This window comes from Streptomyces sp. NPDC090499, from assembly GCF_044769305.1.
Lineage (GTDB): Bacteria > Actinomycetota > Actinomycetes > Streptomycetales > Streptomycetaceae > Streptomyces.
The window spans coordinates 1,308,071-1,422,898 of the sequence record NZ_JBIVXP010000001.1; the positions used below are offsets into that span (position 1 = coordinate 1,308,071).

A 114,828-nucleotide genomic window follows, 5' to 3' on the forward strand; every position below is an offset into this window, starting at 1 on the left:
ACGGACCGAGCCGGACCGACCGCACCGCTCGACGGACCGAGCCGAGGGGCGACCGCACTTTTCAGCGGACCGAGTCGGGTGGTGGGTGGGCGTAGGTCCTCGGGGGTCCAGGGGGCGGAGCCCCCTGGCGGGGTCGAAGGGGCGGAGCCCCTTCACGGCACCCGTCAACGCCCGTTGAACGCGTCCTTCAGCCGGCTGAACAGCCCTTGCTGACCGGGCTGGAACTGCCCCGTCGGCCGCTCCTCCCCGCGCAGCTTCGCCAGCTCCCGCAGCAACCGCTCCTGCTCGGGGTCCAGCTTCGTCGGCGTCGTCACCTCGACGTGCACGATCAGGTCACCCCGGCCGCCGCCCCGCAGATGCGTGACGCCCCGCCCGTGCAGCGGAATCGACTGCCCGGACTGCGTGCCCGGCCGGATGTCGACCTCCTCGAGCCCGTCCAGCGTCTCCAGCGGCACCTTCGTACCGAGCGACGCCGCCGTCATCGGGATCGTCACCGTGCAGTGCAGGTCGTCCCCGCGCCGCTGGAACGTCGAGTGCGGCAGCTCGTGGATCTCGACGTACAGGTCACCGGCGGGACCACCACCGGGCCCGACCTCGCCCTCACCGGCGAGCTGGATCCGCGTGCCGTTGTCGACGCCGGCCGGGATCTTCACGGTCAGCGTCCGCCGCGACCGCACCCGCCCGTCGCCCGCGCACTCGGGGCACGGCGTCGGCACGACCGTCCCGAAGCCCTGGCACTGCGGGCAGGGCCGCGAGGTCATGACCTGACCGAGGAAGGACCGCGTCACCTGCGAGACCTCACCGCGGCCGCGGCACATGTCACACGTCTGGGCGGAGGTGCCCGGCGCCGCGCCCTCACCGTTGCAGGTGTTGCAGACGATCGCCGTGTCGACCTGGATGTCCTTGGTCGTACCGAAGGCCGCCTCGTCGAGCTCGACCTCGATCCGGATCATCGCGTCCTGGCCGCGCCGGGTACGCGACCGCGGCCCGCGCTGGGACGCCGTACCGAAGAACGCGTCCATGATGTCCGAGAAGTTCCCGAACCCGCCGGCCCCGAAGCCGCCCGCGCCCGCGCCGCCGCTCTGCGACAGCGGATCCCCGCCGAGGTCGTAGACCTGCTTCTTCTGCGGGTCGGAGAGCACCTCGTAGGCGGCGTTGATCTCCTTGAACCGCTCCTGGGTCTTCGGGTCCGGGTTGACGTCCGGGTGCAGCTCGCGCGCGAGCCGACGGAAGGCCTTCTTGATCTCTTCCTGCGACGCGTCGCGGCGCACGCCGAGAACGGCGTAGTAGTCCGTGGCCACTTACGACTCCGCCAGGATCTGTCCGACGTACCGTGCCACCGCTCGTACCGCTCCCATCGTTCCCGGGTAATCCATGCGGGTCGGTCCGACCACGCCGAGTTTGGCGACTGCCTCGCCGCCCGAACCGTAGCCGACCGACACCACGGACGTGGAGTTGAGTCCCTCGTAGGCGTTCTCGTGACCGATGCGTACGGTCATGCCCGAATCCCCCGCCTCGCCCATGAGCTTGAGGAGCACGACATGCTCCTCCAGCGCCTCCAGGACGGGCCGGATCATGAGGGGGAAGTCATGCCCGAAGCGGGTGAGATTGGCGGTGCCGCCGATCATCAGCCGCTCCTCGTTCTCCTCGACGAGTGTCTCCAGCAGGGTGGAGAGCACCGCCGAGACCGCGCCGCGGTCCTCGGCCTCGAAGGCCTCCGGCAGGTCCTCCACCAGCCGGGGCACGTCCGAGAACCGGCGCCCCGCGACCCGGCTGTTCAGCCGCGCCCGCAGGTCCGCCAGAGACGTTTCCCCGAAGGGCGCAGGGCAGTCGACCATCCGCTGCTCGACCCGCCCGGTGTCGGTGATCAGCACCAGCATCAGCCGGGCCGGGGCCATCGACAGCAGTTCCACGTGCCGCACGGTCGACCGCGTCAGCGACGGGTACTGCACGACCGCCACCTGCCGGGTCAGCTGGGCCAGCAGCCGCACGGTCCGCGCGACCACGTCGTCGAGGTCGACGGCGCCGTCGAGGAAGCTCTGGATGGCCCGCCGCTCGGGCGCGCTCATCGGCTTGACGCCGGCCAGCTTGTCGACGAACAGCCGGTACCCCTTGTCGGTGGGGATCCGCCCCGCGCTGGTGTGCGGCTGGGCGATGAACCCCTCGTCCTCCAGGGCGGCCATGTCGTTGCGCACGGTCGCCGGGGAGACCCCGAGGTTGTGCCGTTCGGTCAGCGCCTTCGACCCGACCGGTTCCTCGGTGCCGACGTAGTCCTGGACGATGGCGCGCAATACCTGAAGCCTGCGTTCACTCAGCATCCGGCGCCACACCTCCAGAAAGTCGTCGTCCCCGCGGCCTTTCGGTCCCTTCGGGCCTTTCGTCTGGCACTCTGCGAACGCGAGTGCCAGCATCCCCGGCCCAGTGTACGGCCGTGGGGCACCGACTGGGCAAGGTCGGTCGGGACCCGTGGCGTTCTACGGCTAGCGTCGCGGCATGACGGTGACTTGGGAAGAGCTGGGCTGGGAGCGGGTGGCCGAAGGGGTCGGCCGGTGCCGGCTGCCGGGCTGGGACTGCACGGCGGGTCTGGTCCTGGGCGCGGGCACGGCCCTGATGGTGGACGCCGGGTCGAGCCTGGCGGAGGGCGCACGGTTGCGTACGGAGGCGCAGGCGCTGGCCGGCCGCCGTGTGACCCATCTCGCGCTCACCCATCCCCACTTCGACCACGTCTTCGGCGCGGCCGCCTTCGCGGGCGCGGCCCTGTACGCGGTGGCGGGCGCGGAGGCCGTCCTCGCCCACGGCCGCGAGGAGCTCCGCCTGGACGCGATCCGCAACGGCCTGCCGGCCCCGGAGGCCGAGGAGGCGACGGACACCCTCCCCCGCCCCCGCCACCCGGTCTCCGGCGAGCGGACCCTCGACCTGGGCGACGGCCGCCGGGCCCTGCTGGCCGACGTGGGCCCCGGCCACACCCCGCACGATCTCGCGGTCCTCGTCCCCGGCGACCCGCCCGTGGTCTTCTGCGGCGACCTGGTGGAGGAGTCCGGCGCCCCGCAGGCAGGACCCGACGCCGTACCGTCACGGTGGCCGGCCGCTCTCGACCGGCTCCTCGCGCTCGGCGGCGACCGCGCCCGGTACGTCCCCGGTCACGGAGCGGTGGTCGACGCGGCGTTCGTACGGGCCCAGCGCGACACCCTGGCGGCCCGTTTCGGCGTGTCGTAGGCGCGCCGGTCCGGCTTCTCCTATCGTCATCCGAATGCGCCAGTACTCCGCCGACCTGACCCCTCCGTGGAAGAAGCCGAAGCCGGTGCCGGACGTGGCCGCCGAACCCGGTCTGGTGGTCGAGGAGCCGGGTACCGGTTTCTGCGGCGCGGTGATCCGCTGCGAGGCGGGCACGGTCACCCTGGAGGACCGCTTCGGCAAGCACCGCGTCTTCCCGCTGGAGCCGCGCGGCTTCCTCCTGGAGGGCCGGGTCGTCACCCTCGTACGCCCCACGTCGGCCGCCCCCGTACGCCCCTCCCGCACCGCCTCCGGCTCGGTCGCCGTCCCCGGCGCACGCGCGCGTGTCGCCCGCGCGGGCCGCATCTACGTGGAGGGCCGCCACGACGCGGAACTGGTCGAGAAGGTCTGGGGCGACGACCTGCGCATCGAGGGCGTGGTCGTGGAGTACCTGGAGGGCGTCGACGACCTGCCGTCGATCGTGGCCGAATTCGCACCGGGCCCCGACGCCCGCCTGGGCGTCCTCGTCGACCATCTGCTGCCCGGCACCAAGGAGTGGCGCATCGCCCAGTCGGTGACGAGCGAGCACGCGCTCGTGGTCGGCCACCCTTACATCGACATCTGGGAGGCGGTGAAGCCGTCGTCCCTGGGCATCGAGTCCTGGCCGCGCGTCCCGCACGGCCAGGACTGGAAGACGGGCGTGTGCCGGGCGCTGGGCTGGCCCTCGGAGAACACCGGCGCCGTATGGCAGGCGATCCTCGCGCGCGTGGGCTCCTACAAGGACCTGGAGCCGGAGCTGCTCGGCCGGGTGGAGGAGCTGATCGACTTCGTCACGGGTAGCGGTGGGGCTTGACGTCGGGGAAGGTTCCGAACTCGCTGGTGTTCAGCTCGACGCCCAGAACATCGAGCATCATCGGCCGACCGAACTTCTCGACGTACTGCATCCGGTAATCGGCCTCCTCGCCCTTTCCCTCGGGCTTCGTCAACAGAACGCACCGCGCCATGATCGGATCGATGATGAGATAGGCGGGCACGTTGCCCGCGGCGTAGATCGAACGCTTGACGGCATAGTCGCGGTGGACGCTGTTCTCGGAAACGACCTCGACAACCATCGTGATCAATTGGCACGGCAGCAGACGCCCCGAATCGGGTAGGACGTCACGTGCCACGACCACGAGATCCGGAACCGGCTCACTCGCCTCGTCGACGAGGTCCACGTCCTGGGTCTGGAGCGGAAACCAGCGGTCCAACGGGATCTGCCGTTCCGTATGCAGCACGATCAGGTTGTGCACCAGATCAGGGCTGGCCGTCATCACGATTTCCCCCCGCAGAAGCTCCGCTTTGAGTCCGTCGGGCGGCTCAAAACCCTCGAAGAACTCTGCGACTCCACGTTCGTCCACCGCGGTCATCTCCGCGGCCTCGGCATTCGCCGCATACTGTCAGCGGCAGCCTACGAACCAGGGTAGGGGCCGAACCGGCGTTCCACCGCGATGCACTCACCCGGGTGATCAGTCCACCAGGTCCCTGACCACCGCGTCCGCCAGCAACCGCCCCCGCAGCGTCAGCACGGCCCGCCCCTCGTCGTACGCACCGCTCTCCAGCAGCCCCTCCCCCAACGCGCGCCGCGAGGCCTTCAGGCCCTCCTCCCGCAGGAGCGAGAGCGGCACCCCCTCCCGCAGCCGCAGCTCCAGCAGGATCCGCTCCACCCGACGGTCCTCGTCCGCCAGGACCTCCCGCCCGGCCCCGGGCGACCGCCCGGACGCCAGCGCCGCCGCGTACGCCCCCGGATGCTTGACGTTCCACCAGCGCACCCCGCCCACGTGCGAGTGCGCCCCCGGCCCGGCGCCCCACCAGTCGGCGCCCCGCCAGTACAGCTCGTTGTGCAGGCAGCGGCCCGCCTCCGAGGTGGCCCAGTTGGACACCTCGTACCAGTCGAAACCCGCCCCCGCCAGCACCGAGTCGGCGATCAGGTAGCGGTCGGCGTGGACGTCGTCGTCGGTCATCGGGACCTCGCCGCGGCGGATCCGGCGGGCCAGCTGCGTGCCCTCCTCGACGATCAGCGCGTACGCCGACACATGGTCGGGCCCGGCGCCGATCGCCGCGTCCAGGGAGGCCCGCCAGTCGTCGTCGGACTCGCCCGGGGTGCCGTAGATCAGGTCGAGGTTGACGTGCTCGAAGCCGGCCGCACGGGCCTCCGCGACGCACGCCTCGGGGCGTCCGGGGGTGTGGGTGCGGTCGAGGACCCGCAGCACGTGCTGCTTCGCGCTCTGCATGCCGAAGGAGACCCGGTTGAAGCCGCCCTCGCGCAGGGCCGCAAGGTAGGCCGGGTCGACGGACTCCGGGTTCGCCTCCGTCGTGACCTCCGCGTCCGCCGCGAGCCCGAACTCGTCGCGGATCACGCCCAGCATCCGTACGAGATCGGCGGCGCCCAGCAGCGTCGGCGTACCGCCCCCGACGAACACGGTCCGCACCTCGCGCGGGTCGTCGCCGAGGACCTTCCTGGCCAGCCTGACCTCGTCGATCAGCGTGTCCGCGTAGTTGTCGCGGGAGGCCAGGACACCGCCGGTACCGCGCAGCTCGGTCGCCGTGTACGTGTTGAAGTCGCAGTAGCCGCAGCGGGTCGCGCAGTAAGGGACGTGCAGGTAGAACCCGAGAGGGCGGACGGCGGCACCGGCGAGCGCGGACGCGGGGAGCGCGCCGTCGTCGGGGACGGGCTCGCCGTCGGGGAGTGCGGAAGGCATGTCCCCCATTGTCCCGTACCGATTTCTTGTACGGCCTCGGTCACTCCGCCTGGAGCACCAGCAGCGCCAGGTCGTCCTCCGGCTGACCGCCGCCGAACTCGTGGACGAGCCGTCTGATGCGTTCGGCGATCAGGTCGGCGTTCAGCCCCGCACAGCCGGCCAGCGCCCGCGCGAGCCCGTCGCCGTCGTCGAACTGGCGGCTGCCGGAACGCCGCTCGGTGACCCCGTCCGTCACGCACAGCAGGCTGTCGCCGGGCATGAGCTCGATCGTCTCGCTGGTGTACGTCTCGTCCTCGACCACCCCGAGCAGGGTCTGCGGGCGGGCGGCGGTGCGGACCTCGCCGTCGGGGCCCAGGAGCAGCGGCAGCGGATGGCCCGCGGAGGCGAGGGTGCAGCGGACGCCGCCGCCGTCGAGGGGGGTGAGTTCGCCGTAGAGCAGGGAGAGGAACCGGGTCTGCGGGCCGTCACCGGGCGGCAGGGCACGGCCGCCGGCGGCGACCAGGGCGCGGGCGGCGGCGTCGGCGGCCTCGGTGGCGTCGTCGAGGAGGAGCTGGTTGAGCCGGTCCAGGACGTCGGCGACCCGGTAGCCCTCGCGGGCGAGGAGCCGCAGCCAGGGCCGGGCCAGGCCGATGACGACGGCGGCCTCGGGCCCCTTGCCCTGGACGTCGCCGACGGCGAAGCACCAGCGGCCGTCGCCGGCCGGGAAGAGGTCGTAGAAGTCGCCGCTGGGGCCGCCCTTGTCGCAGGGCTCGTAGACGAGCGCGCTGCGCACGCCCGGGATCTCGGCGACCGCGCCGGGCAGCAGCCCGCGCTGGAGTACGGCGCTGATGGTGGCCTGGCGGGCGTACTGGCGGGCCGCGCCGATGGCGAGGGCGACCCGGCGGCCGAAGTCCTCCACGAGGCCGGTGATCTCGTCGGGGATGCCGTCCGGGCCGGAGCGGCCGATGACGAGCGTGCCGAGCGGGCGGCCGCCCGCGATCAGCCGGTAGGCGAGCGCCGAGCCGTGGGTGCCCTGCGGGCCGAGCGCCGCGCCCGGCCAGGGATACGGCTCGGGCCCGGACCGTAACCCGCTCTGCGCGCACGGCGGGTCCTTCTCCAGGGCGTGGCGCAGTTCCTCGATGCGGTTCTCGCTGCCGTGCCAGACCCGGGCCAGCCGCGGACCGCCCGCACCGCCCGCACCGCCGGAGTCGCCCCAGCCGCCACCGCGCACCGTCGCCTCGTCCTCCAGCCACACCGCACACCAGTCGGCGAGCCGGGGCACGATCAGCTGGCCGGTGAGCGCGGCCACCAGGTTCTCGTCGAGCTGCCCGGCGAGCAGGTCGGAGGCCTCGGCGAGGAACGACAGCGCGCCCCGGTTGAGCCAGTCCCGGTCCCGCTCGGGACGATGGACGCACCCGCCGCGCTCCGCCCCACCCGCGCCCGCGTGCGCGTGTGCGGGCGCGTGCTGGGGCGGCTCGGGGGCGAGGATCTCGGCGACCTTCAGCTGCCGCTCGTCGGGGAGCGTGCCGCCGCGGCCGGTCAGCCGCGCCCACACCGACTTGGCGCCGGTGCGGTACGTCACCCCCCAGGACTCGGCGAGCGAGGCGACCAGGCGCAGCCCGCGCCCGAACTCCGGTGTCTCGTACGGCGTCTCACCGGGATGGTCGCGGGGCGCGCGGGAGGGATGGTGGTCGGTGACCTCGACGACGAACGCCGTCTCCTCCCGCTCCTCCAGCCACCAGTCGACCTCCACGTCCGTGCCGGCGTGCACGACGGCGTTGGTGACGAGTTCGCTGACGACGACCATGGCGTCCTCGGCGACCCGCTGCTGCTCGGGGCGGAGGAGCCCGCACCCGGTCCACTCGTCGAACGAGGCGCGCACCAGGGCGCGGGCGGAACCGGGCGCGAGGGGGCTTCCGGGCATGGTCGCGCGCCCCTGCGCGCGCGGGCCCGCGGTGTCGTGCGCGGGCGCCGCGTCGTGCTGCGCGGGCGCCGCGTCGTGCGCAGGCGCCTCACGGACCCGGGAGACGATCTCCCGTTGCGTGGGTATGGCCCCCATGTCCAGCTCCCCGAGCAGTTCGGACGAATACATCCCGATCGATGCGGACAGAGTGACAGACTGGCTGCGCCCATAAGCACCGAGTTACCGAAGTGGGCCGCCATGAGTGAGAACAGTGCTACGCGTGTGCTCGAAGACGGACAGAAAACGGCACAACTCCGAGCATCCGCACTGCGCCCGCTGCTCGCCGCGATGACCGCCGCCCGTGACGGCGACTTCACGAAGGTCCCGGAGACCGGGACCGACGGGGCCTGCGGGCCCGACGGTCCCGTCGGGCCCGGCGGGGAGGGGATCGTCGCCGAACTCACCGCGGTCTTCAACCAGATCATGGACCGCGGCATTCACTTCAACACCGACCTGCGGCGCGTGAAACGGGAACTGGTGCGCCACGGCCGGCTGGACGAACGGCTGTCGGCGAGCCCCGGCCAGGGCGCCTGGACGTCCCGCGTCAACGACGTCAACCAGGTCCTCGACGCCCTCGTCGCGCCCGCCGCGAACGCCACGCGCGTGCTGGACGCGGTGGCCGGCGGCGACCTGACCCAGCGGGTCGATCTGCACGACGGCAGCCGGCAGCTCCGCGGCGATCTGCGCCGGCTCGCCCGCGCGGTGAACACGATGGTCGACCAGCTGTCCCTGTTCACCGGTCAGGTGACCCGGGTCGCACGCGAGGTCGGCACCGAAGGGCGACTCGGCGGCCGGGCCAAGGTGCAGGGCCTGTCCGGCAGCTGGCGGGACGTCACCGAGGCCGTCAACACCATGGCGTCCCGGCTGACCGCGCAGGTCCGCGACATCGCCCTGGTGACGACGGCCGTGGCCCGCGGCGACCTGACCCGCACGGTGACCGTCGAGGCGACCGGTGAGCTGCTGGAACTGAAGCTCACCGTCAACACCATGGTCGACCAGCTGTCCGCGTTCGCCGACGAGGTGACCCGGGTGGCCCGCGAGGTCGGCACGGAGGGCCGGCTGGGCGGCCGCGCCCAAGTACGGGGCGTTTCGGGCGTCTGGAAGGACCTGACGGACAACGTCAACTTCATGGCGTCGAACCTGACGTCCCAGGTCCGCAACATCGCCCAGGTGACGACAGCCGTCGCCAACGGCGACCTCTCGCAGAAAATCATGGTCGACGCGCAGGGCGAGATCCTCGAACTGAAATCGACGATCAACACGATGGTCGACCAGCTCTCCGCGTTCGCCGACGAAGTCACCCGCGTCGCCCGCGAAGTCGGCACCGAAGGAAACCTCGGCGGCCGAGCACACGTCAGAGGCGTCTCCGGCGTCTGGAAAGACCTCACCGACAACGTCAACTTCATGGCCGACAACCTGACGTCCCAGGTCCGCAACATCGCCCTTGTCTCCACGGCCGTCGCCCAGGGCGATCTCGGCAAGAAGATCACGGTGGAGGCGAAAGGCGAGATCCTCGAACTGAAATCAACCATCAACACGATGGTCGACCAGCTCTCCGCGTTCGCCGACGAAGTCACCCGCGTCGCCCGCGAAGTCGGCACCGAAGGAAACCTCGGCGGCCAGGCGCAGGTCAGAGGCGTCTCGGGGGTCTGGAAAGAGCTGACGGACAACGTCAACTTCATGGCCCTGAACCTGACGTCCCAGGTCCGCAACATCGCCCAGGTGACGACAGCCGTCGCCAACGGCGACCTGTCCAAGAAAATCACCGTCGACGCACGCGGCGAAATCCTGGAACTGAAGGACACCGTCAACACGATGGTGGAACAACTGCGGGCCTTCGCCGACGAGGTGACCCGCGTCGCCCGCGAGGTCGGCACCGACGGCCGGTTGGGCGGCCGCGCCCAGGTGCTCGGCGTCTCCGGCGTCTGGCGCGACCTGACCGACAACGTCAACTACATGGCCGACAACCTCACCTCCCAGGTCCGCAACATCGCCCAGGTCGCGACCGCCGTCGCCCAGGGCGACCTGTCCCGGAAGATCGACGTGGACGCGCGCGGCGAGATCCTCGAACTGAAGACCACCATCAACACCATGGTCGACACCCTGTCCTCCTTCTCCTCCGAGGTGACCCGGGTCGCCCGCGAGGTGGGCTCCGACGGCCGGCTGGGCGGCCAGGCCCGCGTGGAAGGCGTGTACGGCACCTGGAAGCGTCTGACGACCAACGTGAACGAACTCGCACTCAACCTCACCACCCAGGTCCGCGCGATCGCCGAGGTCGCCTCCGCCGTGGCACAGGGCGACATGTCCCGCTCGATCACGGTCGAGACCCGCGGCGAGGTCGCCGAACTCAAGGACAACATCAACCTGATGGTCGCCAACCTGCGCGAAACGACCCGCGCGAAGGACTGGCTGGAGTCCAACCTGGCCCGCCTCGCCGCCCTCATGCAGGGCCACCGGGACCTGATGGAGGTCGCCGACCTCATCCTGCGCGAGCTGACCCCGCTGGTGAACGCCCAGTACGGCGCGTTCTTCCTGGCCGACCCGGACGAGGACGGCGCCGCCGTACGCACGGCCGTACCGGCCAAGGGCCTCGCGTTCATCGCCGGCTACGGCTCCGCCCAGGACGCGACGGTCGAGACCGGCGGCCTCCCCGTGCACGGCCTGGTCCGCCAGGCGGCCCGCGAGAAGAAGCGGATCCTCGTCGAGGAGACCCCGCCGGACTACATCAAGATCAACAGCGGTCTCGGGGAAGCCGCACCCACCACGATCGTCATCATCCCGATCCTCTTCGAGGACAAACTCCTCGGCATCATCGAACTGGCCTCCTTCTCCCGCTTCTCCGACGTCCACCTCGCGTTCTTCGACCAGTTCGTCAACACCATCGGCGTGGCCATCAACACGATCATCGCCAACTCCCGCACGGAATCCCTGCTCGGCGAATCGCAACGGCTGGCGATGCAGCTCCAGGAACGCTCGGACGAACTTCAGAAACAACAGGCGGAACTACAGCGCTCCAACGCCGAACTGGAGGAGAAAGCCGCCCTCCTGGCGACCTCCTCCCAGTACAAGTCGGAGTTCCTGGCGAACATGTCCCACGAACTGCGCACCCCGCTGAACTCCCTGTTGATTCTGGCCCGACTGCTGTCCGACAACCCGGACGGCCGCCTCTCCGACCAGGAGGTCCAGTTCGCCACCACCATCCACCGCTCCGGCTCGGACCTGCTCCAGCTCATCAACGACATCCTGGACCTGTCGAAGATCGAGGCCGGCCGGATGGACGTACGCCCCAAACGCCTCCCCCTGATCAAACTCCTCGACTACGTCCACGCGACCTTCCGCCCGCTGACCCTGGACCGCGGCCTGGCCTTCGAGGTGACCGTCGGCGAGGACGTGCCGCGCGAGATGTACTCGGACGAACAACGGCTCCAGCAGATCCTGCGCAACCTGCTCTCCAACGCGATCAAGTTCACCGCCAAGGGCCGCGTGGAACTGCGGGTGCACCGGGTGAAGGACCCCGAACAGCACTACGTCCACGACAGCGACGAGGTGATCGCCTTCGAGGTGTCGGACACCGGCATCGGGATCGTCGCCGAGAAACTGCCCGTCATCTTCGAGGCGTTCCAGCAGGCCGACGGCACCACGAACCGCAAGTACGGCGGCACCGGCCTCGGCCTCTCCATCAGCCGGGAGATCGCCGGCCTGCTGGGCGGCCGGATCGTCGCCGAGAGCGAACCGGGCACGGGCTCCACGTTCACCCTCTACGTCCCGGTCGTCAGCCCCGGCCACCCGGCTCCCGGCCCGGCCCCGCACAACCACACCGCGGCGGCCCTCGGCCCGGCACCGGCCACCGCCCCCGACCCCGACGACTCCTGGCCCGCCCCGACCCGCCTGGAGGCCTGGCAGACAGGCCGCGCGGGCCGCGTCCTCCCCGGCCGCCGCGTCCTGATCATCGACGACGACATCCGCAACGTCTTCGCCCTCACCCACGTCCTCGGCCGCGTCGGCATGCCGGTGCTGTACGCGGAGAACGGCCGGGAGGGCATCGAGACCCTCGAACGCAACCCCGACGTCGAACTCGTCCTGATGGACATCATGATGCCGGAGATGGACGGCCACGAGACCATCGCGGCCATCCGTCGCGCCCCCCGCTGGACCGGCCTGCCGATCGTCGCCCTCACGGCGAAGGCGATGCCGGGCGACCGGGAGAAGTCCATCGCACGCGGCGCCAACGACTACGTACCCAAACCGGTGGACGTCGACCGGCTGCTGACCGTCGTCTGCGCACTCCTGGACCCCGACAGCACACAGGACGGCGAGACCGCCGACGACGAACGGACGGAGCCATGACCGCTGACGACCGTGCCGGCATCCTCCTGGTCGACGACATGGAGGACAACCTGATCGCACTGGAAGCCGTACTCGGGTCGCTGAACGAGCCGATAGTACGGGCCCGCTCCGGCGAGGAGGCGATGAAGGCCCTGCTCCGCCGCCGCTTCGCCGTCGTCCTCCTCGACATCCGCATGCCCGGCATGGACGGCTTCGAGACAGCCGCCAACATCAAACGCCTCGACCAGACGAAAGACGTCCCGATCATCTTCCTGACCGGAGCGGACGAGGACGCGGGGTACACGTTCCGCGGCTACGCCACCGGCGCGGCGGACTACCTGACGAAACCGTTCGATCCATGGGTGCTGCGGGCAAAGGTCAACGTGTTCCTGGAACTGCACCGGAAGAACCAGCAGTTGCAGGTGCTGCTGGCACGCGAACAGGCGGACTTCGGCGAACTGGGCAAGCGGTTGGCCGTGATGGAAGACCGGCTCGCCGAAGACCCTGTCGATGTAGCAACGCTAAGAAAAGAAGCCAGGGAGCTGCGGCAACTGCTGAGCAGAGCTGAACGGTCCCACTAGAGGAGCGCGGGGAACTGCGCGACAAGCCACGACGAACCCGCAGCCGCCGCGCAGCCCCCGCCGTCCCCTACGCTTCCCGCGTCCCCGCGTACATCTCGTCGATGAGGTGCTTGTACTCCCGCTCCACGACCGGCCGCTTCAGCTTCAGGCTCGGCGTGATCTCCCCGTGCTCCACATCGAGGTCCCGCGGCAGCAGCCGGAACTTCTTGATGGTCTGCCACTTCTGCAGCCCGGCGTTGAGCTCCTTGACGTACCCGTCGACCATCTCGACGGTCGCCGGCGCGGCCACCACCTCGGCGTAGGACTTGCCGCCCAGGCCGTTCTCCTTGGCCCACTCCAGGATCGCGACCTCGTCGAGAGCGATCAGAGCGGTGCAGAAGTTCCGGTCGGCGCCGTGCACGAGGATGTTGGAGACGTAGGGGCAGACCGCCTTGAACTGTCCCTCGACCTCGGCGGGCGCGATGTACTTGCCGCCGGACGTTTTGATGAGGTCCTTCTTGCGGTCGGTAATCCGCAGATAACCGTCGGGGGACAGTTCGCCGATGTCACCGGTGTGGAACCAGCCGTCGGCCTCCAGCACCTCCGCCGTCTTCTCGGGCAGCCCGTGGTAGCCCTGCATGATGCCGGGGCCGCGGAGCAGGATCTCCCCGTCGTCGGCGATCCGCACCTCGCAGCCGGGCAGCGGCTTGCCGACCGTACCGGTGCGGTAAGCCTCGCCGGGGTTCACGAAGGACGCGGCGGAGGACTCGGTGAGGCCGTAGCCCTCCAGGATGTGCACGCCGGCACCGGCGAAGAAGTAGCCGATCTCGGGCGCCAGTGCCGCCGACCCGGAGACGCAGGCCCGCAGCCGCCCGCCGAAGGCCTCGCGCAGCTTGGAGTAGACGAGGCCGTCGGCGACCTTGTGCTTGGCGGCGAGCCCGAAGGGCGCGGTCGCGGCTCCGGTGCGACGGAAGTTGTCCTGGGTGACCTTGGCGTACTCGCGGGCGACCTCGGCCGCCCACTGGAAGATCTTGTACTTGGCGGCGCCGCCCGCGCGGGCCTTCGCGGCGACCCCGTTGTAGACCTTCTCGAAGATGCGCGGCACGGCGGCCATGTACGTCGGCTGCACGACCGGCAGGTTCTCGATGATCTTGTCGACGCGGCCGTCGACGGCAGTGACGTGGCCGACCTCGATCTGCCCGGAGGTGAGCACCTTGCCGAAGACGTGGGCGAGCGGCAGCCACAGGTACTGCACGTCCTCGCTGCTGATCAGCCCGGTCGCGGCGATCGCCTTCGCCATGTACGACCAGTTGTCCTGGGGCAGCCGCACGCCCTTGGGGCGGCCGGTGGTGCCGGAGGTGTAGATGAGGGTGGCGAGCTGGTCCTTGGTGATCGCGCCGACCCGCTCCTTGATCAGCTCGGGGTGCTTCTCCAGGTGCCTGGCGCCGCGCTGCTCCAATTCGGCAAGACTGATGACGAAGTCGTCGGTCTCGGCGCCGGCCGGGTCGATGACGACGACCTGGACGAGCTCGGGCAGTTCGGCGCGCTTCTCGACGGCCTTGGCGACCTGTGCCGCGTCCTCCGCGATCAGTACGCGGCTCCCGGAGTCGGAGAGGATGAACGCCGATTCCTCGGCGTTGGTCTGCGGGTAGACGGTCGTGGTGGCGGCGCCGGCGCACAGGATGCCGAGGTCGGCGAGGATCCACTCGACGCGGGTGGAGGAGGCGAGGGCGACCCGCTGCTCGGGCTCGATGCCCAGTTCGATGAGACCGGCCGCGATCGCGTAGACCCGCTCGGCCGCCTGGGCCCAGCTCAGCGACTTCCAGTCGTCCGGGCCCTGACCGGAGGCCGCGGACACCGGGTAACGGTAGGCCTCGGCGTCCGGTGTGGCCGCCACGCGATCCAGGAAGAGGGCCGCCACGGACGGCGGTCGGTTCTCGATCAGTGTCTGTGTGTCGGTCACGACATCCTCCGGGGCCCGCGACGGTGCGGCTGGCTCAGTGCGGCTGGGGTTTACTCACGGTGGGGTTCGCGCTGGTTGTTTAACTCGCGAGTAACTATCGAGCAGGGATCAGAGTAAGCCGCGACCGGCCTGTACGTAAGGGGCATCGGCCTGTCTGTTTCGCCGCATGGTCCACGCAGAGCGACACTACGCACGCGTAGGGGTCCGCCGCACTTTCGTACGACGAACCCCCGTTGTACCCGATTTGCGGCCGCGACCGATTGTTACCCGCGGTTACTTCTTGCTCTTGGCCGATCCCGCGCTGTCATCGCTGGACAGCACCGCGATGAAGGCCTCCTGCGGAACCTCCACGGAACCCACCATCTTCATCCGCTTCTTGCCTTCCTTCTGCTTCTCCAGCAGCTTGCGCTTCCGGGAGATGTCACCGCCGTAGCACTTGGCGAGGACGTCCTTGCGGATGGCGCGGATGGTCTCGCGGGCGATGACCCGGGAGCCGATGGCCGCCTGGATGGGCACCTCGAAGGCCTGCCGCGGAATGAGCTCGCGCAGCTTGGCGACCAGCCGCACGCCGTACGCGTAGGCCGCGTCCTTGTGGGTGATCGCCGAGAACGCGTCGACCTTGTCGCCGTGCAGCAGGATGTCGACCTTGACCAGGCTGGAGGTCTGCTCGCCGGTGGGCTCGTAGTCCAGCGAGGCGTAACCGCGGGTCTTCGACTTCAGCTGGTCGAAGAAGTCGAAGACGATCTCCGCGAGGGGGAGCGTGTACCGGATCTCGACCCGGTCCTCGGACAGGTAGTCCATGCCGAGCAGGGTGCCGCGCCGGGTCTGGCACAGCTCCATGATCGAGCCGATGAACTCGGTCGGCGCGAGGATCGTGGCCCGTACGACGGGCTCGTACACCTCGTTGATCTTCCCCTCGGGGAACTCGCTCGGGTTGGTGACCGTGTACTCGGTCCCGTCCTCCATGACGACGCGGTAGACCACGTTCGGCGCGGTGGCGATGAGGTCGAGCCCGAACTCGCGCTCCAGCCGCTCCCGGATCACGTCCAGGTGGAGCAGCCCGAGGAAACCGACCCGGAAACCGAAGCCGAGGGCGGCGGAGGTCTCCGGCTCGTAGACGAGCGCGGCGTCGTTCAGCTGGAGCTTGTCGAGGGCCTCGCGCAGCTCGGGGTAGTCGGAGCCGTCCAGGGGATACAGACCGGAGAAGACCATCGGCTTCGGGTCCTTGTAGCCGCCGAGTGCCTCGGTGGCGCCCTTGGTCTGGCTGGTGACGGTGTCACCGACCTTGGACTGCCGGACGTCCTTCACACCCGTGATCAGGTAACCCACCTCGCCGACACCGAGTCCGTCGGCGGACAGCATCTCCGGCGAGTTGGTGCCGATCTCCAGCAGTTCGTGGGTGGCACCCGTCGACATCATCTTGATCCGCTCACGCTTGTTGAGCTGGCCGTCGATGACACGGACGTACGTCACGACACCGCGGTAGGAGTCGTAGACCGAGTCGAAGATCATGGCGCGGGCGGGCGCGTCGGCGACACCGACCGGCGCCGGGATCTCCTTGACGACCTTGTTCAGCAGTGCGTCCACGCCGAGACCGGTCTTCGCGGAGACCCGCAGCACGTCGGACGGGTCGCAGCCGACCAGGTTCGCCAGTTCCTCCGCGAACTTCTCCGGCTGCGCGGCCGGCAGGTCGATCTTGTTGAGCACAGGGATGATCGTGAGGTCGTTCTCCATCGCCAGGTAGAGGTTGGCGAGGGTCTGCGCCTCGATGCCCTGGGCGGCGTCGACGAGGAGGACGGTCCCCTCGCAGGCCGCCAGCGACCGCGAGACCTCGTAGGTGAAGTCGACGTGCCCCGGGGTGTCGATCATGTTGAGGATGTGCGTGCTGCCCTGGTCCGGGCCCTCGGTCGGGGCCCAGGGCAGACGCACCGCCTGGGACTTGATCGTGATGCCGCGCTCGCGCTCGATGTCCATCCGGTCGAGGTACTGAGCACGCATCTGCCGCTGCTCGACCACGCCGGTCAGCTGGAGCATCCGGTCGGCGAGCGTGGACTTGCCGTGGTCGATGTGCGCGATGATGCAGAAATTGCGGATCAGAGCCGGGGCGGTACGGCTCGGCTCGGGCACATTGTTAGGGGTCGCGGGCACGCAGGGTCCTGTCTCTTGAGGCGCCTTATGCCTCGGGTCGGATCAATACGTAGCCTCCATGGTCCCATGGAGAGGGACCGGGGACCGGTTTGGGCCGTTCTCCTGTCCGCTGGTAGTGTGGGCAGCTGTGTCTCATGCCCTCTCAGCGCGAGGCACGTCTTCTGGAAATCATCGGCACGGGACCTTCGCGGCCCCGTACCAGAACCTGAAAAGGCTCATTCGTGGCGAACATCAAGTCCCAGATCAAGCGGATCAAGACCAACGAGAAGGCTCGGCTGCGCAACAAGGCCGTCAAGTCCTCCCTGAAGACCGCGGTCCGCAAGGCCCGTGAGGCTGCTGCCGCGGGTGACGTGGAGAAGGCCACCGAGCTGCAGCGCGCTGCCGCGCGTGCGCTCGACAAGGCCGTCTCGAAGGGCGTCATCCACAAGAACCAGGCCGCCAACAAGAAGTCGGCGCTTGCTTCCAAGGTTGCTTCCCTCAAGGGCTGAACACTTGATTTGACGCCGGAAGGACCCGGGCGGGCCCTCTCTCATCCGCCCCCGACCGGCACCCGAGGATCGACGCGCGGCCTGCGTTCGCCACGCGGGCGTCGATCGGCAGCTTGAACCGAAAGCCCCGGCACCTCGCCCTTCCCCAGGGCGGACCCCGGGGCTTTCCGGTATGTCCGGGTGCCTGCTCCTGCCTGCTATCCCCGGCCGCGTGACCGCGCCGCCCGCGCGATCGTCACCACGGCCTTCTCCAGGGCGTACTCGGGGTCGTCCCCGCCGCCCTTCACACCGGCGTCCGCCTCGGCGACGGCCCGCAGCGCGACAGCGACCCCGTCCGGGGTCCACCCCCGCATCTGCTGCCGTACCCGGTCGATCTTCCACGGCGGCATTCCGAGCTCCCGCGCGAGATCGGCGGGCCGCTGCCCGCCCCGCGCGCCCGCGAGCTTCCCGATCGCCCGCACGCCCTGCGCGAGCGCGCTCGTGATCATCACCGGTGCGACGCCGGTCGCCAGCGACCAGCGCAGCGCCTCCAGCGCCTCCGCGGTGCGCCCCTCCACGGCCCGGTCGGCCACGGTGAAGCTCGACGCCTCGGCCCGCCCGGTGTAGTAGCGCCCGACGACCGCCTCGTCGATGGTGCCCTCGACGTCCGCGGCGAGCTGGGTGACGGCCGACGCCAGCTCCCGCAGATCGCTGCCGATGGCGTCGACGAGCGCCTGGCAGGCCTCGGGCGTCGCGGACCGCCCGAGCGCCCGGAACTCGCCGCGTACGAACGCGAGCCGGTCCGCCGGCTTGGTCATCTTCGGGCAGGCCACCTCCCGCGCCCCCGCCTTGCGCGCCGCGTCGAGCAGTGCCTTGCCCTTGACCCCGCCCGCGTGCAGCAGCACGAGTGTGATCTCCTCGGCGGGCGCCCCGAGGTACGCCTTCACGTCCTTGACCGTGTCGGCGGACAGGTCCTGCGCATTGCGTACGACCACGACCTTGCGCTCGGCGAAGAGCGACGGGCTGGTCAGCTCGGCGAGGGTGCCGGGCTGCAACTGGTCGGGGTTCAGGTCCCGTACGTCCGTGTCGGCGTCGGCGGAGCGGGCAGCCGCCACCACCTGCTGCACGGCACGGTCGAGCAGCAGCTCCTCCTGTCCCACGGCCAGCGTCAGCGGGGCAAGCGGATCGTCATCAGCAGTCTTCTTGGCCATCGCGCCAAGCATCCCACGGCCCACTGACAACGGGGCCGGCCGTGCCTTCCCCACCGGGGACCGGCCGCGTCCGCCCCGCCGCGGGCCGTCCGCGCTCCTACGGCTCCTCCCGCCAGCCGTCCCACTCGCCCGCGAACTCGTCCAGCTCAGCCGGGTCCAGCCGCCCCTGCTCGTCCCTGAGCAGCACCAGCCACTGTGCGTCCTCGGCGTCGTCCTCCCCCGCCAGCGCGTCCCGCACCAGCCGCGGCTCCTCGGCGACCCCGAACCGCTCCTCGAGGGCCTCGGCGGCCTCCTCCGCCGCGTCCCGGTCGGGCAGCACCAGCACATGTCTCACATCGCTCACGGCCCCATTCTCGGGCACCGCGGGCGGGCTCAGCCCTTCGGGACGATCTGCACGTCCAGGTCGACGCGGATGCTCGGCCCAACCACCGCGATCCCGCGCGCCAGCATGCTCTGCCAGCTCACGGTGAAGTCGTCCCGGTGGAGTTCGGTGGTGGCCCGGCAGGCGGCCCGCACCTCGCCCTCCATGCCGTTGCCGATCCCGAGGTACTCCGCGTCGAGGGTGACCGTGCGCGTCACGCCGTGCAGGGACAGCGCCCCGGTGACCGCCCACCTGGTGCCGCCCCGGTGCGCGAACCGGTCGCCGTAGAACTCCAGCGTCGGGAAACGCTGCACGTCCAGGAAGTCCGCCGAGCGCAGATGGTCGTCGCGCATCCGCACGCCCGTGTCGATGGTCGCGGCGTCGATCACCACGTGCATCGCGGAACGCTCCATCCGGTCGGCGATCCGCACCGCGCCCGCGAACGAGTTGAACCGCCCGTGGATCCGGGCCAGTCCGATGTGCCGGGCGGTGAAGCCGATCGAGGAATGCGTCGGCTCGATCTCCCAGTCCCCCGGGGCCGGGAGCTCGGGCGGCTGGGCCACCTGGAGGGTCACGTCACCGAGCGAGGCGAGGGAGTTCTCACCGACCTGCGCGGTGGCCCGGTACGGCGTGAACCCCTCGGCGGACACCGCCAGCCGGTACTCCCCGGCCGGCACGGTGGTCATGAACGACCCGTAGGGATCCGTGCCCCCGCTGACCACCATGCGCCCCATGGTGTCACTGACCGCGAACTCGGCGTTCGGCACCGGTTCGTTGACCGGGTCGAGCACCCGGCAGCTGAGCACCCCCGCGTCGGGCGGGGTCCGGACCGCCGCGAGGGGGCCGGTCCGCTGCACCCGGTTCGTTCGGTTTCCCATCACGCGGCCGAACATCCTCGCCACCCCTGTACGCCTCGCCATCATCCGTTGCCGAAGAAACATTCGATCACTGATGCGGCTTTCGGGGCAACACGGGCCCACATCGCGGGAATCAAGCGCATGCGCCGGAACTACGCACGAGTAGCACGCTACGCGCCAGTAGAAACACGTTCTCCCGCGAAACCCGAATTAACCATTCGGGTTGGCTTTCCCCGGATTTCGCACAGTCGGCACACGGTCCAACCCGATCCCGAACCGCTCCCGGTAGACCCCGAGCACCTCCTCGTCGTGCTCCAACTCCCGCACCGCACGGGTCCCGTCGGCAGCCGTCTGCGTCAGCGTCCGCCCGCCGAGCGTGATCCGCCCGCCGTCCTCGGTGACCCGGGAACAGACCAGCGACTGCGTGAAGTGCGACGACGGCGAGGTGCTGTGCCACCACGCCCCGGCCGTGAAGTCCCCGAGCACCCGCGGCCGGACCTCCAGCCGGTACTGCGGCTGCCCGTCACGCAGCACGTCCAGGTCCCCGCCAGCCCCTGGGCCCTCGCCCCCTCCGGTCGCCCCCGCCGCGTCCGGCCCGGCCTCCACGATCCGGAACGTGCCGCCGGGATCGTCCTGCTCACCCCGCTCCCCGACGGCCAGCGGGTAGTGGCTGTGCGCCCCGAATCCCACGTCGGCGAGCCACTCGCCCCCGTCCACCGTCCGCACCCGCAGCGCAAGATGGTCGTACGGGATCCCGAGCCGCCCCTCCGCCCCGTACACCCGCCCCGCGAGCGGTGTCACCCCGAAACCGAGCGCGGTCAGCAACACCGAGAACGCGCCGTTGAGTTCGTAGCAGAACCCGCCCCGGCCCGCGCCCACCACCTTCTCCAGCAGCCGCTCCTCCGCCAGCACGATCTCCTCGCCGAGGTGGATCGACAGGTTCTCGAAGGGCACGGTCCGCAGATGCCGCAGGTGCAGGTCGTACAGGGCGTCGGCGGTGGGCCGGGCCGGGCGGCCGGCTCCGAGCCGGCGGAGGTAGGCGTCGATCCGCGCGGGGTTCACCGGGTTCATGACCTCAGTCTCGCGCCACGCGCAGTCCGCCCGCCTCCCGGCCCGTGCCTCCGCCGGTCACGGCGAGCGCCCCGTCCCGGTCGGTCCGCAGCACCACCGCCCCCACGGCCCGCAGCTCGGCCACCGTCCCCGGTGCCGGATGACCGTACGGGTTGTCCGCCCCGCAGGAGATGAGCGCGACCCGTGGCGCCACCAGCCGCAACAGCTGCGGATCCTGGTACGCGGACCCGTGATGAGCGACTTTCAGCACGTCGACGTGGCCCAGTGCGGCGGCGGCCGGTGATCTCAGCAGCTCCTGCTGGGCCGGGGGTTCGAGGTCCCCGAGCAGCAGCATCCGCAGCCCGGCCGAACGGACCAGCAGCGCGACACTGGCGTCGTTCGGTCCGTCCGGCTCCGGTGCCGGATCCGGAGGAGGCCACACCACCCGCCAGTCCAGCGGCCCGGTCCTGCGCCGCTCCCCGGCGACCGCCCGCGTCACCGGAACGTGATGCCCGGCGGCCTCCCTTCTGACGAACTCGGCCTGATCCGCGGGTTCCTCGAACCCGGTCGTCTCGATCTGCGCCACCTCACGGCCGCGCAGCACCCCGGGCAGCCCCGCGACGTGGTCCGCGTGGAAGTGGGTGAGGACGACGAGCGGGATCCGGGTGATGCCGAGTTCCCGCAGACAGTGGTCGACCAGCACCGGATCGGGTCCGGCGTCCACGACCACTCCCGTGCCCGCGCCCGCCGCGAGCACAGTCGCGTCGCCCTGCCCGACGTCGCACATCGCCAGCCGCCAGCCGGGCGGCGGCCAGCCCGTGACCACCCGGGCCAGCGGCACCGGCCGTACCACCAGCAGCACGAGCAGCACCCCGAGCACCCCGCACCACCATGGATGCCGCAGCAACCGCCGCCCCAGCAGTACGGCGACCGCCGTCACGACGGCCAGCAGCAGCGCGCCCGCCCAGCTCCCGGGCCAGTCCACGCCCGCTCCCGGCAGCCCGGCCCCGGTCCGGGCGATCCCCGCGATCCACCCGGCCGGCCAACTCGCGCACCACGCCAGCACCTTGGCCGCCGGCATCGCCACCGGAGCCGCGGCGAGCGCCCCGAACCCCAGGACCGTGGCCGGCGCGACCGCGATCTCCGCCAGCAGGTTGCAGGGCACCGCCACCAGACTCACCCGCGCCGACAGCACCGCGACCACCGGACCGCACACCGCCTGGGCGGCCGCGGCCGCCGCCAGCCCCTCGGCCAGCCGCTCCGGCACCCCGCGCCGCCGCAGCGCCTCGCTCCATCCGGGAGCCAGCATCAGCAGCGAGCCGGTGGCCAGCACCGACAGCAGGAATCCGTAACTGCGGGCCAGCCACGGGTCGTACAGCACCAGCAGCAGAACCGCCGTGGCCAGTGCCGGGACCAGGGACCTGCGGCGGCCGGTCGCCAGGGCGAGCAGCGCGACCGCGCCGCAGGCCGCGGCCCGCAGCACGCTGGGGTCCGGCCGGCACACGACGACGAAGGCGAGCGTGAGCGCCGACGCGAACAGCGCGGTCGCCCGCAGCGACAGCCCGAGGCGCGGCGCGAGGCCCCGCCGCTCGGTCTGCTGGGCCAGCCCCGGCGGTCCGATGAGCAGCGCGAGCAGGATGGTGAGGTTGCTGCCCGACACCGCGAGGGTGTGCGCGAGGTCGGTCGCCTCGAACGCCTCGTCCAGTTCCGGGCTGATCCGTGAGGTGTCGCCGACGACCAGCCCGGGCAGCAGCGCCCGCGCGTCCTCGGGCAGCCCGTCGGTCGCCTCCCGCAGCCCGGCCCGCAACCGTCCGGCCAGCCGCTGCGGCCCGCTCGGCTCCCCCACCAGCACCGGCGCGGGACGCTCCCGCACCCGCAGCATCGCCGCCACCCGGTCCCCGCCGGCGGTGGCAGGAGCCAGCCGCCCGTTCACCCTCAGCCGTGTGGAGGGCAGCAGCCCGAGCCACCGCGCCCGGCCGCCGCCACCGGGCGCCGGTACCCCCGTGTCCACGGCCATCAGCACTGGTGAGCGCGTCGTCACCGCGGTCCCGTCGCTCGTCTCCACCCGGCGCACCTCGCCGCGCACCAGTACGGCGGCCGGAGTGGCGTGGTCCCCCCGCACCCGCGGCCTGGCGGCCCAGGGGTCGCCCGTGAGCTCCACCTCGACGGTCACGGTGGCGTACGCGCGGGCCAGACCGGGAACCGGTCCACGGCGTACGTCCGCCCCGTGCAGCCCCGCGGAAGCGGCCGCTCCGGCGACACAGAGGAGCAGCGCGCCGGCCGAGGCCCGCCGCCAGGCCGGCCGGGCGGACCCGGCAGCGACGGTCGCTGTCCCCGGCGGGGGACGCGTCCGGCCGGAGCACAGCAGGATCGCCCCTGCGGTCAGGCAGACGGCGGCGACTGCGGCCGTCCATCCGGGCGGCGCGTCCAGTGCCAGGGCCGCCGTGGCCCACACGGCCAGCGCGGGCGGCACCAGCCGCAGGTCGGCCCGCGCGTCCTGCCGGGCGTGCGCGGTCCCGGTCCGCCGCCCCGGGCCGGCGCGCACCGACCGGCCCACGGCCGCGGGTCCGGGTGCCGCTTCGCCGGTGGTGCGGCTCATGGCCGTACCAGGTCCCGCAGGTCGGAGAAACGGCGGTCGCCGATGCCCCTGACCTGGCGGAGTTCGTCGACCGAACGGAACCCGGCGTGCTGGGTGCGAAAGTCGAGGATGTGCTGGGCCAGCACCGGGCCGACTCCGGGCAGGGCGTCGAGCTGCTCGACGGTCGCGGTGTTCAGGGAGAGCGGGGCGGCCGGGCCCGCTCCCGTCGCGGCACCGCCCGCGGCCGGGCCCGGTGCGGCCGGTGGCGCGGGGCCCCCGACGACGATCTGTTCGCCGTCCGTCAGGAAGCGGGCGCGGTTGAGTCCGTCGGTGTCCGTACCGGGCCGTACCCCGCCCGCCGCCCGCAGTGCGTCGGTCACCCGCGAGCCGGCGGCCAGCGTGTGGACCCCCGGATCCCGGACCTTCCCGGTGACATCCACCACAATCTCCCCACCAGCCCCACTAGCCCCACCGGTTCCGGCGGCGGCGCCGGGCGTCGCGGCGGTACCGGCTCCGACGGCGGCGGTTCCGGTGGCCGGGGCCTGCTCCTCGCCCTTTTCGTACGGCGCCTCCGCGCGCACCACCTCGGGCGCGCTCACGGACTCGGTCCGGCCCGTCCAGAAGTGCTGCACGGCCAGTGCCCCGGCCACGACGAGGACCACCCCCAGGGCGATCGCGCCCCGGCGTTCCAGCCCGCAGCGTGTCTGGAGCCACACCGGCATCCGCTCCCGTACCGCGGACCCGACCCGGGAGCGAAGGCCGGGCAGCGCCGGTCCGCGGCGCGCCGTGGCCTCGCCGGCCAGCGCGCGGGCCGAAGACATCACGGCCGCTGCCGTGGTCAGCGCCGCCGCGGCGGTGCGTACTCCGGCCGTGGCCGTGCGCACCGCGGTCGTGGCCGCGGTCAGTCCGGCCGCCGCGCCGGTGCCGGTCACGGTCTCCGCGGCGGGCGGCCCCTGCCCCGGCCCGGGCCTGGCGACGGCCCGTTCGCCGAAAAGGAGTTCCGCCCGGCGGCGCAGTTCGTCTGCCGGTGCGGGGCGGTGGCGGACGCGGGCCCGGACCGGGGACCGCCGGTGCCGGGTGCGGCCGTCGGAGGTGGGGCCCCGGCCCGGGCCACTGGTCGCATGTGTCTCGTGTGAGCGTGATCGAAGTGCCATGCGACGAGGATCGGGCTTCCCGCCGATCCGCGATGATCTTGCTCAGTTTCCGTGGACGGCGCCCGCGTTGTGGAAAACTCCGCCACTCGTACGTGTGATGGTGCCGAGGCGCACACCCTCGGATCCCCGGCTCACCGCAGCGAGACGACCGCCCCGAGCAGCCCGGGGCCGGTGTGCGCCCCGATGACCGCGCCGACCTCGCTCACGTGCAGGTCGGCCAGCCCCGGCACCCGCGCCCGCAGCCGGTCGGCGAGGGCCGAGGCCCGGTCGGGGGCGGCGAGATGGTGGACGGCGATGTCCACCTCGGCGCCGCCCGCCCGCTCGGCGGTGAGCTCCTCGAGGCGGGCGATGGCCCGGGACGCCGTCCGTACCTTCTCAAGGAGCTCGATCCGGCCGCCGTCCAGCTGGAGCAGGGGCTTCACGGCGAGCGCGGAACCGAACAGGGCCTGGGCGGTACCGATGCGGCCGCCGCGGCGCAGATAGTCGAGGGTGTCGACGTAGAAGTACGCGGAGGTGCCGGCGGCCCGCTTCTCCGCCGCCGTCACGGCCTCGTCGACGGTGCCGCCCGCCTCGGCGGCCTCGGCCGCGGCGAGCGCGCAGAAACCGAGGGCCATCGCGACCATCCCGGTATCCACCACGCGCACCGGGACGGGTGCCTCCCGGGCCGCGAGGACGGCGGCATCGTAGGTGCCCGACAGTTCGGCGGAGAGGTGGAGCGAGACGATTCCGGTCGCCCCGGTCCCCGCTACCCTGCGGTAGGTTTCGGCGAACACCTCAGGACTGGGCCGGGAGGTGGTGACGGGGCGCCGCTTCTGCAAAGCCTGGGCCAGGGAACGCGTCGAGATCTCGGAGCCCTCTTCGAGTGCCCGGTCGCCGAGGACCACGGTCAGGGGTACCGCGGTGATGTCGTGGCGCTCCACCGTCCGCGGCGGCAGGTAGGCCGTTGAATCGGTGACGATCGCGACATGGCGGGACATGAGCTGGAGGTTACCTGGCGTAGCCCGGGTGCGGCAGCCCGCCCCCGGCCGCCCGGACCGGGACCGGCCGGATCAAGTGGTGCTCTCCGGCCGGGGCTTCTTCTGCCAGGGGTAGGCCCGGGGCCGGCCGGGCGGGGTGATCGCGGGCTGGACCGGCTCCTCGGCCGCAGCCAGCCGCGGTTGCTCGGGCCAGGTCTGGCGGTCGCCGGGACCGTCGGCGGCCTCGGGCCACGGCGGAGTCTGCGCGGCCGGGTCCGGCCGGGTCCAGTGCCGCAGGGCGTCCGCCTCGACACCGATCTGGGTGCTCAGGGTGTCCAGGTCGTCGTCGGCGAAACGGCGGGCCCGGTCGCGGGCCGCCCAGCGCAGCGCGTCCGCGGACTCGGTGATGCGCTCGGTGCGGCGGCGCAGTTCGGGCAGGCGGGTGGCGAGCGTGGCCCGGTCCGGTTCGGCCTCCAGGCGCCTGAGTTCACCGTCCAGTTCCTGCCCGTGGGCGCTGAGCCGCTGGAAGAGACCGAGGGACTCCTTGAGTGACTCGTCCTCGGCGACGCCCGCGTGCAACGCGTCCTGGGTGGCCCGCATCGAGGTGCGCAGCGCGAGCCGCAGCTGGGCGATCTCGCCCGCCGGACCGATCTGGACCATGGACTTGGCGCGCAGCGTGTGCTCCTCAACCGTGCGCCGGGCCTGGGTGATCGTCCGGTCCACGCCGCGTTTGGCGGCGCCGACCGCCTTGAAGGTGACGTACGCCCCACCGGCGACGAAGAGCAGGAAGAGCACGGCGAACACGGCGATCACTGTTTCCACGGTGCTCCTCCTCGCTGCCCGCCACCCCGGCCGCCTGCGGGCACGGCGTGGGTGGCCGTGCTCCTCAACGGTAAACGCAAAGGGCAGGCCCGGAGTTCCGGAAGAACCCCGAACCTGCCCGTAGGGGACCACCCGGAGATGGCCGCGGGTGTCACGCCGTGACGATGTTCACCAGCTTCGGCGCACGGACGATCACCTTGCGGATCCCGGCACCGCCCAGCGCCTTCACGACCGTCTCGTCGGCCAGCGCCGCCTTCTCCAGCTCCTCGTCGGAGATGGCGGGCGACACCTCCAGGCGGGCCTTGACCTTGCCCTTGATCTGCACGACGCAGGTCACGGTCTCGTCAACGACGTACTCCGGGTCGGCGACCGGGAAGTCCCGGTGCACGACCGAGTCGGTGTGGCCCAGCTTGCGCCACAGCTCCTCGGCGATGTGCGGGGCCAGCGGCGCGATCATCAGCACCAGCTGCTCGGCGACCAGGCGCGGCAGCGCGCCGCCCGCCTTCGTCAGGTGGTTGTTCAGCTCGGTGACCTTGGCGATGGCCGTGTTGAAGCGCAGCCCCTCCAGGTCCTGGCGGACACCGTCGATCGCCTTGTGCAGGGGGCGCAGCGTCTCGACGTCCGCCTCGGCGTCGGTCACGGTGACCTCGCCGGTGGCCTCGTCGACGATGTTGCGCCACAGCCGCTGCAGCAGCCGGAACTGGCCGACCACCGCGCGCGTGTCCCACGGCCGGGACACGTCCAGCGGGCCCATCGCCATCTCGTACAGGCGCAGGGTGTCGGCGCCGTACTCGGCGCAGATCTCGTCCGGAGTCACCGCGTTCTTCAGGGACTTGCCCATCTTGCCCAGCAGGCGGGTGACCTTCTCGCCCTGGTAGGAGTACGCGCCGTCCTGCTCCTCGACCTCGGCGGCGGGCACCGGGAAGCCGCGGCCGTCGCGGTAGACGTAGGCCTGGATCATGCCCTGGTTGAACAGCTTGTGGAACGGCTCGGCGGACGAGACGTGCCCCAGGTCGTACAGGACCTTCGACCAGAACCGGGCGTACAGCAGATGCAGCACGGCGTGCTCGGCGCCGCCGACGTACAGGTCGACACCGCCGTGCGGCATGCCCGCGCGCGGGCCCATCCAGTACTGCTCGATCTGCGGGTCGACCAGCTGCTCGCTGTTGTGCGGGTCCAGGTAGCGCAGTTCGTACCAGCAGGAACCGGCCCAGTTGGGCATGGTGTTGGTCTCGCGGCGGTACTTCTTCGGCCCGTCGCCCAGGTCCAGGGTGACGTTGACCCAGTCCTCGTTGCGCGACAGCGGCGTCTCGGGCTGGGTGTCGGCGTCCTCGGGGTCGAAGGTGCGCGGCGAGTAGTCCTCGACCTCCGGCAGTTCCAGCGGCAGCATCGAGTCGGGCAGCGCGTGGGCGACGCCGTCCTCGTCGTAGACGATTGGGAAGGGCTCGCCCCAGTAGCGCTGGCGGCTGAACAGCCAGTCGCGCAGCCGGAAGTTGACGGTGCCCTCACCGATGCCCTTGCGGGCCAGCCACTCGGTGATGCGGGCCTTGGCCTCGGCGACCGGCAGGCCGTCCAGCCTGACGTCGTCGTTCGAGGAGTTGATGATCTTCGCGTCGTAGGAGCCGAAGGCATCCTCCCACGTCGACGTGTCGGTGCCGCGGTCGTCGGTCGGCTCGACGATGCAGACGATCGGCAGCTCGAAGGCGCGCGCGAACTCGAAGTCGCGTTGGTCGCCCGCCGGTACGGCCATGATCGCGCCGGTGCCGTAGCCCATCAGCACGTAGTCGGCGATGAACACCGGGATCTTCTCGCCGTTGACCGGATTGGTCGCGTACGCGCCGGTGAACACACCGGTCTTGTCCTTCGCCTCGGCCTGGCGCTCCACGTCGGACTTGGCGCCGGCCTGCGCGCGGTACGCGGCGACGGCGTCGGCGGGGGTGGCGTGGCCGCCGGTCCACACGTCGTGGGTGGCCTCGGGCCAGGCGTCCGGGACGAACCGGTCGACCAGCGGGTGCTCGGGTGCCAGCACCATGTAGGTCGCGCCGAACAGGGTGTCCGGGCGCGTGGTGAAGACAGTGATCTTCTCGCCGTCGATCGGGAAGTCGACGCGGGCGCCCTCGCTGCGGCCGATCCAGTTGCGCTGCTGCAGCTTGATGGCCTCGGGCCAGTCCAGCTCGTTCAGGTCGTCCAGCAGCCGGTCGGCGTAGGCGGTGATGCGCATGTTCCACTGGCGCAGCTTGGCCTTGAAGACGGGGAAGTTGCCACGCTCGGAGCGGCCGTCGGCGGTGACCTCCTCGTTGGCCAGCACGGTGCCCAGGCCGGGGCACCAGTTGACCGGCGCGTCGGAGGCGTAGGCCAGGCGGAACTCGCCCAGGACGTCGCCGCGCTCGGTCGCGGTCAGCTCGTGCCACGCGCGTGTGTGGCCCGGTACGGCACGTTCACCGGACTCGAACTGGGCGATCAGTTCGGAGATCGGGCGGGCCTTGTCCGCCTCGTCGTCGTACCAGGAGTTGAAGATCTGCAGGAAGATCCACTGGGTCCACCTGTAGTAGTCCGGGTCGATCGTGGCGAACGACCGGCGCTTGTCGTGACCCAGGCCCAGCCGGCGCAGCTGGGACTTCATGTTGTTGATGGCGGCCTCGGTGGTCACCCGGGGGTGCTCGCCGGTCTGCACGGCGTGCTGCTCGGCGGGCAGGCCGAAGGCGTCGAAGCCCAGGGTGTGCAGGACGTTGTGGCCGTTCATCCGCTGGAAGCGGGCGAAGACGTCGGTGGCGATGTAGCCCAGGGGGTGGCCGACGTGCAGGCCTGCGCCGGACGGGTACGGGAACATGTCCATGATGAACTTCTTGGGCCGGGCGACCACCTCGGGGTCACCGGCCAGGTCGCCCGTGGGGTTCGGCGCCGCGTAGGTGCCGTCGACGTCCCAGAAGTCCTGCCAGCGTGCCTCGATCTCGGCCGCCAGGGCGGCCGTGTAGCGGTGCGGCGCGGCCTCCGCCGACGTGGCGGCGGCAGCGGGGTTCGTCTCGCTCATGATCCTCAAAGCTCCATCGGTCGTCTCTGCCAGCGGCTGCGAACGTTCTAGAAACGAAAAATCCCCTCGCACAGGAGGGGACGCCGCGCCGATGCCGACCAGCCGTTCCAGCGGCGGTCGGGACTGATCAGCGCGGCCCGCTAAGCAGAAGGCGTACGGCACGCATGGCGTCAGAGTACCGCAGCACTTGAGCAAGCCGCGACGCGCTTACGTATCAACGGTTGACACGTGTGTCTGAGGCGACCATCAGGACGAGAGTTGAACCAGGTTCAAAAATTACTTCGCGTAACGCCCGCTATGGGACATCACCAGGGCTGCATCGCTCTTTGATAACAACGCAATAACTCAAACCTCGTACTGATCGGTATGGCGCCACTTAGGCTGCGGCACCGGGACCGCTTTCCCGAACTGCTCGGAGTTGCCCCCATGAACCCTCGTCGTAGTAACAGCTCGCTCCCCAAGCCAGGCCGTTCGGCCTGGGGGGTGGCGTCGGCTGTCGTCCTGTTGCTCATACCCGTGGTTGTGCTGACCGGAGGCAGCCAGTTCCAATCGTTTCTGAACTTCGGTGCGGGCGTGCTCTCGCTCGTCTCACTGAGCTGTTCGGTGATCTGGGGTCTGATCGCACAGGACCGCATCTTCCTCAACACCCGCCAGCGGATCGTCGGCCAGGCGGTGCACCGGACGACTGCGGTCGCCTCGATCGCGTTCCTGCTGGTGCACATCGTCACGAAGATCGCACTGGATCACACCGTGGTGATCGCCGCGATCATTCCGTTCTCGCTCGGCATCACCGGAAGCGCCGGCCTGATCGGCCTCGGTTCACTGGCCGGCCTGCTGATGATCTTCGTGGGTGTCACCGGCGCCCTGCGCAGCAATTTCGCCGCCCCGGCCGTCGTCGCGGCCCGCTGGCGGGCCATGCACATGCTGGCCTACCCGGCCTGGTGCGCCGCCCTCATCCACGGCCTGTACGCGGGCCGCGCGGCCAAGCCGTTCTTCATGATCTCGTACGACCTGTGCCTGATCGGCGTGATGGCGGCGCTGGCGCTGCGCGCCGCCCCGCGCCCGTTCAAGCGGAGGGTCGCCGACCGTCTCGTCTCCGTCCTCGGCAGTTCGGAACGGCCGGAGCTGGACGATCTGGACGCCAGCCGTGCCCGGGTGGGCGAGTCCGGGCTGCCGGGCTACGAGGTCACGCGTGAGCGCGAGCCGAGGGCGTCGCGCGCCGGCACGGCGGCCTCACAGCCGAACCCGCTGTTCCCGGGCGCGGCGGCCGCGCCCGGCCCCGAACCGGCGTCCGGCTTCGCCGCCGCCTACCGCGCGACGGCCGCGCCCGGCCAGCCGCAGTCGCCGTTCGCGGCCGGTCAGACCACACGCATGGAGCGCGTGGACGGCCCGTCCAGCACCTCGGGCAGCTGGCCGATCCCGTCGCCGCCGCCGGTCGGCGAGGCGCCCCGGTCGACGTACGACCCGATGCAGGACACGGGATACAACATCCCGGCCTATGGCAATCCGGGCGCCGGCGGCACGGGCGGACGTGATGTGTACGACACGGGTGAGACGAATGCCCGGTACGGGACGTACAACTCGAATGACACGTACAACAGCGGTCCCGCCAACGAACCACCGCCCGGTGCGTCCTTCGACACCCCGGGTTCGGGCGAACCTTGGAACACGCCTTCCGGAGGCTATAGGTGAACGAGGCCCTGCCCGACGTACCAGAAGTCCGCGTGGTCGGTCTTCCTCAGCTCACGTCGGGCTTCGACCTTGTCGAAAGACTCGATCTGCCCATGCACCTCAAGGTGCACGGGCCGCTTGAACCCCTGGGCGGGGAGCAGCTCGCGCAGCTCTCCGAGCGCATCAACCTGAAGGGCCGCGGCGGCGCGGGTTTCCCCTTCCACAAGAAGCTGCGCTCGGTCGCCGAAGCGGCGATCAAGCGCGGTGTACGGCCGGTCGTCGTCGTCAACGGCAGTGAGGACGAGCCGGCCTGCCGTAAGGACACGGTGCTGATCAACCGTGCCCCGCATCTGATCCTGGACGGCGCGCTGCTGTGCGCCGAGGCGCTGGGTGCCCGCACGCTCGTGGTGGGGGTCACCCGGGAGTCCACGCAGCGCTCCATGGAGCAGGCGCTCGCCGAGCGCGGTCTGAGCAACGGTCGGCGTTCGGCGCTGAAGGCGTTCGTGCAGCGCAACCCGGTCCGCATGGTCACCGGCGCCGCCGCGTCGCTGATCCGGTCGATCGACGGCGGCCCGGCGATCCCGCCCGGCCGCAAGACCAGTGCCTCGCAGAACGGTGTCGGCGGCGCACCCACGCTGCTGTCGAACGCGGAGACGTTCGCGCAGCTGGCGATCGCCGCCCGGATCGGCCCGGAGCGTTACGGCAACACCGGCCTGTACGACGAGCCGGGCACCGTCATGCTGACGGTCTCCGGTGCGGTCGCCCGCCCCATGGTGATCGAGGTCCCCACGGGTGTGCCGCTGCGTTACGTCCTGCAGCTGGCCGGTGCGCCGCCGGTGCCGCAGGGTGTGCTGACCGGTGGCTACCACGGCAAGTGGATCGATGCGGCCACGGTCAACGAGGCGATCGTCTCCCGCAACTCGCTCGACGCGGTGGGCGGTGCGCTGGGCGCCGGTGCCATCCTGCCGATCACGCAGGAGACCTGCCCGCTGGGCGAGTCGCTGCGGGTCGCCCAGTGGCTGGCGGAGGAGAGCGCGGGACAGTGCGGTCCCTGCTACCTGGGTCTGCCGGCGGCCGCGCGCGGCATGGAGGACATCCTCAACGGCGGCGGACCGGCCGCCCTGGAGGCGCTCAAGCAGGTCGCGAAGAACGTGAAGCGGCGCGGGGCGTGCTCGCACCCGGACGGCTCCGCGATGTTCCTCGAGTCGACGATCAAGGCGTTCACCGACGACCTCGCCGCGCACGTTCTCGGAAACGGCTGCGGACGGCCCGTGGAGGGCGTTCTGCCGCTCTTCGAGGACGGCAAGATGCCTTCGGGCATCCCGGGCGGCGGAGAGCCCGAGGACAACGGCGGCGGAAGCCGGCAGAAGATCTACGTCGACTGGACGCTGTGCCGGGGCCACGGTCTGTGCGCGGACATCCTCCCGGAGGTCTTCGAGCTGGGCGCGGACGGGTTCCCGACGGTCGCACAGGCGAAGGTACCGCGGTTCGCTGAGGCCAAGGCGCTGCGGGCGGTGCGCCGCTGTCCGGCGCTCGCCCTGCGTCTGGAGGAGGACACGCGCTCGCAGGCGCCGGCCAAGAACCTGCCGGTTCTCTCGCAGGGCCGCGGCCGCCGGGCGCTGGGCCGCTGATCGCACGTTCACGCACGCGTGGGGCGGGCCACCCTGTTCGGGTGGCCCGCCCCACGTATGTGTGAGGAGTCCGTCGCGGAGGGAGGTTCCGTGGACAGGGTTTCCGTGGGCTTTCGGGACAATGCCGACCGGGACAACGTCGAAGGCGGACCATCCGTTCGGATGGTCCGCCTTCGACTTCTGTGGAGCTAAGGAGAATTGAACTCCTGACCTCCTGCATGCCATGCAGGCGCTCTACCAACTGAGCTATAGCCCCGTGTTCTGGTCCGCCTGGTTTCCCTGGCGGCGACGCCAACATTACACGGTGGACGGGGTGCACCACCAAATCGTTTCCGTTCTGTACGGATACGGACGCTAGTGTCGGGCTTCGTGACCGTGATCGCGTTCTCCGAGACCCGGCGCCGGGTGCCGGTGGCACTGGGGGCGTGTCTCCTCTCGTTCACGGCGTTCTGGGTGGCCCAGCGGGCCGCGCACGTGTCGATGATCGACCTGATGGTCTACCGGGCGGAGGGGGCGACCGTCCGCGCGGGCGGCGATCTCTACGCGCTGCGTACGACGGCGGCTCATCTGCCGTCCACCTACCCGCCGTTCGCGGCGATGTTGTTCGTCCCGCTGACGCTGCTGGACGTCGCGGGCATGCGGACCGTGGCGACGGCCGGGAACCTGGTCCTGCTGCTGGTGTTCGTCGGGCTGTCGATGCGGCTCGTCGGGCACGCGCGCGTGGAGCACGTCCTGTGGGTCACGGCGGCGGCGGTGTGGTGCGAGCCGGTGTGGACGACCGTGCGCTACGGGCAGGTCAATCTGCTGCTGGCGGTACTGGTGCTGTGGGATCTGTCACGCCGTCCCGCCGAACACCCGGACCGCTGGGCGGGGGTGGGTGTCGGGCTCGCTGCGGCGGTCAAGCTGACCCCCGCTCTGTTCGCGGTGTTCCTGCTCGTCACCGGCCTGGCCGCGCGCCGCGCCGGACGGGACGGCGGCCCGTGGCTGCGGCACGCGCGCGGGGCGGCCGCCGTCTTCGCGGGGGCGACGCTGCTGGCGGTGGCCGTCCTGCCGTACGACTCGTGGCGGTTCTGGACGGGGATGGTGTTCCGGACGGGACGGGTGGGGCGGGCCGAGGAGACCGCGAATCAGGCCCTGCGCGGCGTTCTGGCGCGTCTGCTGCACACTCCCGACCCGGGAGCCCTGTGGGCCGCCGCGGCGGCCCTGACGGCCGTCCTGGGGCTCGCGGTGGCGGTGGGGGCGGAGCTGCGCGGCCGGCGGGCCTGGGCGGTGGCCGCCAGCGCGGTGACCGCGCTGCTGATCAGTCCGGTGTCCTGGTCGCACCACTGGGTGTGGTGCGTGCCGGTGGTGCTGCTGCTGTGGACCCGCGGGCATCGGGCGGTGGCCGCGGGCACGCTGCTGGTCTTCTGCTCGTACGCCCTGTGGTGGGTGCCGCACGGGCCGGGGCGGCCCGAACTGCACCAGAACGCGGTCGCCTTGACGCTGTCGGCGCTCTACACGGTCACCGGGGTGGTGTTCCTGGCGCTCGCCCGGACATCGTTGCCGAAGCCGGGCCCCGGTCAGGCCGTGACGAACGAGTAGAAGCGTTTGAGCGTGCAGTGCTCTTCGAGGAGCCGGCCGTAGATCGGCTCGCCCTCCAGCTCACGGTAGGTCTCGATCGGGTCGCCCTTTATGATCAGCGCCCGCGCGCATTCCTCGCACCAGTACTGGTAGTCGGGGTTGATCGGCTCCATGTCGCGGACGATGGGGGTGCCACTCCCGCACCAGTCGCACTTCCGCCTGTGTGCACCCATCGATCAGCTCCAGCTGTGGCCGCAGGCCGTGCACACGTAGGAGATCCCGCCGTTGTCGCCCAGAACCTGGGCGACATGCGCGGAACCGCAGGAAGGGCAGAGCAGCCGGGTGATCGTGTCCCGTATCAACGCCGCACCGAGGAGGTGGCCGCCCTCCTCAAGGATGCTCGCAGGCATCGCTACTCCTCCCGTCGGGCCGCGCCCCCTTCCGGCCGTTTGATTCTGCCACGGCCGGACCAATACGGTCAGCGACGCCTCAGTACCAGTCCGGACACGGCCCCCGCGGCCGCCGTCGCGGCGAGCGCCCATGCGCAGGCTGACAGCGCCTCCGCAGAGGTATACGCCTGCGGGCCCCCAAGTGACTCAAGCCGGTTCAAGAACAGTGTGCCGAACGCGGCGACGCCGATGAGCTGGCCGAGCTGGGTGACGGTAGCGAGGAGTCCGCTGGCGTCCGCGGCGTCCTCGGGGCGCACGGTTGCGAGCGCGCCGGTGAGCGTGGGGCTGAACGCGAGCGCGAGACCCGCGCCCACACCGGCGTACGCCACATAGAGCCGCGCGCCCCCGTCGCCGCCCCCGTGGAAGGCGAGCCCCACCCCGGCCGCGCCCAGCGCGGTGAGCACGAATCCGGCCGGGGTCAGCGCCCGCTGCCAGGCGGCCGGCCACCTGCGCCAGGTGAGGGCGACCGCGCCGAAGACGACGGCGGTCGGCGCGAAGGTGAGACCGGCGCGCAGGGCGCTGTAGCCGAGGCCGCTCTGGACGTGCAGGGTGAGGGTGAAGAGGAATCCGGCGTTGACGGCCATGACGGCGAGGATCCGCAGGACGGCCAGGCCCATGCCGGGGTGGCGCAGCACCCGGGGCGCGACGATCGGGGCGCCTCCGCGCCGGGCCAGCCTCGCCTCGTACCCGCAGAACAGCGCGAACAGGACCACGGCGGCGGCCAGGGACAGCCAGGACCACAGCGGCCAGTCCTCCTCCTGGCCGAGCACCAGCGGGACCGTCAGCAGCGACACGGCGGCCGCCAGCAGGACCAGGCCGGGCAGGTCCATGCCGCGGGCCCGCTCGGGACCGGATCCGGCGCCGGGCGGCAGGACGCGCCGGCCGAGGACGAGGAGTACGGCGCCGACGGGCACGTTGACGAGGAACACCGGCCGCCAGCCGGTGCCGAACAGGTCGGCGCTGACCAGGACGCCGCCGATGATCTGGCCGGCGGCCGCGCCGACCGCGAGGACCGCGGAGTAGGCGCCGAGCGCCCGTATGCGGGCCTCGCCGGTGAAGACACGCTGGATGATGCTGAGGACCTGCGGGATCATCACCGCCGATCCGGCGCCCTGCACCAGCCGGAACACGATCAGCTCGGTGGCCCCCTGGGCCAGGCCGCAGGCGAGCGACGCCGTGGTGAACAGGGCGAGGCCGGCGAGGTGGACCCGGCCGTGGCCGAGCCGGTCGCCGAGCCGGGCGCCGGTGATCAGCAGCACCGAGTAGGTGATGGCGTAGCCGGCCACGACCAGCTGCAAGTCGCCGCCCGAGGCGTGGAGTTCGGAACCCATGGTGGGGGCCGCGACGTTCACGATGAAAACGTCCAGCACGGCCATGAACAGGGCTGCGAGGACGACCGCGAGGAGCAGCCGGGGCTGGTTGTCGGTGCCGGGTGCTTCACTTTTCGCAGGGGTCGCAGCGGGTGCGGGACCTGGTCCCGTCCGGGATGTCGTCGTCATGCGACCGAGCGTGGCGGCGAGCCGGTACGGGTGCCGAGAGCCCGCCGATGCTGGTACTGGCAGCACCTGGCAGGGGGCGGGGACTGCGCCCACGATGGACGACGTGACGACGGGGGACGTGACGATGGCGACGACAGCACACCGCCGCAGGCCGGAGCTGGCCGCGTTCCTGCGCAGCAGGCGGGCCCGGGTGCAGCCGGCGGACGTCGGCATGCCGCCGGGGCTGCGGCGGCGCACGCCCGGGCTGCGCCGGGAGGAGGTCGCCCAGCTCTCGGGGGTGGGCGTGACCTGGTACACGTGGCTGGAGCAGGGCCGGCCGATCAACGCGTCGGCGCAGGTGCTGGACGCGGTGGCGCGGACGCTGATGCTGGACCTGCCCGAGCGGGAGCATCTGTACCGGCTGGCGGAGGTGCCGTTCGCCCCGGTGCCGGAGGGGCTGTCCCGGACGGTCGGTGCGGAGGTGCAGGGCATCATCGACGCGCTGGACCCGCTGATGGCGGTGGTGTACACCTCGCGCTACGACGTGCTGGCCACCAACGCCGCCTACCGGGACCTGTTCCTGGTGCCGGAGACGGTGCGGATCGGTGTGCCGAACGTGCTGTGGACGCTGTTCACGGTTCCGGAGGAGACCAGCCCGGTGGTGCATCTGCGGCGTGAACTGCCGGTGATGGTGGCGACCCTGCGCTCCTGCTACGGCAGACATGTCGGCGAGCCGGCCTGGGAGGACTTCATACGGGCGCTGTCCCAGGCCAGTGGGTACTTCGCCCGGTTGTGGGAGAGCGGGGCGGTGGCGCAGCCGGGGCCGCGGGTGAAGACGTTCCGTCATGAGGCCGTGGGCGAGCTGCGGATGACGTCGCAGTCGTTGTCGATCGACGGGATGCCGGAGGCGCGGATCGTGGTCTACACGCCGGAGGACGAACGGACGCGGGAGCGGGTGGCGTTGCTGCGGGAGCGCAGGCAGCGGTTGTGGCCGGTGACGGAGGAGGAGGCCGCCGAGATCCTCCGGGAGTGGAACACAGAAAATCCCGCCCTCTGAAGTGGACGGGATTCCGGCACGGATCTTTGACAACTGGACAGTGTCATCGACAAGTGTACGAAGTGCTGATCTGTGGAGCTAAGGAGAATTGAACTCCTGACCTCCTGCATGCCATGCAGGCGCTCTACCAACTGAGCTATAGCCCCTTGCGTTCTTCCCGTCTTTCCGCTCGGCGGGGCGAACAAGAAGAACTTTAGCCTGCGACCTGCCGGAAAGTGAAATCCGGGCTCCGGGCGGGCCGGGTGGCCGCAGGTTCCTCAGTCGTCGTCGCCGAGCACGGGCTCCGGGAGGGTGCCGGCGTTGTGCTCCAGGAGCCGCCAGCCGCGGGCGCCTTCGCCGAGCACGGACCAGCAGCAGTTGGTGAGACCGCCGAGGCTCTCCCAGTGCCGGGACTCGAGGCCGAGGAGGCGGCCGATGGTGGTGCGGATGGTGCCGCCGTGGCTGACGACCACGAGGGTGCCGTCCTCGGGGAGCTTCTCGGCGTGCCGGAGCACGACGGGGGCGGCCCGGTCGGCGACCTCGGTCTCCAGTTCGCCGCCGCCGCGGCGGACCGGCTCGCCGCGCTTCCAGGCGGCGTACTCGTCGCCGTGGCGGGCGATGATCTCCTCGTGGGTGAGTCCCTGCCAGACGCCCGCGTAGGTCTCCCGCAGTCCCTCGTCGTGGATCACGTCGAGGCCGGTGAGGGCGGCGAGCTGGGCGGCCGTGTCGGCGGCGCGCCGCAGGTCGGAGGCGACGATGGTGTCCGGGCCGAGGGAGGCGAGCAGGCGGGCCGCGCGGCGGGCCTGGCCGATGCCGGTCTCGGTGAGCTCGACGTCGGTGGAGCCCTGGAAGCGGCGCTCCACGTTCCAGGCGGTCTGGCCGTGCCGCCACAGGATGATGCGGCGGCCGCGGCCCCTGCGGTCGGTCACCTCGCCGGTGGCGCTCATCACCAGTTCCCGCCCGGCTCGCCGGAGTCCTCAGCGGCCTGCAGCCTGGCGTGCTCCGCCGCCTTGCCGCGGGTGGCCTTGGCGTCGGCGGGCAGTTCGATCTCGGGGCAGTCCTTCCACAGCCGTTCCAGGGCGTAGAAGACGCGCTCCTCGCTGTGCTGGACGTGGACGACGATGTCGATGTAGTCGAGCAGGATCCAGCGGGACTCGCGGTCGCCCTCGCGGCGCACCGGCTTGGCGCCGAGTTCTTTCTGGAGGCGTTCCTCGATCTCGTCGACGATCGACTTGACCTGGCGGTCGTTGGGCGCGGAAGCCAGCAGGAAGGCGTCCGTGATCGACAGGACGTCGCTGACGTCGTAGGCGATGACGTCGTGGGCGAGCTTGTCGGCGGCCGCCTGGGCGGCGGCGGTGATGAGCTCGAGGGAACGGTCGGTTGCGGTCACTGCATGGCTTTCCGTCGGCGGTCGTTTGACCTCAAGGGTCTCACGGACCGCCGGGCGCACCCCACGTGATTACCGGGTCACGTGGGGTGCGGCGGGCCACCTCAGGAGGAGGACGGCTTGTAGTCCTGGCCGAGGACGACCGAGACGTCCGCGCCGGAGCCGACGGTGCCCTTCCGGACGGTACCGGCGCCGAGGCCGAGGGTCTTGGCGACCTCGGTGGCGTTCTCCTTGTCGGCGGCGTCGGAGTACAGCACCTCGGAGGCGGCCCGGGTGCCGGTGGCCGTGCCGCCCTCCAGGAAGGTGTAGCCGCCGTTGACGAGGACCACGCGGGCCTTCTCGGTGTCGTCCTTGACGCCGGTGGCGTTCTGGACGGAGACGCGCACCGCGGATCCCGCCGACGGGCTCTTGGCGGTGCCGCCGAGGATGTCCTTCACGACGCTGGAGCTGGTGTCGGCGCTGAGGGTGCCGTCGCCCTGCACCGGCAGCAGGGCGGTCTTGTAGTCGCCGTCCTTGGCGAGGTCGGCGAGCTTGGCCAGGAAGGTGCCGAGGTCCTTGTCGGTGAGGGACGGGTCGAGGATCTGCGCGAGGGTCTGCACGGTGGTCGTCGCGGTGGCGGCGTCGGAGGACAGCTTGCGCAGCACTCCCTGCATGACCTGCCCGAACCGCTCCAGCTGGGCGTTCTGGGCCTCGCCGGAGGCGCGGTAGGTGGCGTAGGCGACGGCGGCCTTGCCCCCGAGGGTCTGGTCCTTGCCCTGGTTGACCAGGGGTTCCGCGCCCTTCTTCTTGGTGTCCGGGTCGGGGACGTCTGCGTTGGTGTCGATGTCGATGTTGCCGACGAGATCGACGAGGTTCTGCAGGTAGGGGGTGTCGAGGCGCCAGGTGCCCTCGATGTTGGTGCCGAGGACGGTGTCGAGCTGGTCGCGGGTGCCGGAGGAGCCGTCGCCGTCGACGGACTTGGCGAGGGTCGTGGTGGTGCCGTCGTCGTCGGTGAGGGCGAGGGAGTTGGGCAGCAGGACGGTGCTGCCCTGCTTGGTGGTGGTGTTGTCGACGAGCAGCACGGTCGAGGTGCCGCCGCCTGCGGTGTTGTGCAGGTGGACGACGACCACGTCGCGTTTCTGGGCGGCCGCGGAGATCGTCGTGCCGCCCTTGGCGGTGGTGGAGGACAGGCCGGGGATCTTTCCGGCGTACCAGAGGTAGCCGACGCCGCCGGCGGCGACCAGGGCGAGGACGACGACCAGGGCGACCATCCGGCTGCGGGCGCGGCGCTTGGCCTCCTCACGGCGCTCGGTGCGGTTCTCGGTGAAGTTCAGCCAGTCGATGACGTCTTCGGAGTCGCCGTCGGGCTGTTCGACGAACGCGAACTGGCCGGTGTGGTAGTCCCGTTCGTCCTCGGTCTGCCGGGGACCGGCCGCGTGGTCGGCCGGTCCGGCCTGCTGCGGGATGTGCGCGGTCTGCTCGGCGACCCGGGGCTGCCGGCCGCTCGTGGCCGCCTGCCCGTAGGGGTCGTGGACGGCGTGGCCGCCGGTGCCGTACGGGTCGTAGGCGGGCATGACCGGGTGCCGGCCGGTGTCGTGGACGGGGGCCTGCTGCCCGGTGTCGTACGACGGCGCGGTCTGCTGCCCGCCGCCGGCGTACGGGTCGTAGCCGTAGCCCTGCCCCTGCCCCTGCCCCTGCCCCTGCCCCTGCCCTGCGTACGGGTCGTACGTCTGCTGCTGTTGCGCGGGGATCTGGCGGTACACCGGCTGTCCGTACTCGTCGTAGCCGACGAGCTCGTACTGGTCGCTTCCGTAGCCCGCGTCGTATCGGTCGTTCACCGGTGCCCCTCTCGGCTCACTCGCCGCGGTACAGCTCGCGCTTGTCGATGTAGCGCACGACTCCGTCCGGCACCATGTACCAGATGGGGTCGCTCTTGGCGACTCTCGCACGGCAGTCTGTGGAGGAGATGGCGAGCGCGGGAACCTCCACCAGCGAGACGCCGCCCTCCGGGAGACCGCGGTCGGTCAGGTGGTGGCCCGGCCGGGTGCAGCCGATGAAGTGGGCCAGGGAGAAGAGTTCCTCGGAGTCCCGCCAGGTGAGGATCTGCCCGAGCGCGTCGGCGCCGGTGATGAAGAACATGTCGGTGTCGGGGTTGAGGGCGCGCAGGTCCCGCAGGGTGTCGACGGTGTAGGTGGGACCGCCGCGGTCGATGTCGATGCGGCTGACGGAGAACTGCGGGTTCTCCGCGGTCGCGATGACCGTCATCAGGTAGCGGTCCTCGGCCGGTGACACGGCGCGGGACGTCTTCTGCCACGGCTGCCCGGTGGGCACGAAGACCACCTCGTCGAGGTGGAACTGGGCGGCGACCTCACTGGCCGCCACGAGGTGCCCGTGGTGGATCGGGTCGAACGTTCCGCCCATGACGCCGAGGCGGCGTTTGCCGGTGTGTGCGGGGCCCGCCGGCGTGTACCGCGGCCGTGTCGCCATGTCGTCGGCCTCGTCAGCTGCCGGACCGGTAGGCATGTCCTGCTCTCCCATGCGTGCAGACCCTACCGGCCCGGCCCGTGGGCCCCGCCCGGAGGACCGGTGCCGGGCCCGGAGTCCGGCTCAGCGGTCGCGGTTGAAGCGGGTGGTGATCCACAGCAGGAGCAGCAGGATGACGAAGGCGCTGCCGCCGGTGACGGCCGGGTTGAGGCTGTTGTGGTTGCCGCCGTGCTCCTCGCCCTCTGCGGCGAGGGTGACCAACTGGGCAGCGGCGCTGTGGAGATTCATCATCTGCGGCAGGACCTATCGCGTGTGGACGGGATAAAGCTGTCGGCTCATCGTATGCGGGCGCCCCGGCGGCGATCACGCCGACTCCTCCATCGGGGAACGTTCGCGGCGGCTCAGTCGTCCTTCTGTTTGTACCCGCGCAACAGGAACCAGGCGGTCAGTGCGCAGCCGACGAACATGACGACGATGACGACCCGGAGCAGATCGCCCGAGCCCTGGTGCTGGGCGGCGCTCGCGGCCTGGGGGAGCCAGGCGGCCGGGGGGTGGTGCTCCATGAGGACTCCTTCGGCTGTACTGCCCGACCACGGTATATCCGCCTAGGCTGGGCCCTGCCCCGGGGGCACGGCAGACACTCACGCACATGGGGGATGACATGTCCGACGACGGCCACCAGCAGAACGGGCACGAGCAGGACGGGCACGAGCGGGTGCCGAGCAGGCAGCGCAGGCGGTTCCCGGGGATCTCTTCGCGTGCGTACGAGCATCCGGCGGACCGTTCCGCCCTGGTGGCGCTGCGGAAGCTGAGCGGTTTCGACGCGGTCTTCAAGGCGCTCAGCGGGCTGCTTCCGGAGCGGAGCCTGAGGCTGCTGTTCCTGTCCGACTCGGTCCGGGTGTCCGACCAGCAGTTCACCCACCTGAACGACATGCTGCGGGATGCCTGCTACATCCTGGACCTGGAGAAGGTCCCGCCGATGTACGTGACGCAGGATCCGCAGCCGAACGCGATGTGCATCGGCCTGGACGAGCCGATCATCGTGGTGACGACAGGCCTGGTGGAACTCCTCGACGAGGAGGAGATGCGGGCGGTCGTCGGCCACGAGGTGGGGCACGCGCTGTCCGGGCACTCGGTGTACCGGACGATCCTGCTGTTCCTGACCAGCCTCGCGCTCAAGGTCGCCTGGATCCCGCTGGGCAATCTGGCGATCCTGGCGATCGTGACGGCCCTGCGGGAGTGGTTCCGCAAGTCGGAGCTGTCCGCCGACCGGGCCGGGCTGCTGGTGGGCCAGGACCTGCGTGCCTCGATGCGCGGCCTGATGAAGATCGCGGGCGGCAACCACCTGCACGAGATGAACGTGGACGCGTTCCTGCAGCAGGCCGAGGAGTACGAGGCGGGCGGCGACCTCCGGGACTCGGTCCTGAAGATCCTGAACGTGCTTCCGCGTTCGCACCCCTTCACCACGGTCCGCGCGGCAGAGCTGAAGAAGTGGGCCGAGTCCCGCGACTACCAGCGGATCATGGACGGCCACTACCCGCGGCGGACCGAGGACAAGGACACCTCGGTCGGCGACTCGTTCAAGGAGTCCGCGGCGAGCTACGCCAGTGACGTGAAGAGCTCCAAGGACCCGCTGATGAAGCTGGTCTCGGACTTCGCGGGCGGGGCGGGAAACCTGGGCGGCCGGGTGAAGCGCGGCTTCGACGGGTTCACGAGCGCGCCGCCGCCGAAGGACGCGCCGCCCCGGGACACTCCCCCGGAGCCGGAGGGCGGCGAGGCGTAGCGGGGGCCACCCCCTTCCGACCCTCTCGTCGTCATGGGGCGGGGCGCCGGTCGGATGCCGGTCCGGCCGGTCAGACCTTCGGTTCGGCCGCGGTGGACAGCGTCCCGCACAGGGCGGTGGCGCTGTCCGGGGCGAACGGGTTCGTGCCCGCGGGGCCGCCCGCCCTGGCCGTCTGGCCGGCCAGCAGGGGGTGCAGGTGGTCGGCGGCGTCCTCGGCGCAGGACAGGGGGCCCGCCTGGACGTAGGAGACGACCAGTTGGGTCTGGTGCAGGCGCAGGTCGTCGCGGTCGAAGCGGAAGGTCAGCTGGCGGCGCACGGTGAACAGGGAGGCCTGGGCGCCGGCCGGGGCGCCGGTGGGCCGCAGCGCGTAGACGAAGGTGTGGTCGGCGGTGACCTCCAGGGTGGCCGGGTCGGTCTCGGTGGCCGTCAGGCTGCCCTGGACGCGGATCCTCGGGTCGGCGAGTTCGGCGCGGGTGGGGTCGAAGCGGACCAGCCATCCGGTCGGGGCGTGCCGGCCGTCCGCCGCCGGGTGGTCGACGCTCTGGTCGAACTGGTCGAGCTGACCGGGGTCGAGCAGCGCCCGCGTGGGCCGCACCTCGCTGCTGTCGAGGACCTCGGGATAGAGCGAGGAGCGGACCAGGTAGTCCTTGGCCGTGGTCAGGGCGGTGACGACCTGGCTGTCGGAGAAGTGCGGGGTGCTCCGGGCGGCCGGCAGCGGTATCCCCTCGGCGCCGACCTCGTACTGCGCGGCCGGGCTGTGCGCGAACAGCGTCTCGGCATCGGCGGCGCCGGGCACCCTGCCCTGCGGGGAGAGCGGGATGACGGTCATCCGCAGGGATTCGACGGGCTGCTGGGACTCGTCGGTGCCGTAGGGGTGGCGGACACCCATGTAGATCGCGGTGCCGAAGGCGACGAGGATCAGCACGACCAGGATCAGGGCCTGCCGGGTGAGGCCCCGGCGCAGCGGCGGGCGGCGGCGCACGGCGGGCGCGTGGTCGGTCATGCGTTCGCGCGCGGAGGACTCCTGGAGGCGGGCAGCGCGGACGAACGATTCGTCGAAGACGACGGATCGGTACTCGTCCTCGCCACCCACGGGGGCGCCCTCGGGTGTCCCCTCAGGTGGGTCTCCTGGCCCGCCCATACTTTCAGAGTAGGTCTCGGGAGCCTCAGGTAAACGCCCTGCTACACGACAACTTCTGACAGGTTCTCACCAGGACTGCCACCAGGGCGGCCGCAACCGATCAGGGGGTGCGCGGGACCACGGAGACCGCCGGCTTGGCGGACTGGGAGTAGTCGGCGGACACGGAGGGTGCCGCCGCGGTGCCCTGTTCCTGGCCGGTGGAGGGGGGCCTGGGCACCTGGTCGCGGCTGCCGCCCGAGGAGGCGCTGCGGTAGACCGCGGCGAAGGCGAGCGCGACCATGCCGATGCCCATGACGAGGGCGAGCACCCAGGCGACCGGACGGTGCCAGCGGACGTGTTTGCCGTACGTCCCGGCGGCGCCGTACCGGTCCTCGAGTACGTCGGTGTCGTCCAGGTCGTCGAGCTCGCCGCCGAGGTCGGTGCCGTCCGGGCTGTAGCGTTCGTCGAAGCGCTCGCCTCTGGCGTGGGCGCGGCGGGCCTCGGCCTCGGAGGCCTCGGCTCTGGCCTGGGCTGCGGCAAGGAGGCGTTCGACGGCGGTCGGCTCGTGGACCACGGCCGCCTTCACGAAGGCCTCGTCGAAGACCACGGAGTCGAACTCTTCGTCCGACATTCCGTGGTCATGGTCGTCGTCGGGCTCCCAGCCGTCAGGGAACGGCGTGCCCCCCACGTCCTCCGGCACGGATCCAGAGTAGACCTGGGGGGTCAATTTGGGCAGACGGTATGGAAATTCATAGGCCCGGTGAGACGCCTCTCACGCTCGCCGAGGGTCGCCGTACGCCCCGCCGCGCGCCCGCACGCCGTACGGAGTGCGCGGCTGGGCCGTGCGGGTGTCAGCGGCGGATGTGGCCGTCGCCGGTGACGATGTACTTGGTGCTGGTCAGCTCCGGCAGGCCCATGGGGCCGCGGGCGTGCAGTTTCTGGGTGGAGATGCCGATCTCGGCGCCGAAGCCGAACTGGCCGCCGTCGGTGAAGCGGGTGGAGGCGTTCACGGCGACCGTGGTCGAGTCGACCAGCTGGGTGAAGCGGCGGGCGGCCTGCTGCGAGGTGGTGACGATGGCCTCGGTGTGCCCGGAGGTCCACAGCCGGATGTGCTCGACGGCCCGGTCGAGGGAGTCGACGACGGCGGCGGCGATGTCGTACGACAGGTACTCGGTCTCCCAGTCCTCCGGGACCGCCTCGACGACGGTCGCCTTGGTGTCCTTGGCGTGGGCGAGGACGCGTTCGTCGCCGTGCACGGTGACGCCGGCCTCGGCGAGGGCGTCCAGGGCGCGCGGCAGGAACTCGGCGGCGATGTCCTGGTGGACGAGGAGGGTCTCGGCGGCGTTGCAGACGCTGACCCGCTGCGCCTTGGAGTTGATCAGGATGTCGATCGCCATGTCGATGTCGGCGTGGGCGTCGACGTAGACGTGGCAGTTGCCGGTGCCGGTCTCGATGACCGGGACCTTGGACTCCATGACGACGGTCTGGATGAGGGAGGCGCCGCCGCGCGGGATGAGGACGTCGACGAGGCCGCGGGCGCGCATCAGCTCGTGGACGGACTCGCGGCCCTCGCCGGGCACCAGCTGGATCGCGTCGGCGGGCAGCCCGGCGCCGCCGACGGCGTCGCGCAGGACGCGGACCAGGGCGGTGTTGGACGCGTGGGCGGAGGCGGAACCGCGCAGCAGGACGGCGTTGCCGGACTTCAGGCAGAGCGCGGCCGCGTCGACGGTGACGTTCGGGCGGGCCTCGTAGATGATGCCGACGACGCCGAGCGGGACGCGGACCTGGCGCAGGTCGATGCCGTTGGGGAGGGTGGAGCCGCGGACGACCTCGCCGACCGGGTCGGGCAGCTTCGCCACGTCGCGCACGTCGGAGGCGATGACGCGGACCCGTTCCGGGGTGAGGGTCAGGCGGTCGACGATCGCCTCGCTGGTGCCGTTCTCGCGGGCCTTGGCGATGTCCTTGGCGTTGGCCTCGACGATCTCGCTGGTACGGACCTCCAGGGCGTCCGCGACGGCGAGCAGCGCGTCGTCCTTCACGGCCCGCGGGAGCGGCGCGAGGTCGGCCGCGGCAGCCTTGGCACGGTAGGCGGCCTGGGTGACCGGGGACATGGCGTCGTACGGCGAGAGCGTGGTCATGAGGGCAGGGTAGTGCGCCCCGGCAGGCCGTCCACGCGTCATCCCACACCGCGAGACATGGATCAAAACAGGCGATTACCGGACGGCGGCGGAGGCCGTGCGGGAAGCGCCGGAGGGGTCGGCAGGGAGGGCTGGAGAGTTCAGAAGGGGTGGATGCCGACCGGTGTCGCGGGCGGCGGGCCGTAGCCCTCGGCGACGCGCTGGTGGTAGGTGGCACGGTCGACGACCTCCAGGCCGACGATCTCCCAGGCGGGCAGCCCGGCGGTCTGGCGGTGCTCGCCCCACAGGCGCAGGGCGACGGCGGCGGCGTCGTGGAGGTCGCGGGCCTCTTCCCAGTAGCGGATCTCGGCGTGGTCGCAGGCGTAGCGGCTGGTGAGGAGGAAGGGGTGGTCGTGGGCCAGCTGTTCGAGTCCGCGGCGCAGTTCCGGCAGGGGGACCTCGGCACCGCAGACGCTGAGGGTGACGTGCCACAGGCGCGGCAGGTCCTTCGGCTCCTCGTAGGTGTCCCCGGCCGCGACGCTCGTCAGAGCACCGCGGGAGCCCGCAGCCCCAGGGCGCACTCGTCTCACGACGGCCTCCTTCAGCTGTGCTCGTGCGGAACGTGGTCCTGAGACAAAGTTGAGCAGGCCGCAAGGGTTCGTGTGGCGGTTTTACGGAACGTCCCCCACCGGGGTCCGTCGTCACGGCCCGTTTTACGGGTGCAGGATCACCAGGTCGTCCCTGTGTACGACCTCGCGTTCGTACGCCCGTCCCAGCTCGCGTGCCAGCTCCCTGGTCGAACGCCCGATCAGCTGCGGAATCTCCTTGGCGTCGAAGCTGACCAGTCCGCGGGCCACCGCGCGGCCTGCGGTGTCGCGCAGCTCGACCGGGTCACCGGCGCTGAACTCGCCCTCGACCGCGGCGATCCCGGCCGGCAGCAGCGACTTGCGGCCCTCGACGACCGCGCGCACGGCACCGTCGTCGAGGGTGATCGAGCCCTGCGGGGTGGAGGCGTGCTGAAGCCACAGGAGGCGGTCTGCGGACCGTTTGCCAGTGGGGTGGAAGTAGGTGCCGGTGTCGCCGCCCAGGAGCGCGTCGGCGGCGTGCACGGCGCTCGTGAGGACCACCGGGATGCCCGCGGCGGCGGCGATCCGGGCGGCCTCCACCTTGGTGACCATGCCGCCGGTGCCGACGCCCGCCTTGCCGGTGCTGCCGATGTCGACGCCCGCGAGGTCCTTCGGCCCCTTCACCTCCGCTATCCGCGAGGTGCCGGGCCTGCCGGGGTCGCCGTCGTAGACGCCGTCGACGTCGGAGAGGAGGACGAGCAGGTCGGCGTGGACGAGGTGGGCGACGAGGGCGGCGAGGCGGTCGTTGTCGCCGAAGCGGATCTCGTCGGTGGCGACGGTGTCGTTCTCGTTGACGACCGGCAGCGCACCCATCGCGAGCAGCTTGTCGAGGGTGCGGGAGGCGTTGCGGTGGTGGGCGCGGCGGCTCATGTCGTCGGAGGTGAGCAGGACCTGTCCGACGCGGACGGCGTAGCGGGCGAAGGAGGCGGTGTAGCGGGCGACGAGCAGGCCCTGGCCGACACTGGCGGCGGCCTGCTGGCGGGCCAGGTCCCGGGGGCGGCGGCGCAGGCCGAGCGGGGCGAGCCCGGCGGCGATGGCGCCGGAGGAGACGAGGACGATCTCCCGCTCTCCCCCGCTGCGGCTCTTGGCGAGAACGTCGACGAGCGCGTCGACGCGGTCGGCGTCCAGGCCGCCGGAAGCGGTGGTCAGCGAGGAGGAGCCCACCTTGACGACGATCCTGCGGGCCTCGCCGACGGCCTGCCTAGCCCTTGCCACGTCCTGTCCCCACTTCGTTGCGCGTGGCAGCAATCTACGCGAAGGGGACCGGCGCCAGGCCCGACCGTCCAGCCTCCGGACAGGCGGCGACCCGGTGATGGGCCGGGGATCGACCGGTGCCGGATGCAGCGGTGCGTGACGCTGGGTTCACGTGGCGCGCACGGCAAAAAGGTTGTGTTGACTTTCTATAGAAATCGAAACGAACTCAAAGTTAACTTGAAGTCTGTGCCATCCAAAGATCGCCGCGTGAAGCGGATCCTCCTCAGGTCGGGAAAGAGTCCCTACGACGTCGTCGGCGTCGAGGAGGCCCTGCACCGGGACGTCATCGCCACCAACTCGGGCAACCTGATCTTCAGCGATGCCGCTCACAAGATCCTTGAGACGCCGGAAACCGAGGTCGTCTCGAACGGCATGCCCTCCGACGTCGCCGCTGCCGCCCGTATCAACGAGGAGTACGACGCCTTCGTCGTCCCGCTCGCCAACGCCTTCCGGCCGTCCTTCGAGAGCGCGTTGAAACGGATGACCAGGCTGATCTCGAAACTGGACATCCCGGTGGTCGTGCTCGGCGTCGGTGCGCAGACCGGGGTGAGCTACAACCCGGACCGGCTGAAGCGGATCGAGCCGACCGTACGGGAGTTCTGCGCGGCGGTGCTGGAGCGCAGTGCGTCGATCGGCGTGCGGGGCGAGTTCACCGAGCAGTACCTGAAGGACATGGGCTTCAAGGACGTCGAGGTCATCGGCTGCCCTTCCCTGTTCATGCACGGCGAGCAGCTCCCGGTGCACAAGAAGGCACTGGAGTTGACGCCCCAGTCGCGGATCGCGATCAACGGCTCGCACAGTGCCGTACGCGCGCAGGGCCTGGACCGGATCATCACGCGCACCCACGAGCGCTATCCGAACGTGCGTTTCGTCGGCCAGAACATCAGCGACGCACGGCAGTTGCACTGGCGCGACCTGTCGGATCCCAACGCCGCGGTGACCGGGATGCCGACCCACCCGGACCATCCGATGTTCCGCGAGGACAAGGTGCGGGTCTACGTCGACCCGGTCACGTGGATCGACGATCTGCGCGCGTTCGACTTCTCCTTCGGATCACGCATCCACGGCAACATCGCGGCGCTGCTGGCCGGTACGCCGGCCACCGTGCTGTGCGGTGACTCGCGGACGCTGGAGCTCTGCCGTTACTTCGGGATTCCGCACCGGCGGCTGGACCGGGCGGTGAAGGATCCCGAGTCGGCGGATCCGGCGAAGCTGTACGCGGAGGCCGACTTCGGCGCGCTGGTCGGCGGTCACCGGGAGCGTTTCGAGCGGTTCACCGGGTTCCTCGACAGGAACGGGCTGGAGAACACCTTCACGCACGGCGACGGCGGAGCGGCCTTCGAGGAGCGGATGCGGACGCTGGCGTTCCCGGTGGGGATCCGCCCCTGGAACGACGTGGACGTCACCTCGCTCACCTCGCGGTTCGGCTGGCTGCACAGCCGTATCGACGAACTGTCGCTGGACAACGCCCGGCTGGAGAGGGAGCTGGCGCGCACCGGGGCCTGCAGCGCGAAGGTGACCGCAGCGCAGCTGTCGGGCTCGGTCTACCGGCGGGCCCGGCGGGCGGTCGGCAGGCCGATCCGGCGGGCGCTGGGGTCGGGCGGATAGGCCGCGCCGAGAGGCTGCGTCAGGCGGCCGCCGGCTTCACGTCCCGGGCGGGCAGGGACCGCCGCAGCTTGCGCAGCGCGCGCCGCAGGAGGGTGTTGGCGGCCTCCTCGCGGTAGCCCTCGACGGCGCGGGCCTCGCGGGGTTCGGCGAGGTAGATCCAGTCGGGGAGGCCGGCCGTCACGGAACGGAAGTGCGGGTAGCTGAGGTAGACGCGGGTGCCGCGCCCCTCGAGGACCGCGGCGGGTTGCTTCTTCGCCTGCACGAACTCGAGGACGTCCGGGAGGAGTTCGGTGCGGCGGACGGCGACCAGGTGCAGCTGGAGCCGCTCGTGGACCTTGAGGCGGCGGGCCACCTCGGGGTTCCAGTGGGCGTCCAGCAGCGGCTCGGCGAGTTCCCGTTTGTGCTGCCGTGTCTCGTCGCTGTCCTTGAGGAACCTGGGGCCGAACTGCGGAAGCAGTGTGACCTTGAACGGCCGGACCATGAGGCTGTCGCGCCGCGGCCCCGCCGGGACCATCTCGGCGATCAGGTTCATCAGGGCGCGCGCGGAGTCGAAGCGGAGGGTGTAGCCGCCGCTCTTGGTGACGTGTTTGCCGTCCTCGCGGCCGACGAGGTAGTAGCAGGGGTAGTCGGCGACGACGGAGACGCCGTCGGCGCGGAGATAGGCCTCCATGGTGAACAGTGCGTCCTCGCCGGTCCACAGGGACTCGTCGAACCGCATGCTGTGGCGTTCCAGCAGGGTCCGGCGGAAGAGTTTCTGGGCGCTGAGCGTGAACTTGATGTTGGAGGAGAAGACGTCGGTACGGTCGAGGGTCTTTCCCCACATCGACTGCGGGGGTTTGCGGTTGATTCCCTCGACCTTGCCGACGACGACGTCGGTGCCGTTCCTGTCGGCCATGGCGACCATGCGCTCCAGGGCCTCGTCACCGAGCCGGTCGTCGGCGTCCAGGAAGAACACGTAGCGGCCGGCGGCCTTGGCGAGGCCGACGTTGCGCGGGCCGCTGGGGCCGCCGGAGTTCTCCTGGCGGATCACGGTCACCGCCATGGCGGCGCGGGCCGCGAACTCCTCCAGGTACTCCCCCGTGCCGTCGGTCGATCCGTCGTCGACGGCGATGACCTCCATGCGGGCCGGGTCGAGGGTCTGGCGCTCGACGGAGGCCAGGCACTCGACCAGGTACGGCATCGCTTCGTACGCCCCGATGATCACGGTCACATCAGGCTGCGCAACGACGGTCACGTTTCCCCCTAGTCAATGGTGCGTTCCCCCTGCGTCACCCTGGTCGCAACGCCTTAGACGGCCGAGCGGTGCGACAGGTTGCCCAGGAGGACGCGCTCAGTGGCCCAGCTCACATGGCGAACGGACAACTTGGTGGTGTACAGCGGGTTACATCGGACAGTACGGGCGCGCGGTAAGAGCTGCTCAACGGGAACGGCGAAGCATGGGTAAGAAGAAAGTCGCGCATTCTTGAGCAGAGGTAGGAGAACGCGGTGCGAGAACGAGAACGGCACGCAGCCGACACCGAACGGGTTCGGCCCCGGGACGAAGTCCGCGGGGCCGAACCCGTTCGGTGTCCTGGCGGTGGTCAGCCGGCGGTCGCGCCCTCCGTCTCGCCGGAGGCCGTCCGCGGCTTCCCGCCGGGCAGCGCTTCGGCGAGTTCGGCCGCCTCGGGGTCGCCGGCCGCGATCCGGGCCTCCTGGCCCAGATTGCGGGTCTCGGCCTTGCGGGCGAGCGCGGCCACCGCGCCGTTGAACTGCTCGATGGAGGTCGGCTCGTCCGGCCCGAGCAGGTAGTGCTTGAGTTCGTCCCGGTCCACGGCCAGCGGATCGGCCGACGGGTCGCGTACGGCGTCCAGCAGGCCGCCGAGTTCCTTGGCGCTGTTGGAGAGGATCACGGCGGCGCGCACTGCGGTGTTGGCCCGCTTGAACTCCTCGATGCCGACGCCTGCCGAGTCGGTGACGGCGTACGGCTTGCCGCTCGCGATGAAGTCGGAGACCACGCTGGAGATGTCGGAGACCATCGCGTCGGAGACGTTGAAGCAGTCGTACAGGCGGGGTTCGCTGCCCGCGATGACGGCGTGCTGGTACGACGGCAGGGCCTGCCAGTAGGAGTCGTTCCAGGCGGTGCGCAGCCGGGCGATCTCCTCGTGCTTCTTCAGGTCGACGACGTCGTCCCGGCTGGCCTCGGCCTCGTCGCGCTTGTCGTCGCCGGTGCCGGCCAGTTCGGTCAGGCGGGTCTCGATGCGGGTCAGTTCGGCCTGTGCGGCCGCCTGGGCGGCGGGGTCGGCGGTGAAGCGGGCGTCGGCCGCGCGGGCGGTGGCGGCCTTCTGGACGAGGGCGGTGACGCGCCGGTGGGCGGCGCCGGCCTCGGCACTGACGGTACCGGTGAAGGGGTGCGGCTTGTAGAGGACGCGGACCGGCGGGTCGGCCTTGACCAGCTTCTTCACGATGTTCTCGCCGGCGAGCACGAGGGAGGTGTTGCCGGGGTTGCCGTCCCAGCCTTCCCAGGTGGGTGCGTAGAGCACGGTGGGGATACGGCCGTCGGGGACGCCCTGCCCGCTCTGGATGGGGGCCAGCTGGGGGCGGCCGACTTCGACGATGTCGTCGTCGCGGACGCCGACGTCGGCGATGGCGTAGCGGTCGCGGCCCGCGCGGCCCGCGGTCCACACCTCGTCGTACGCCTTGCTGAACGGGTTGACGCTGGCCAGCTTGTCGCTGTCGCCGTGGCCGATGAAGACGTGCTTCATGGTGGGGACGCGCAGCAGGTGGATGTTCTTGCCGACGTTGGCCGCGTAGAGGGCGACGCGGACGGTGGAGAGGTCCATGTTCATCAGGTGCACGCCGCCGGGCACGCAGATGACGGGGACGGTGGTCGGCGCGAGGCTCTGCAGGATGACGCGTTCGCGCAGCAGGATCAGCGGGCGGGACTCCAGCTGTTCCATGGTCTCCAGCCACATGTTGACCTGGTAGGCGGAGTCCTTGGAGCCGGAGAAGTACAGCACGGTCCCGGGCCGGTACTCGGCCAGCCAGTCGTCGACGGCGGCCAGCACGGTGTCGGCGTCCGGCGGGGTCTTGCGGCCGCGCACGTACGGGATCAGGACCAGTACGTACAGGCAGCCCAGGGCGAGGGTGATGCCGACGCCGACGAATCCGGCGACCACGTTGTCCGTCGCCGCCGAGATCAGCAGGCCGACGACGGCCGCGAGGTCGAGGTGGAGCATCTTCTCGGCGGAGCGGTCGAGCAGGCCGCGCGGCGGGGCGTCGGGGATGCGGATGCGGGACTTCAGGTCGACGTTGCGGGTGGCGACCGGCATCCGGCGGCGGTTGCGGATCAGGGTGACCACGGCGCCGTGCGGGGCCTGCAGGCCGTAGAAGGCGATGAAGCAGGCGATCGCGCCGTAGAAGACCAGGCCGTTGGAGAGGTCCATCCTGGCCAGCAGCAGGATCAGCAGCAGCTGCCGGATCAGGAAGCGGATCGACAGGCCGGCCCGGACCTTGCTGAGGCGGTTGACGAGGTAGCTGCCCTTGCGGTGCAGGTAGTGGTCCGCCAGGTACGTGACGGCGGCCGCGGCCGCGAAGGTGTAGACGCTCGGGACGAGCGCGGCGGCCATGAGGACCGGGAAGCCCAGCATCATGAGTGCCGCCGCGGCCAGCTCGGCCGCGCTGCCCACTCGGGCGACGCGAATAGCGGTGGATATCACGGAGAACCTTTTGCTGACAAAAAGGCCTGAATTTGACCTTGCGGACAGTCTGGGAGGTGGTCGATCCGGGTTCTAAGGGTTCAGGCCCCTGCGATTGCTCCGCGAACGCGCAACCACAGAGGCCTGAATTAAAGATGACTAATGGCTGTCGATTATGCCACGCCGTCCTGTCGGTCCAGGACACTGGCGAGGGCCTGGTCGAAGCCGGAGGCCTGGCCGGCGGCCGCCGTCGGGTCCTGCTGGCGGACGTCGATGACATGGCCGGTGAGTTCGGAGAGCAGCACGTCGAGGGAGGTGCGGGCGACGGCCTCGGAGGAGAGCAGCGAGCCCGTCGGCTCCTGGCCGAACGCCTTGGTGCGCATCGGGGTGGCGGTGCGCTCGGGGTTGATGCAGTTGACGCGGACGGCGTCGCCGGCCCACTCGTCGGACAGGGCCTGGGTGAGGTTCACCATGGCGGCCTTGGTGGAGGAGTAGAGGCTGTACTCGGCGCGGCCGCGGGTGTAGCTGCTGGAGGTGTAGAGCAGCAGCTGGCCCTGGGTCTCGGCGAGGTACTTGTAGCTGGAGCGGGCGATCTGCACCGGGGCCAGGTAGTTGACCTTCAGCGCCTCCTCGATGGTGGCGTTGTCGGTCTCGGCGAGCTTGCCGATGCGCAGCACGCCCGCGGTGTTGACGACGTAGTCGATCCGGCCGGTCTCGGCGTACGCCCTGGAGAGCGCGTCGTCGACCTCTTCGGGGTTCTCCACGTGGGTGCCGGTGGTGGAGCGGCCGAGCGCGTAGACGTTGGCGCCGTAGGACTCGGCGAGTTCGGCGATGTCCTTGCCGATGCCGTACGAGCCGCCGAAGATCACCGCGGTCTTGCCGGTGAGGAGTTCGCGGTAGGCGTCCTCGCCGTTCTGCTCGGGGGCGGCGGTGGAGGCGAGCTGGAAGAGCTTGTCGGCGATGAAGACGTCGACGGGCTGGGTGACCTTCATGTTGTACTCGTCGCCCGCGACGACGTGGATCGGCACGTCCGGCAGGTACTTGAGGACGACGGAGCAGTCGTCGGTGGCCTGGAAGTTGGGGTCTCCGTCGGCGACCTCGTAGGCCCGCTTGATCGTGGACAGCTTGAACGCCTGCGGGGTCTGGCCGCGGCGCAGCCGGGAGCGGTCCGGGATCTCGGTGATGAATTCGCCGTCCCCGCCGTGGGTCCTCGTGACGATGATGGTGTCGGCGGACGGGATGGCGACGTCGACGGCCTGGTAGCGCTCCAGCGCGGTCACGCAGTCGTCGATGACGCGCCGTGACAGCAGGGGGCGTACGGCGTCGTGGAAGAGGACGTTGAGGTCCTCGCCCTCGGTCAGGCCCTCGCCGAGGGCCTCGATGGCACGCTCGGTGGTCTCGTTCCGCGTGTTGCCGCCCTCGATGATCTTCTTGACCTTCGCGAACCCGGCCTTGGCGACGATCTTCTCGACGTCCGCGACGTAGCCCGGTGCCATCAGCACGATGATGTCGTCGATCGAGTCGGCCTTCTCGAACGTGGCCAGGGTGTGCTCGATGACGGCCTTGCCGGCGATCTTCAGCAGCTGCTTGGGGATCGACAGACCCACCCGCTGACCGGTGCCACCGGCCAGGATCACTGCGGTGGTTCGGGGCTTGGCTATGTGCTGGGACACAGGTGACCTACCTTGGGGCATCAGGGAACCACGAAATGGTCCCACTTCCGGTAACCACTGTGCAAGGTGAGCGCCGTCCACTGCATATGTGCCCGCAACCTTTCATTCACCTTGCGTCGCTGGTGATGGGCGCCGCCCGCCGGGCCGCCGGAAGAGTTCCGTGAATTTGCTGTGAGTAACTACACAGGGCATTTCGATTGCGGTGCGTGACGCGATGCACGTCTCAGCGGTGCTAAGCCGTGCCGCGGGGACGGCTTAGCGGGGCTAAGCCGTCCCTGTGGCGCGGCCTCCCGGCGCGGCACCTCACCGTCGTCGGAGTTTCTTCAGACATCGGTGCCCCAGCACCCGCATCAGCTCCTTCGACGACGTCTGGTGCACGGTGCGGGACTTCGCCTCGGCGGTGTGGCGCACGGGGGCCGCGGCTGCCGCGGCGAGCGCGCCGTAGAGGGCCTGGGCGGCGACCTCGGGGGCGATGCGGGCCTCGGCGGCGGGCGGTCCCGGCTGTGCGGGGATGGCGGGCAGGGCGGAGAGCAGGGCCGGGTCGCCGACGACACGGACGCCCATGGCGCCGATGCGTTCGACCATCTCGGAGCCGATGCGGCCGGCGGCCTCGACGGCCCAGGCGGGGGTGGAGATCTTCACGTCCGCGGCGGTGGGGCTGCACGAGTTCTTCATATGCATGACGGCGCCGTTGCGGACCAGCTTGGAATAGAGCTCGTCGGGGAGTCCATTGCCGCGGAATTCCATGTTGAGCTTTCGCAGCATTTCGGTCTCGGCGAGGGTGAGGGAGCGGTTCGCCGTGTCCGGGACGGGCCGGAGGAGATGTGCGGGAAGTCCGAGGAGGGCTTCGAAGGTGCGCATCAGGCCGTCGCGGTCCCGGTCGTCGACCACGACGACGGTGACGCGGTCGGCGCCGGCCGCTCGGCTCCAGCGTTCGACGAGGCGGTCGTGCCGGTGCCGGTGCCAGAAGCTGGGGTTGGGCTTCTCGTAGGGGGCCTTGCGGAGCATGTGGTGCAGCCAGTCCTCGTAGCCCATGCGCAGTCCGTTCTGCACGTACTGCTGCCACTGGGAGGGCATGATCCTGGCGAGCGGGCGGAGGGTGACGAGGACGTGGACGCGTTCGCCGCCGAGCTGTTCGACGATGCGGGCGGCGGTCTCGTCGTCGGGGGCGTCGGCGAAGAACTCGCTGCTGATCACCGAGGTGCGGCCGCCGGTGTCCTCGACCTGCTTGAGCAGTCTCGTCCAGTGCTTCTCGGTGGGCACGGTGTCGCCCATCATCGCGGGCCGGGCGCAGGCGGCCAGGGCGGCCTCCATCGGGTGCCGGGTGGCCGCCGGGAACTCCGCACCGTGTTCGGGCAGCTTGTCCTTCGCGGCGAACAGGGCGCCCTGGATGGCCGTGGTGCCCGTCTTGTGCGGGCCGATGTGCAGCAGGCGAGTGCCGGCGGGCAGGGCGGCAAGGGAACCGGTGGGGCCCGTGGGGCCTGTGGTGGCGTCGTTCACCGGGGCTTCGCCTCTCGTACAGTCCGTCTCCATGGTTAACGGAAGGTAAGACGTTTACCTTAGGTTCACCTGAGAGCAGCCTGGGACACAGATGAGTCCCAGGCTCCTGTTATGCAGACTTGACCTTCGACGTGCCCGGTTGGCGGGGTTGACGACCCATGCACCCGTTTCATCCGTCCTGGCAGCGGAAAACCCGTTGCGGCCGGGAACGGGTCCCGGCCGCAACGGGTCCGGTGGTGGGTCGGCCTGTGCTCCCCGGGGACCGGGGAGGCCGGCGGTTCTACTCGAACGGGTCGAAGTCGCCGTACTCCTGCAGGGACTCGTCGCGTTCCGCCTGCCGGTCGCGGCGGCGCTGCACGGCGGGGCGCTGTTCCTCGAAGCGGTGGTCCTCGCCGCGGCGGCCGAGCATCTCGGCGCCGGACATCATGGTCGGCTCCCAGTCGAAGACCACGGCGTTGTCCTCGGGGCCGATGGCGACGCCGTCGCCCGACCGGGCGCCCGCCTTCATCAACTGCTCCTCCACGCCCAGGCGGTTGAGGCGGTCGGCGAGGTAGCCGACGGCTTCGTCGTTGTTGAAGTCGGTCTGGCGGACCCAGCGTTCGGGCTTCTCGCCGCGGACCCGGAAGAGGCCGTCGTCCTCCTGGGTGACGGTGAAGCCGGCGTCGTCGACGGCCTTGGGCCGGATGACGATCCGGGTCGCCTCCTCCTTGGGCTTGGCGGCGCGGGCCTGGGCGACCAGGTCGCCGAGTGCGTAGGTCAGCTCGCGCAGGCCCAGGTGGGCGACCGCGGACACCTCGAAGACGCGGTAGCCGCGGGCCTCCAGGTCGGGGCGGACCATTTCGGCGAGGTCCTTGCCGTCGGGGACGTCGATCTTGTTGAGGACGACGATGCGGGGCCGGTCGCCGAGGCCGCCGTACTGCTTGAGCTCCTCCTCGATGATGTCGAGGTCGGAGACGGGGTCGCGCTCGGACTCCAGGGTCGCGGTGTCGAGGACGTGGACGAGGACGCTGCACCGCTCGACGTGGCGCAGGAACTCCAGGCCGAGGCCGCGGCCCTGGCTGGCGCCGGGGATGAGGCCGGGCACGTCGGCGATGGTGTAGACGGTGGAGCCGGCGGTCACCACGCCGAGGTTGGGGACCAGGGTGGTGAACGGGTAGTCGGCGATCTTCGGCTTGGCGGCCGACAGCACGGAGATCAGCGAGGACTTGCCGGCGCTCGGGTAGCCGACCAGCGCAACGTCGGCGACGGTCTTGAGTTCGAGGACGATGTCGTCGAGGTCGCCGGGCTCGCCGAGCAGTGCGAAGCCGGGGGCCTTGCGGCGGGCGCTGGCGAGGGCCGCGTTGCCGAGGCCGCCGCGGCCGCCCTGGGCGGCGACGTAGGAGGTGCCGTGGCCGACGAGGTCGGCGAGGACGTTGCCGTCCTTGTCCAGCACCACGGTGCCGTCGGGTACCGGCAGGACGAGGTCCTGGCCGTCCTTGCCGGCCCGGTTGCCGCCCTCGCCGGGCTTGCCGTTGGTGGCCTTGCGGTGCGGGGAGTGGTGGTAGTCGAGGAGAGTCGTCACGGACTGGTCGACGGTCAGGGTGACGTCGCCGCCGCGGCCGCCGTTGCCGCCGTCGGGGCCGCCGAGCGGCTTGAACTTCTCCCGGTGCACGGAGGCGCAGCCGTGGCCTCCGCTACCCGCGGCGATGTGCAGCTCGACGCGGTCCACGAAGGTGGTCATGGTGCTGTGCCTCCAGGGGGTCCCCCCGGCCGAGGGCTGGGGGAGTACGGGTGATACCAATGTCAACACGCGAAAGGCGGACCCGCCTTCCCGATCGGGAAGTGAGGTCCGCCTCGCGAAACGTTCGGTCTGAGCCCTAGATCAAGCTCAGGCGACCGGAACGATGTTCACGACCTTGCGGCCACGGTGGGTGCCGAACTCCACCGCACCGGGCTGCAGCGCGAACAGCGTGTCGTCGCCGCCGCGGCCGACGCCCGCACCCGGGTGGAAGTGGGTGCCGCGCTGACGGACCAGGATCTCGCCCGCGTTGACGACCTGACCGCCGAAGCGCTTCACGCCGAGGCGCTGAGCGTTGGAGTCACGACCGTTACGGGTGGACGATGCGCCCTTCTTGTGTGCCATCTCTCCTCAGTCCCTTACTTCGCAGCCGCGGGGATCTCAGTGACCTTGATCGCCGTGTACTGCTGGCGGTGGCCCTGACGACGGCGGTAGCCGGTCTTGTTCTTGTAGCGAAGGATGTCGATCTTGACGCCCTTGTGGTGGTCCACGACCTCGGCCTGGACCTTGATGCCGGCCAGGACCCACGGGTCGCTGGTCACAGCGTCGCCGTCGACAACGAGCAGGGTCGAGAGCTCGACCGTGTCGCCAACCTTGGCGGTGGAAATCTTGTCAACCTCGACGATGTCACCGACAGCAACCTTGTGCTGGCGGCCACCGCTGCGCACGATGGCGTACACGCGGATCTCACTCTCTCGCTCGGGAACGGCACCCCCGCAGTCCAGCCGCCCGGCGAACGCGGGCGGCCTCTCCGGAGCAGGGTGCGCTCCCGGAGGAAGAGGTTTACGGGGATGTGGCACGTCCTCATATCCATGGACACGCCGACGGTCAAGGTTACGGGGCCGCGCGGGGGCGGTCAAACCGGGCCGGTGCCGGCCGTCGCGGCCGGTGCTCCCGCCGACCCGGTCGCCCCTGGGAAGCGGCTGCGGTTACCCTGTGACCTCCACTCGTGCATCAGTTGGTCACCGGCTGTACACGGATCATTAATGTCGCAGTCTGCATCCCAAAACTGGAGCCAGGTAACAGAGATGTCGATCAAGGTGAGCGTCATCATCCCGGTGTACAACCCGGGTAAGTACATCCAACCCTGCATCGACTCCCTGTTGAGGCAGACGCTTCCCGCGAACGAGTTCGAGGTCCTGTTCGTCGACGACGGTTCGACCGACGAGAGCCCCGCGGAACTGGACGCCCTCGCCGAGAAGCACCCGCATTTCCGGGTGATCCACATACCGAACTCCGGCTGGCCCGGCAAGCCCAGGAACATCGGTGTGGGCGAGGCGAAGGGCGAGTACGTCCAGTTCGTCGACCAGGACGACTACCTCGCCTCCGACGCGCTGCACCGGCTGTACGAGATGGGGCACCGCAACGTCTCCGACATCGTCATCGGCAAGGTGGCCAGCAACTTCCGGGGCGTCCCGCACGGCGTCTTCAAGGCGGACCGGGAGAAGTGCACCATCCACGACGCGCCGCTGTACGACAGCCTCACGCCGCACAAGATGTTCCGCACGGAGTTCCTGCGCGAGAACAAGATCGCCTATCCCGAGGGCAAGCGGCGCCTGGAGGACCAGCTGTACATGATGGAGGCGTACTTCCCCGCCAAGGTCGTCTCCATCCTCGGCAGCTACACCTGCTACTACTACTCGAAGCGCGACGACGGCCAGAACGCGGGTTCCGCGCGCATCGTCCCGTCGGGTTACTACGGGAACCTCCGTGAGGTGCTCGACGTCGTCATGGCGAACACCGAGCCCGGCGACTTCCGCGACCTGCTGCTGCGCCGCTTCTACCGGGTGGAGATGCTCGGCCGGCTCAGCGAGCCCAGCGTCCTCAAGTACGACGAGGCCTACCTCGGCGAGATGCTGGAGGCCGTGCAGCCGCTGGCCGAGGAGTACATGGGCGAGGGCGTGCGCGACGGGCTCGGCGCCCTCACCCGCGTCCGCTCGACGCTGCTGGGCCGCGGGGACGGCGACGGCCTGGTGCGGTTCGCCCGCTTCGGGAGCTCCGTCAAGGGCGCGACCCGGCTGGAGACGGCCGAGTGGCGGCCCGACGGCAAGCTGGCCGTCACCCTCAGCGCCCGGCTGGTGCACGGCGACGACGCCGAACCGGTCCGCCTGCTGCGCCGCGACGGCCGCTTCTACCTGCACCCCGGGCTGGTCCAGGACGTGCTGGAGGCCGGCGAGCTGGTCGACGTCACGGACGAGATGGACCAGTTCAAGGCCGAGATGTCGCTGCGCAACCGCGAGACGGCCGTCGAGTGGCCGTGCGCGGCCGAGTTCACCTCGCACGTCGAGGACCTCGGCGACGGCGCCTGCGAGGTCGTCCTGCGCGGCAGCGGCGTGGTCAGCCCCCAGGGTGTGAAGGGGCGCGGCCCGGTCTCCAAGGGCTTCTGGGACATCTGGGTCAGCGTCCGGGGCCTCGGTCTGGTCCGCAAGGCCCGGCTCGGCGCCGACCGCGTCGCGGGGGTGGAGACGGAACTGCGTCCCGCGCTGCTCGGCTCCCCCGCCCGCCCGGTCATCCCGTACTTCACCGACCCGCACGGCAACCTCACCCTGGACGTCGCCCGCCGCAGCAAGAAGCTGGCGCCGTACCTGGCGGACCGCCCCGTGCAGCGGATGCCGGGCAACCGTCCGGAGCTGCGGCTGGACGTGTTCACCCGTGCGAAGACCGCGTCGGCCAGGACCGAGCTGGTGCTCAGCTCCGGGGACGGCGGCGGCATGCACGTGGTGTCCGCCGAGATCCGCAACGTGGCCGGCCGCGCCCACATCGCCGTTCCCGCGCGCGCGGGGTCGGTGCCCGCGGGCCGCTGGAACCTGGCGGCCCGGCTGGACGGCGAGAAGGCCCCGGCGCTGCCGCTGGGCACCGTGACGGTCCGCGGCAACGGGCGGCTGCGGCTCGACGACTCCCTGCCCGTGGTGGATGCCGAGCTGGTGCGCACGACGGTGGCCAAGCGCCGCAAGGCGGCCCTGCGGCGGCGGCTGCGCGCCGTCGGCGGTCCGGTCGTGCGCAGGCTGCCCGCACCGGCCCGCAGGAAGCTGCGCGGCCTGGCGGCGAAGCTGACCGGCTGATCCGCCGGACCCACCACGGACACGCACCACGACAAGGATGTGATCGACATGCGGGAGCTCGGCATCGCCGGCGCCTGGATCCACGAACCGAAGGTCTTTCCGGACGCCCGCGGGAGCTTCCACGAGTGGTTCAGGGGAGCGGACTTCGAGGAGGCCACGGGTCATCGCCTGAATCTGGCGCAGGCCAACTGCTCGGTCTCCAGCCGGGGCACCCTGCGCGGCATCCACTTCGCCGACGTGCCGCCCAGCCAGGCCAAGTACGTCAAGTGCGTGCGGGGCGCGGTGCTGGACGTCATCGTCGACATCCGTACCGGCTCGCCCACGTACAAGCAGTGGGAGGCGGTACGGCTGGACGACGTGGACCACCACTCGGTGTACCTCTCCGAGGGGCTCGGGCACGCCTTCATGGCGCTGACCGACGACGCCACCGTGGTGTACCTGTGCTCCGAGGGGTACGCCCCGCAGCGCGAGCACGGCATCCATCCGCTCGACCCGGAGCTGGGCATCGAGTGGCCGTCGGACCTGACCCCGGTGCTGTCCGAGAAGGACGCCGCGGCGCCCTCCCTGGCTGTCGCCGAGGCCGAGGGGCTGCTGCCGTCGTACGACGCGTGCCGGGCCTACCTGGCGGAGTTGCGCGCCTGAGACCGGCAGGAAGGACGAGGGGCCTCGCGGATCTTCCGCGGGGCCCCTCGTTCCTGTCCTGCTGTTTCTCGTGCCGGTCGGCCGGTCAGCCGCCCAGGGCCGCGATCTGCCCGCGCAGCCGCTCGAAGCCGGCGCGCGGACGGCGCAGGTTCCGGGCCCGGTTCAGGGCGGGCCAGAAGTCGGCCGCCAGCAGTGCCTCCGGGCGTGCGGCGTGTTTGCGCACCAGCACCTCGTCGGGGACCGTCTGCGGGTCCGGGGTGACGTACTCCTTGAGGATGTCGTCGTACGCCTCCTTGAGCACGGTGTTGTGCGGATCGGCGCCGAAGACCACGGCGACACCGGTCGGCGCGGTGTCGATCTCGAGGACGACCAGGTCGGGGCGGTACTTCCGCAGGACCGTCACCAGTTTGTAGACGTCGCCGGTCCAGTACTTGGTGTGCCGGTCGCGGGCCGCCTCGTCCACGTCGCGGGGCAGCATGTCGTCCAGGACGATCACGCTCGACCAGCGTGAGTGGCGTTCGACGTTCATGAAGTCGCGCAGTGCGTACTCGAAGAGGTGCATGCCGTCGATGAAGGACAGTTCCAGCGTGGGATCGCCGCCGAGCACGCCGAGCGGGTCGCGGCGGGCGAGGGCGCGGAAGGGGTTGCGGCCTCGCCGCAGGTGCACCAGCGGGTCCTTGCGGGCGAAGAAGTCGTCACTGGTCGACTGGACCAGGTGGACGTCGCAGCTGATCGACGTCACGACCTTGAAGGCCGGGTCGATCGCCACGGACGCGACACGTGAAAGCGCCAGGCTGCGACCGTCATTGACGCCGATCTCCAGATAGTTGCGCGGGCGGTAGACACGGTGCAGTCCACGCAGCAGTTCATGACGGTTCACTCAAGCGGCCTTTCGTCGTGATTCCGCTGTTCGGGTTCCCGGCGAAGTTACTCGTTGACAGGCATGCGCGTAACCTTTCCCGTCAATTTACCGGGTGTTCCCTGTGAACCGGCGGGCGGGTGGTGCGTCTCTCACGGCGCCCCGGTTACCGTCCCCGTCCGGGCGGTCACGCTGTGCGGCGAACGGGGGCGCACACGCGAGCGGCTCCCGGTCGTGGGACCGGGAGCCGCTCACTGGTGCGTGGGCCGTGGCCGTCAGCTCTCGTCGGGGGCGGTGGTGACCGTGGTGGTCTTCTTCGCCGTCGACTTGGCGGCGGCCGTCTTGGCGGTCTTGGCCGCCTTCTTGGCCGTCGTCTTCTTCGCGGCCGTCTTCTTGGCAGCGGTCTTCTTGGTGGCGGCCGTCTTCTTCGCCGCGGTCTTCTTGGCGGCCGTCTTGCGGGCCGTCTTCTTGGCCGGAACGGCCTCCTCGACGTCCTCCTGGACGGACTGGGCGGACTCGGCGGCCCCGGTGGGGGCCTCGTCGGCCGCCGCCGGCGTCTCGGCCGACGGTACGACCACGACGGCCGCCTCCTCGGACGCGGTCGGCGCGGTCGCCTTGCGCACGGCGCGGCGGCGCGGGCGGGCCGGAGCGGCGCTCTCGGCGGCCGTGGCCGCCTCGGGCTCAGCGGCCGGTTCCGGCGCCGTCCCGGCGGCGGTCTCCGGCACCGCTTCCGCGACGGTCTCCGCGACCGGGGCGCTCTCGGCGACGACCGTCACCACGGTCGCCTCGGCACCGGCCGGGGAGCCGGCGGGTGCCGACACCTTCCGGGTGGCACGCCGACGGGTACGGCCGGCGGGAGCGGTCTCCTCGGCGGCCGGGGCCTGCGCGGCCTCGACCACCGGGTCCTCCGCGGCGACCGGTTCGGTGTGTGCCGTGGCGGCCGGCTCCGGCAGCACCGGGCGCTCCGCCTCGACGGCGGCCGGTACGTCCTGCGCGGTCGGCGCCGCGGCCCCGGCGGCCGGGGTCTCGGCCTCGGTGCGTGCCGCACGGCCCCTGGGCGCGCCGGCCGGAGCCGAGGCCCTGCGGCTCGCGCGGCGGCGGGTGCGGCCGCGGCCGGCCGCGGCCTCCGCCTCGGCGACGCTGCTGTACAGCTCCTCGTCGGGTGCGAAGTCGGGCGCGGGCAGCGCGACGGGCCCGGCGGCCTCGGCCGCGACCTCCGCCGCCGTCTCGACCGCGTGGACGGCCTGGGCGTGCTCGACGGCTCCGTCGGCCACGGCCTCGTGCGTCTCGTGCACGTCGTGGTCGTGGTCGTGCTCGTGCCCGTCGCCGCCGCGTCCGCGCTTCCTGCGCTTGCCGCCGCCACCGCCGCCACCGGAGCTGGGCTGCTCCATGTGGACGATGACGCCACGGCCGTTGCAGTGCACGCAGGTCTCGGAGAAGGACTCCAGGAGGCCCTGTCCGACGCGCTTGCGGGTCATCTGGACGAGCCCCAGCGAGGTCACCTCGGCGACCTGGTGCTTCGTGCGGTCCCGCCCGAGGCATTCGAGCAGGCGCCGCAGCACCAGGTCCCGGTTGGACTCCAGGACCATGTCGATGAAGTCGATGACGATGATGCCGCCGAGGTCGCGCAGCCGGAGCTGGCGGACGATCTCCTCGGCCGCCTCCAGGTTGTTGCGGGTCACCGTCTCTTCGAGGTTGCCGCCCTGGCCGGTGAACTTGCCGGTGTTGACGTCGACGACGACCATCGCCTCGGTCCGGTCGATGACCAGTGAACCGCCGCTGGGCAGCCAGACCTTGCGGTCGAGCGCCTTGGACAGCTGCTCGTCGATCCGGTAGGTGGCGAAGACGTCGACCTCGGAGGTCCACTTCGACAGCCGTCCCGCGAGGTCGGGCGCGACGTGCGAGACGTAGCCGTGGACGGTCTCCCAGGCCTCGTCACCGCTGACGACGACCTTGGAGAAGTCCTCGTTGAAGATGTCGCGGACGACCCGGACGGTCATGTCCGGCTCGCCGTACAGCAGCGTCGGGGCGTTGCCGTTCTTCGACTTCTTCTGGATGTCCTCCCACTGCGCCTGGAGCCGTTCGACGTCGCGGGCCAGTTCGTCCTCGCTGGCGCCCTCGGCGGCGGTGCGCACGATGACGCCCGCGTCCTCGGGGACGATCTTCTTGAGGATGGTCTTCAGCCGGGCGCGCTCGGTGTCGGGCAGCTTGCGGCTGATGCCGGTCATCGAGCCCTCGGGGACGTACACGAGGTAACGGCCGGGGAGGGAGACCTGGCTGGTGAGGCGGGCGCCCTTGTGGCCGATCGGGTCCTTCGTCACCTGGACGAGGACCGACTGGCCGGACTTGAGGGCGGCCTCGATGCGGCGCGGGCCGTTGGCCATGCCGAGCGCCTCGAAGTTGACCTCGCCGGCGTAGAGGACGGCGTTGCGGCCCTTGCCGATGTCGATGAAGGCGGCCTCCATCGACGGCAGCACGTTCTGGACCTTGCCCAGGTAGACGTTGCCGACGTACGAGGTCGACTGCTCCTTGTTGACGTAGTGCTCGACGAGCACGCCGTCCTCCAGGACGCCGATCTGGGTGCGGTCGCCGTGCTGGCGTACGACCATCACCCGCTCGACGGCCTCGCGGCGGGCGAGGAACTCGGCCTCGGTGATGATCGGGACGCGGCGGCGGCCCTGCTCGCGGCCCTCGCGGCGGCGCTGCTTCTTCGCCTCCAGGCGGGTCGAGCCCTTGATGGACTGGACCTCGTCGGAGGGTTCGGAGGGCTTGCGGGGCTCGCGGACCTTGACGACCGTGCGCTCCGGGTCGCCCTCGCCGGGCTCGCTGTCGGGGCTGTCCCCGGCCCGGCGGCGGCGGCGACGGCGACGGCGGCTGCTGGAGGAGGACCCGCCGGCCTCGTCGTGGGCCTCCTCGTCGTCCTCTTCCTCCTGCTCGGCGGTGTCCTCGGCGTCCTGCTCGGCCTGCTCGGCGGCGAGCTCGTCGCTGCCGTCGTCGCCGCCCTCGCCGTCGGCGGCATCGCCGCGACGGCGGCGCCGGCCACCGCGACGGCGGCGCCGGCGGGAGCCGGACTCCTCGGCCTCGTCCTCGCCGTCGGCGAGGTCCTCGGCGGACTCCTCCGGCTCGTCGGTCTCGTCCTCGGCGGTGGCCTCGGCGACCGGGGCCTCCTCCGCGGCGCCCCGGCGGCGGCGCCGACGGCGCGAGCCGGCCTCGGCCTGCTCGGCAGGCTCGGCCTGCTCGGCGGCGAGCTCCGTACCGGTGGGATCAGCGGTGGCGGCAGCGGGAGCAGCGGAGACGGGGGCGGCCGTGGCGGCCGCGGACTCCTCGGGTTCCCCGCCGCCCGCGGCGGAGGCGGCGGCCTCGGCGGCGGCGCGCTCCGGGGTCTGGAACTTCGGCTCGGTGAACACGGGCGCCTGGAAGACGGCGACGGCGGGCCGGGCCGGGCGGCGCTGCGGCTCCTCCTCGGCGCCGGCCCGGGCGGCGGGCTCGGAGAACCCGGTGGCGGCCTGCCGGACGACGCGCCGCCTACGGCGCGGCGTCTCGGCCTCGGCCTCGGCGGGCTCGACGGCCTCGGCGGCCGGGGTCTCGGCGGCCACGGCCTGCGGCTCCTCGGCGACAGCGGCCTCCGGCGCACCGGCGGGCGTGGACACCCGGCGGGTGGCGCGGCGGCGGGTACGGGGGACGGTGGCGGTCTCCTCGGGAGCCTCGACGGCCTCGGGCACCTCGGGCGCCTCGGTGGCAGGTTCCGTACCGGCTTCGGCGGCGACGGCCGCGGCCTCTTCGCCCGCCTCGTCGGGGGCACCGGCGGGCGCGGACACCCGGCGGGTCGCACGGCGACGCGTCCGCGGAGCGGGCGCGGCCTCCTCGACGGCCTCTGCGGCGTCAGCAGCCTCGGCGGTCTCCAGCTGCTGTGCCTGGTCCGTCTCCGCGACGGCGGACGGCTCCTGCGGCGCGGCCGGGGACTCGGCGGGCGCGGAGACCCGGCGGGTCGCACGGCGGCGCGTCCGCGGGGCGGGCGCGGCCTCCTCGGCGCCGTCGGCGGCGGACTCGGCCGCGGCCGTGCTCTCGGCGGACTCGGTGACGGCACCGGCAGCAGCGGCAGCGGGTACGACAGTCGTCTCCGCGGTCTCGGTGGGGGCACCGGTGGGCGCGGACGCCCGGCGGGTCGCACGGCGACGCATCCGCGGAGCGGGCGCGGCCTCCTCGACGGCCTCCGCTGCCTCGACCGTCTCTGGGGTCTCGGCAGCCTCTTCCGTGACCTCTTCCGTCGCCTCGGCGGCGGACTCGAAGGTCTCGGCGGCCGGTATGGCCGGCGCCGTGGTCTCGGCCACGGCCTCGGTCCCGGCCGGCGGTCCCGCGGGGCGGGACGCGGCACGGCGACGCCTGCGCGGCGGCAGGGTGTCGCTGGGGGTGTTCGGTTCGGAGCCCTCGGTGGGCTCGGTCGGTTCGAGCATGCGGGCGTTTCTCCCGTCAGGCTCCCGGGCGCCGCGCCTGGTCCGGCGTCGATCGGTTCGAGCGACCGCCGGTGACGTCCACGGCTCGCGCGATACGCGGTGCCGCCGTGTGGGGCGCGGGCGCCGCACAGGAGCTCTCTGTGTCCTGTCTCGCCGGTTCCGTACGCCTTGTCGCGGACGGCCTGGCGAAAGTCTGCTGGTCGGTGCGCTGCCCGACCCAGGTGGCTCCCGAGTACGAGGGCGGCGCTACGACGTCCGTCCTTCGCGGGACCTTCCTTACGCCGGCGCCGTCGCGGTGGCAGTCGGTTCGGCCTTCGAGAGGGCCTCCGCTGCCTCGCGGTCGGGCGCGAGCGGGTCGGTCACCGTGCCGGTCTCTTCATCGAGCAGCCCCTGCGCCAGCCTGGTCACCGCTGCGGGGACCGGCGGCGCCAGGTCGGCCACGGCGCGGAGACCGGACAGGACGTCGTCGGGTCGTACGGCAGGCGTCACGTGCCGAACAACCAGCCGCAGTATCGCACAGGGCTGGTCGGTCGGCCTATCAGCCGTTTCACTCTGTGTTTCAAGTTGTACGACGGCGGGGCGGGCGTCGAAGGTGCGGACGCCGTTCTTGGTGGTGCGCCGGACCTCGACGGACTCGGCGGCGTTGAACGCGGCGACGGCCTTCTCGGCCTCCGCCGGGTCCTGGCCGGCCAGCCGCAGCTCCCACACGGAGGCGGTGAGCCGGTCGGCCAGTCCGGACGTGTGTGCCTCGACCGCGTCGACGATGTCGAGCCCGGCGGGCAGGGACTCGTCGAGGAGGGCGCGCAGCCGCTCCGGGTCGCGGGACGCGGCGAGCGCGATCTCCAGGTACTCGGCCTCGCTGCCCGTGCCGGTGGGTGCGGCATTGGCGTACGACACCTTCGGGTGCGGTGTGAACCCCGCCGAGTACGCCATCGGCACCTCGGCGCGGCGCAGCGCACGCTCGAAGGCGCGCTGGAAGTCACGGTGGCTGGTGAACCGGAGGCGGCCGCGCTTGGTGTAGCGCAGTCGGATGCGCTGCACCGCGGGTGCGGGCGGCGGGCCTTCGGGCTGTCGCTTGCCCAGTGTCGTCAGTCCTTCGTGGTTCTCGTTCTCGTGCGTTCTTGTGCGTTGCCGTGCGGGGGCCGTACCGCGTGGCCCTGCGGCTGTGTACTGCTATCCATCAAGAGTACGTGTGTCGCGGCCTCCGGGTTCCCTGCGGTGCACGGGCGCGGGCGGCCGCGGCTCGCCGAAGAGGGCGCGGCGGAGGTCGGCGCGGGCCTGGCGGACGGTACGGCCGATCGCGCGTGCGGCCTGGGCCACCGGGTGCAGGACGAGGTCGCGGACGACGTGCCCGACCGGGGTGAGGACGGTCCGGTACAGCCACCGCGCGGGCTCCAGGAAGATCCACCGGAAGAGGGTCCCGACCACCCGTCCGACGGCACGTGCGACGTACCCGGCGGCCCGCCAGGCGTGGCCGAGTGCCTCCCCGATCTCGCGCAGCACGATGCCGAGGACGCGGCCGGCCGGGGCGAGGATCCAGCGCCACAGGGCGAGGGCGGGCAGGACGAGGAGCACACGCACGGTCCGGTACAGGGCGGTGCCGAGCATCTCGAACACCCACTCCAGGGCCTTCGCGACGGGTACGAGGATCCGTACGAGCACGTGACCGATCGGGGTGAGCACGCGCGCGTAGAACCACACGAGCGCGCGGCCTGCCGGGGGGAACACCCGCGCGCAGACCCAACGCAGGGCGTGGCCGAGGGGGGTGAGCAGGTGGCGGTACAGCCAGATCAGGGGGACGACGAGGAGCGTGTGGAGAACACGGCCGACCGCGCGTCCCACCGGGGCGAGGACGTACTGCCGCAGGAACCGTGCGGTCGCGGCGAACGCGTCCCAGAGCAGGCGGATGGGCAGCACGACCAGGAAGACGAAGATCCGCACGGGGATTCTGATCGCGACGACCAGGCATCCCTCGCCCTCGGCGTGCTGCGACTGCGACTGTTGCTGTGGTGGTGGCGGCGACTGCGGCCGTTTCTGCATGTCCATGGCCGGAAGGACGCTATCGGGTACCGCGCCGGATGCGTTCGGCCGCCCTTGATCACCGAACGGCGGCGACACGGTAACGGTTGACCCGCACACGCCAATCTGATTGGAACCGGCCATGTCGGCTTGATTTGCTGTGCGCACAACCAAGCCTTGATCCCCGGGGGGACGAGTAATGAACTGGTACGTGGACGTACTGAAGAAGTACGTGGTGTTCAGCGGACGCGCGCGTCGGCAGGAATACTGGATGTTCACGCTGATCAACACGATCATCGCGATCGTGCTCATCGCCGTCGGCGCGGCCATCCACTTCAGCGCCCTCGCCGCGATCTACGACCTCGCGGTCCTGCTGCCCAGCCTCGGTGTCGCGGTCCGCCGGCTGCACGACACCGGCCGCTCCGGCTGGGCGATCCTGGTCGGCATCATCCCGCTGGTCGGCTGGATCTTCGTGCTCGTCTGGCTCGCCTCCGACGGCAAGCCGGAGGAGAACCAGTACGGCGTCAACCCGAAGTACGCGGCCGCCGTCTGACCCGCCGAACCCCGAAGGCCCGCCGGAACCGTCCGGCGGGCCTTCGCCGGTTTCCGCTACGCGGCGGACGACGACTTCTTGTTGCGTTCGGTCTGCAGGAACAGCACCAGGAAGAGGACGCGCAGGAGGTCGTCGGGGAGCGCGGTCAGACCGGCGGGCAGGACGACGCGGCGGGGCCGCCCGCCCAGCAGGTCGTACTCCACGGAGAGCGGGCCGACCCCGCACACCCGGCCGCCGAACCTCGGGTGCTCGATCGGGTACGGCCCGATCCGCCGCGGGATCCCGGACCAGGCGGCGCACTCGACGTCCCAGGTCCCGAACGTCCTGGGCACGCCGCCCAGGCGGCCGTAGCCGATCTCGACGTCGCCGATCCGGCGCAGCCGGCTGCCGAGCAGGTCGTACTCCAGCGGGTGCGGCCCGAGCGTGCGGGGCCGGCCGCCCCACCGGCCGTAGCCGATCTCGACGTCGCCGATGCTGCGCAGCCGGCTGCCCAGCAGGTCGTAGCCCAGTTCCAGTTCCATGTCCGCCGACTCCCCCGTGTGCGTCCGCGTTCCGCTGTTCTGTTCGCCGGTGTTCGGTTTCCCCGATTGTGCGGCCGGCCCGGCGCGGCTTCCATGGCGGCCCTGTCACGGTTTCGTCGCGGCCCGGACGATCCGGGCCGGGTCCTCTGACCGGGTCCGGTTCGGTCACGCCGGGCAGCCCGCGGAAGGCGGCGTCCGCCCCGGTGACCAGGACGGCGAGGGCGAAAGGGACGTGTCGCGGGCGGCGGGATCACGCTGCCGCGGGCGGCGGGCGGGCCGGGGGCGTCCTCACCCCTGGCGGGTGAGGTTCAGGCGGTGGGGGCGTCGCCGCCGTCGCCGGGTCCCGCTCCGCCCCCGCGGCGCGGCAGGACGCCGGCTGCGAGAAGCGTGTCGTACAGCCGCTGCTGTTCCGGGTCGAGGCCCGAGTACAGCAGGTCGTACGCCTCCTCCTCGCCCCGCACCGTCTCGACCGGGTCCCACTCGTCGCCGAGGGCCGCCATGACATGGGCGCGGCGGGTCAGCTCGTGACCGGTGAGGTCGACGGAGAACTCGACCGGCTCGGTGGGACGGGAGGCATCTTTGTCGGACATATAACCGAATTTAGGTAAGCCCTCCGGGTGCGGACAAGGCCCCGTGGGACACATCACAGCAGGTCGGAGGGGATGGGGCGGCCGTGGCCCGTTTCACCGCGGCGGTTCGGTCCCGGCCTGCTCGCTCACCAGGTACCGCGCGTACCAGTCCGGCCAGTCCGGGTCCTCGCCACCGGTGCGGGCCTCGTGCTCGCCGTGCGCCGCCGCGGCCCGGCGCAGGGCGTCCGCCAGGTCGCCGGCCGAGGAGAAGGTGGTGACGGCGGGGTCGAGCCGCCCCGGAAGCCGGGTGGTGACCTCCTGGAGGAGCCAGCCGTTGCCGTCCGGGTCGCTGAACGACAGGAAGGAACCGTAGCTGCCGTCGGCGCCGGGCACCCGGGCGTCGGAGCCCGCGTGGTGGAAGACGCCGCCGGCGTCGTGGAACACGTCGCTCGGGCGGGCGCCGTGCTGGGCCAGTTCGTCGTGGGCGGTCTTGATGTCGTCGACGATCAGGTGCAGGCCCTGGGCCGAGCCCGGAGCCTGGTCGGTGACCGAGGAGCCGAAGATGACCGACGCCGGGGAGCCCGGCGGGGTCACCTGCACCACCCGGAAGCCCCCGTCGCCTGCGACGTCCGCGTCGAGCCGCCAGCCCAGCGTGGTGTAGAAGTCCTTGGCCCGGTCGACGTCGGCCACCGGCACCACGACGACCTCCAGTTTCATGTCCATGAGTTGCGCCTCTCGTCTCGTAGGGGCGTAGGGGCTGCCGGCGCGGGCGGGCGGTCAGTGTGCGAGCAGTTGCTGACCGCCGTCGATGTCGTAAGTGGCGCCGGTGAGGGCGTCGTTGACCATGATGTGCACGGCGAGAGCGGCGACGTCCGCCGGGCCGACCACCCGGCCGATGGGCAGCGTCCTGCGCAACTCCTCGCGCCTCGCCTCCAGTCGGTCGCCGAGCAGGGCCGCGGACAGCGGTGTGTCCACGAACCCGGCCGCGATGAGGTTGACCCGGACCGGGGCGATCTCCAGTGCCAGGTTGGCGGTGAGCGCCGGAGACGCCGCGGTGACCGCGCCCACGACGGCCATCCCGGGCGCGGGCCGCCGGCCGCCGGTACCGCCGATGAACAGCAGCGTTCCGCCGGGCCTGACCTTCTCGCGGCCCGCCCGCGCCGCCGCCAGCATCATGGCCATCCGCACGCCGAAGTCCCGGGCCGCGTCGGCCGGATCGAGTTCGCCGAGCGGGGTGTACGACGGGCTGCCCGCCGTCACCAGTACGTGGTCGACCCGTTCGGGCAGTTCCCCGAGGAAGCGCTCCAGGCGTGCGGTGTCCTGGGCGTCGAACGCGGCCGTGCTCAGCGGGTGCAGTTCGTCCGCGGCCCGCTGCAGGCGCTCGGCGTTGCGCGCCACCAGCACCAGGTCGCCGCCGGCCGCCCGTACCTGCCGAGCCGTCTCCAGGCCGATACCGGCGCTGCCGCCGACCACGACGACCGTCTGCCCGGCCAGTTCTCCGTGCGCTCCGCCCGACCCGTCGGCCATGACCGCCTCCACGTCCGCCGGCACGCCCGCTTCACGGGCCGCGCCGGCCGTTGCCGGTAGCCCCCGAATCGCGGGGTGTGAGGTGGCGCCGACGAGGTGCCGGCCCGCACACCGACGAGCGCGAACGGGCGGATGTACGGACCGATCACCGCCGCGACGAACGGTTCGGGGACGGCCGGGGCGGCGCCGAACCGTCCGCCACGGCCAGGTATCTCGCCGCGGCCGAACCCTCCGCCACGGCCGCCCCGCTCCGGAACCCCAGTCTGTCACCCACCCGGCGCAACGGCATCCGAGGCCCACCGGCAGCGGCAGACCGCCGGGGACCTGCAGTCGCCACGCCCACGCCGAACCGGGAGCCCGCCACGAGCGACCGGCGCATTACGAGCCACGCGGCCGTGCGCCGCCGGCCAAGTCAGGGGTGCGTCGCACCGCCGGCCAAGTCAAGGGTGCATCGCGCCGCCGGTCATGCGGTCCGCCCCACTCCCGCCCCCCGTGCCGTCCACGCCGCCCAGCAGAGCCGACAGCTCGTCGCCGAAACCTGTCGTATCGGTCAGACCGAAGGCGACGCGCTGGAGCAGGCAGCCGTGCAGCAGCCCCATCAGCACCCGTGCGCCGCGCTCCGGCTCCACCGCGGACGGGACGGTGCCGGCCGCCTGGCCGCGGCGCAGCGCGTCGGTGATGCCGCCCAGTACGCCCTGGAAGCCCTCGACGGCACGGGCGCGGACGGCGTCGTTGCGCAGCAGCTCCGACCAGCTCTGCACGGCGCAGCGCAGCAGCTCGTCGACGGGCACCTCGCGTCCGGCGGCATCGGTGACGGTGTCGGCGCTCAGCGCTTCGAGCGATGCGGCCAGCAGGTCGGCGACGGAAGCGTGGTCGGTGCGTGCGGCCAGCTTTTCGACGGGTTCGAAGACGAGCCGGAACGCGTCCGAGGCGATGGCGAGGATGATCTCCTCCTTGCTCGCGAAGTACCGGTACGGCGCCCCGGCGGAGACGCCGGCCTCGGCGGCGATGTCGGGCATGGAGGTCTGGTGGAAGCCGTCTCGCGAGAAGCAGCGGCGCGCAGCGGCGACGATCTCCGCCCGCCTGGCCTCTCTTCGCTCGGGGGTGATGCGCGGCATGATCGGCCCTTCAACGTAAATGGTCATTCATCTTGACGGCTGCAGCTGCGGGGGTCCACCGTAAAACGTGAACGGTCATTCACGGAAGCGCGGACGGAAGCGAGGATCTCTCATGAGCGCGCACCTGACCATCGGCGTCCACGCCTACGAACACACCGAGGCACTGTTCGACGGCCGCGTCGGGGTCGACGGCGTGGACGCCGTCTTCGAGACGGCACCGCTGGTCTCGGACATCTTCCGCGGCATGTGCGAAGGCCGGTACGACGTGGCGGAGTTCGGCCTGACCTATTTCCTGCGCACCTTCGACCTCGACGACGCCCCGTTCGTGGCGCTGCCGGTCTTCCCGAACCGCAACTTCCGGCACTCCGCCATTTACGTGAACACCGCGGCCGGGATCAGCAGACCCGAGGACCTGGCCGGCCGCACCATCGGCGAGTTCGCGCTCTACGGCCACGACGCCGGCGTCTGGCCCAAGGGCATCCTGTCGGACGAGTACGGCGTGACCCCCGACCAGTGCCGCTGGGTCATCGGCGGCACGGACCACCCCGTCCCGGCGTTCGACTGGATCCCGCAGCCGGTTCCGGCCGGCGTCGACGTGCGACACGCGGCGGAGGGCCGGACGCTGAGCGCCATGCTCGAATCCGGCGAGATCGACGCGCTCATCTCGGTCGACGTCCCCCGGGCCGTGCTGAACGGCTCACCGGCGGTCGCCCGGCTCTTCCCGGACCACGAGACCGTGGAGCGCGACTACTACCGGCGCACCGGGATCTTCCCGCCGATGCACGTCGTCGCCGTCCGCAGGGAACTGGCGCACCGGACCGGCCTGCTCCGGGCCGTCTACCGGGCGTTCGGCGAAGCCAAGGACCTCGCCGAACGCAAGTACCTGAAGGACGCCGCGAAGCAGCACATGAGCCTCGTGACCCCCTGGTTCAGCAGGCTGTTCGAGGAAAACCTGCGTCTGCTGGGCGAGGACTGGTGGCCCTACGGCGTCGCCGCGAACCGCAAGGCCGTCGACACGTTCCTGCGCTACCACCACGAGCAGGGCCTCTCCCGGCGGCTGCTCACCAGCGACGACATCTTCGTCCCCGAGTTCCTCGACACCTGAGGGCGAACGGCACGCCGGTACACGCGCCCCACCGCCCGCAGCCGCCGCGTCCGCAGGCCGGCCGATGAGTTCGCGGGCCCGGAGCGGTCTGCCCCCGCAGAAACCGAAGCCGAAGCCGAAGCCGTCCACGAGATCTGTGAGGACACCATGACCGACCACGCGCTGCCGACCGTCACCGACGCCGCGGCCTGGGAGCAACGGCTCGCGGCACTGCGCACCCGGGAGAAGGCCGCGACACGGGAACTCGACGCCATCGCCGCCGAGCGCCGCCGCCTGCCGATGGTCGAGATGCCCGACTACACGCTGGAGGGCGAGGACGGCCCCGTCCGGCTGGTGGACGTCTTCGAGGGCAGGAGGCAGCTGATCGCCTACCACCACATGTGGTTCGCCGGGAAGGACTGGCAGTGCCCGGGGTGTACGGGGTTCACCTCGCAGTACACCCGCCTGGAGTTCCTGGACGCCTACGACGCGCGGTTCGTCGTCGTCACCCAGGGCCCGATCGAAGAGGCACTCGCCTACAAACACCGGGTCGGCAACCGGATGACGTGGTACTCGACCGCGAACAGCCCGTTCGGGTCGGACGTCGGCGCACCGCCCGCCGGCGGGTACGCGGTCAACGTGTTCCTGCGCGACGGCGACACCGTCTACCGCACCTGGCACACCGACGGCCGGGGCACCGAGCAGCTCAGCCACAGCTTCGCCCTGATCGATGTCCTCCCGTACGGACGCCAGGAGGAATGGCAGGACTCACCCGAGGGCTGGCCCCAGTCCCCGACCTACAGCCGCTGGGCGACGTCCGAGCACATCGCCGCCCTCTACGGCCCGGGCTCCGGCTGACCCCGCCCCGTACGACGGCCTCAGCGCCGGTGCCGCTCAGTGATGGCGCCGGGTGTCGCAGTGGCCCACGCGCTCCACGCGTCGGCACGGCTACCACGGCACAGCTATGCCTCGTCTTCGGGTACGGCTTCCAACGCTGCGCGGATCCCGTCGAGGTTGTTCAGGCAGGTGGCGATGCCGGGGTGGTCGGGCTTCAGGGCCGCCTCCGTGACGGCCAGCGCCCGCACGGCCTCGGTATGCCGGCCCAGGTCGCTGAGGGTCCTGGCGAGGTTGTTCAAGCGGAGGGCGGTGTCAGGATGGTCGGGCCCCAAAGTCGCCTCCGAGACAGCCAGCGCCCGCTCCCCCGCGAAGGCGAGGAAGTGCTCGGCCTTGCGCGCATACCTGCGGCCGCTGCACCACTGTCGGTGGCACGCGGGAGCACCCCGCGGCGCATGGCTGCGGGGCGCCCCGTGGGCGTTAGTCGACCATCTGCCCGTCGCCCGTACCGCCGACGCACTTCATCCCGACCACCTTTCCGCCGCCGTCCACGCACTCACCCGGGGTGAGGCTTTCGGTGTGGGCGGTGGCGGGAGTGTTGTGGGTGGCGGCCGTGGCGGTGGCGGCACCTGCGAGGCCGAGCCCGGCGAGGGCTGCCGTGGCGATGGCGGCGGCGAGAGTTCGTCGAATGCGCATGTGGTTTCCCTTTCACGGATCGCCTCGGTTGGGGCACTACTCAGCTTGATCTTCACCCATGTGGGTGGCGCGTTTGGTTACTCCATTCGAGTGACACCTGCCGGAGTGGGCCACCGGCGGCGCAGGGACGGATGGCCGGTGCCGCAACCCGCCGGAGAGGCCTTGGGGCCGTGCTCGCATTCACGTACGCAGGTATCGCCAGTACGACAATCCTTAGGGCTGAGGCCGGTGGGGCACCGTCTGGACGTGCAGCCCGGCCATGGACGCGGCTGGGCCCCTCCCTCGGCGGGGAAAGGGCCCAGTTGCAACGCTCTATCTGCCCAGCCGGGGTCGAGGAAGGGTTCGGACCCACTCCACCTCCGAGGCAATCCGTGGGGCGCCTACAGGGCTCGGCAGCGGCGTACGAGGGGAAGCCGACGGCGTCGGCGGGCGAGGACGCGAGGCCCCGACCGCAGCCAGTGCCGCCGCCACCTCCGCCTCGCCCACGTCAGTGCGTGTGACCGCTCGAAGCCGGTGCCGGACCTGCGTTCTTGACCGTAAGAGGCAGCAGCTTCTTGCCGGTCGGGCCTGGATGCTGGTGTCCATCTGCGGCCATTCACCAACGGGTCTACAAGCGCTACCGTGCTGGTCATGGCGAAACGAACGAGGACGCGCGCGGCAACTGACCGCCGTAGCTACTCAGTTGAGGCCGAGTGGTCGAAGGCCGACTTAGCGCTGTTAGAGGACCTGAAGAGGGCGGAAGCCCTCTTACCCGACGACGCACCGCGTGCCCTGCTGTCGGTCCGCCTGTCGGTACTCACCGACGACACGACCTCACCCGTCCGCCAGGAACTGGACCTGCGGATACTCGCCCGCGAACGCGGCTGCCGAGTCGTCGGCGTCGCCAGCGACCTCAACGTGTCGGCGACGAAGGTCCCGCCATGGAAGCGCAAGGAACTGGGCGACTGGCTCAACAACCGGGCCCCGGAGTTCGACGAACTGCTCTTCTGGAAGCTAGACCGCTTCGTACGACGTCTCTCCGACCTCAGCACCATGATCGACTGGTGCCTGAAGTACGGGAAGAACCTCGTCTCCAAGAACGACTCCATCGACCTGACCACGACGGCCGGGAAGATCATGGTCACGATCGTTGGCGGTATCGCCGAGATCGAGGCAGCGAACACCAGCACCCGCGTGGCGAGCCTCTGGGAGTACACGAAGACCCAGAGTGAGTGGCTGGTGGGGAAGCCCGCATACGGCTACGAGACGGCCGAGGACAAAAACGGCAAGGTCATCCTGATCTTCAACACGACCGCGTACAGGGCACTGCACTGGAGCCGCAAGGTCGCGATGAGGGAGCGTCCCGCATCCGCCCGCCGCATGGTCCGGGTCCTGGTCCGCGCCGGTCTGTGCGGAGAAGGCCTCACCGCGACGACCCATCTACGGCGACTGCGCAATCCGGCCCTCATGGGCTACCGCGTGGAAGAGGACAAGGACGGAGGCGTCCGCCGGTCCAAGCTCGTCATGGGAGGCGACGGGAAGCCCATCCGTGTGGCGGAGGGCGTCTTCACGGAGGACGAGTTCTACAGCCTCCAGGAAGTTCTGAACGCTCAGGGCAAAAACCAGCCGAGGCGAAGCCCCGACGGTGCGACGAAGTTTCTCGGGGTCATGATCTGCGCCGACTGCGGTAGCAACATGACCGTCCAGAAGAACCGGATGAACGGAAAGGTCTACCAGTACCTGAGGTGCGGCAAGTGCAAGGCCGGCGGCCATGGCGCACCGAACCCCGAGGACATCTACGCCAGGCTCGTCGAGGACGTCCTGAGCGTGCTCGGCGACGAGCCCGTCATGACACGGGAGTACCGGCAGGGCGCGGAGGCACGCAAGGAGCAGCAGCGTCTCGAACAGTCCATCAGCTACTACATGGCCGGCCTGGAGCCCGAAGGCCGCTTCACGAAGACGAGGTTCACGAAGGAGCGGGCAGACAAGACGCTGGACGACCTGATCAAGCAGCTGGAGGGCATCGACCCCGAGTCGGTCAATGACCGGTGGGTGGCGGTGCACAACGGCAAGTCATTCAGAAGCCGTTGGGAGGAGGGCGGCATGGAGGCCATGGCCACCGACCTGCTCCGGGTCGGCGTGAAGTGCAAGATCACACGGACGAGGGTGAAGGGCGTACGGGCACCGCACATCCACATGAAGCTGATGATCCCCAAGGACGTGCGGAACCGTCTGATACTCAAGGAGGATGTCTTCGCAGAAGCCTTCTGACGAGTCGTGACGACTCGCTTACTGACGTCGGCCGTTCATGGTGACGGCGGTAGGTAGAGGTCGGGTCCAGTTCTGGTGAGGAAGCCCTCGCGGACTACGGCGCGAAGCCGAATTGCACCGCAGCGCCAAACAGCCCCGCGCAGGCCAGGAGCAGGCCGATGACCACCCCGCAGCCCATCACGCACGACTCTTGGCCCGCGCCTGGCGCCGTGACCGTGGCGCGTTCGGGGTGCTCGGGCAGATAGCGCACGGGCACGACGTCGCCGACGAAGTGCACCCCCGTGGTCGCGTGCACCGACACGATCCGCTCCAGCCGGACGTTGGCGCCGTCCCGGGTCCGGAACGCGAGAATCATGTGCAGCTTCCTTATCTTGTCCCCGTCGGAATCCCGCTCCTCCGTCTCGAAGGTCTGGACGCAGCGAGCCTCCGCCATCAGCCCGCGAGCCAGCGCGGCCCGACGGAACCAATACAGACGCATGTAGAAGATCACGATTGCGGCACCCCCGCTTGCAAAAAGCAGGCCGAACACGACGTTGATCCAGTCAGTGGAGTGGTCCATTTCGCCCCCCGATGCCTGTATGGCGCCGCTGTGACAAGGATGCGCACGCCTCGCGATCGTTAAGCCAACGAATCGTCACCCTGTCGAGCTGACCTCAGTAAGCACCAACCCTCACATCCTGAATGCGACCAGCAAGACGACGGAGGTGCAGAATCGCGAGCCTCATTGAGACTCCGACATGCACCCTCCTCTCATATCGGACCTTTCATCGCTTCTTCCAGAACGCCATCAGATCCGCAAGAGCCCTGATGATCTCGGGACGCTCTGAGGCCTCAGCTTTATGGAGGCTGATGATGAGCGAGAGAAGGATCATGACAACTAAGAGGCCGACGACATACAGAAAGATCTGCGGAGCAACTCCGGCCACTTGCTCTAACACGGCCCACATCCCGCCTCCCGGGGAGGGTGTCAGCCGCCGCTTCCGAGAGACTTCGCCGATGAGCGAATGCCTCAACGAAGGCAGGCGGAAGCCTGTCAAACACAGCGCCCGCCGGCTGTGCCCCGTGGCACGGGGATCTTCGTTGAGGTTTTACGGTGTGCGCGTGGGTGCGGGCCTGCGACGCCTAGCAGAGCCACTGCCCGGCGTCGATCTGTCACGCCATATCCAGGTGACAACGAGGATTCCCACTCACGTTGTCACCACGAAATGGCGCGCCCTGTCACTCTACGAGAGGGGGCCGAGAGAATCCACAACATGGAGGCAGACCGAACGGAGCCACCTCCCCCAAGGGCCCCGGGTTGGTGGTTGTCGCTCTCAGGAAAACCACGAAGCGGGGTCGAACGGCTCTTCTGTGCCGTCGACGTCAATGATCACGATGTCGCTGTCGATCAGGCCGATGGCCCCGTCGTGGGACGCCTGGAGCAGCCGCGAGTCCCCAGGCTGTTGTGGTTCGCGTTCAGGCAGAGGAGTTACCCGCACCGCTCCCCCCTTGCCTCGTGTCCAGCCCAAGCCGTCGAGACTCCGCGAGGTCATGAGCGATTCCAGCGGCGATGAGGGCGGCTCCAGGGGTGTGCCCGGAACCGACGTAACGCCAGCGCCTTTCTGTGACGGCGTCTGGCTGGCCGGTATGGCCCATATGGTGGGCGCGCTGAGCACGGAGCGCCGCGTAGGTGGTGGAGTAGGCGCGGGATTTGGTGAGGATGTGGCCTCGGTAACCGAGGGTGTGAGTCCAGGTCCGCAGGTTCAGCGGCGCGTACTCCGGCAGGCCTCCCAGACGCCAGCAGGTTCGCATGAGGGCACGGACGTGTTCGCTCACGGACGCCGTCTCAATATCGGCCCAGTCTGTGACCGAGTGGTCGAGGCCGGCGCCTGTCTCGCTCGCTCCTTTCGTGACGTATTTGGCGACGTACGCGGCCACGGCGTCATCGTCGGGGCCGTCGCCGTTTGTGCGCAGGGGCCGGGCGTCGACCTGTGCGCCCCAGCGCAGTGTCAGTTCGCCCGCGGCGAGGCTGTAGGGGGTGTGGAGCAGTACCCGCCGAACGGAGGCATGTACCGCGTCGATGAGCAGTTCCGCAGTGCCCCAGGCCGGGGGTCCATCACCAGGTCCGGCCGGCCCGTCGAGGCGTACGACGGCGTGTAAGTGGACGGCTGCGCGCTTCTGGTATTCGGCGACGCGGGCGAAGGATAGCCGCGCGTGATCGGCGAAGCGGGACTGTACGAGGCCTGCGGAGGTGGCGAGGCGTCGCCGGACGTCGATGACGAAGCGGTCCCACAGCTTGGAGGCGTGCGCGTGCCACAGCACGTGAGCCGTGTAGTCGTAACAGTCGACGCACAGCGGTTGGCCGATGGCCGGAGTGTCCGGAGCGTGGACGGTGCCGCAGCCGAGGGACCGTCCGTGCTCGCAGGTTCCGCCGTTGCGGCGGGGACGGCACTGGGCGTGGGACGAGTTCCTGGCCTTCCTGCGCCTGTCGAAGACCCCTCCCGCGAACATACTGCTGTCGAGCTACTGGACGATGGGCGCGGTCCGGCACGGCGACTACATCGCCAAGGTGCGCTTCACCCCCGACCCGGCCTCCGCCGCCGCGGTGGTCCATCGCGACATCGACCCGACCTCCGCGGCAGAGGTCTTCCGGCCGGCGCTGGAGGCCGAACTGCGGGAGCGGCCCTACGCCTTCGACATCCAGGTCCAGCTCTGCGCCGACCTGGAACGCATGCCGGTGGAGGACCTCACCGTGGAGTGGCCCGAGAAGCTCTCGCCGTCCGTCACCGTTGCCAAGCTGCGGCTGCCGCGGCAGGACATATCCGGCCCGGAGAACCTGGAGAAGATGGACTCACTGTCCTTCACCCCCTGGCGGGTCACCGCGGAGCACGCCCCCCTGGGCAACATCATGCGAGCCCGCAAGGAGGTCTACCGGCATTCCTCCATCGCGCGTCACAAGCTCAACGAGCAGCCGCGCACGGAGCCCCGCAGCGCCGACGAGGTACTCGGCCCGGCCCAATGAAGCCGGCTGCGGGTGTCATGTAGCCACGCACGAGCCCAGAGACGGCCTTCAGGCCCATTCCACCTCGGACACGATGTTCGTGGCGCTTGCAGGGCCCGGCAGCAACGTCCGGGGAGAGGGCGACGGCGCGGACTGACGAGGGCTGGAAGCGCCGACCGCTGCAAGCACAGCCGCCAACTCCTCCTCGGTCACCCCCGCCAGCGCCTCAGCCACCCGATCGAGTGCCTCGCCCACCTCAGTGCGTGTGACCGCTCGAAGCCGGTGCCGGACCTGCGTTCTTGACCGTAAGAGGCAGCAGCTTCTTACCGGTCGGGCCGATTTGTATGGCCGTATCCATCTGCGGGCACACCCCGCAGTCGAAGCACGGGGTCCAGCGGCAGTCCTCGACCTCTGTCTCGTCGAGGGCGTCCTGCCAGTCCTCCCAGAGCCAGTCCTTGTCCAGGCCCGAGTCGAGGTGGTCCCAGGGGAGGACCTCCTCGTAGGTGCGCTCTCGGGTGGTGTACCAGTCGACGTCGACGTCGGCGGGGGCGAGGGCCTTGTCGGCGCAGGCCATCCAGCGGTCGTAGGAGAAGTGCTCGCGCCAGCCGTCGAAGCGGCCGCCGTCCTCGTAGACGGCGCGGATGACGGCGCCGATGCGGCGGTCGCCGCGGGAGAGGAGGCCCTCGACGATGCCGGGCTTGCCGTCGTGGTAGCGGAAGCCGATCGAGCGGCCGTACTTCTTGTCGCCGCGGATCTTGTCGCGGAGCTTCTCCAGGCGGGCGTCCGTCTCCTCGGCGGAGAGCTGGGGGGCCCACTGGAAGGGGGTGTGGGGCTTGGGGACGAAGCCGCCGATGGAGACGGTGCAGCGGATGTCGTTGGAGCGGGAGACCTCGCGGCCCTTGGCGATGACCTTGGTCGCCATGTCGGCGATCTGGAGGACGTCGTCGTCGGTCTCGGTGGGCAGGCCGCACATGAAGTACAGCTTCACCTGGCGCCAGCCGTTGCCGTAGGCCGTCGAGACGGTGCGGATGAGGTCGTCCTCGGAGACCATCTTGTTGATGACCTTGCGGATGCGTTCCGAGCCGCCCTCGGGGGCGAAGGTGAGGCCGGAGCGGCGGCCGTTGCGGGTCAGTTCGTTGGCCAGGTCGATGTTGAAGGCGTCGACGCGGGTGGAGGGCAGGGAGAGGCCGATCTTGTCCTCGGTGTAGCGGTCGGCCAGGCCCTTGGCGATGTCGCCGATCTCCGAGTGGTCCGCGGAGGACAGGGAGAGCAGGCCGACCTCCTCGAAGCCGGTGGCCTTGAGGCCCTTGTCGACCATCTCGCCGATGCCGGTGATGGAGCGCTCGCGGACCGGGCGGGTGATCATGCCGGCCTGGCAGAAGCGGCAGCCGCGGGTGCAGCCGCGGAAGATCTCGACGGACATGCGCTCGTGGACCGTCTCGGCGAGCGGGACGAGGGGCTGCTTGGGGTAGGGCCACTCGTCGAGGTCCATGACCGTGTGCTTGGAGACGCGCCAGGGGACGCCCGACCTGTTGGGGACCACGCGGGCGATCCGGCCGTCGGGGAGGTACTCGACGTCGTAGAAGGCCGGAATGTAGACGGAGCCGGTCTTCGCGAGGCGGAGGAGGACCTCCTCGCGGCCGCCGGGGCGGCCCTCCGCCTTCCACTCGCGGATGATCTTCGTCATGTCGAGGACGGCCTGCTCGCCGTCGCCGATGATCGCCGCGTCGATGAAGTCCGCGATGGGTTCGGGGTTGAAGGCCGCGTGGCCGCCCGCGAGGACGATCGGGTCGTCGAGGGTGCGGTCCTTCGACTCCAGGGGGATGCCGGCCAGGTCCAGGGCCGTGAGCATGTTCGTGTAGCCCAGCTCGGTGGAGAAGGACAGGCCGAACACGTCGAAGGCCCGGACGGGGCGGTGGCTGTCCACGGTGAACTGGGGGACGCGGTGCTCGCGCATCAGCGCCTCCAGGTCCGGCCACACGCTGTAGGTGCGCTCGGCGAGGACGCCCTCCTGCTCGTTGAGGACCTCGTAGAGGATCATGACGCCCTGGTTGGGCAGGCCGACCTCGTAGGCGTCGGGGTACATGAGCGCCCAGCGGACGTCGCAGGTCTCCCACGGCTTGACCGTGGAGTTGAGCTCTCCGCCGACGTACTGGATCGGCTTCTGCACATGCGGGAGCAGAGCTTCGAGCTGCGGGAACACAGACTCAGCGACCGGGGCGGCGGCTTCGGCAGGCATCTCGCGGACCTTTGTGAGGTGGCTGGGGGGCGCCCTCCGGCCGGTGGCCGGGAAGGGTGACCATCAAGCCTAACCCGGTCGGCGGGGTCCCCCGTACGCCCGGATCACACCGGTGCCCCGGCCCTGATGTCCGCCCAGGCCCCGGGGGCCTCCGCCTCGACCGCCGCCGCCCGCTGTTCCTCGCGGCCGTAGAGCAGCCCGTAGGTGAACGTGCTCTCCCCGGCGGCGTGGGCCACCGCGGACAGTTCGCGCAGGGTCTCGCGGACCATGACGCTGTCCTGGTGTTCGCCGAGCAGGGTCTGCAGGGCCTTCATGGACTTGAGCAGGGTCTTGGCCGGTTTGCCGAGGGCGGGGCGGGCGGCCTCGGCGGCGTAGCGGGTGCGCTTGGCCTTCTTTCGGGCCTCGTGCAGGCCGAGGTCGCGGTCGTGTCCGGGGGGCTGGGCCATGGCCGTCTCGATCAGGTCGGTGACCTTGGCGAAGTCCTTGTGCACGGCCTTGGTGAGGACCTGCTCGGGGTCCCCGGCGGCCGCCTTCAGCAGGGGCGGGTCGGCGGCCAGGGCGTCCAGGGTGTCGAGGAGCGCGAGGTAGCGCTTGGAGTCGAGGACGCCGAGGAGCCGGCTGCGGGAGCCGCGTTCGCTCGCCTCGGCCCATTGGTGGACGCGGTCGTGGACGGGGCCGTGGACGAGGGCGGGGGGTACGTCGGCGAGGGCGGACATCAGGCGTTCGGCCAGGACCTCCTGGTCGCGGCCCACGCCCAGTTCGCCGGCGAGCCATTTCAGCTCGTCGGCGATCGGGTCGGTGACCTGGCGGTCGAGGACCTTGCCGAAGGTGCGGAAGGTGCTGCGCAGCCGGCGGGTGGCGACCCGCATGTCGTGGACGCCCTCCTCGGTGTCCAGGCGGACGGCGGGGTCGAGCTCGACGATCGCGTCGCGCTGGGCGCGGACGTAGGCCATGACGTGGTCGCCCGCCGTGACGGGCGTGGCGGGCCCGGTCCTGGGCGGGCGGGGCTTGCCGCCCTTGGTCTCGGCGAGGGCGCGGGAGAGTTTCGACGGGGATTTCGAGGGGCGTACGCCCGCCTTGCCCAACCGTTTCTCCACCTTGTCGAGGAAGGCGGGGTCGCCGCCGTCGGCGAGTTCCACCTCGATCTCGGTCCACTCGGCCTTGCCGTCGCCGCCGAAGAGCCGGTCGGCCCGGACGCGGTCCACGCTGACCTCGGCGAGCAGGGCGCCGTCGGCGTCGACGAGGTGCCGGATGTCGCGGGTGGTGCGCAGCCGGATCACCGGGACCAGCTGCCCCTCACGGACCCGGGAGCGGGCCAGGGCGGCGAGTTCGTCGGGGAGTGTGTCGGAGAGGGGGGCGTGGATCTCGTCCCGGACGCCGGGGGCGACGGGGAGTTTGAGGTGCCAGCCGGCGTCGCCGCCTCCGCTGCGGCGGCGCAGGGTGACCTTGGCCGAGGCCAGGCGCAGGTCGGAGGTGTCGTGGTAGGTCGCGTCGAGGTCGGCGGTGCCCTTGTCGACGACGTTCGCCACTCCTGCGACGCCGGTCAGGTCGGGCAGGCCACTGTCCTCAGATTCGTACTTGCGCTCGATTTCGCGCTTCGTGTCCGCCATGAGTTGAATCTAGTGGTCGGGCCGCCGCAGAGGCAGAGGCCAAAGAGGGTAAATCGAAGGAAAACTGAATTCGTACGAGAGGTGAACAAGCCATTGTGGCGTGTTCACCTCCCTGGGTTCCTCGGGCGGGGCCGCCTATGCCGACATCGGCCGCTGCACCCTGATCGACTGCAGCAGCCCCACCGCCACCCACACCGCGAACATCGACGAGCCGCCGTAGGACACGAACGGCAGCGGCAGGCCGGTGACCGGCATGATGCCGAGGGTCATGCCGATGTTCTCGAACGCCTGGAACGCGAACCAGGCGACGATCCCGGCCGCGACGATCGTGCCGTACAGCTCGGTCGTCTCGCGGGCGATCCGGCAGGCGCGCCACAGGACGACCCCGAGGAGCACGATGATCAGGCCCGCGCCGACGAAGCCCAGCTCCTCCCCCGCGACCGTGAAGACGAAGTCGGTCTGCTGCTCGGGGACGAACTGGCCGGTGGTCTGCGAGCCGTGGAACAGGCCCGCGCCGGTCAGGCCGCCGGAGCCGATGGCGATGCGGGCCTGGTTGGTGTTGTAGCCGACGCCTGCCGGGTCGAGGCTGGGGTTGGCGAAGGCGGCGAAGCGGGCGATCTGGTACTCGTCGAGGATGTGCAGCTGCCAGATGGCGACGCAGCCGACCACGCCGGCGGCGAGCAGGCCGAAGACCCAGCGGTTGGAGGCGCCGGAGGCGAGCAGCACGCCGAGGATGATGGTCACCATGACCAGGACCGTGCCGAGGTCGGGCATGAGCAGCACGACCAGGATCGGGACCGCGGCCAGGCCCAGGGACTGCAGGACGGTGCGGTGGTCCGGGTACTTCTTGTCACCGGCGTCGACCCGCGCCGCCAGTATCATCGCCATGCCCAGAATGATCGTGATCTTCACGAACTCGGCCGGCTGCAGCGAGAACCCGCCGCCGAGGACGATCCAGTTGCGGCTGCCGTTGATGGTGGCGCCCAGCGGGGTGAGCACCGCGAGGATGCCGGCCAGCGAGAGGCCGTAGAGGATCGGTACGGCGTTGCGGAGCTGGCGGTGGCCGACCCAGATGGTGCCGATCATCAGGGCGAGCCCGATGCCCATGTTCATCAGGTGCCGGACCAGGAAGTAGTACTGGTCGCCCTGGTTGATCTCGGTGCGGTTGCGGGTCGCCGAGTAGACCAGTACCGAGCCGAGCAGGGACAGGGCGACGGCCGCCAGCAGCATCGGCCAGTCCAGGCGGCGGGTCAGCGAGTCCCGGGCGAAGATCCGGGTCCAGCCGGCGCGGGCCGGGCCGTATCCGGAGACGGAGAAGCTGTTGACGCCGGTCATGTGAGCATCCTCCGGCTGCCGCGCCTGCGGGCCCGTCTGCGGGTGTCACGGTTGCCCGTGGACGGGGAGGCCGTGGTGGCGGCCGGGGTCTGCCCGTCGCCGGTGTTCTTGTCGCCCTGCTTGGAGTAGGCCTGGAAGTCCTTCGCCGGGTCCTTGGAGACCTTCGGGGAGGTGATCGTGCCGTCCGTGCGGACCTTCGGCAGGCCCTTCTGCGGGGTGTAGAGCAGTGCCTTGTTCTTGTCGATCGAGCCGTCGGCCGCCACGCCGTACAGGGCGCTGTAGATGTTGCGGACCGCCTCACCGGAGGCACCGGAACCGGTACCGGCCTGGGAGATGGTCATGATGACCGTGTAGTCCTTGCTGTAGGTGGCGAGCCAGGACGTGGTCTGCTTGCCGTAGACCTCTGCGGTGCCGGTCTTGCCGTGCAGGGCGATCTTGTCCTGCGGCCAGCCGCCGAACTTCCAGGCGGCGGTACCGCGGGTGATGACGCCCGCGAAGGCGTCGTCCATGCCCTTGAGGGTGGCCTGGGTGACCGGCAGCTTGCGGACCGCCTTGGGCTTGATCTCCTGGACGGTCTTGCCGTCGGCGCTGACGATCGCCTTGCCGATGGTCGGCTGGTACTCGGTGCCGCCGTTGGCCACGGCGCCGTAGATCATCGCCTCCTGTATCGGCGTGACGAGGGTGTCGCCCTGGCCGATGGAGTAGTTGATCTCGTCGCCCTCGCGCATCTTGTTGCCTTCGAGGCAGTTCTCGTACTCGATCTTCTCGACGTAGGTGCCGTCCTTCTTCCCGGACTTGCACCAGGCGTCCTTGTTGGCCTTCCAGTAGTCGATCTTCCACTGGCGGTCGGGGACGCGGCCGGTGACCTCGTTGGGCAGGTCGATGCCGGTCTCCTTGCCGAGGCCGAACTGGTGGGCGGTCTTGAAGAAGTAGTCCTTCGGCTCGCCCGCCTTGGGGTTGATGCCGCCGTCCTTCTTCCACTCGCGGTCGGCGAGGCCGTAGAAGACGGTGTCGCAGGAGACCTCCAGGGCGCGGCCCAGGGAGATGTCGCCGAAGTTCTCGCCCTCGAAGTTCTTGAAGACCTGGCCGCCCACCGAGTAGGAGCTGGTGCAGGGGTAGCCGCCGTCCCACGCGTAGCCGGCGTTGACCGCGGCGGCGGTGGAGACCACCTTGAACGTGGAACCGGGGGCCGCCTGACCCTGTATGGCCCTGTTGAGCAGCGGGTAGTCGGAGTTCTTGCCGGTGAGGGCCTGGTAGTCCTTGGCGGAGATGCCGCCGACCCACACGTTGGGGTCGTAGGTGGGGGCGGAGGCCATGGCGACGATCCGGCCGGTCTTGGCCTCCATCACGATGACGGCGCCGGAGTCGGCCTTGTAGTTCTCGTGGGTGATGCTGTCGTACTGCTTGCGGGCGGCCTTCATCGCCGTGTCCAGCTCGTACTCGGCGACCCGCTGGACGCGGGAGTCGATGCTGGTGACCAGGTTGGAACCGGGCTCGGCGGCGTCGGACTCGGCCTTGCCGATGACGCGGCCGAGGTTGTCGACCTCGTAGCGGGTGACGCCGGCCTTGCCGCGCAGTTCCTTGTCGTACTCGCGCTCCAGGCCCGAGCGGCCGACCTGGTCGGAGCGCAGGTACGGGGAGGAGGTGTCCTTGGCCTGCTGGATCTCGTCGTCGGTGACCGGGGAGAGGTAGCCGAGGACCTGGGCGGTGTTGGACTTGCCGGGGCTCGCGTAGCGGCGGACGGCCTCGGGCTCGGCGGTGATGCCGGGGAAGTCCTCGGAGCGCTCGCGGATCTGCAGGGCCTGCTTGGCGGTGGCCTCGTCGGTGATCGGGATCGGCTGGTACGGCGAGCCGTTCCAGCAGGGCTGGGGGGTCTTGGCGTCGCAGAGGCGGACCTTCTGCATGACCTCCTCGGGCTTCATCCCGAGGACGCCGGCGAGCTTGGTCAGGACGGCCTTGCCGTCGTCCTTCTGCTTGAGCAGGTCGGTGCGGGAGGCGGAGACCACCAGCCGGGTCTCGTTGTCCGCGAGGGGGACTCCGCGGGCGTCCAGGATCGAACCGCGCACGGCGGGGTCGACGACCTGCTGGACGTGGTTGCCGGAGGCCTCCTTCTGGTACTCGGAGCCTTCCCGGATCTGCAGGTACCACAGGCGGCCGCCGAGGGTGCCGAGCAGGGAGAGGACGAGGATCTGGATGACGACGAGACGGATCTGGACGCGTGGGGTCCGACCGGTCTCGGGAATGTTGGTCACTGGGCTGTCTCCCCCTCTCCCGGCACAAATGCGCGTGCGCGTACGAATGATGAACGATCCACCTGTGAGACCGCGTTCCGCCCCCGTGCACCCGTTCGGGTGAACTCACCCGCGTTCACAGGCGCTTGACCCCCTTGATGCGGCCGACGCGGACGTTGCGGGTGCGGGCCCTGGCCTTGAGGCCGCCGAGGGCGCCGCGCTGGCCGCCGATGCGCATCCCGGTGCCGGAGGAGATCCAGCCCGAGGAGATGTCACCGGCCTTGCCGCCGGAGTTGGCCTCGGTGAGCGGGTCGTTGTCGGCGCGGCGGGCCAGGGCCATGACGCCGGGGACCACGAACGGGGCGAGCAGCAGGTCGTAGAGGGCGGCCGTGATCAGCAGGCTGGTCATGCCGACGTGCCGGGCGGCGGTGTCGCCGACGAGGGCGCCGACGCCGGCGTACAGCAGGGTGGAGCCGACGGCGGCGGCGACCACGACGAGCATCGGGCCGGTCGCGGACTTCAGGCGGCCGTTCTCCGGCTTGATGAGGCCGGCGCAGTAGCCGACGACGCACAGCACCAGGGCGTAGCGGCCGGCCGCGTGGTCGGCGGGCGGGGCGAGGTCGGCGAGGAGTCCGGCGCCGAAGCCGACGAGGGCGCCGCCCACGTGGCCGTAGACCATGGCGAGGCCGAGGACGGTGAGCAGCATGAGGTCGGGGACGGCGCCGGGCAGGTGCAGGCGGGCGAGGACGCTCACCTGGATCACCAGGGCGACGACGACCAGTGCGGCGGAGAGCAGGATCCGGTTGACACGCATGGGGGATTCAGCTCCTACTGCTGCTCGCCGGTGGTGTCGGACGCGTTGGTGCTCGCGTCCGCGGACGGGGTGACCGTGACGGTCACCGTCGGGATCGGGGTCGGCTTCGGCTTGGCCGGGAGCACCTCGTCGCGCGGGTCCTTCTTCGGTGCCTGGACGACCACGCCGACGATGTCGAGCTTGGTGAAGGACACGAACGGCGTGACGTACAGGGTGCGGGTCAGGCCGCCGTTGGACGGGTCGACGCTGGTGACCGTGCCGACCGGGACGCCGGGCACGAACGGCTTGTCGCCCTGGGAGCCGAAGGTGACGAGCCGGTCGCCCTTCTTCACCTCGGCCTTGCTGTCGAGGAGTTCGACGCGCAGCGGGCGGTCGCCCTGTCCGGAGGCGAAGCCGAGTTCGTCGCTGCCCTCCATGCGGGTGCCGACGGTGAAGTCGGGGTCGTTGGCGAGCAGCACGGTGGAGGCGTCGGGGCCGACCGTGGTCACGCGGCCGACCAGGCCGCTGCCGTTGAGGACGGTCATGTCGCGTTTGATGCCGTCGTTGTAGCCGACGTCGATGGTGACGGTCCAGGAGAAGCCCTGCGCCGACCCTATGGCGATGACCTGGGCGCCCTTGATGCCGTACTGGCCCTCGGCGGCGACGTTGAGCATCTTCTCCAGCTGAGTGAGGCGGCTGCGGTTGCGGTCGTCGCTGCCGAGTTTCGCCTTGAGGGTCGCGTTCTGTTTCTCCAGCCGGGCCAGCCGGTCGTGCCGGTCGCCGGAGTCGCGGACGGCGGAGACGGCGTTTCCGACCGGGTCCACCACCGTCGACATGCCGTTCTCGATCGGGCCGAAGACCGCGGCCGCGGCCTGCCGGGCGCCGTCGACCGGGGAGTTCCTGCCACCTCGGATGTCCACCGTGATCAGCGCGAACGCGATGGCGATCAGCAGCACCAGGAGCAGCCGGCTCTCTTTCGTGTCCCTCACGTGCGGCGGCCGTGCCTTCCTCAATAGGAACTTGCGGAGCTTGATTGCGATTGCGGGAGCTTGTGAAGCATGTGGGGGGGGTGGGGGCGCGGAGGCTTGTGGGGAGGAGTGGAGAACTCGCCCCGTGCGAGCCTATGCCTCCATATCAACGATCCGCCGCACGAGGGGGGGATCATCTCGTACGGCGGAATCGAAGAGTTACGTCATCTGCGCGGCTGGGCGTCCAGGACCTGCTGGAGCGCCTCGAACTCCTCGACGCACTTGCCGGAGCCGAGCGCCACGCTGTCCAGCGGGTCCTCGGCGATGTGGATCGGCATGCCGGTCTCCCGGCGCAGCCGCTCGTCCAGACCGCGCAGCAGGGCTCCGCCGCCGGTCAGAACGATTCCCCTGTCCATGATGTCGCCGGACAGCTCCGGCGGGCACTTGTCGAGGGTGGTCTTGACGGCGTCGACGATCGCGTTGACCGGTTCCTCGATCGCCTTGCGGACCTCGGCGGCCGAGATGACGACGGTCTTGGGCAGGCCGGAGACCAGGTCCCGGCCGCGGATCTCGGTGTGTTCGTCGGAGTCGAGCTCGTAGGCCGAACCGATCGTGATCTTGATCTGTTCGGCGGTCCGCTCGCCGAGGAGGAGGGAGTACTCCTTCTTGATGTGCTGGATGATCGCGTTGTCCAGTTCGTCGCCCGCGACGCGGATGGACTGGGCGGTGACGATGCCGCCGAGCGAGATGACCGCGACCTCCGTGGTGCCGCCGCCGATGTCCACCACCATGTTGCCGGTGGCCTCGTGGACCGGCAGGCCGGAGCCGATGGCGGCGGCCATGGGCTCCTCGATGATGTGCACCTGGCGGGCACCGGCCTGCGAGGACGCCTCGATGACGGCACGGCGCTCGACACCGGTGATGCCGGAGGGCACGCAGACGACCACGCGCGGGCGCGCGAGGTAGCGGCGCTTGTGGATCTTGAGGATGAAGTAGCGGAGCATCCGCTCGGTGATCTCGAAGTCCGCGATCACGCCGTCCTTCAGCGGCCGCACGGCGACGATGTTGCCGGGCGTGCGCCCGATCATCTTCTTCGCCTCCGCGCCGACCGCGAGAATTCCACCGGTGTTCGTATTGATCGCGACAACGGACGGCTCGTTGAGTACGATCCCGCGACCCCTGACGTACACCAGCGTGTTGGCGGTCCCGAGGTCGACAGCCATGTCACGGCCGATGAACGACATTGAGTTCCCCATCAGGATTCGTCTGGCCTTCCCGGGAGCTTTTGAGGGCATTTCAGGTCGGCGAAGTGGGTGCTGTGACGTGAAGGCTTCCATCGTAGACGCGCCTGCACGAACACTGCGCGAGGGTCTTCGCCATTGTCAGCACGTGTACGGCCGCCTCGCTTGTGGAGACGGTCCGACGGGGCCACTCGTTCCCCCGATCGGCACGCATATGCCGAGGGACGGCCGAAATCGTTCGGCCGTCCCAGGTCGTGCAGCTCAGTGGGCTGACGCCTCGTCAAGAATTTCCACGAAAACTCCGTACGGGTCCTTTGCGGGGCCCTGACGGCTACGGCGGCTACGCGCGGCCGGGGAAGAAGATCTTGACCTCGCGTTCGGCGGACTCCTCGGAGTCGGACGCGTGGATCAGGTTCTCGCGGACGATCACACCGAAGTCACCGCGGATGGAACCGGGCGCCGCGGCGATCGGGTCGGTGGGGCCGGCCAGGGCGCGGATGCCCTCGATGACCCGCTCGCCCTCGACGATCAGGGCGACGGACGGGCCGGCGGACATGAACTCGACCAGCGGCTCGTAGAACGGCTTGCCGACGTGCTCGGCGTAGTGCTGCTCCAGCGTGGCGCGCTCCAGGGTGCGCAGCTCCAGCGCGGTGATCTGCCAGCCGGCCTTGCGCTCGATACGGCTGATGATCTCGCCGGTCAGGCCCCGACGAACGGCGTCGGGCTTGAGCAGGACGAGGGTGCGCTGGGTCACGGGAGGGCTCCTTCGGTACTGGCCGGGTGCGGTGAGGAGAGGCTACAGGGCTGGTCTGAGCGACCGTTGCACAGTGTGCGGGTCGGTGGGGCGGCCGTCTTCGGGGGCTGCCGCCCCCGGACCCCCGCTTCGGCCTGAACGGCCTCGTCCTCAAACGCCGGACGGGCTGGGAGGGGGTGCGCACACCCGACGGACCGAGAGGTGGTGCGGACCGGCTTCGGGCTCAGGCGCTCGACAGGCTGAAGGGCCGTGCCGGCCGGCCGTCAGCCCCACACACCCGACCGGCCGGGGTCTCGTGTCGGCCGGTTGCCCGGCTCCGCTCACCCGGGAGGGCGAGGTGCGGTGCCGGGCGGTGGCCGCTCACGCTTCGGACGGGCTGTCCTGCGTGGTCTGGGCCGCGAAGCGGGCCTTGGCCTCGTCGATCTTTCTTCCGTAGTGGACGGACGCCCACCACAGGCCCGCGAAGATCGCGCCCATGAAGTACATGGTGGGGACGTAGATCCCGGACGCGACCAGGGCGACCTGCAGGGCCCAGCCGAGGGCGACGCCGCCGGGGCGGGTGAGTACGCCGCACAGGGCCAGGCAGAGGAACATCGCGATGCCGCTGACCAGCCACACCGTGGAGGTGGAGAGGTCGGGGTCCTTCATGGCGACCAGGGCGGCGAAGCCGATGACGAAGAACTCGCCGATCAGGGTGGAGGCACAGAGCGTGCGCATGGTCAGGCCCTCCCGAGGAGCAGTCGGGCCTCGCCGACGGTGATGACGGAACCGGTGACCAGGACGCCGCCGCCCGCGAACTCGCCCTCCTCCTCGGCCAGCGTGATCGCGGCCTCCAGGGCGTCGGGCAGGCGCGGCTCGACCTGGACGCGGTCCTCGCCGAACACCTCGACGGCGACCGCGGCCAGCTCGTCCGCGTCCATCGCGCGGTGGCTGGAGTTCTGGGTGACGACGACCTCGGCGAAGATCGGCTCGAAGGCCTCCAGGAGGCCGCGGACGTCCTTGTCGCCGCTGGCCCCGATCACGCCGATCAGCCGGCTGAAGTCGAAGGCCTCGCCGACGGCCTCGGCGGTGGCGCGGGCGCCGGCCGGGTTGTGGGCGGCGTCGAGGACGACGGTGGGAGAGCGCCGTACGACTTCGAGGCGGCCCGGGGACGAGACGCCCGCGAAAGCCTTGCGGACGGTGTCGATGTCCAGGGACTCGGGGCGCTGGGAGCCGACGCCGAAGAACGCCTCCACCGCGGCGAGCGCGACCGCCGCGTTGTGGGCCTGGTAGGGGCCGTGCAGGGGGAGGTAGACCTCGCCGTACTCGCCGCCGAGGCCGCGCAGCGTGAGCAGCTGGCCGCCGACGGCGACCTGGCGGGCGACGACGCCGAACTCCAGGCCCTCGCGGGCGACGGTGGCGTCCACCTCGACGGCCTTCTTGAGGAGGACCTGCGCCGCGTCGACCGGCTGCTGGGCCAGGATCACGGTGGCGTCCTGCTTGATGATGCCGGACTTCTCGCCGGCGATCTCCGCGGTGGTCCCGCCGAGCCGGTCGGTGTGGTCGAGGTCGATCGGGGTGACGACGGCGACGTCCCCGTCGATGACGTTCGTGGCGTCCCAGGAACCGCCCATGCCGACCTCGACGACGGCGACGTCCACGGGGGCGTCCGCGAACGCCGCGTACGCCATGCCGGTGAGCACCTCGAAGAAGGAGAGCCGGTACTCCTGCTGCGCGTCGACCAGCTCGACGTAGGGCTTGATGTCGTTGTACGTCTCGATGAACCGCTCGGCGGAGATCGGGGCGCCGTCGAGGCTGATGCGCTCGGTGATCGACTGCACGTGCGGGCTGGTGTAGCGGCCGGTACGAAGTTCGAAGGCGCCGAGCAGGGCCTCGATCATGCGGGCGGTGGAGGTCTTGCCGTTGGTGCCGGTGATGTGGATCGAGGGGTACGACCGCTGCGGCTCGCCCAGCACGTCCATCAGGGCGGCGATCCTGGTGACCGACGGCTCCAGCTTGGTCTCGCCCCAGCGGGTGGCCAGCTCCGCCTCCACCTCGCGCAGGGCCCGGTCGGCCTCGGGGTCCTCGGGGCGGCCCGGGACGTCGGCCTGTTGCGGGCCGCCCCGGGTGCGCAGGGTCCGGCTGCCGGCCTCGATCACCGCGAGGTCGGGGTCACGGTCCGTCTCGGCCGCGACGATGTCGTCGAAGCCGTCCTCGGGGCCGTCCTCGAAGTCGCCGTCGAAGCTCTCATGGGGGTCGCGCGGAGGCAGATCACTCACGGCACCAGTCTACGGAGCCCCGCGCAGGCGTGGACGCGTCGGGCACCGGGAGTGCCTGCTCGCACCAGATCGTCTTGCCTGCGGAGGTCTGCCTGGTCCCCCACCGCTGGGTGAGCTGGGCCACCAGCAGCAGGCCGCGGCCGCCCTCGTCGAAGACCCGGGCCCGCCGCAGGTGCGGGGCGGTGCTGCTGCTGTCGGAGACCTCGCAGATCAGCATCCTGGTGTCGCGGATGAGCCGCAGTTGGATCGGGACGCCGCCGTAGCGGACGGCGTTCGTGACGAGTTCGCTGACCACCAGTTCGGTGGTGAAGGACAGCTCGTCCAGCTCCCAGGCGGCGAGCTGGCCGGTGGCCAGGGTCCGGGCCCGCGCCACCTGCTCGGGGTCCGCGGGGACCTCCCAGGCGGCCACCTGGTCGCAGGGCAGGGCGCGGGTGCGGGCGAGCAGCAGGGTGACGTCGTCGGCGGGTTCGGCGGTGCGCAGCGCGGCCACCACCCGGTCGCAGGCCGCCTCCAGCGGTTCCCCGTCCCCGGCGGAGGCGAGCGTGCGGCGCAGCCGGTCCAGGCCGTGGCCCATGTCGAGGCTGCGGGAGTGCACCAGGCCGTTGCTGAACAGGGCGAGGACGGAGCCCTCGGTGAGGTCCAGGTCGGTGGTCTCGAACGGCAGTCCGCCGAGCCCGAGCGGCGGTCCGGCCTGGCCGGGGGCCGGCTCCACCGTCCCCGAGGGGGTGATCACGAAGGGCAGCGGATGGCCCGCGCTGGCCAGGGAGCAGTGCCGCGAGATGGGGTCGTAGACGGCGTACAGGCAGGTCGAGCCCACCTCGCTGGCCTGTTCTCCGACGCCGTCGTCGAGGTGCAGGACGAGGTCGTCGAGGTGGGTGAGGAGTTCGTCGGGGGGCAGGTCGACGTCCGCGAGGGTGCGGACCGCCGTGCGCAGCCGGCCCATGGTGGCGGAGGCCTGGATGCCGTGGCCGACGACGTCGCCGACGACCAGGGCCACCCGGGTGCCCGACAGCGGGATCACGTCGAGCCAGTCGCCGCCGATGCCCGCCCGGGTGCCGGTGGGCAGGTAGCGGTAGGCGAAGTCGATGCTCGGGCGGTCGGGCAGGAGGTGCGGGAGCAGGCTGCGCTGGAGGGCCAGCGCGGTCTCGCGCTCCCGCGTGTAGCGGCGCGCGTTGTCGATGGCGGTCGCGGCCTTCGCCGCGAGTTCCTCGGCGTCGGACAGGTCGTCCTTCTCGAACGGCGGGGAGTCCCGGGTGCGCCAGAAGACGATCACCCCCATCAGGACGCCCTGTGCCGACAGCGGCGCGGTGATCAGTGAACGCATCCCGTAGTCGATCAGCCGTTCGGTGCGCCGCGCGTCGGGAAACCTCGCTCTGCGGGTGACCCGGAGGTCGGCCATGAGGGCCGGGGCTGCGGCGGTGTGGCGGGTGGCGCCGGGCGGCGGGTCCACGGCGATCAGGGCGCCGGTGGGGTCCAGCGGGGAGTCGTCGCGGACGCCGCCCCGGGCGACGCGCCGCAGGACGGTCTCGGCGGCCGTCGGCTCGCCGCCGTGCAGCACGGACTCCTCCAGGTCGACGGTGACGAAGTCGGCGAAACGCGGGACGGCCACCCGCACCAGTTCGTCGGCGGTCCGCCCCACGTCCAGGGTGTTGCCGACGGCGGTGCCGGCGTCGTAGAGCAGCCGCAGCCGCCGGTGGCTCTTCTCCAGCGAGCCCGCCATGGTGTTGAACGCCGTCTCCAGCTGCCCGATCTCCCGGCGTCCGGAGGGCGGCACCCGGGCGGCCATGTCCCCGGCGGCGAGCCGGGTCGCGAAGCCGGCCATCCTGCGCACCGGCCAGACGATCACCCGGGTCACGTAGGCGCCGTAGGCCACGATCAGGAGGACCGCCGCGCAGACACCGGCCGACGCGGCGATCGTGAGCATGCGCATCCGGGCCTCCAGCGCGTTCTCGCGCTGGTCGATCGCGGCGCGCTCGACGCGGACGTAGCGGGAGAACTGGTCCCGGAGTGCGTCGAGCCGCTGCTTGCCCTCCAGGGTCCGCGCCGTGCTGCTCGCGTCGGGATCGCCGCGCCGGGCCTCGGCCACGAGCGGGACCGAGTAGTCGTCGACGAAGGACTGGCCGGACCGCTGGATCTGCTGGGCGAGCTGCCGCTGGCCGGGGGACGTGCTGACGTCCACGAGCCGCTTTGCCTGCGCGGGGAAGACGGCCCGGCCGGCCCGCCAGGGCTCCAGGAACGCGTCCTGCCGGGTGATGACGTAGCTGCGCTGGCCGCCCTCCATGTCGAAGAGAGTGCCCTGGACCACACCGACCTGGGTCAGGGCGGGCCGGCCGCTGCGTGCGGAGAGCAGGGAGTGCTGGGCGTCCTCGATCGCCAGGACCAGCATCAGGAAGACGAGGGCGATGAGCACGGCGAGCAGGCCGCCCGCGCCGGCCGCCAGGGGGACCAGTCCCCGGTGCGGAGGCGTTCTCGTTCGGCCCCTGTGCTGCATGTGGGCGTTCCCTCCACCGCATAGCACCAAAAAGGAACATCAGGGTCATGTTCCTACTTCTGGATTGTAGGGCGGTGGCTGGTGGGCGCTGTGTGACCCGGTCGGTCCGGGTGCGGGCCGGGAAGTGCGCAGGCGTCCGGCGGCCCCGTGGGACGGGGCCGCCGGACGCCTGCGGGGGACGCTTCGGCTACGCCGGCGGAAGGCGGTCCAGCTGGCCCTGGATGCGGGCGATGTCCTCCTCGGCCTTGGCGAGCCGGGTGCGGATCTTCTCCACGACGTTGTCCGGGGCCTTCCCCAGGAACGCCTCGTTGCCGAGCTTGCCCGTCGCCTGGGCCTTCTCCTTCTCGGCGGCCGCGAGGTCCTTCGCGAGGCGCTTGCGCTCGGCGGCCACGTCGATGGTGCCGGACAGGTCGAGGGCGACCGTGGCACCGGCCACCGGGAGGGTCGCCGTCGCCGCGAAGGCGTCGCCCTCGGGCTGGAGGCGCAGCAGCTGGCGGATGGCCGCCTCGTGCGGGGCGAGGGCCGTGCCGTCGAGGGTCAGGCGGGCCGGGACCCGCTGGCCGGGCTGCAGGCCCTGGTCGGCGCGGAAGCGGCGGACCTCGGTGATGACGGACTGCAGGCTCTCGATCTCCCGCTCCGCCGCCTCGTCCCGGAAGCCGCTGTCGGCCGGCCAGTTCGCGATGACGACCGACTCGCCGCCGGTCAGCGTCGTCCACAGGGTGTCCGTGACGAACGGGACGACCGGGTGCAGCAGCTTCAGGGTGACGTCCAGGACCTCGCCCAGGACGCGCCGGGAGACCTCGGCGCCCCGGCCGCCCGCCTGGAACGTCGTCTTGGACAGCTCGACGTACCAGTCGAAGACCTCGTCCCACGCGAAGTGGAAGAGGGAGTCGGAGAGCTTGGCGAACTGGAAGTCGTCGTAGAGCGCGTCGACTTCGGCGACCGTCTTGTTGAGGCGGGAGAGGATCCAGCGGTCCGTCGCCGACATCTCGGCCGGGTCCGGGAGCGGGCCCTCGACGGTGGCGCCGTTCATCAGGGCGAAGCGGGTGGCGTTCCAGATCTTGTTGGCGAAGTTGCGGGAGGCCTGGACCCAGTCCTCGCCGATCGGGACGTCGGTGCCGGGGTTGGCGCCGCGGGCCAGGGTGAAGCGGACGGCGTCGGAGCCGTACTTGTCCATCCAGTCCAGCGGGTCGACGACGTTGCCGAAGGACTTCGACATCTTCTTGCCGCGCTCGTCGCGGACCAGGCCGGTCAGCGCGATGGTGCTGAAGGGGACCTCGCCGTCCATGGCGTAGAGGCCGAACATCATCATCCGGGCGACCCAGAAGAAGATGATGTCGTGGCCGGTGAGCAGGACGTCGGTCGGGTAGAACTTCCGCAGGTCCGCGGTCTGTTCGGGCCAGCCGAGGGTGGAGAACGGCCACAGGCCGGAGGAGAACCAGGTGTCCAGGACGTCGGGGTCCTGCCTCCAGCCCTCCGCCTCGGTGCCGGGCGGCTCCTCGTCGGGGCCGACACAGACGACCTCGCCGTCGGGGCCGTACCAGACCGGGATCCGGTGGCCCCACCACAGCTGGCGCGAGATGCACCAGTCGTGCATGTTGTCGACCCAGTCGAAGTACCGCTTCGACATGTCCTCGGGGTGGATCTTCACCCGGCCGTCGCGGACCGCGTCACCGGCGGCCTTGGCCAGCGGGCCGACCTTGACCCACCACTGCATGGACAGCCGCGGCTCGACGGTGGTCCCGCAGCGCGAGCAGTGGCCGACGCTGTGGACGTACGGCCGCTTCTCGGCGACGATCCGGCCCTGCGAGCGCAGCGCGGCGACGATCGCGGAGCGCGCCTCGAAGCGGTCCAGGCCCTCGAACGGGCCGTGGACCGTGATGACGGCCCGCTCGTCCATGACCGTGATGGACTCCAGGCCGTGGCGCTGGCCGATCGCGAAGTCGTTCGGGTCGTGGGCCGGGGTGACCTTGACGGCGCCGGTGCCGAACTCCGGGTCGACGTGGGTGTCCGCGACGACGGGGATGGTGCGGTCGGTCAGCGGGAGCTTGATGCGCCTGCCGACCAGGTGCTTGTACCGCTCGTCGTCGGGGTGGACGGCGACGGCGGTGTCGCCGAGCATCGTCTCCGCACGGGTGGTGGCGACGACCAGTGTCTCGTCGCCCTCGCCGTACTTGATGGAGACCAGCTCGCCGTCGTCCTCCTGGTACTCGACCTCGATGTCCGAGATGGCCGTCAGGCAGCGCGGGCACCAGTTGATGATGCGCTCGGCGCGGTAGATCAGCTCGTCGTCGTAGAGCTTCTTGAAGATGGTCTGGACGGCCTTGGACAGGCCCTCGTCCATGGTGAAGCGCTCGCGGTCCCAGTCGACGCCGTCGCCGAGGCGGCGCATCTGGCCGAGGATCTTGCCGCCGTACTCTTCCTTCCACTGCCAGACCCGCTCGACGAACTCCTCGCGGCCCAGGTCGTGGCGGGACTTGCCCTCCTCGGCGAGTTGCTGCTCGACCTTGTTCTGGGTGGCGATGCCGGCGTGGTCCATGCCGGGCAGCCACAGCGACTCGAAGCCCTGCATGCGCTTGCGGCGGGTCAGCGCGTCCATCAGCGTGTGCTGGAAGGCGTGGCCCAGGTGGAGCGAACCGGTGACGTTCGGCGGGGGGATGACGATGGTGTACGCGGGCTTGTCACTCTTGGCGTCGGCCGCGAAGTAACCGCGCTCTACCCAGCGCTCGTACAGCGGCCCCTCTACGTCGGCCGGCGCGTACTTGGTCGGCAGTTCGGTGCTGGGCGCTGTGGGCTGCTGCTGAGCATTCTCGGTCACGCGGCCAGTTTAGAGGTGTCTCAGGGCTGTCCCGAAACGCGTTTGTTCCGTAACGGTGGGCACCCCTGCGCCATGGGTCCCCTGTGACTGCGCCAGGATGTCAGGAACACATAAGCATCTGGAGGGGAACCCAGGGATGAGCTACAACCAGCCGGGCCCGTACGGTGGGCCGCCGCCCCAGCAGCCGGGACCGTACGGGCAGCAGCCGGGTCCGTACGGCGGGCCGCCGCAGGCGCCGCAGCCCGGCTACGGCTATCCGCAGCAGGCTCCGCCGCAGCCGGGGCCCTACGGGCAGCAGCCGCCGCAGCCGCCGCAGCCGGGCTACGGCTACCCGCAGCAGGGCGTTCCCCCGCAGCCGAACCCGTACGGCCAGCAGCCCCCGTACGGCCAGCCCCCGTACGGCGTTCCGCAGCCGCCGGCTCCGGCGGGCGGGAAGAAGAGGACGGGGCTGGTCGTCGGGGCGGTGGCGGTGGTCGCCGCGGTCGCGGTGGGCGCGTACTTCGTGCTCGCCGGAAGCAACGGCGGCGACGGCATCAAGGACGACGGCGCGCACAAGCTGACGACGCCCGCGACGGTCGTCAACGGGACGTACAAGAAGTCGGACAGCGCCGACACCTCGGGCGGGCTGACCGACTCGGACGTCTCGGACTTCGAGAAGATGGGCGTGAAGAACCCGAAGTCCGTCAGCGCCGGATACGGGAGCGGCTCGGGACTGACGACGAAGAGCCTCTCCTTCGCCGGGGTGTACGGGACGATCGACGACCCGGAGGCCGTCGTCGACGCCATGTTCGCCAAGGTCAAGTCCGAGTCCGAGAAGAGCGGTTCGACGGACAGGAGCAAGCTGGTCGGCAGCCCCGAGACGGTCAGCCCGGCGGGCTTCGCCAACGGCATCATGAAGTGCCAGGTGGTCCAGATCGACAACAGTTCCGGTGCCTCCGCCGGCGAGCCGACGACGCTCAAGACGCCCATGTGCATCTGGGGCGACCACAGCACCGTCGCCATCGTCACGGCGTTCAGCTACGCGAATCTGGCGGGGAGCGACAGCAGCCTGGTCGCCGGCAACGCGGACATCGCGGCCAAGCTGCGGAACGAAGTCCGCGTCAAGCTCTAGCGACGCCCGGGTCCGTCCGGCTCTGCTCCGGCTCCGGCGGACGCCCGGAGGCACGACGCAAGGGGCCCCGGTCGACCGCGACCGGGGCCCCTTGCGTCGTTCGTCGTACGGGGGTTACGCCGACTTCTGCTCCCCCGCGCCCCGGCCGCGCGCGTCGCGCGGGATCAGGGTCGGGTTGACGTTGGAGTGGACGACGTCGGCCGTGATGACGACACGGGCCACGTCCTTGCGGGACGGGACCTCGTACATCACCGACATGAGGACCTCTTCCATGATGGCGCGCAGGCCGCGCGCGCCGGTCTGGCGGAGGATGGCCTGGTCGGCGATGGCCTCCAGGGCCTCGCGCTCGAAGTCGAGCTCCACGCCGTCGAGTTCGAAGAGGCGCTGGTACTGCTTGACGAGCGCGTTGCGCGGCTCGATCAGGATCTGGAGGAGGGCTTCCCGGTCGAGGTTGTGCACGCTCGTGATGACGGGGAGGCGGCCGATGAACTCCGGGATCATGCCGAACTTGACCAGGTCCTCGGGCATGACGTCCTCGAACTGGTCCTTGGACTGCAGTTCGCGCTTGGAGCGGATGGTCGCGCCGAAGCCGATGCCCTTGGCGCCCGCCCGGGACTCGATGATCTTCTCCAGGCCGGCGAACGCACCGCCCACGATGAACAGCACGTTCGTCGTGTCGATCTGGATGAACTCCTGGTGCGGGTGCTTGCGGCCGCCCTGCGGCGGGACCGAGGCCGTGGTGCCCTCCAGGATCTTCAGCAGGGCCTGCTGCACACCCTCGCCGGAGACGTCCCGCGTGATCGACGGATTTTCACTCTTCCGCGCGACCTTGTCGATCTCGTCGATGTAGATGATCCCGGTCTCGGCCTTCTTGACGTCGTAGTCGGCGGCCTGGATCAGCTTGAGGAGGATGTTCTCCACGTCCTCGCCCACGTAGCCGGCCTCCGTCAGCGCGGTGGCGTCGGCGATCGCGAACGGGACGTTCAGCATGCGGGCCAGGGTCTGCGCGAGGAGCGTCTTGCCGGAGCCGGTGGGGCCCAGCAGGAGGATGTTGGACTTCGCCAACTCGATGGCGTCGTCGCGGCCTTGGGCGCCGCCGTTCTCCCCTGCCTGGACGCGCTTGTAGTGGTTGTACACCGCGACCGAGAGGGCCTTCTTGGCGGGCTCCTGGCCCACCACGTAGCCCTCCAGGAACTCGTAGATCTCGCGGGGCTTGGGGAGTTCCTCCCAGCGCACCTCGCTCGTCTCGGCGAGCTCCTCCTCGATGATCTCGTTGCAGAGATCGATGCACTCGTCGCAGATGTACACACCGGGCCCTGCGATGAGCTTCTTGACCTGCTTCTGGCTCTTGCCGCAGAACGAGCACTTGAGCAGATCGCCGCCGTCACCGATGCGTGCCACGGTGTGCTTCCCCTTCGCCTGGGAGACGCCTGGACTCTCTCGAATCCAGCGGCTCCTGGTGCTGCCTTATGTCGACGGTACCTTGCCGGGCCCCCCGTACGGGCCCCCCTTGGCACGGTTCACTTTGACGTGCACCTTGCCGTGCGCGCGGTCAAACCGTGCCAAGGGCGGCAGAGAATACATTCTCTGCCGGCGGCCGCTGTCAGCGGACGTCGGTGTTGTTCATCTTCCGGGTGGAGATGATCTGGTCCACGATGCCGTACTCCAGCGCTTCCTCGGCCGTGAGGATCTTGTCGCGCTCGATGTCCTCGCGGACCTTCTCGATCGGCCGCTTGGAGTGCTTGGCCAGCATGTTCTCCAGCTGGTCACGCATCCGCGTGAACTCGTTGGCGATGATCTCCAGGTCGGAGAGCTGGCCGCGGCCGGTGGAACCGGCCGGCTGGTGGATCAGCACGCGGGAGTTCGGCAGCGCCATGCGCTTGCCGGGCGTACCCGCGGCCAGCAGGATCGCCGCGGCGGAGGCCGCCTGGCCCATGCAGACCGTCTGGATGTCGGGCTTCACGAACTGCATCGTGTCGTAGATCGCCGTGAGGGCGGTCATGTCGCCGCCCGGGCTGTTGATGTAGATCGAGATGTCCCGGTCCGGGTCCATCGACTCCAGGCACAGCAGCTGCGCCATGACGTCGTTGGCCGAGGCGTCGTCGATCTGGACGCCGAGGAAGATCACGCGCTCCTCGAAGAGCTTCGCGTACGGGTCGTACTCGCGGATGCCCTGGGAGGTGCGCTCGACGAAGCGCGGGATGACGTAGCGGGCGTCGGGCCGGGGCCCGTCGTAGCGGGCGTCAGCGGCGCCGGGGATGTTGCTCATGAGGGTGTTCACCGTCCTGGTGGCGTTCGGGGGGCTGGAGTCTCGGCGGAGCGCAGCGTGTCCGGGCTCAGGAGGCGCCGGTGCCGCCGCCTCCCGGAACACTGGAGGCATGCGTGATGATCCCGTCGATAAGACCGTACTCCTTGGCCTCCTGCGGGGTGAACCAGCGGTCGCGGTCGCCGTCGCGGACGATCGTCTCGACGGTCTGGCCGGAGTGCAGGGCGGTCAGCTCGGACATGGTCTTCTTGGTGCGCAGCAGGTACTGGGCCTGGATCTTGATGTCCGAGACCGTACCGCCCAGGCCCGCGGAGCCCTGGTGCATCATGATGTCCGTGTGCGGCAGCGCGAAGCGCTTGCCCGCGGTGCCGCCGGTGAGCAGGAACTGGCCCATCGAGGCCGCCATGCCCATCGCGATGGTCACCACGTCGTTCGGGATGAACTGCATGGTGTCGTAGATCGCCATGCCGGCCGTCACCGAGCCGCCGGGGCTGTTGATGTAGAGGAAGATGTCCTTGTTGGGCTCGGCCGCGAGCAGCAGGAGCTGCGCGGTGATCTTGTTCGCGATGTCGTCGTCCACCTGCTGGCCGAGGAAGATGATCCGCTCGCCGAGCAGCCGGTTGTAGACCTGGTCACCGAGGCCACCACCGATGGAAGGCTCGCCGGCGGCGGAGGGCATCAGATTCGTCACGTATCCACCTGCTCGTCTGTACGACGGCGCCGGGCCGTCTCACGTTTCCGTAGCCGGGGGCTTGGCTGCCCTCGTACTCATGGACCCTAACGCGATGGTCCCTTCGGGGAATCCCGGTAACAGGGCTGTTCGCCGGGGGCGTAGTACCCACGGCGGCGGGCCGACGGCTGCGCGCCGTGGTGGTACGGGGGCGGGGGCGCGTGCGAGCGGGTCGTGGTTGCCCGCGCAGTTCCCCGCAGCCCGGGGGATGCCGAAGGGCCCCCGGGATGGTCCCGGGGGCCCCTGTGCGCCGTTACGGGCGCCGTAGGGCTCAGCCCTCGGTCTTGTCCTCGGCGGGGGCGTCGGTGGCCTCGGCGGCGGCCTCGGAGGCCTCCGTCGCGGTCTCGTCCTCGTCCTCGTCGTCCAGGTCGACGATCTCGCCGTTGGTGTCCTTCACCGTGGCGGCCTCGACCACGACGGCCAGGGCCTTGCCGCGGGCGACCTCGCCGACCAGGAGCGGGACCTGGCCGCCCTCGACGACGGCCTGGGCGAACTGGTCGGGCGACATGCCGGAGGAGGCCGCGCGCCGCATGAGGTGCTCGGTGAGCTCCTCCTGGTTGACGTTCAGCTTCTCGACCTTGACCAGCTCGTCGAGGACGAACTGGGTCTTGATGCCCTTGACCGCGGCTTCCTTGGTCTCGGCCTCGAACTCCTCGGCGGTCTTGCCCTGGATCTCGAGGTACTTCTCCAGGTCGAGACCCATCTGGCCGAGCTGGTGGTGCTCCAGGTTGTGCTTGCGGGTGTTGATCTCGTCCTCGAGCAGCTTCTCGGGGACGGGCACCTCGACGAGCTCCAGGAGCTTCTCCAGGACGCGCTCCTGGGCCTGCGTGGCCTGGTCGTACGTCTTCATGTCGGCGAGGCGCTTGCGGCTGTCGGCCTTGAGCTCGTCCAGGGTGTCGAACTCGGAGGCGAGCTGTGCGAACTCGTCGTCCAGCTCGGGCAGTTCGCGGGCGGCCACCTGGGTGACCCTGACGGTGACCTCGGCCTCGCGGCCGGCCGCGGAGCCGCCCTTCAGCTCGGAGGCGAAGGTGGCCTCGCCACCGGCCTCCAGGCCCTTCACGGCGTCGTCGATGCCGTCCAGCAGCTCGCCGGAGCCGATGGTGTACGAGACACCGCTGGCGATGCCGTCCTCCAGGACCTCGCCGTCGACCTTGGCCTCCAGGTCGATGGTGACGACGTCGCCGTCCTCGGCGGCGCGCTCGACCGGGGAGGTCGAGGCGAAGCGCTCGCGGAGCTGCTCGACCGACTTCTCGACGTCCTCGTCGCTGACCTCGACGGCGTCGACCTCGACCTCGATGCCCGTGTAGTCCGGGATCTCCAGGGCCGGGCGGACGTCGACCTCGGCGGTGAAGTTCAGCGTCTCGCCGTCCTTCAGCTCGGTGATGTCGACCTCGGGCTGGCCCAGCGGGTTCAGCTCGGCCTCGTTGACCGCTTCGGTGTAGAACTTCGGAAGCGCGTCGTTGACGGCCTCCTCCAGCACCGCCCCGCGGCCGAACCGCTGGTCGATGACGCGGGCCGGGATCTTGCCCTTGCGGAAGCCCTTCACCGTGACCTGCTGGTTGATCTTCTTGTACGCCGCGTCGAGGCTGTCCTTGAGCTCCTCGAAGGGCACCTCGACAGTGAGCCGAACCCGGGTCGGGTTCAGGGTCTCCACGGCGCTCTTCACGGTTCGGTCTCCTTGTGGCTGACTTCTCGGGTTCCGCCGGTGCCAGAGGGGCCCGGCGGAGTTTCGCCGCCCGGAGGAGTTCGTAGGCCGCCGTGCGGGGGCCGGGACACGCGGGCGCGCAGCTTGCATAGTAACCGCAGCGGCTCAGCGCCCCAAAAGGCGATCAAGACGGACGCCGTCAGGTGGTGGTCGGGGTGGCGGGATTTGAACCCACGGCCTTCCGCTCCCAAAGCGGACGCGCTACCAAGCTGCGCCACACCCCGTTCCGGTGCGACACGTAGGGTACATGCCCGGGCCGCCTGCGTCGGCCGCTTTGTTCACCCGCACTGTTCACCCGCACGGGCATCGCGCCACCGCCGCGCTCCCGCCGGGTCCGCGCGGGCGCATCGCGTCGGCCGCGGGCGCATCGCGTTGGCCTACGCGGCGGGCGACCCGCTACGATGCCTCCTGTGCCGCGGTTCCCGACCTGCGGCGCGTGTTGTGCGGGCGTAGCTCAATGGTAGAGCTTCAGTCTTCCAAACTGACTACGCGGGTTCGATTCCCGTCGCCCGCTCCGTATGGCTCAGGCCCAGGTCACCGGTGGATTCGCCCGGCGACCCGGGCCTGAGTCGTTGTCGGGGCCGGATCGGCGGGGAGGAACGCCGGCCCTCGTGGTCAGAAGTTGATCGAGTTTATGGTCTGCGCCAGCGAGTCGAGGAAGCGCTGGATGGAGGGGGCCATCCCGGTCGACGCGAGGAAGAAGCCGAACAGGACGGCGACGATCGCGGGGCCCGCCTTGATGTTCCCCCCTCTCATCATCACCACAAGGATGATCGCCAACAGCAACACCACAGACAGTGAAATGGCCACAACTGATCACACCCTCGGTCGGTCCGCTCTCCGGCCTGGGGTACGGCCCCGCACCCCGCCAGATCCATCGTGCCACCAACCCGGCCGCACTATGCGGTTCGTGACACAACGTCGACAACTCGCCGCACACCGACAACTGCCCGCACTGCAATTCGAGGCCGCACCCGCCCACCGGCGCACGGCAATTGACGGACATGGTTTCCGTGTCCACACAACTCGCGCGCAGCCAATTCGAATTATTGACACAGGCACGGCAGCACGCGGCGACCTGCGGTCGTTATGCACCAATTAGTAGGGATGAATGAGGACATCACGGGTGTAAGTGCCGCATGGAACTGCATAGACACAGGCATCGTCCCCGGTAAATCCCCGGCGATCAAGATGCGGTTCCCGCCGATTACCAGGAATCGCATCGGCGGTTTTACGGAATCCCACAGGCGACGCTAGGGTGCCTCAGATGTTTGCCGCCGCCACGTCCCCCGGCCAGAACCGAACACCACGTCCCCCGGCCCCGCCGCCGGCGGGCGGACCGCGCGACGCGTTCTTCGACAACGCCAAGTACCTGGCGATCGTGCTCGTCGCGATGGGTCACTCGTGGGAGCCGCTGAAGGGCGACAGCCGCGTCCTGGAGGCGGCGTACTGCGTCGTGTACGCCTTCCACATGCCGGCGTTCATCATCGTCTCCGGCTACTTCTCCCGGAACTTCGACATGCGCCCGGACCGGCTGAAGCGGCTGGTCACCGGGGTCGTCATCCCCTATGTCCTGTTCGAGACGGCCTACTCGCTCTTCCAGCGCTTCGTGGTCGGCGACTCCGGCCAGGACATCAGCCTGCTCGACCCCTGGTACCTGACCTGGTTCCTGTGTGCGCTGTTCGTCTGGCGCCTGACCACGCCCCTGTGGCGGGCGGTCCGCCATCCCCTTCCGGTCGCCTTCGGCATCGCGATGCTGGCGTCCGTGTCCCCGAGCATCGGTGACGACCTCGACCTCCAGCGGGTGCTGCAGTTCCTGCCGTACTTCGTGCTCGGCCTGTGCCTGCGGCCCGAGCACTTCCGGCTGGTGCGCCGGTGGCCGGTGCGGATCGCCGCGGTGCCGGTGTTCGCGCTCGCGCTGGCGTTCGCGTGGTGGTCGGTGCCGCGGATGAACACCGCGTGGTTCTACCACCGGGACTCCGCGCAGGAACTGGGCGCGCCGTGGTGGTGCGGGCCGGTGATGGTGCTCGCCATGTTCGGCTGCTCGATGGCGCTGACGGCCGGCTTCTTCTCCTGGGTACCGGGCCGGCGGACGTGGTTCACGGCGCTGGGCGCCGGCACGCTGTACGGCTACCTGCTGCACGGCTTCGTCGTGAAGTACGGCGTCCACGCGGGCTGGTTCGACCCGCGGTGGCTGCACGGGCCGGTCGGCGAGATCCTCGTCACGGCGCTCGCGGGCGGGTGCGTGACGCTGCTGTGCACCTCGCCGGTGCGGCGGGTGTTCCGGTTCTCCATGGAGCCGCGGATGGACTGGGCGTTCCGGCAGGACGCGGCGCAGAGGGCCCGGGAGCGGGAGCCGCGAAGCCGGGAGATGGCCGGCGCGTGACGCCGGGTTCCGTCGGCCGGGCGGCTAGGCGGGGAGGCCGAGGAGGGCGCGCATCCGGGCGTACTTCTCGGTCAGCCGCTTCCGGGTGGCCTCGTCCAGGACGGCGAGCCGGCCGGGGTCGGCGTTGTGCGCGAGGTCGGCTTCCTTGACGAGGAGGGCGCCCGGGGTGGTGCGGACGCGGTGGGCGTACGACTCCGGGGACTCGCCGGGATGCCTGGTGAGGGCGCGCACGACAGCCTTCGTGCGGGGGCTCAGGGCGGCCGTGTCCAGCCACTCCTCGGTGAGGGCGTGGTCCTCGACGGCGTCGTGCAGCCAGGCGGCGGCGATCTGGTCCGGGTCACCGCCACGGGCGCGCACGCCGTCGGCCACGGCGGCGAGGTGCTCGGCGTAGGGCCGGCCGGCCTTGTCGGTCTGCGCCGCGTGGGCGTCCCGGGCGAGCCTCTCGACGTCGGCGAGGGAGAGCGGGGTCCGGGTCACGGTGCGAGTATCCCGTGGCCGGGGCGGGGGTGTCGGCTACGGCCGCCGGCGGTCCGCCGCCGCACCCGGTCGGTGCTCATCTCGCCGCCTCCCGGCAGATCAGCAGCAGCGCCCTGTCGTCGTTGACGTCCTTGGCGACCGCCTCGATCAGGTGCCAGGCGGCGCCGTGGAAGCCGCCGGCGACGTAGCGGTCGGCCTCGCCCGTCAGGCGGTCCATGCCTTCGACGATGTCGCGGTCGGACGTCTCCACCAGGCCGTCCGTGAAGATCATGAGGACGTCGCCGGGGCGCAGCGAGCCCTTGACCGGGTCGAACTGGGCACCGTCGTACACGCCGAGGAGGGGGCCCTCGGCGGCCTTCTCCTCCCAGCGGCCGCTGCCGGCGCTGAGCTGGAGGCCGGGCGGGTGGCCCGCGGAGTACAGCTCGTAGTCGCCGGAGTCGAGGTCCAGGACCAGGTGTATGGAGGTCGCGAAGCCCTCGTCCCAGTCCTGGCGGAGCAGGTAGCCGTTGGCGGCGGGGAGGAAGGCGTGCGGCGGGAGGGAGCCGAGGAGGCCGCCGAAGGCGCCGGAGAGCAGGAGGGCTCTGGACGCCGCGTCCATGCCCTTGCCGGAGACGTCCGTGAGGACGACCTCCATCGTGCGGCCGTTGTTCGTGCGGGCCGCGACCACGAAGTCGCCGGAGAAGGACTGCCCGCCGGCCGGCCGCAGGGCCATCTCGCGGTGCCAGCCCGGCGGCAGCTTCGGCAGCTTGCTCTGCACCCGGATGCGTTCGCGCAGGTCGAAGAGCATGGTGCCGCCGCGCCGCCAGGGCACGCCGACCCGGCTGCGGAACTGGGCGGTGAGCAGACCGAAGAAACCGCAGGCGGCAACGGTGAGGACCACGCCCGGGGTGACCCGGGAGGGACCCTCGGTGTAGGGGCCGAGCCGTACCGACTCCACGATCAGGGCGGTCGCGGCCCCCGCGTACAGGCCGAGCAGGCTCGCCGGGCGCAGCAGCAGGCCGCCCGCGACGATCGGCAGGACCAGCGCGGCCGGGGAGAACCAGACCGAGTTGGCGAGGGTCATGGCCGCGAGGACCGGGACGGTCAGCAGCAGCCCGATCAGGGCGATCCAGTCGGAGCCGTCGCCACGGAAGTAGTCCACGGCGCTTCTGCGCACGCCGACGCGGACCCGGTGCCACTGCACTTTCCACCGGGCCGGGAGGGTGTCGGCCTTCGCGCGCCGCTCTCGGTCTACTGCCATTAGTTCGGGACCCTATCCATCGGACCAGCTGCTTGGCACGGGAGGTCCCACTTGTCCCCCGTCCGAGGCTCACCTTCGGGTGCGACTTCACAGTGAACTTCACCGGAAGCCCCCGCGTCGCCGTCCGGGAGAAATTCGCTGGCTCGTCCTGCAATGCCCTGGTAGTCATGGCGTATGGCGACCGAGCGTGCGACCGAGTTGAAGGTGCTGCGTCCCGAGGAGTTCGACGGCTGGTGGGACCACCTGGTGCGGGCCTTCGGCGCCGGTCCGGCGTCGGCCGAGGAGCGCGACCTGGACCGGTCCCTCACCGAGTACGAGCGCTCGCTGGCCGTCTGGGACGGGTCCGAACTGGTGGGGACGGCGGGGGCGTTCCGGTTCCGGATGACCGTGCCGGGCGGTGCCGTGCTGCCCACCGCGGGGATCACCATGGTGAGCGTGGCCGCGACGCACCGGCGGCGCGGGGTGCTGACGTCGATGATGCGCCGCCAGCTGGACGACATCCGGGAGTGGGGCGAGCCGCTGGCCGCGCTGACCGCCTCCGAGCCGGCGATCTACGGCCGCTTCGGGTACGGCGCCGCGACCTTCCAGCTGCAGGCCGAGATCGACACGGGCCGGGCGACGCTGGACGTGCCGGCCGGCACCGGTGACGTACGGCTGCGGTACGCCGACCCGGCCGGGGTGCTCGGCGCGTGCGAGGCGGTCTACGCGGAGCTGGTGCCGCTGCGGCCCGGGATGCTGGCCCGGCAGCCCGGCTGGGAGCAGGTGGGCCTGCTGGACCCGGAGAGCGAGCGGGGCGGGGCGTCGGCGCTGCAGTGCGTGGTCGCCGAGCGGGACGGGAAGGTCACCGGGTACGCCCGGTTCCGTACGAAGATCGGCTGGGGGGCGGGCGGCCACGACGGCACGGTGACGCTGGAGGACCTGGCCGCGCTCGATCCGGCGAGCGACGCGGCGCTGTGGCGGTTCCTGTTCGGGATCGACCTGATGTCGACACTGACGGTGCGCAGGCGGCCGGTCGACGACGCCTGGCAGTACCTGGTCTCCGACATCCGGCGGTGCCGGACGCGGGTGCGGGACGCGGCGTACGTCCGGCTCGTCGACGTCGGTGCGGCGCTCGCGGGGCGGACGTACCAGGCGCCGGTGGACGTGGTGCTGGAGGTGGCCGACGCCTTCTGCCCCTGGAACGCGGGGCGTTGGCGGCTGACCGGGGACGCCAAGGGGGCGTCCTGCGAGCGTACGACGGACACGGCCGAGCTGACGCTGTCGGTACGGGAGTTGGGGGCTGCGTACCTCGGTGGCGTGTCCCTGCTGTCGCTGGCGCGGGCCGGGCGGGTGGGCGAACTGCGGCCGGGCGCGCTGGCGGAGGCGTCGGTGGCGTTCGGGTCACCGGTGCTGCCGTGGCTGCCGCACGGCTTCTAGCGCGCGTTCAGCGTCTCTGGCAGGTGGGGCACCAGAAGAGGTTGCGGGCGGCGAGGCCGGCGGTGCGGATCTCGGAGCCGCACAGGTGGCAGGGCAGGGTGGCCCGGCGGTAGACGTACACCTCGCCGCCGTGGTCGTCCACCCGCGGCGGGCGGCCCATCGCCTCCGGGCTGTGCTCGGGCCGGACGGTGTCGATGCGGTTGTTGCGGACGCCCTCGTGCATGAGTCCGACGAGGTCGGCCCAGATGCCGTCCCACTCGGCGGGGGTGATGTCCCGGCCCGCGCGGTACGGGTCGATCCCGTGCCGGAAGAGGACCTCGGCGCGGTAGACGTTCCCGACGCCGGCGATGACCTTCTGGTCCATCAGCAGGGCGGCGACGGTCGTACGGCTGCGGGAGATCCTGCGGTACGCCGCGTCCGGGTCGGCGTCGGCACGGAGCGGGTCCGGGCCGAGGCGGGCGTGTACGGCGGTCTTCTCGGCGCCGGTGATCAGGGCGCAGGTGGTGGGGCCGCGCAGGTCGACGTAGGCGGTGGGGTCGGCGAGGCGGAGGCGGACGGTGTCGGTGGCCGGGGGCGCGGGGGCGTCGCCGAAGGTGACCTTGCCGAAGAGGCCGAGGTGGATGTGAACCCAGTCGCTGTCGCGGAAGCCGAGGAAGAGGTGCTTGCCGTGGGCCTCGGTACGGGTGAGGGGGGCGCCGTCGATCAGCGCCGCCGCGTCCGAGAACTTGCCCTGCGGGCTGCTCGCCCTCACGGGCCCGGTGAGCCGGCGGTAGTCCAGCGCGAGCCGGTGAATCGTGTGCCCCTCTGGCACTGACCTGATTCCTTTCCCACCCACCCACCCGACTCGGTCAGTGGAGGAGTGCACGTCGAAGGACCGGAACCTCCAGCCCCGCACGGGACCGCCCCGCAAGGCCCGCAAGAGGCACGGGACCGTGTCCAGCTGTGGCGGCCCCGCCGACGACAGCGCCCCGTCAGGAGCACGGGACCGCGTCCAGCTGGGGACCCCGCCCGCGGCAGCGCCCCGTAAGGGACGCGGGACCGTGTCGACCCGCGGCACCCCCACCGACGACAGCGCCCCGTCAGGAGCACGGGACCGTGTCCAGCTGGGGACCCCGCCCGCGGCAGCGCCCCGTAAGGGACGCGGGACCGTGTCGACCCGCGGCACCCCCACCGACGACAGCGACCCGTCAGGGGCACGGGATCGTGTCGGTCCCGCTCGCGGCAGCGACCCGTAAGGGGCGCGGGGAACTGCGCGGCCGGCCACGGCGGACCCGCGGCCGGACGTGTGGCGGTCGGTGTCGTCGGGGGCGACGGGCGTCGCGTGCGGTCCGGGCCCGGCGCACCCGCCCCGGCCTCGCTTCTCGGCCGGCCGGGTCGGGTGGGTGGGCGAACGCTACGGCTGGGGGTGGTGCGCCGGGATCGGGGGCAGGTCGCCCGTCGTCTCGTACGCGGACAGCATGTCGATGCGGCGGATGTGACGCTCGCCCTCGGAGAACGGCGTGTTCAGGAAGGTCTCGACGAACTTCGTCGCCTCGTCCTGCGTGTGCATGCGCGCGCCCACCGCGACGACGTTCGCGTTGTTGTGCTGGCGGCCGAGCGACGCCGTCTCCTCGCTCCAGGCGAGCGCCGCGCGCACGCCCTTCACCTTGTTCGCGGCGATCTGCTCACCGTTGCCGGAGCCGCCGATCACGATGCCGAGGGAGGCGGGGTCGGCGGCCGTCCGCTCGGCCGCGCGGAGGCAGAAGGGCGGGTAGTCGTCGTCGGCGTCGTAGATGTGGGGGCCGCAGTCCACGGGGTCGTGGCCCGCCGCCTTCAGCCACTCGACGAGGTGGTTCTTGAGTTCGAAGCCCGCATGGTCGGAGCCGAGATACACGCGCATGAGATGAGTGTGACACGGGCGTGAACGCACGGCAGGGCCGGGGCCGGACCGTGGAAATTGTGAGTAACACTACAGAACCTCAGGAAAACCTCAAGTAACGATCCGGATTCAAAGGTTCAGGAATCAGTCCACCTCCGTTTCACTGGACCAACTCGTACGCCGCTCGTGCGAGAGCCCGCTCACCCGGCGCAAAGGATTCCCCCCATGACTGGCAACGGTCCCCACGACGGTCCCCAGGACGGTCTCCAAGCAGGACTCAAGAACCGGCATCTGTCGATGATCGCCATCGGCGGTGTCATCGGCGCCGGCCTCTTCGTCGGCTCCAGTACCGGTATCGCCACCGCAGGCCCCGGCATCCTGCTGTCGTACGCGCTCGTCGGCACGCTCGTGGTGCTGGTGATGCGGATGCTCGGCGAGATGTCCGCCGCGAACCCCACTTCCGGATCGTTCTCCGCGCACGCGGACCGCGCGCTCGGCCGCTGGGCCGGGTTCTCCATCGGCTGGCTGTACTGGTTCTTCTGGGTGGTGGTGCTGGCGGTCGAGGCGACCGCCGGCGCCACGATCCTGGAAGGCTGGATCCCGGCCGTACCGCAGTGGGGCTGGGCGCTCATCGTGATGGCGGTGCTCACCGCCACCAACCTGGTCTCCGTCGGCTCCTACGGCGAGTTCGAGTTCTGGTTCGCCGGCATCAAGGTCGTCGCGATCGGCGCGTTCATCGTCGTCGGCCTGCTGGCGGTGCTGGGCGTGCTGCCCGGCGCGGACACCGACAAGGCCGGTTTCTCCAACCTCACCGGCCACGGCGGTTTCCTGCCGCACGGGCCCGGCGCCATCCTCACCGGTGTCCTGCTCGTCGTCTTCTCCTTCATGGGCAGCGAGATCGCCACCCTGGCCGCCGGCGAGTCGGAGGACCCGCAGCGCGCGGTCACCAAGTCCACGAACAGCATCATCTGGCGGATCGGCGTCTTCTACCTCGGCTCGATCCTCATCGTGGTCTCGCTGCTGCCGTGGAACGACCCGTCGATCAAGGAGAAGGGCTCGTACGTCGCGGCCCTCGACTCCCTCGGCATCGCGCACGCCGGCCAGATCATGAACTTCATCGTGCTGACGTCCGTGCTGTCCTGTCTCAACTCCGGCCTGTACACGGCCTCCCGGATGGCGTTCTCGCTCGGGCAGCGCGGCGACGCGCCGAAGGCGTTCGCCCGGACCACCTCCCGCGGTGTGCCGATGGCCGCGATCGTCGCGTCCGTCGTCTTCGGCTTCGTCGCCGTCTTCTTCAACTACAGGTTCCCGGACTCCGTCTTCCTCTTCCTCGTCAACTCCAGCGGTGCGGTAGCCCTGTTCGTCTGGCTCGTCATCTGCTTCTCGCAGCTGCGCATGCGGAAGATCATCCAGGCCGAGGCGCCGGAGAAGCTCGTCGTGAAGATGTGGCTGTACCCGTACCTGACCTGGGCGACGGCCGGTCTGATCGTGTTCGTGCTGGGCTACATGCTGACCGACACGGAGGGCGAGAGCAGCGGTCGTACCA

92 protein-coding genes, 4 tRNA genes and 1 pseudogene (1 of these 97 running past the window's edge) are annotated in these 114,828 nt (G+C 70.7%); 23 read left to right on the forward strand and 74 right to left on the reverse strand.

The window, feature by feature from the left end:
- Positions 1–164: 164 nt before the first annotated feature.
- On the reverse strand, positions 165–1,301 hold the full coding sequence (dnaJ, locus tag ACIQVL_RS06090) for a molecular chaperone DnaJ (protein WP_217549614.1): 1,137 nt from the start codon (positions 1,299–1,301) through the stop codon (positions 165–167).
- Positions 1,302–2,318, reverse strand: coding sequence for a heat-inducible transcriptional repressor HrcA (gene hrcA, locus ACIQVL_RS06095; protein WP_403427743.1), 1,017 nt, complete (start codon positions 2,316–2,318; stop codon positions 1,302–1,304). It lies immediately after the preceding gene.
- Positions 2,319–2,493: 175 nt separating this feature from the next.
- On the opposite strand from hrcA, the gene ACIQVL_RS06100 reads away from it, so the two are divergent.
- Positions 2,494–3,216 carry an MBL fold metallo-hydrolase gene (locus ACIQVL_RS06100; protein WP_403474560.1) on the forward strand — a complete coding sequence of 241 codons (723 nt, stop codon included), beginning with the start codon at positions 2,494–2,496 and terminating at the stop codon, positions 3,214–3,216.
- 34 nt (positions 3,217–3,250) lie between these two features.
- Positions 3,251–4,066, forward strand: a complete 816-nt coding sequence (locus ACIQVL_RS06105; protein WP_403474561.1) for a DUF3097 domain-containing protein — start codon at positions 3,251–3,253, stop codon at positions 4,064–4,066.
- On the opposite strand, the gene ACIQVL_RS06110 is transcribed toward ACIQVL_RS06105, so the two are convergent.
- The 3 genes from ACIQVL_RS06110 to ACIQVL_RS06120 all read right to left on the reverse strand — a co-directional run bounded on the left by ACIQVL_RS06110 (position 4,044) and on the right by ACIQVL_RS06120 (position 7,992).
- Complete coding sequence (locus ACIQVL_RS06110; RefSeq protein ID WP_403427737.1) at positions 4,044–4,622, reverse strand: Uma2 family endonuclease; 579 nt, start codon at positions 4,620–4,622, stop codon at positions 4,044–4,046. The genes ACIQVL_RS06105 and ACIQVL_RS06110 overlap by 23 nt on opposite strands.
- Before the next feature lie 99 nt (positions 4,623–4,721).
- The gene (gene hemW, locus ACIQVL_RS06115) at positions 4,722–5,954 is read right to left on the reverse strand and encodes a radical SAM family heme chaperone HemW (RefSeq protein ID WP_403474562.1); all 1,233 of its coding nucleotides are present in this window, start codon (positions 5,952–5,954) and stop codon (positions 4,722–4,724) included.
- A gap of 40 nt (positions 5,955–5,994) precedes the next feature.
- A complete protein-coding gene (locus tag ACIQVL_RS06120) occupies positions 5,995–7,992 on the reverse strand; it encodes a SpoIIE family protein phosphatase (RefSeq protein ID WP_403474563.1) in 1,998 nt (665 codons plus the stop codon).
- 102 nt (positions 7,993–8,094) lie between these two features.
- Between ACIQVL_RS06120 and ACIQVL_RS06125 the strand changes: the two genes are divergently transcribed.
- Positions 8,095–12,243 carry a HAMP domain-containing protein gene (locus ACIQVL_RS06125; protein WP_403427731.1) on the forward strand — a complete coding sequence of 1,383 codons (4,149 nt, stop codon included), beginning with the start codon at positions 8,095–8,097 and terminating at the stop codon, positions 12,241–12,243.
- Positions 12,240–12,803 (forward strand): two-component system response regulator, encoded by a 564-nt coding sequence (locus tag ACIQVL_RS06130; RefSeq protein ID WP_403427729.1) that lies wholly within the window; start codon positions 12,240–12,242, stop codon positions 12,801–12,803. Before ACIQVL_RS06125 ends, ACIQVL_RS06130 begins: the two co-directional genes overlap by 4 nt.
- Positions 12,804–12,870: 67 nt before the next feature.
- On the opposite strand, the gene ACIQVL_RS06135 is transcribed toward ACIQVL_RS06130, so the two are convergent.
- Both ACIQVL_RS06135 and lepA read right to left on the reverse strand, forming a co-directional pair.
- The gene (locus tag ACIQVL_RS06135) at positions 12,871–14,745 is read right to left on the reverse strand and encodes an AMP-dependent synthetase/ligase (protein ID WP_403427727.1); all 1,875 of its coding nucleotides are present in this window, start codon (positions 14,743–14,745) and stop codon (positions 12,871–12,873) included.
- A gap of 273 nt (positions 14,746–15,018) precedes the next feature.
- The gene (gene lepA, locus ACIQVL_RS06140) at positions 15,019–16,893 is read right to left on the reverse strand and encodes a translation elongation factor 4 (RefSeq protein ID WP_403380696.1); all 1,875 of its coding nucleotides are present in this window, start codon (positions 16,891–16,893) and stop codon (positions 15,019–15,021) included.
- Between the two features lie 221 nt (positions 16,894–17,114).
- Here lepA and rpsT point away from each other — a divergent pair, with 221 nt between their 5' ends.
- A complete protein-coding gene (gene rpsT, locus ACIQVL_RS06145) occupies positions 17,115–17,381 on the forward strand; it encodes a 30S ribosomal protein S20 (RefSeq protein WP_089106790.1) in 267 nt (88 codons plus the stop codon).
- 197 nt (positions 17,382–17,578) lie between these two features.
- Here the strand turns inward: rpsT and holA are convergent, their stop codons facing one another.
- The 9 genes from holA to leuS all read right to left on the reverse strand — a co-directional run bounded on the left by holA (position 17,579) and on the right by leuS (position 29,380).
- Positions 17,579–18,571 carry a DNA polymerase III subunit delta gene (holA, locus tag ACIQVL_RS06150; protein ID WP_403427725.1) on the reverse strand — a complete coding sequence of 331 codons (993 nt, stop codon included), beginning with the start codon at positions 18,569–18,571 and terminating at the stop codon, positions 17,579–17,581.
- A 97-nt stretch (positions 18,572–18,668) separates the two neighbouring features.
- A complete protein-coding gene (locus ACIQVL_RS06155) occupies positions 18,669–18,914 on the reverse strand; it encodes a hypothetical protein (RefSeq protein WP_403474564.1) in 246 nt (81 codons plus the stop codon).
- Positions 18,915–18,943: 29 nt separating this feature from the next.
- Positions 18,944–19,825: a YceI family protein gene (locus tag ACIQVL_RS06160; protein ID WP_403474565.1), complete on the reverse strand. Its 882-nt coding sequence runs from the start codon at positions 19,823–19,825 to the stop codon at positions 18,944–18,946.
- 174 nt (positions 19,826–19,999) lie between these two features.
- Positions 20,000–20,851, reverse strand: coding sequence for an arylamine N-acetyltransferase (locus ACIQVL_RS06165; RefSeq protein ID WP_403474797.1), 852 nt, complete (start codon positions 20,849–20,851; stop codon positions 20,000–20,002).
- Between the two features lie 13 nt (positions 20,852–20,864).
- Positions 20,865–23,438, reverse strand: a complete 2,574-nt coding sequence (locus tag ACIQVL_RS06170) for a ComEC/Rec2 family competence protein (protein WP_403474566.1) — start codon at positions 23,436–23,438, stop codon at positions 20,865–20,867.
- Positions 23,435–24,571: a helix-hairpin-helix domain-containing protein gene (locus tag ACIQVL_RS06175; RefSeq protein ID WP_403474567.1), complete on the reverse strand. Its 1,137-nt coding sequence runs from the start codon at positions 24,569–24,571 to the stop codon at positions 23,435–23,437. The genes ACIQVL_RS06170 and ACIQVL_RS06175 overlap by 4 nt, the downstream gene beginning before the upstream one ends.
- Positions 24,572–24,702: 131 nt before the next feature.
- A complete protein-coding gene (locus ACIQVL_RS06180; RefSeq protein ID WP_403427715.1) occupies positions 24,703–25,548 on the reverse strand; it encodes a DegV family protein in 846 nt (281 codons plus the stop codon).
- A 72-nt stretch (positions 25,549–25,620) separates the two neighbouring features.
- Positions 25,621–26,349: a hypothetical protein gene (locus ACIQVL_RS06185; protein WP_403474568.1), complete on the reverse strand. Its 729-nt coding sequence runs from the start codon at positions 26,347–26,349 to the stop codon at positions 25,621–25,623.
- 151 nt (positions 26,350–26,500) lie between these two features.
- A complete protein-coding gene (leuS, locus tag ACIQVL_RS06190; RefSeq protein ID WP_403474569.1) occupies positions 26,501–29,380 on the reverse strand; it encodes a leucine--tRNA ligase in 2,880 nt (959 codons plus the stop codon).
- Between the two features lie 426 nt (positions 29,381–29,806).
- On the opposite strand from leuS, the gene ACIQVL_RS06195 reads away from it, so the two are divergent.
- Both ACIQVL_RS06195 and ACIQVL_RS06200 read left to right on the forward strand, forming a co-directional pair.
- Positions 29,807–31,072, forward strand: coding sequence for a cytochrome b/b6 domain-containing protein (locus tag ACIQVL_RS06195; RefSeq protein ID WP_403427710.1), 1,266 nt, complete (start codon positions 29,807–29,809; stop codon positions 31,070–31,072).
- Positions 31,069–32,682: an NADH-quinone oxidoreductase subunit NuoF family protein gene (locus ACIQVL_RS06200; RefSeq protein WP_293995625.1), complete on the forward strand. Its 1,614-nt coding sequence runs from the start codon at positions 31,069–31,071 to the stop codon at positions 32,680–32,682. The genes ACIQVL_RS06195 and ACIQVL_RS06200 overlap by 4 nt, the downstream gene beginning before the upstream one ends.
- Positions 32,683–32,865: 183 nt before the next feature.
- Here ACIQVL_RS06200 and ACIQVL_RS06205 read toward each other — a convergent pair.
- A tRNA-Ala gene (locus ACIQVL_RS06205) sits at positions 32,866–32,938 on the reverse strand.
- Between the two features lie 113 nt (positions 32,939–33,051).
- Here ACIQVL_RS06205 and ACIQVL_RS06210 point away from each other — a divergent pair.
- A complete protein-coding gene (locus ACIQVL_RS06210; RefSeq protein ID WP_403474570.1) occupies positions 33,052–34,263 on the forward strand; it encodes a glycosyltransferase 87 family protein in 1,212 nt (403 codons plus the stop codon).
- Here the strand turns inward: ACIQVL_RS06210 and ACIQVL_RS06215 are convergent.
- The 3 genes from ACIQVL_RS06215 to ACIQVL_RS06225 form a co-directional block, all read right to left on the reverse strand.
- Positions 34,242–34,475 (reverse strand): hypothetical protein, encoded by a 234-nt coding sequence (locus ACIQVL_RS06215; RefSeq protein WP_006136074.1) that lies wholly within the window; start codon positions 34,473–34,475, stop codon positions 34,242–34,244. The genes ACIQVL_RS06210 and ACIQVL_RS06215 overlap by 22 nt on opposite strands.
- A gap of 3 nt (positions 34,476–34,478) precedes the next feature.
- Complete coding sequence (locus ACIQVL_RS06220) at positions 34,479–34,652, reverse strand: hypothetical protein (protein WP_107408581.1); 174 nt, start codon at positions 34,650–34,652, stop codon at positions 34,479–34,481.
- A gap of 68 nt (positions 34,653–34,720) precedes the next feature.
- Positions 34,721–36,190, reverse strand: coding sequence for an MFS transporter (locus ACIQVL_RS06225; RefSeq protein WP_403474571.1), 1,470 nt, complete (start codon positions 36,188–36,190; stop codon positions 34,721–34,723).
- Between the two features lie 94 nt (positions 36,191–36,284).
- Between ACIQVL_RS06225 and ACIQVL_RS06230 the strand changes: the two genes are divergently transcribed.
- The gene (locus tag ACIQVL_RS06230; RefSeq protein ID WP_403474572.1) at positions 36,285–37,226 is read left to right on the forward strand and encodes a helix-turn-helix transcriptional regulator; all 942 of its coding nucleotides are present in this window, start codon (positions 36,285–36,287) and stop codon (positions 37,224–37,226) included.
- A gap of 73 nt (positions 37,227–37,299) precedes the next feature.
- Here ACIQVL_RS06230 and ACIQVL_RS06235 read toward each other — a convergent pair.
- The 7 genes from ACIQVL_RS06235 to ACIQVL_RS06265 form a co-directional block, all read right to left on the reverse strand.
- Positions 37,300–37,372 (reverse strand) — tRNA-Ala (locus tag ACIQVL_RS06235).
- A 111-nt stretch (positions 37,373–37,483) separates the two neighbouring features.
- Positions 37,484–38,152: a histidine phosphatase family protein gene (locus tag ACIQVL_RS06240; protein WP_403427702.1), complete on the reverse strand. Its 669-nt coding sequence runs from the start codon at positions 38,150–38,152 to the stop codon at positions 37,484–37,486.
- Positions 38,152–38,595: a ribosome silencing factor gene (gene rsfS / locus ACIQVL_RS06245; RefSeq protein ID WP_403427700.1), complete on the reverse strand. Its 444-nt coding sequence runs from the start codon at positions 38,593–38,595 to the stop codon at positions 38,152–38,154. The genes ACIQVL_RS06240 and rsfS overlap by 1 nt, the downstream gene beginning before the upstream one ends.
- 101 nt (positions 38,596–38,696) lie before the next feature.
- Positions 38,697–40,409, reverse strand: coding sequence for an LCP family protein (locus ACIQVL_RS06250; protein WP_403474573.1), 1,713 nt, complete (start codon positions 40,407–40,409; stop codon positions 38,697–38,699).
- A gap of 16 nt (positions 40,410–40,425) precedes the next feature.
- Entirely contained in the window at positions 40,426–41,109 is a 684-nt protein-coding gene (nadD, locus tag ACIQVL_RS06255) for a nicotinate-nucleotide adenylyltransferase (RefSeq protein ID WP_403427696.1), read from the reverse strand.
- A gap of 69 nt (positions 41,110–41,178) precedes the next feature.
- A complete protein-coding gene (locus ACIQVL_RS06260; RefSeq protein WP_167450157.1) occupies positions 41,179–41,346 on the reverse strand; it encodes a hypothetical protein in 168 nt (55 codons plus the stop codon).
- Between the two features lie 110 nt (positions 41,347–41,456).
- Positions 41,457–41,618 (reverse strand): hypothetical protein, encoded by a 162-nt coding sequence (locus ACIQVL_RS06265; protein WP_403427694.1) that lies wholly within the window; start codon positions 41,616–41,618, stop codon positions 41,457–41,459.
- Between the two features lie 98 nt (positions 41,619–41,716).
- Here ACIQVL_RS06265 and ACIQVL_RS06270 point away from each other — a divergent pair, with 98 nt between their 5' ends.
- Positions 41,717–42,838, forward strand: coding sequence for a M48 family metallopeptidase (locus tag ACIQVL_RS06270; RefSeq protein ID WP_403428173.1), 1,122 nt, complete (start codon positions 41,717–41,719; stop codon positions 42,836–42,838).
- Positions 42,839–42,908: 70 nt separating this feature from the next.
- On the opposite strand, the gene ACIQVL_RS06275 is transcribed toward ACIQVL_RS06270, so the two are convergent.
- The 5 genes from ACIQVL_RS06275 to proB all read right to left on the reverse strand — a co-directional run bounded on the left by ACIQVL_RS06275 (position 42,909) and on the right by proB (position 47,916).
- Positions 42,909–43,979: a hypothetical protein gene (locus ACIQVL_RS06275; RefSeq protein ID WP_403427692.1), complete on the reverse strand. Its 1,071-nt coding sequence runs from the start codon at positions 43,977–43,979 to the stop codon at positions 42,909–42,911.
- A 100-nt stretch (positions 43,980–44,079) separates the two neighbouring features.
- Positions 44,080–44,658 carry a hypothetical protein gene (locus ACIQVL_RS06280; protein WP_403427690.1) on the reverse strand — a complete coding sequence of 193 codons (579 nt, stop codon included), beginning with the start codon at positions 44,656–44,658 and terminating at the stop codon, positions 44,080–44,082.
- Between the two features lie 151 nt (positions 44,659–44,809).
- Complete coding sequence (locus tag ACIQVL_RS06285) at positions 44,810–46,096, reverse strand: glutamate-5-semialdehyde dehydrogenase (protein ID WP_403474574.1); 1,287 nt, start codon at positions 46,094–46,096, stop codon at positions 44,810–44,812.
- 140 nt (positions 46,097–46,236) lie between these two features.
- A complete protein-coding gene (locus ACIQVL_RS06290; protein ID WP_403427686.1) occupies positions 46,237–46,665 on the reverse strand; it encodes a hypothetical protein in 429 nt (142 codons plus the stop codon).
- A 123-nt stretch (positions 46,666–46,788) separates the two neighbouring features.
- On the reverse strand, positions 46,789–47,916 hold the full coding sequence (gene proB, locus ACIQVL_RS06295; protein ID WP_403427684.1) for a glutamate 5-kinase: 1,128 nt from the start codon (positions 47,914–47,916) through the stop codon (positions 46,789–46,791).
- A gap of 246 nt (positions 47,917–48,162) precedes the next feature.
- Here proB and ACIQVL_RS06300 point away from each other — a divergent pair, with 246 nt between their 5' ends.
- The gene (locus ACIQVL_RS06300; RefSeq protein WP_403474575.1) at positions 48,163–49,563 is read left to right on the forward strand and encodes a polysaccharide pyruvyl transferase family protein; all 1,401 of its coding nucleotides are present in this window, start codon (positions 48,163–48,165) and stop codon (positions 49,561–49,563) included.
- Between the two features lie 19 nt (positions 49,564–49,582).
- Here the strand turns inward: ACIQVL_RS06300 and ACIQVL_RS06305 are convergent, their stop codons facing one another.
- From ACIQVL_RS06305 to rplU, 7 genes are all read right to left on the reverse strand, one after another.
- Complete coding sequence (locus ACIQVL_RS06305) at positions 49,583–50,743, reverse strand: glycosyltransferase family 2 protein (RefSeq protein ID WP_403474798.1); 1,161 nt, start codon at positions 50,741–50,743, stop codon at positions 49,583–49,585.
- Positions 50,744–51,143: 400 nt separating this feature from the next.
- On the reverse strand, positions 51,144–53,258 hold the full coding sequence (locus tag ACIQVL_RS06310) for a hypothetical protein (protein ID WP_403474576.1): 2,115 nt from the start codon (positions 53,256–53,258) through the stop codon (positions 51,144–51,146).
- A 152-nt stretch (positions 53,259–53,410) separates the two neighbouring features.
- Positions 53,411–54,910 carry a D-ribitol-5-phosphate cytidylyltransferase gene (locus tag ACIQVL_RS06315; RefSeq protein WP_403474577.1) on the reverse strand — a complete coding sequence of 500 codons (1,500 nt, stop codon included), beginning with the start codon at positions 54,908–54,910 and terminating at the stop codon, positions 53,411–53,413.
- Positions 54,911–55,213: 303 nt separating this feature from the next.
- On the reverse strand, positions 55,214–56,443 hold the full coding sequence (locus ACIQVL_RS06320; protein ID WP_403474578.1) for a hypothetical protein: 1,230 nt from the start codon (positions 56,441–56,443) through the stop codon (positions 55,214–55,216).
- A gap of 247 nt (positions 56,444–56,690) precedes the next feature.
- Entirely contained in the window at positions 56,691–58,130 is a 1,440-nt protein-coding gene (gene obgE / locus ACIQVL_RS06325) for a GTPase ObgE (RefSeq protein WP_403474579.1), read from the reverse strand.
- Positions 58,131–58,277: 147 nt separating this feature from the next.
- Positions 58,278–58,532 carry a 50S ribosomal protein L27 gene (rpmA, locus tag ACIQVL_RS06330; protein ID WP_020940020.1) on the reverse strand — a complete coding sequence of 85 codons (255 nt, stop codon included), beginning with the start codon at positions 58,530–58,532 and terminating at the stop codon, positions 58,278–58,280.
- 14 nt (positions 58,533–58,546) lie between these two features.
- Entirely contained in the window at positions 58,547–58,867 is a 321-nt protein-coding gene (gene rplU, locus ACIQVL_RS06335) for a 50S ribosomal protein L21 (RefSeq protein ID WP_007381993.1), read from the reverse strand.
- Positions 58,868–59,215: 348 nt separating this feature from the next.
- Here rplU and ACIQVL_RS06340 point away from each other — a divergent pair, with 348 nt between their 5' ends.
- Both ACIQVL_RS06340 and rfbC read left to right on the forward strand, forming a co-directional pair.
- Positions 59,216–61,249 (forward strand): glycosyltransferase, encoded by a 2,034-nt coding sequence (locus tag ACIQVL_RS06340; protein ID WP_403427672.1) that lies wholly within the window; start codon positions 59,216–59,218, stop codon positions 61,247–61,249.
- 48 nt (positions 61,250–61,297) lie between these two features.
- Positions 61,298–61,891: a dTDP-4-dehydrorhamnose 3,5-epimerase gene (gene rfbC / locus ACIQVL_RS06345; protein WP_403427669.1), complete on the forward strand. Its 594-nt coding sequence runs from the start codon at positions 61,298–61,300 to the stop codon at positions 61,889–61,891.
- Positions 61,892–61,976: 85 nt separating this feature from the next.
- On the opposite strand, the gene ACIQVL_RS06350 is transcribed toward rfbC, so the two are convergent.
- The 4 genes from ACIQVL_RS06350 to ACIQVL_RS06365 form a co-directional block, all read right to left on the reverse strand.
- Complete coding sequence (locus ACIQVL_RS06350; protein WP_403427666.1) at positions 61,977–62,771, reverse strand: class I SAM-dependent methyltransferase; 795 nt, start codon at positions 62,769–62,771, stop codon at positions 61,977–61,979.
- A 254-nt stretch (positions 62,772–63,025) separates the two neighbouring features.
- Positions 63,026–67,204 (reverse strand): Rne/Rng family ribonuclease, encoded by a 4,179-nt coding sequence (locus ACIQVL_RS06355; protein ID WP_403474580.1) that lies wholly within the window; start codon positions 67,202–67,204, stop codon positions 63,026–63,028.
- A gap of 276 nt (positions 67,205–67,480) precedes the next feature.
- A complete protein-coding gene (locus tag ACIQVL_RS06360) occupies positions 67,481–68,245 on the reverse strand; it encodes a TIGR03936 family radical SAM-associated protein (RefSeq protein ID WP_403427662.1) in 765 nt (254 codons plus the stop codon).
- A gap of 132 nt (positions 68,246–68,377) precedes the next feature.
- Complete coding sequence (locus ACIQVL_RS06365; protein ID WP_403474581.1) at positions 68,378–69,250, reverse strand: hypothetical protein; 873 nt, start codon at positions 69,248–69,250, stop codon at positions 68,378–68,380.
- Between the two features lie 172 nt (positions 69,251–69,422).
- On the opposite strand from ACIQVL_RS06365, the gene ACIQVL_RS06370 reads away from it, so the two are divergent.
- Entirely contained in the window at positions 69,423–69,776 is a 354-nt protein-coding gene (locus tag ACIQVL_RS06370) for a DUF805 domain-containing protein (RefSeq protein ID WP_351700270.1), read from the forward strand.
- A gap of 56 nt (positions 69,777–69,832) precedes the next feature.
- Here the strand turns inward: ACIQVL_RS06370 and ACIQVL_RS06375 are convergent, their stop codons facing one another.
- The 5 genes from ACIQVL_RS06375 to ACIQVL_RS06395 all read right to left on the reverse strand — a co-directional run bounded on the left by ACIQVL_RS06375 (position 69,833) and on the right by ACIQVL_RS06395 (position 73,511).
- On the reverse strand, positions 69,833–70,297 hold the full coding sequence (locus tag ACIQVL_RS06375) for a hypothetical protein (protein ID WP_403474582.1): 465 nt from the start codon (positions 70,295–70,297) through the stop codon (positions 69,833–69,835).
- 308 nt (positions 70,298–70,605) lie between these two features.
- Positions 70,606–70,887, reverse strand: a complete 282-nt coding sequence (locus ACIQVL_RS06380) for a DUF6400 family protein (RefSeq protein WP_403474583.1) — start codon at positions 70,885–70,887, stop codon at positions 70,606–70,608.
- Between the two features lie 93 nt (positions 70,888–70,980).
- Positions 70,981–71,589 carry a VOC family protein gene (locus ACIQVL_RS06385; RefSeq protein ID WP_403427653.1) on the reverse strand — a complete coding sequence of 203 codons (609 nt, stop codon included), beginning with the start codon at positions 71,587–71,589 and terminating at the stop codon, positions 70,981–70,983.
- A gap of 54 nt (positions 71,590–71,643) precedes the next feature.
- On the reverse strand, positions 71,644–72,393 hold the full coding sequence (locus tag ACIQVL_RS06390) for an SDR family oxidoreductase (protein WP_403474585.1): 750 nt from the start codon (positions 72,391–72,393) through the stop codon (positions 71,644–71,646).
- 440 nt (positions 72,394–72,833) lie between these two features.
- Positions 72,834–73,511, reverse strand: coding sequence for a TetR/AcrR family transcriptional regulator (locus ACIQVL_RS06395; protein ID WP_403427652.1), 678 nt, complete (start codon positions 73,509–73,511; stop codon positions 72,834–72,836).
- Positions 73,512–73,623: 112 nt separating this feature from the next.
- Here ACIQVL_RS06395 and ACIQVL_RS06400 point away from each other — a divergent pair, with 112 nt between their 5' ends.
- Entirely contained in the window at positions 73,624–74,616 is a 993-nt protein-coding gene (locus ACIQVL_RS06400) for a 4,5-dihydroxyphthalate decarboxylase (protein ID WP_403474586.1), read from the forward strand.
- A 147-nt stretch (positions 74,617–74,763) separates the two neighbouring features.
- A complete protein-coding gene (locus ACIQVL_RS06405) occupies positions 74,764–75,453 on the forward strand; it encodes a DUF899 family protein (protein WP_403474587.1) in 690 nt (229 codons plus the stop codon).
- 104 nt (positions 75,454–75,557) lie between these two features.
- Here the strand turns inward: ACIQVL_RS06405 and ACIQVL_RS06410 are convergent.
- Positions 75,558–75,794, reverse strand: a pseudogene (locus ACIQVL_RS06410) (tetratricopeptide repeat protein); the annotation flags it as partial.
- Positions 75,795–75,909: 115 nt separating this feature from the next.
- Complete coding sequence (locus tag ACIQVL_RS06415; RefSeq protein WP_403427647.1) at positions 75,910–76,125, reverse strand: hypothetical protein; 216 nt, start codon at positions 76,123–76,125, stop codon at positions 75,910–75,912.
- A 630-nt stretch (positions 76,126–76,755) separates the two neighbouring features.
- On the opposite strand from ACIQVL_RS06415, the gene ACIQVL_RS06420 reads away from it, so the two are divergent.
- Positions 76,756–78,375 carry a recombinase family protein gene (locus tag ACIQVL_RS06420; RefSeq protein ID WP_403474589.1) on the forward strand — a complete coding sequence of 540 codons (1,620 nt, stop codon included), beginning with the start codon at positions 76,756–76,758 and terminating at the stop codon, positions 78,373–78,375.
- A gap of 94 nt (positions 78,376–78,469) precedes the next feature.
- On the opposite strand, the gene ACIQVL_RS06425 is transcribed toward ACIQVL_RS06420, so the two are convergent.
- The gene (locus ACIQVL_RS06425; RefSeq protein ID WP_403474590.1) at positions 78,470–78,934 is read right to left on the reverse strand and encodes a DUF3592 domain-containing protein; all 465 of its coding nucleotides are present in this window, start codon (positions 78,932–78,934) and stop codon (positions 78,470–78,472) included.
- A gap of 896 nt (positions 78,935–79,830) precedes the next feature.
- Entirely contained in the window at positions 79,831–80,865 is a 1,035-nt protein-coding gene (locus ACIQVL_RS06430) for a replication initiator (RefSeq protein ID WP_403427642.1), read from the reverse strand.
- On the opposite strand from ACIQVL_RS06430, the gene ACIQVL_RS06435 reads away from it, so the two are divergent.
- The gene (locus ACIQVL_RS06435; protein WP_403428190.1) at positions 80,789–81,376 is read left to right on the forward strand and encodes a hypothetical protein; all 588 of its coding nucleotides are present in this window, start codon (positions 80,789–80,791) and stop codon (positions 81,374–81,376) included. The genes ACIQVL_RS06430 and ACIQVL_RS06435 overlap by 77 nt on opposite strands.
- Before the next feature lie 235 nt (positions 81,377–81,611).
- Here ACIQVL_RS06435 and ACIQVL_RS06440 read toward each other — a convergent pair whose 3' ends face one another.
- The 12 genes from ACIQVL_RS06440 to ACIQVL_RS06495 form a co-directional block, all read right to left on the reverse strand.
- Positions 81,612–83,594 (reverse strand): TIGR03960 family B12-binding radical SAM protein, encoded by a 1,983-nt coding sequence (locus ACIQVL_RS06440; RefSeq protein WP_403474591.1) that lies wholly within the window; start codon positions 83,592–83,594, stop codon positions 81,612–81,614.
- Positions 83,595–83,698: 104 nt separating this feature from the next.
- Positions 83,699–85,204: a CHAD domain-containing protein gene (locus ACIQVL_RS06445; RefSeq protein WP_403474592.1), complete on the reverse strand. Its 1,506-nt coding sequence runs from the start codon at positions 85,202–85,204 to the stop codon at positions 83,699–83,701.
- Positions 85,205–85,339: 135 nt separating this feature from the next.
- Positions 85,340–86,539 (reverse strand): rod shape-determining protein RodA, encoded by a 1,200-nt coding sequence (gene rodA / locus ACIQVL_RS06450; RefSeq protein ID WP_403427636.1) that lies wholly within the window; start codon positions 86,537–86,539, stop codon positions 85,340–85,342.
- Positions 86,536–88,791 carry a penicillin-binding protein 2 gene (mrdA, locus tag ACIQVL_RS06455; RefSeq protein WP_403427635.1) on the reverse strand — a complete coding sequence of 752 codons (2,256 nt, stop codon included), beginning with the start codon at positions 88,789–88,791 and terminating at the stop codon, positions 86,536–86,538. Before mrdA ends, rodA begins: the two co-directional genes overlap by 4 nt.
- A gap of 115 nt (positions 88,792–88,906) precedes the next feature.
- Complete coding sequence (gene mreD, locus ACIQVL_RS06460; RefSeq protein WP_403427633.1) at positions 88,907–89,584, reverse strand: rod shape-determining protein MreD; 678 nt, start codon at positions 89,582–89,584, stop codon at positions 88,907–88,909.
- A gap of 14 nt (positions 89,585–89,598) precedes the next feature.
- Positions 89,599–90,552: a rod shape-determining protein MreC gene (mreC, locus tag ACIQVL_RS06465; protein ID WP_403474593.1), complete on the reverse strand. Its 954-nt coding sequence runs from the start codon at positions 90,550–90,552 to the stop codon at positions 89,599–89,601.
- Positions 90,553–90,755: 203 nt separating this feature from the next.
- A complete protein-coding gene (locus tag ACIQVL_RS06470; protein WP_046734341.1) occupies positions 90,756–91,775 on the reverse strand; it encodes a rod shape-determining protein in 1,020 nt (339 codons plus the stop codon).
- Between the two features lie 337 nt (positions 91,776–92,112).
- On the reverse strand, positions 92,113–92,526 hold the full coding sequence (gene ndk, locus ACIQVL_RS06475) for a nucleoside-diphosphate kinase (protein ID WP_093503045.1): 414 nt from the start codon (positions 92,524–92,526) through the stop codon (positions 92,113–92,115).
- Positions 92,527–92,886: 360 nt separating this feature from the next.
- Positions 92,887–93,243, reverse strand: coding sequence for a DUF4233 domain-containing protein (locus tag ACIQVL_RS06480; protein ID WP_403474594.1), 357 nt, complete (start codon positions 93,241–93,243; stop codon positions 92,887–92,889).
- A gap of 2 nt (positions 93,244–93,245) precedes the next feature.
- Positions 93,246–94,784, reverse strand: a complete 1,539-nt coding sequence (locus tag ACIQVL_RS06485; RefSeq protein WP_403474595.1) for a bifunctional folylpolyglutamate synthase/dihydrofolate synthase — start codon at positions 94,782–94,784, stop codon at positions 93,246–93,248.
- Positions 94,777–97,275 (reverse strand): SpoIIE family protein phosphatase, encoded by a 2,499-nt coding sequence (locus ACIQVL_RS06490; protein WP_403427627.1) that lies wholly within the window; start codon positions 97,273–97,275, stop codon positions 94,777–94,779. The genes ACIQVL_RS06485 and ACIQVL_RS06490 overlap by 8 nt, the downstream gene beginning before the upstream one ends.
- Positions 97,276–97,462: 187 nt before the next feature.
- On the reverse strand, positions 97,463–100,093 hold the full coding sequence (locus ACIQVL_RS06495; protein ID WP_403474596.1) for a valine--tRNA ligase: 2,631 nt from the start codon (positions 100,091–100,093) through the stop codon (positions 97,463–97,465).
- Between the two features lie 136 nt (positions 100,094–100,229).
- Here ACIQVL_RS06495 and ACIQVL_RS06500 point away from each other — a divergent pair, with 136 nt between their 5' ends.
- Positions 100,230–101,204: a hypothetical protein gene (locus ACIQVL_RS06500; protein ID WP_403427621.1), complete on the forward strand. Its 975-nt coding sequence runs from the start codon at positions 100,230–100,232 to the stop codon at positions 101,202–101,204.
- Between the two features lie 114 nt (positions 101,205–101,318).
- Here ACIQVL_RS06500 and clpX read toward each other — a convergent pair whose 3' ends face one another.
- The 5 genes from clpX to ACIQVL_RS06525 all read right to left on the reverse strand — a co-directional run bounded on the left by clpX (position 101,319) and on the right by ACIQVL_RS06525 (position 106,129).
- A complete protein-coding gene (gene clpX / locus ACIQVL_RS06505) occupies positions 101,319–102,605 on the reverse strand; it encodes an ATP-dependent Clp protease ATP-binding subunit ClpX (RefSeq protein ID WP_093503035.1) in 1,287 nt (428 codons plus the stop codon).
- A 202-nt stretch (positions 102,606–102,807) separates the two neighbouring features.
- On the reverse strand, positions 102,808–103,473 hold the full coding sequence (locus ACIQVL_RS06510; RefSeq protein WP_403427619.1) for an ATP-dependent Clp protease proteolytic subunit: 666 nt from the start codon (positions 103,471–103,473) through the stop codon (positions 102,808–102,810).
- A gap of 67 nt (positions 103,474–103,540) precedes the next feature.
- Complete coding sequence (locus ACIQVL_RS06515) at positions 103,541–104,149, reverse strand: ATP-dependent Clp protease proteolytic subunit (protein ID WP_403428165.1); 609 nt, start codon at positions 104,147–104,149, stop codon at positions 103,541–103,543.
- A gap of 322 nt (positions 104,150–104,471) precedes the next feature.
- Positions 104,472–105,866 carry a trigger factor gene (gene tig / locus ACIQVL_RS06520; protein WP_403474598.1) on the reverse strand — a complete coding sequence of 465 codons (1,395 nt, stop codon included), beginning with the start codon at positions 105,864–105,866 and terminating at the stop codon, positions 104,472–104,474.
- Positions 105,867–106,052: 186 nt separating this feature from the next.
- Positions 106,053–106,129 (reverse strand) — tRNA-Pro (locus ACIQVL_RS06525).
- Between the two features lie 219 nt (positions 106,130–106,348).
- Between ACIQVL_RS06525 and ACIQVL_RS06530 the strand changes: the two genes are divergently transcribed.
- Positions 106,349–106,419 (forward strand) — tRNA-Gly (locus ACIQVL_RS06530).
- Positions 106,420–106,520: 101 nt separating this feature from the next.
- On the opposite strand, the gene ACIQVL_RS06535 is transcribed toward ACIQVL_RS06530, so the two are convergent.
- Positions 106,521–106,715 (reverse strand): hypothetical protein, encoded by a 195-nt coding sequence (locus ACIQVL_RS06535; protein WP_089107496.1) that lies wholly within the window; start codon positions 106,713–106,715, stop codon positions 106,521–106,523.
- 457 nt (positions 106,716–107,172) lie between these two features.
- On the opposite strand from ACIQVL_RS06535, the gene ACIQVL_RS06540 reads away from it, so the two are divergent.
- A complete protein-coding gene (locus ACIQVL_RS06540; RefSeq protein ID WP_403427615.1) occupies positions 107,173–108,291 on the forward strand; it encodes an acyltransferase family protein in 1,119 nt (372 codons plus the stop codon).
- 24 nt (positions 108,292–108,315) lie between these two features.
- Here the strand turns inward: ACIQVL_RS06540 and ACIQVL_RS06545 are convergent, their stop codons facing one another.
- Positions 108,316–108,768, reverse strand: coding sequence for an HD domain-containing protein (locus ACIQVL_RS06545; protein WP_403427613.1), 453 nt, complete (start codon positions 108,766–108,768; stop codon positions 108,316–108,318).
- Positions 108,769–108,844: 76 nt separating this feature from the next.
- On the reverse strand, positions 108,845–110,008 hold the full coding sequence (locus tag ACIQVL_RS06550; protein ID WP_403427611.1) for a PP2C family protein-serine/threonine phosphatase: 1,164 nt from the start codon (positions 110,006–110,008) through the stop codon (positions 108,845–108,847).
- A gap of 174 nt (positions 110,009–110,182) precedes the next feature.
- Between ACIQVL_RS06550 and ACIQVL_RS06555 the strand changes: the two genes are divergently transcribed.
- Positions 110,183–111,424: a GNAT family N-acetyltransferase gene (locus tag ACIQVL_RS06555; protein WP_403474599.1), complete on the forward strand. Its 1,242-nt coding sequence runs from the start codon at positions 110,183–110,185 to the stop codon at positions 111,422–111,424.
- Positions 111,425–111,431: 7 nt separating this feature from the next.
- On the opposite strand, the gene ACIQVL_RS06560 is transcribed toward ACIQVL_RS06555, so the two are convergent.
- Complete coding sequence (locus ACIQVL_RS06560) at positions 111,432–112,235, reverse strand: Fpg/Nei family DNA glycosylase (RefSeq protein WP_403474600.1); 804 nt, start codon at positions 112,233–112,235, stop codon at positions 111,432–111,434.
- Positions 112,236–112,817: 582 nt separating this feature from the next.
- On the reverse strand, positions 112,818–113,303 hold the full coding sequence (locus ACIQVL_RS06565) for a ribose-5-phosphate isomerase (RefSeq protein ID WP_362582386.1): 486 nt from the start codon (positions 113,301–113,303) through the stop codon (positions 112,818–112,820).
- Between the two features lie 204 nt (positions 113,304–113,507).
- On the opposite strand from ACIQVL_RS06565, the gene ACIQVL_RS06570 reads away from it, so the two are divergent.
- Positions 113,508–114,828, forward strand: the 5' portion of a protein-coding gene (locus ACIQVL_RS06570; protein WP_403474601.1) for an amino acid permease. It continues 125 nt past the right edge of the window; the window shows 1,321 of its 1,446 coding nt (coding positions 1–1,321); its start codon is at positions 113,508–113,510; its stop codon lies off the right edge, out of view.

What these genes read in the sequence shown, in the direction of transcription:
- hrcA (WP_403427743.1), bottom strand. Translation starts at nt 2,318, where the DNA reads ATGCTGAGTGAACGCAGGCTTCAGGTATTGCGCGCCATCGTCCAGGAC.
- ACIQVL_RS06100 (WP_403474560.1), top strand. Translation starts at nt 2,494, where the DNA reads ATGACGGTGACTTGGGAAGAGCTGGGCTGGGAGCGGGTGGCCGAAGGG.
- ACIQVL_RS06105 (WP_403474561.1), top strand. Translation starts at nt 3,251, where the DNA reads ATGCGCCAGTACTCCGCCGACCTGACCCCTCCGTGGAAGAAGCCGAAG.
- ACIQVL_RS06110 (WP_403427737.1), bottom strand. Translation starts at nt 4,622, where the DNA reads ATGACCGCGGTGGACGAACGTGGAGTCGCAGAGTTCTTCGAGGGTTTT.
- hemW (WP_403474562.1), bottom strand. Translation starts at nt 5,954, where the DNA reads ATGCCTTCCGCACTCCCCGACGGCGAGCCCGTCCCCGACGACGGCGCG.
- ACIQVL_RS06120 (WP_403474563.1), bottom strand. Translation starts at nt 7,992, where the DNA reads ATGGGGGCCATACCCACGCAACGGGAGATCGTCTCCCGGGTCCGTGAG.
- ACIQVL_RS06125 (WP_403427731.1), top strand. Translation starts at nt 8,095, where the DNA reads ATGAGTGAGAACAGTGCTACGCGTGTGCTCGAAGACGGACAGAAAACG.
- ACIQVL_RS06130 (WP_403427729.1), top strand. Translation starts at nt 12,240, where the DNA reads ATGACCGCTGACGACCGTGCCGGCATCCTCCTGGTCGACGACATGGAG.
- holA (WP_403427725.1), bottom strand. Translation starts at nt 18,571, where the DNA reads ATGGCCAAGAAGACTGCTGATGACGATCCGCTTGCCCCGCTGACGCTG.
- ACIQVL_RS06160 (WP_403474565.1), bottom strand. Translation starts at nt 19,825, where the DNA reads ATGTTCGGCCGCGTGATGGGAAACCGAACGAACCGGGTGCAGCGGACC.
- ACIQVL_RS06170 (WP_403474566.1), bottom strand. Translation starts at nt 23,438, where the DNA reads ATGAGCCGCACCACCGGCGAAGCGGCACCCGGACCCGCGGCCGTGGGC.
- ACIQVL_RS06175 (WP_403474567.1), bottom strand. Translation starts at nt 24,571, where the DNA reads ATGGCACTTCGATCACGCTCACACGAGACACATGCGACCAGTGGCCCG.
- ACIQVL_RS06180 (WP_403427715.1), bottom strand. Translation starts at nt 25,548, where the DNA reads ATGTCCCGCCATGTCGCGATCGTCACCGATTCAACGGCCTACCTGCCG.
- leuS (WP_403474569.1), bottom strand. Translation starts at nt 29,380, where the DNA reads ATGAGCGAGACGAACCCCGCTGCCGCCGCCACGTCGGCGGAGGCCGCG.
- ACIQVL_RS06195 (WP_403427710.1), top strand. Translation starts at nt 29,807, where the DNA reads ATGAACCCTCGTCGTAGTAACAGCTCGCTCCCCAAGCCAGGCCGTTCG.
- ACIQVL_RS06215 (WP_006136074.1), bottom strand. Translation starts at nt 34,475, where the DNA reads ATGGGTGCACACAGGCGGAAGTGCGACTGGTGCGGGAGTGGCACCCCC.
- ACIQVL_RS06220 (WP_107408581.1), bottom strand. Translation starts at nt 34,652, where the DNA reads ATGCCTGCGAGCATCCTTGAGGAGGGCGGCCACCTCCTCGGTGCGGCG.
- ACIQVL_RS06225 (WP_403474571.1), bottom strand. Translation starts at nt 36,190, where the DNA reads ATGACGACGACATCCCGGACGGGACCAGGTCCCGCACCCGCTGCGACC.
- ACIQVL_RS06230 (WP_403474572.1), top strand. Translation starts at nt 36,285, where the DNA reads ATGGACGACGTGACGACGGGGGACGTGACGATGGCGACGACAGCACAC.
- ACIQVL_RS06240 (WP_403427702.1), bottom strand. Translation starts at nt 38,152, where the DNA reads ATGAGCGCCACCGGCGAGGTGACCGACCGCAGGGGCCGCGGCCGCCGC.
- nadD (WP_403427696.1), bottom strand. Translation starts at nt 41,109, where the DNA reads ATGGGAGAGCAGGACATGCCTACCGGTCCGGCAGCTGACGAGGCCGAC.
- ACIQVL_RS06260 (WP_167450157.1), bottom strand. Translation starts at nt 41,346, where the DNA reads ATGATGAATCTCCACAGCGCCGCTGCCCAGTTGGTCACCCTCGCCGCA.
- ACIQVL_RS06265 (WP_403427694.1), bottom strand. Translation starts at nt 41,618, where the DNA reads ATGGAGCACCACCCCCCGGCCGCCTGGCTCCCCCAGGCCGCGAGCGCC.
- ACIQVL_RS06270 (WP_403428173.1), top strand. Translation starts at nt 41,717, where the DNA reads ATGTCCGACGACGGCCACCAGCAGAACGGGCACGAGCAGGACGGGCAC.
- ACIQVL_RS06275 (WP_403427692.1), bottom strand. Translation starts at nt 43,979, where the DNA reads ATGGGCGGGCCAGGAGACCCACCTGAGGGGACACCCGAGGGCGCCCCC.
- ACIQVL_RS06285 (WP_403474574.1), bottom strand. Translation starts at nt 46,096, where the DNA reads ATGACCACGCTCTCGCCGTACGACGCCATGTCCCCGGTCACCCAGGCC.
- ACIQVL_RS06305 (WP_403474798.1), bottom strand. Translation starts at nt 50,743, where the DNA reads ATGCCGTACCTGGTCGAGTGCCTGGCCTCCGTCGAGCGCCAGACCCTC.
- ACIQVL_RS06320 (WP_403474578.1), bottom strand. Translation starts at nt 56,443, where the DNA reads ATGGAGACGGACTGTACGAGAGGCGAAGCCCCGGTGAACGACGCCACC.
- obgE (WP_403474579.1), bottom strand. Translation starts at nt 58,130, where the DNA reads ATGACCACCTTCGTGGACCGCGTCGAGCTGCACATCGCCGCGGGTAGC.
- rpmA (WP_020940020.1), bottom strand. Translation starts at nt 58,532, where the DNA reads ATGGCACACAAGAAGGGCGCATCGTCCACCCGTAACGGTCGTGACTCC.
- ACIQVL_RS06340 (WP_403427672.1), top strand. Translation starts at nt 59,216, where the DNA reads ATGTCGATCAAGGTGAGCGTCATCATCCCGGTGTACAACCCGGGTAAG.
- rfbC (WP_403427669.1), top strand. Translation starts at nt 61,298, where the DNA reads ATGCGGGAGCTCGGCATCGCCGGCGCCTGGATCCACGAACCGAAGGTC.
- ACIQVL_RS06355 (WP_403474580.1), bottom strand. Translation starts at nt 67,204, where the DNA reads ATGCTCGAACCGACCGAGCCCACCGAGGGCTCCGAACCGAACACCCCC.
- ACIQVL_RS06365 (WP_403474581.1), bottom strand. Translation starts at nt 69,250, where the DNA reads ATGGACATGCAGAAACGGCCGCAGTCGCCGCCACCACCACAGCAACAG.
- ACIQVL_RS06370 (WP_351700270.1), top strand. Translation starts at nt 69,423, where the DNA reads ATGAACTGGTACGTGGACGTACTGAAGAAGTACGTGGTGTTCAGCGGA.
- ACIQVL_RS06375 (WP_403474582.1), bottom strand. Translation starts at nt 70,297, where the DNA reads ATGGAACTGGAACTGGGCTACGACCTGCTGGGCAGCCGGCTGCGCAGC.
- ACIQVL_RS06380 (WP_403474583.1), bottom strand. Translation starts at nt 70,887, where the DNA reads ATGTCCGACAAAGATGCCTCCCGTCCCACCGAGCCGGTCGAGTTCTCC.
- ACIQVL_RS06385 (WP_403427653.1), bottom strand. Translation starts at nt 71,589, where the DNA reads ATGGACATGAAACTGGAGGTCGTCGTGGTGCCGGTGGCCGACGTCGAC.
- ACIQVL_RS06390 (WP_403474585.1), bottom strand. Translation starts at nt 72,393, where the DNA reads ATGGCCGACGGGTCGGGCGGAGCGCACGGAGAACTGGCCGGGCAGACG.
- ACIQVL_RS06395 (WP_403427652.1), bottom strand. Translation starts at nt 73,511, where the DNA reads ATGCCGCGCATCACCCCCGAGCGAAGAGAGGCCAGGCGGGCGGAGATC.
- ACIQVL_RS06400 (WP_403474586.1), top strand. Translation starts at nt 73,624, where the DNA reads ATGAGCGCGCACCTGACCATCGGCGTCCACGCCTACGAACACACCGAG.
- ACIQVL_RS06405 (WP_403474587.1), top strand. Translation starts at nt 74,764, where the DNA reads ATGACCGACCACGCGCTGCCGACCGTCACCGACGCCGCGGCCTGGGAG.
- ACIQVL_RS06415 (WP_403427647.1), bottom strand. Translation starts at nt 76,125, where the DNA reads ATGCGCATTCGACGAACTCTCGCCGCCGCCATCGCCACGGCAGCCCTC.
- ACIQVL_RS06420 (WP_403474589.1), top strand. Translation starts at nt 76,756, where the DNA reads ATGGCGAAACGAACGAGGACGCGCGCGGCAACTGACCGCCGTAGCTAC.
- ACIQVL_RS06425 (WP_403474590.1), bottom strand. Translation starts at nt 78,934, where the DNA reads ATGGACCACTCCACTGACTGGATCAACGTCGTGTTCGGCCTGCTTTTT.
- ACIQVL_RS06430 (WP_403427642.1), bottom strand. Translation starts at nt 80,865, where the DNA reads ATGTTCGCGGGAGGGGTCTTCGACAGGCGCAGGAAGGCCAGGAACTCG.
- ACIQVL_RS06440 (WP_403474591.1), bottom strand. Translation starts at nt 83,594, where the DNA reads ATGCCTGCCGAAGCCGCCGCCCCGGTCGCTGAGTCTGTGTTCCCGCAG.
- ACIQVL_RS06445 (WP_403474592.1), bottom strand. Translation starts at nt 85,204, where the DNA reads ATGGCGGACACGAAGCGCGAAATCGAGCGCAAGTACGAATCTGAGGAC.
- rodA (WP_403427636.1), bottom strand. Translation starts at nt 86,539, where the DNA reads ATGACCGGCGTCAACAGCTTCTCCGTCTCCGGATACGGCCCGGCCCGC.
- mreD (WP_403427633.1), bottom strand. Translation starts at nt 89,584, where the DNA reads ATGCGTGTCAACCGGATCCTGCTCTCCGCCGCACTGGTCGTCGTCGCC.
- ACIQVL_RS06470 (WP_046734341.1), bottom strand. Translation starts at nt 91,775, where the DNA reads ATGTCGTTCATCGGCCGTGACATGGCTGTCGACCTCGGGACCGCCAAC.
- ACIQVL_RS06480 (WP_403474594.1), bottom strand. Translation starts at nt 93,243, where the DNA reads ATGCGCACGCTCTGTGCCTCCACCCTGATCGGCGAGTTCTTCGTCATC.
- ACIQVL_RS06490 (WP_403427627.1), bottom strand. Translation starts at nt 97,275, where the DNA reads ATGCAGCACAGGGGCCGAACGAGAACGCCTCCGCACCGGGGACTGGTC.
- ACIQVL_RS06500 (WP_403427621.1), top strand. Translation starts at nt 100,230, where the DNA reads ATGAGCTACAACCAGCCGGGCCCGTACGGTGGGCCGCCGCCCCAGCAG.
- ACIQVL_RS06510 (WP_403427619.1), bottom strand. Translation starts at nt 103,473, where the DNA reads ATGAGCAACATCCCCGGCGCCGCTGACGCCCGCTACGACGGGCCCCGG.
- ACIQVL_RS06515 (WP_403428165.1), bottom strand. Translation starts at nt 104,149, where the DNA reads ATGCCCTCCGCCGCCGGCGAGCCTTCCATCGGTGGTGGCCTCGGTGAC.
- ACIQVL_RS06540 (WP_403427615.1), top strand. Translation starts at nt 107,173, where the DNA reads ATGTTTGCCGCCGCCACGTCCCCCGGCCAGAACCGAACACCACGTCCC.
- ACIQVL_RS06550 (WP_403427611.1), bottom strand. Translation starts at nt 110,008, where the DNA reads ATGGCAGTAGACCGAGAGCGGCGCGCGAAGGCCGACACCCTCCCGGCC.
- ACIQVL_RS06555 (WP_403474599.1), top strand. Translation starts at nt 110,183, where the DNA reads ATGGCGACCGAGCGTGCGACCGAGTTGAAGGTGCTGCGTCCCGAGGAG.
- ACIQVL_RS06565 (WP_362582386.1), bottom strand. Translation starts at nt 113,303, where the DNA reads ATGCGCGTGTATCTCGGCTCCGACCATGCGGGCTTCGAACTCAAGAAC.